This is a genomic window from Curtobacterium flaccumfaciens pv. betae, from assembly GCF_026241855.1.
Taxonomy (GTDB): domain Bacteria; phylum Actinomycetota; class Actinomycetes; order Actinomycetales; family Microbacteriaceae; genus Curtobacterium; species Curtobacterium flaccumfaciens.
In genome coordinates this window covers 1-85,485 of sequence record NZ_JAPJDC010000002.1, presented here as the reverse complement: position 1 = coordinate 85,485, position 85,485 = coordinate 1, and the positions used below count along the sequence as shown (strand labels likewise).

Sequence of the window (85,485 nt, the reverse complement as noted above, 5' to 3'; positions counted from 1 at the left end):
GCTGCGTGCGCTGCGGCGATGGTCTGGGGGCCGGGCGACTGCATCAGGACCAGGACGCGGCTGGACCTGCCGCCGGATCGTGGGTCGAAGCTCGGGACGAACCGTCGGCTGCCGTCGGGTGCGGTCCGCCACGTCTCCGCGAGACCGTTCAGCGATCGAACGTCAGCGAGTTCCTCGGGGGTACTCATGCCGGCTGTGGCGGTGCCAGCAGGGTGCCACGGATGACGGATCCGTGAAAGGTGCGAAGGGCAACGGTGATCCATGCGGCGACGAGGCCGGCGTAGTAGATGACGGCGAGGACGGCAACGACGGTCAGGCCTGAGTGCAGGGCGAGCCCGTTGAGTCCGGTGACGCAGGTGCCGACGGGGAACGTGAACGACCACCAGGTCAGGCTGAACGGCAGGTGTTCGCGGGCGGTCCGGACAGTCACGGCGAGGGCGATGACGGTCCACAGCAGCGCGAAGCCGAGCATCGCGAACCCGTACACCAGCGCCACGATCAGGAGCGCGTGGGCGGTGGAGGCATCGACGACGGTGGGGGCGTTCGAGGCGAGGAGGTTCACCGCCGTGATCGACTGTCCGACCGGTCCGAGGACGATCCACAGGGTCGGCACCATTCCGGCGGCACCGACCTTGTGGAGCGCGAGCCGGTTCCAGATCAACGTGATCACGACCAGCGACGTCACGAGACTGAGGCCGAAGAAGCCGTAGCAGGACCACAGCAGTGTCTCGCGCCACTGTCCGGCGGGGGCGTAGGGCAGGAGGAGCGCGCCGGTGGACGCGGACACCATCGGCGGGACGATCGGCATCAGCCAACCGCCGAACGCGGAGTCGGGCGTGTTCTCGTGGCGGGTGAACGCCAGGTACGGCACCAGGACTGCCGTGAGCAGTCCTCCGATGGTGCCGATGGTCCACAGGACCCAGTCGATGGTCACGGCGGCGGGCAGGCCGATCCAGTCCTTGCCGAGCAGGAGTGTCCCGGCGCCGACGGTGAGGAACGCCATCGGTGGTGCGCCGTAGAAGTGGGAGATGACCGGGTTGAGGTGGTGCCCGGCTGCGGTGCTCCGGTAGCGGATCCAGTGCAGCACCGTCGCGATCGTGAGGGCGACGAGGAGCACCGCGGCGATCGCCCACACGACCGTCGCCGCGAACCGGAGTCCCGGGAACTGCAGTGGGAGTGACGCAGCTGCGACGGCGACGATGCCCGTGCCCATGATCGACGCGAACCAGTTCGGTGTGAGATTCGACACGATCAGGCCCGGCCGCTCCAGATCGCGGAACAACGCCGTCTGCGGCCGTTGGGGCAGCTGGCTACCGTTCGCGGGTGCAGGGTCGGTGCGGAGCGTTGTCATGGGCCAAGCCTGCGCGAATCCTGCCTCTGGCGGTACCGGGAACCTCTTGGCGGGGCACAATCAATGATTGTGGCACTACGGCGACTCACGGACCGAACGCTCGACCTCGACACACTCGACGTGCTCGCACGCGTCGCCGAGACCGGCTCCCTCTCCGCTGCCGCTGGAGCGCTCGGCGTCACGCAACAGGCAGTGTCTGCTCGGATCCGGGTCGCCGAGCGCATGGTCGGTCACTTGTTGGTGCACCGCTCGACCACGGGGTCGGTGCTGACCGAGACCGGCCGGCTCGTCGTCGGGCTGGCCGGACCGGTCCTCGACGCGTCTCGCCACCTCGAGGCAGGAGTGGCTGCGCTGCGGACTCCGACGGGTTCGCTCGTCGTCGCAGCGTCACAGACGATCGCGGAGCTGCTGCTGCCGGGCTGGCTGCTCGAATTCCGACGCCGCGAACCCGACGTGCGGGTGCGTCTGATCGCGGGTAACTCCGCCGCGGTGACGGACCTCGTGCAGTCGGGTGGCGCGGACCTCGGGTTCACGGAGACCCCGGTGACGGCGGCAGGTGTGTCCGCGCAGGTGATCGCGGACGATGAGCTCGCGGTCGTCGTCGCGCCGGGCCATCCCTGGGCTCGGTCGACCGGGATCACGGCGGAGGTCCTGGCGGCGACGGCTCTGCTCCTGCGGGAAGAAGGCTCCGGGACTCGCGCGACCCTCGCCGCATGGCTCAGGGAGGCCGGTTTGAACATGTCGGTTCCGGCCGCGGTGCTGGAGACCACGAGCATCATCCGGGCGAACGCGCAGGCTGGAATTGCACCGGCGGTGATGAGCCTTCGCACGGTCGCCGCCGACATCAACGACGGGTCGCTGGTGCGGGTCCCGCTCGCTGGGCCGCCACTTGCCCGGCCATTGCGGGCGATCTGGTCGGGAGAGCCCCAGCCAGCTGGTTCTGCTTTCCTGCGCGTCGCCCACGAGGTGGCCGGGCGGGGTCAGCGCAGCCCGTAGGGCAGCTCCGGATTGTTCTCCGCGATCTCGGTGAGCCGGTTGTACTTGGCGACGCGTTCTCCGCGGGCGGGTGCGCCGGACTTGATCTGCCCGGTTCCACTGCCGATGACGAGGTCCGCGATGAACGTGTCGGTGGTCTCGCCGGACCGGTGCGACACCATGCTCCGCATCCCGAGCGAGCGTGCGACGCCGATCGCGTCGAGGGTCTGGGAGACGGTGCCGATCTGGTTCGGCTTGATGAGCGCTGCGTTCGAGAGCCCGTCCTTCCCGCCATCGCGGATGCGCTGCGGGTCGGTGACGTAGAGATCATCGCCGACGATCTGGAGCATGTCGCCGAGCGCGGACGACATCGCCTTCCAGCCGCCGTGGTCGTCTTCGGAGAAGCCGTCTTCGATGCTCCGGATTGGATACCGGCTGATGAGGTCGCGGTAGTAGTCGACCATGCCTGCTCGGTCGAGCCGGCGGTCCACGACCCGGTAGCTACCGTCACCGAGCGCGAACTCGTTCGCCGCCGGGTCGAGTGCGATCGCGACGGAGTCGACGCCGGGCTCGTAGCCAGCGGCACTGATAGCGGCGACGAGGAGGTCGAGGGCCTCCTCGGGCGCGGCGATCGATGGGGCGAAGCCGCCTTCGTCGCCGAGACCGAGACTGCCGAACCGTTCCCGGACCAGTGCCGCCAGTGCGTGGTAGACGTCCGAGCCGATCCGAACCGCGTCGGTCATGGTCTCGGCGTTCACCGGGGCGATCATGAACTCCTGGAAGTCGAGCGCGTTCGCTGCGTGCGCTCCGCCGTTGAGCACGTTGAAGTGCGGGACGGGCAGGCGGGGCGTGCTGCCGGTGACGTCTGCGATCCAACGCCAGAGCGGCAGCTCCGCTGCGGCGGCGAGAGCGCGTGCCATCGCGATCGAGGTCGCGACGACACTGTTCGCGCCGAGCCGGCGGTAGTTCGGAGTGCCGTCGAGGGCAGCGAGGGCGGCGTCGGCCTGCCCGATCGAGGTCCACGACTGGCCGGTGATCATCGGTGCGACGTCCGCCGTGATGAGGTGCAGTGCCTGGCTCACGTCGCGGCCGCCGTAGCTGCTGCCGCCGTCGCGAAGCTCGACAGCCTCATGCGCGCCAGTGGATGCGCCTGCGGGGGCGTCACCGGTGACGACGGTGCCGTCCTCGAGCTCGAGACGCACCTGGATCGTCGGGTAGCCGCGGGAGTCGAGGATCCGGGAGCCGTGCAGGCTGCTGATGGTGACGGGGCGGCTGGTGTGGGTCACGTACTCGCCCTGATGGTGGGTGGTGTGGTGGACGTTGCTGATGTAGTCGTTCATGGCGGTTGTCGCCTTTCGGGTTGGTCGTGCGGGTGTGGGCCGCGGGGAGGCGGAGGGACGACCTCCTGGCGATCACTGGGCGCCAGTTGCCTCCCCACGGCGGTTCAGGGCGCGCACTGGATGGTGTCGGGTGCGCGGGTGCGCGGGTGCGCGGGTACCGGTCAGGGGTGCGGGGTGAACCGTTCCTGTGCGGCGCGGATGATGGCTTCGGCGTCGACACGGTTCGCCCACCCGTTGGTGGTGACGTGCTTGCCGTGCTCGATCTCCTTGTAGTGGGCGAAGAAGTGCTCGATCTCCGCCAGGACCGGCTCGGCGACGTCGGAGATGTCCTGGACGTGGTCGAAGCGGACGTCTCCGGCGGGGACGGTGAGGATCTTGTCATCGCCGCCGTTCTCGTCGACCATGCGGAGCATCCCGACCGGGCGGACGTCGATGACGACGCCGGGGAACGTGGGCCGGGGCAGCAGCACGAGCGCGTCGAGGGGGTCGCCGTCATCGCCGAGAGTGTCGTCGATCGAGCCGTAGTCCTCCGGGAACACCATGCTGGTGAACAACGCCCGGTCCAGGCGGATCCGTCCGGTGGCGTGGTCGACCTCGTACTTGTTGCCGCTGCCGCGGGGGATCTCGATCGTGATGTCGAAGTGCATGAGCTGTTCTTCTCCCAGTCGGATGGTCAAGTGAGGGTGCCGAGGGTGACGCCTGCGGCGGCTGCGGCGACGGAGACGACGAGCATCCCGAGCCCGTTCACGGCAGCCGCGGTGGTGCGCCCGGTGCGTGCGAGGCGGACGGTCTCGAAGCTGGCGGTGCTGAACGTGGTGTAGCCACCCATGAGCCCTGTTCCGAGCACCGCGACGGGGGTAGCGCCGAGGTGACCGGCGGCGCCGGTGATCAAGCCCAGCAGGAACGAGCCGGTGATGTTGATCGTCAGCGTCCCGACCGGGAGCCGGAACTGCCGACCCCGGTTGATCGCACCATCCACGAAGAACCGTGCGGCCGCGCCGACACCGCCAGCGACAGCGACGCTGAGGAAGGCCAGGGCGCTCATGATGTGGCTCCGTTCGGTCGGACCAAGCCCGCGATCGCGAGGCCGCTACCGGTGGCGATCGCGCCGGCGAGGACCGTCAGGAGCCCGTACCCGGTGCCGGACAACCCGCGGCCGTCGAGGAACAACACCGCGGTGCTGGTCGCGAGGGTGCTGTAGGTGGTGAACCCGCCGAGGACACCGGTTCCCAGAAGCAAGCGCAGTGTCCGGCGGCGACCCTCGTCAGGTCCGCGATGCGCGAGGTGTTCCAGCAGCACACCGAGCAGGAGCGCGCCGGCGATGTTGATCCAGAAGATCGCCCAGGACACTCCGTGCTGAGCGGGGAACGCGGTGCTGAGTCCGTCGCGTGCGGCGGTACCGATGGCGCCGCCGAGTGCGACGACACCGAGGTACCGCCACCGCAGATGCACTGGCCGGGCGATACGTTCCGGGTCGTTGGCGTCGATGTCCGGGTCGGGCGGGAGCTGCCCATCGGGCAGGTCCGTGTCCGTTCGGGCGGTCATGTTCCACCTTCCGCAGCGACCGCTGCCGCTGCTGCTCGTGCTGCCGGATGCAGGTACTCCCCACCCCGCGGACAGAACCCTCCGTCGCCGTCGAACCGGTAGATCAGGGGTTCGCCGGTGGGGAGGTTCAGGTCCGCGAGCTCACGGTCGGTCAGGCCGTCCATGCAGGCACACAGTGCCCGCAGTGAGTTGCCGTGTGCGACGACGAGCACTGTCTGCCCGTCGCGGAGTGCCGGGGTGATGCGGTCCGACAGGACGGGTTGGACCCGGCGGATGACGTCGGAGAGTGTTTCGGTTCGACGAACTGCCGCCCACGGCAGTCCACGAAGCGCCGGCGTCCGCCGGAGCGCCAGCCACGCGCGGATCGACATGCGTGGCGGCCGACCCGTGCGGGTCCTCCGAACAGCGAAGAACTGCTCCGCCCCCAACGCGGCTTGCGCATTTTGCTTGGACATGCCGGTGAGGGCGCCGTAGTTCCGCTCGTTCAACCGCCACGTCGACTCGATCGGCGCATCACGTCCGAGGACGTCGGTGACGAGCTCCGCCGTGTGGAGCGCCCGCTCGAGCGTCGACGTGAGCACGAGGTCCGGTCGGATGCCGGCATGCAGAAGGAGCAACCCAGCCCGATTCGCTTCGGCGGTGCCCTGTTCGGTCAGCGCGACGTCTCGCAAGCCGGTGAAGGTGCCGGCAGCGTTCGCGGTGCTCTGTCCGTGGCGGAGCAGAACAAGCTGGCCGGTCACGGGGTGTCCCACGGCAGTGGGGCATCGAACCCGACCGGATCAACGGGCACTACGAGCACTGAACGGTGCTGCTGATGGGTCAGCCGTGCCGCGACCGACCCCGTGAAGAACTCCGCGATTCGACCCGCTCCCGTCCTGGCCCCGACGACCAGCATCGCCGCGTCGCGGTCTTCGGCCACCTGCGACAGTGCCCGGCTCGGATCCCCAACACCCGGGACGAACGTGACGTCGACGCCGTAGGTCGTTGCGGCAGCACGTACTGCCGCCTCGTCACTGTCCGACAAGCCCTGCGGTGTCGTGTCAGCGGTATCAGGGTCGATCGGTTCCACCATCACCGACCCGTCCGAGCGCGTACCGGCATCGATGAGCGATGCATCCACGCTGACGCACACCAGCGTCGTACCGAAGCGGCGCGCGATGGACGACGCAACCTCGATGACACCCGGAGCGAGGCCGGGCAGGACGCCGACGACGACCGGTCCGGTACCGATTGGTGCTGTCATGACACTCCCTACCTCAGGCGCGCAGAAGCGCGACCAGCTGAGATAGGGACTGTTGTCGACAACTGTCGAGGTTGGGTCCGGCAAGCCCCACTACCGGGTCCGAAGACACCACCAGTATGCACCCGAACCGAAAGTCACGCGGGCCGTCTCGCGCACCCGCGACGTCCCGACACCGAAGGAAGCGATTCCGACGACACGGAGCGAAGCTGCCCACAGCCATGCTCACGACGGAACACGTCATCGAGATGGCCGCGAACTCCGGCACCAACACACCCGCACTAATCGTGTGCGCTCTGTTCGTCTGGACCATCTCCAGCGACAAGCGCACCAAGCGGGTCGTGAAGATCCTCAACGCCATCGCGCGGATCTTCAACCGCCGGAACTAAAAATCGCGCCCGCCGAGTCTGCGGGGAGAGCTCTGCCTTCACTTCGTACCAAAAACCTCCGTTTGTGGCACATCTCTCGCTCCGGGGCGCGCAAAGCACGCCGCGCCGGCGTTGCACGTAGCGGAACTCAGTGCCGGTTTCTACGTGCCGTTTCCACTGCCGTCTGACGGGTTCCGCTACGTTCTGACTCATGGGTGAGCTTCTCGGGTACGCGCGGGTGTCAACAACCGATCAGGACGCGGCGCTGCAGCTCGACGCGTTGAACGCTGCCGGCTGCTACCGGGTGTGGGTCGACACAATGTCCGGATCGCTCGAGCACCGTCCGGAGCTCACGAAACTGCTCGATCAGCTCCGACCAGGCGACACCCTCGTCGTGTGGCGGCTCGACCGGCTCGGGCGATCCATCCGGCATCTGATCGACCAGCTGCAGGCACTCGGGGAGCGAGGTGTCGGGTTCCGATCCTTGCAAGAGACGATCGACACAACCTCACCCGGCGGCCGGCTCGTGTTCCACGTCTTCGCCGCTCTGGCCGAGTTCGAACGGGATCTCATCCGAGAACGCACGCACGCCGGCCTCACGGCTGCTCGAGCTCGAGGGCGGAACGGCGGTCGTCCGCCCCGGTTGTCGGCCGATCAGGTACGAACTGCCACGCGCCTGTACGAGCAACAGGACATGACGGTTGCGCAGATCGGCGACGTTCTCGGAGTCAGTAGGACCACGGTGTACAGGGCACTCCGGCGCGAGAGTGAACCAGTCGCGGGTCGACGTCGCAAGACGTCCAGCTGACCATCGGGCACCGCGCGGTCCGTGCGACCGGTGCGCACGGGGTGTCGCGACATGTCTAGAGCCAAGATCAGATCTGTCGCGGAACCCCCTGAACCGACCCCTTGACCGCGGCTCTCAACCGAAATGGGGCCGTGGTGTTGGGGCATACCCCACACCACCATCGCCAACCGACAGCCGATGGGGGTGGTGCTGGTTCGGGACACTGGCCGTCGAGCCGCGCGGACGGCGCGCCCCGTGATTGCACATCTCCGACGCCTCAAAGCGCAGGTGCGTGCAAGTATCTGTCCATGAACAGGTTCCTGGACTCTGAGCGGCTGAATGGCCCCCACGCTGCTCGTATCAGTGCGCGCCCGATGAGGATTGCGATTCCCGTCAACACTAGCGACTCGTCACAGTTTCGCGCCGCCATTGATCTGGAGTGCCAGCTGTGGGGTGGGGCCGCGAACGTGATCCTTCCGATCGGGGATTCAGGTCGCGTACCGGAGCTTTATCGTTCTATCTTGCCTGGGTCTCAAATTGACCGCATAAATGGCATGGGCTACGACCCCGAAATGGCCATCGAGGAAAGTCCTCGGGTGGGTGGATTTAGAGACGTATCACGGTCTCAGCTGGCAGTGGGGCTGCTCAATTACCGAGAGCAGGGCAAGGTCGCACCCCTTCAGATCGTTGACCTTTCCGACGGCGACCCGTGGCGGGACATCTATGCTGCATGCTTGGGGTCCCTTCCAGCGCAGATCAACCAGGAAATCATCCGCTCCGGCAACTGGCTACCCGAACTGGACTTTTCAGACTTCCTCGAGGTGCGACGTGAGGCAACTCCCGGGTCCCTCGAAGACCTATTAGCGCGCACTTGGTCACGAGAACCTCTAATTACACCACGAAAGCTTTCAATGACAAAGTTGTCCTATGCGGGCACTGCAAGTAGCTCTCTCCGATCAGGTAAAGCGGTACTGCCTGACCCTCGCGCTGCCCGGCTCGACGCCGGTCCCAACGTCCTCGTGATATGCACCCCCGGTGCAATGGAGGACCTCGCACTATTGTGGAACTTGCGAGCTGCGCACGGAGACTTTTATGCCACACCCCTGGGAGTTCCGAGTACTGCCCTTTCTGGTGAGTCCATCCAAAAAGTACTTATGGCGTCAGGCCTGGCACGAAATGGTGTTGCGGTATCCTCACTGTACGTGACTAGTGCAAGTATTGACGCGAACGTCTTACAAGAGATGATTGGTAACGCTTCCCAGGTTGCGGTAAGACCACCGTCCGAGATGTTGATGTTCGGCACTGTTCTGGGAATGAGTCGCGATGAAATCCTCATGTGGAAAGACGGTCGAGCGTCCTATAAGCCGCTTGATCAGTCGAGTTACCAGGACGTGGTCAAAGCGAGAAATATTAACGACCTCTTGATGATGCAGTATGACGTCTCAGTCGAAGATGCTCCTCTGCCTTTGAGTGGGGATTACAGAGTTGATCCGCTCAACGGAGCCTTCTATAACGACTCCCATACCGTATGGTCCTCTCCCGCGGCGGGGTTGACGATTTCAGCCGTGGAGTGGCCGTCTCGTGGACTCATAGCAAGCAGCTTGGCCTCCGTCCGAGGCATTGAGTTGAGGGAATCCGCACCGGGTATTGCTGCCCGTATCTTGGTCGACATGCTCGGCGATCTGCACGACGTATACCTGCTGTGCCACGAGCCACTGCTCAAGCTGTTGGAATCTATGGCAGCGCGGCAAGGATTCAATTGGTATAAGGAACGCCTCCGGCAGGCGGGGGTGAATGCTCACGATGCTGTGGCGGTAGGGCAGTCCGTCGATGACCTTCCTGAGAAGTCTTTCCATGACTTCAAGCGAGCATTGCGCAATAACGAAGCGGCTACAAAGTTTTGGCTCGTGTGGGCCGAGCGTTCGAGTGTGGTTATCAAAGGGTTTTCCGTACAGTGCCCTCGGTGCGGGGCTAAGCAATGGATACCGGTCGGAAACTTCGCACCGCCGATTGTCTGTCGTGGTTGCACGGAGGCAATCGAGTATCCATTCGGCGATCGGCCAGTCATAGATTTCAAGTATCGTCTCAGTGAGCAGGTCCGCCGAGTGTATGAAAGCGACGCGATGGGGCACGTTCTTGCCGCCCGATTCTTTACGTCTATATTCGACTTTGGGACCCGAAGCCAGCTAATCGGTATGCATCCTGGAATGAGCGTAAGTCACCTCGAGGTGTCTAACGAGATCGGCGAGGCCGACTTGCTGATGCTGACGCGATGGGGAGAGTTCGTTCCGATCGAAGTGAAGCGCACAGCGTCGGGGCTGACGGGAGCTGAACTCGAGAAGCTTGCAACACTGAGTTCGGCGTTGCAGTCGCCTTGGAGCGGAGTGGCTTCGTGCGAGTACGCTGTCGATGCCGAGCTAACCCAAGGAACTTCCTTGTCGGTTCGGAATTCGGACGGTACCTATGCGCGGGTCGCTTTGTCCTACGACCACATGCTTGACGCTCACCCCATGTGGGCCCTGGGCGATGATCCATTCGAACAAGCGCCACTGAGCAGGGATGACATCGCTGCGCGTGAAGAAAAGTTCGTCGCTTTTCTGGTCGCTCGCGCGAAAGAGAGTAATTTCGACTGGCTTGCCTATTCCATGCTCCGGCGGCGGGCGAAAGGAGAGTCCGGTTCGGGTCCTGAGGCGAGGGAGTGAATCCGTCACCTCTGGGCGGCTCAGTTAAACTTCACAAGCTGACGTAATTCCGCCGTATCCGCGCCAACGAGAAGAGCCGGCCGCCCTCGAGGGCGGCCGGCTCTTCTCGTGGGGGAGTGGCGTCAGTGTGCGGCGTTGTATGCGTCGCGGACAGCCTGGCTGATGCGGCCGCGGGAGGAGACCTCGTGGCCGTTCGCGTTCGCCCACTCGCGGATCTTCGCGAGCTCTTCCGAGTTGCCGCGCTTCGGCGCGCTGCCGGCACTGGTGCGGCCAGCGCGGCTGGTGACTTTGCGTGCGGCGGCGATGTAGTCGGAGAACGCGTCGCGGAGCGCGTCTGCGTTGTCGTCGGTGAGGTCGATTTCGTAGTAGGCGCCGTCGAAGCCGAACGTGATGGTGCGGCCCTTGCCGTCCTCGATGGTGTCGCCGGTGAGGTCGTCGACGAGGTGCGTGGTGACTTTTTGCGCCATGGGAGGTCGCCTTTCGCTCGGGGATCCTCTCCAGCCTGGCATAGGTGATCCCGTAGAACGCTTCGTTCGTTCTTCGTCCGATCGGCTGGTCGGGCAGACTGAGCGGTGATGTCTCATTCGTCGCCAGCCGTATCCGGGTATGCCGCTGCTCTTGCCGAGGTGAAGCAGCAAGTGCGTGCTGCCCGATTTGCGGCGCAGCGCCGCGTGAATACCGAACTCATTCGTCTGTACTGGGGGATCGGTGCGACGATCCTGCAGCGCCAGGGCGATGAGGGGTGGGGGAGCAACGTCATCGGCCGGCTCGCGGCGGATCTGCGTGCTGAGTTCCCGGAGATGAAGGGCTTCTCCAGGGCGAACCTGTTCTACATGCGCCGGTTCGCGGGGGAGTGGTCGGCGGATGCGGTTGTCCAACAGGCTGTTGGACAACTGCCCTGGGGGCACATCACTGTCCTCCTTGACCGGCTCGACGATCACGAGCTCCGGGACTGGTACGCCGGACAGGCGGCCGCGAATGGGTGGTCGCGGAACGTCCTCGAGCACCAGATCCGTAGCGCAGCGCACAGCCGGCTGCAGGCGGCGCCGACGAACTTCGCCGAGGTCCTGCCGCCGGGGGACTCGGATCTGGCGCAGCAGATCACGAAGGACCCGTACGTGTTGGACTTCCTCGCTCTCGACGGTGATGCGAAGGAACGCCACCTCGAGCAGGCACTGGTCGATCGGATCATCGACACCCTCCGCGAGCTCGGGGAGGGTTTTGCGTTCGTCGGCCGGCAGGTGCACTTCGACGTCGACGGGGACGACTTCTACGTCGACCTGCTGTTCTTCCACGTCGAGCAGCTCCGGTACGTGGTGATCGAGCTCAAGACTGGGAAGTTCAGGCCGGAGTACCTTGGCCAGCTCGGCTTCTACGTCGCACTCGTCGACGACAAGCTCCGCCGACCCCAGCATGCGGACACGGTCGGCTTGCTGCTGGTCGCGGACAAGAACGACGCCGTCGTCCGTTACTCCCTCGCGGGACAGCAGACCCCGATCGGTGTCGCCAGCTACGACCTCCTCCCGCCGGCGGTCCGCGCTGCTCTGCCGTCGGAAGCGGACCTCGCAGCCGCACTGGCGACGGAGACCGACACTCTCGAGTCCTGACCAGGGGTGTGTGAGCAGCTTCGCTCTGTGTCGTCCTCTTAGCTTCGCTTCGTGTCGCGTCGCTGCTTGCGGCTACGCAGCGTGGGTAGTTATCAGACGCAAGCCCCAGCACGTCGATCGCAGTTGCCGACTGATGGGAGCAGGTTTCCGCCCATGCGCTTGAATGTGGCGGTGATGACCGATGCAATTTGGAACGACGATGCACTCGAAGCCTCAGACATCCCCGGCCGAGCAGACTTCGCCGCTGCCATGGCACAGCGGATCGATCATGTCCAGCCGGGCCGAAATTCGGCGGTCTTCGGCCTCGTCGGCTCCTGGGGAACAGGGAAGAGCACACTTCTGTCGGAGATGCGCACTCATCTGAGCAACCGGGGATGGACCGTGGTCGAATTCAGCCCCTGGTCTGCGGCAGACGTCAACTCTATTACGGCGGAGTTCATTTCTACGCTTGCGGGTGCCTTTCCTGACAAGAAGGGGAAGGTTCTGCGCCGGTCACTGGCCAAATATGCCCGCTTCGGCGTGCCTGCCCTAAGCGCCATTCCAATCGCCGGACGCTCGGCAGAAAAAATTGCGGACGCTGCACTCACGTATGCAGCCAGCCAGCCGGCCTGGCATGTAACTTTCGACCAAATAAGCAAAGAAGTTGCGCGCCAGGAAAAAAGGGTTCTCGTTATCGTCGATGACGTCGACCGACTCGATTACGAAGAGCTCAGGACTGTCCTGAGAGTCGTTCGCCTTCTCGGGCGTTTCCAAAATGTGCACTATCTGCTCGCTTACGATCAAGTCACCATTGACCGGAACCTGCACGCCGGGAATTCTGAGGGCAGCAGCTCGGAGTTCATGGAGAAGATTGTTCAACACCCGTTTGAAGTCCCTCCTGTGCCGATGGTAACGAGGCGGAGCTGGTGCCGAGCGATCGTCGATGCCCACCCCGGAGTTGCCGTCAGTGACAATCTCGACAACTATTACTTAGAGCAAAAGGAAGACTTGATTCGGCTCCTCGCAGACGGAATAGAGACCCCACGATCCGCTCGGCGACTTAAGGAACAACTCGACAGTATGGCGCCACTCGCTGCCGAAGCGGAGATTGACGCACTCGACTTCATCGCGTTGACGTGGCTGCGGCTCATGCAGCATGCGGTGTGGGAAGACATCCGTACCCACTCCGACAGGTATCTGGGTTGGTCGGAGAACGATCCAAGCGAACTCCCTGACCCGCGAATGGAGCATCTTCCGCACATCGTCATGCGTGGACAGAGCGTGGTCGTGGCCCGCGTGCTTCAGTTCCTCTTCGTTCGAACAACCGCCGGCGGCCTTGCCGGCAGGAAGTGGCGGCTGCATCATGAGCGCTACTTCCACCGCTACTTCGTCGTGGCGCTGACCGACGCCGATGTCAGCGAGCGGCTCGTAGAACTGGCCCTTGCCGAGGCGGTTGCCGGCGCAACTGCTATGCCGGAGATGAACAAACTCCGAGCCATCATGGTCAGCGGTGACGGCGAGCGCGGTGCACTTGCGATAGAACTTCTCGCTACTGCACGGAAAGATGCAGACACAACTACGCGGCCACTTATCGCCTTCATAGGGAGGCTGCGCGCAGACATATTAACAATTGGTCGAGATCGGTTTTCCCGGCTGTCCACCGTCGACCGCTGGCTAGCCCTGGAGGCCGAGCGTGCTATCCGACTAAGGGCTATCAGTGCATCAGAATTCATCGATGAATTTGGATACCGACAATTGGTGCGTGCTGGTTACGCCACGCGCCGTCTCTATAAAGATGATTTCGAATCCGTTCGCACTCCGTACGACCGAGCGGTTGCGTTGTGGGTCGAGCAAGTGCAACGGGACGGCATGGGCGGCATTGGGGAGTCAGACGATGTCGCTGTGATGACCGCCTTCGCGCATGCGTTGGACGACGCTGCGCATCGTGGCTACCTTGCCGACCTGGTTGGAGATGTGCATGACTTGGTGCAGATTGCAGAACTCTTCGTCGACCTCGATCGATGGGTTGGCTCTGATGTTCATTACGAGATATCATTTCACACCAACGAGTTTAGATTTGCCGTTGGCGATGCGATTAATAGTTTCACCGCGGAGTCGCTGCCGCCGGTAACGGATTTACCCAGCTATGAAGTAGACGACCGGCTGACACCTGACCTGACTTCCGCCGAACGCCGGGACTACGCAGTTCGACGCCTAATGGGAATATTGGCCGATTAGCTATGGGAAAATCGGCCGCTTTGATCCCCTTCAAGGCGCGCCCGTCGGGGGGGGGGGATCTACCTGGCGCGGAGATGTTGGCAACCGAGCTATCTAGGTAGGTTGCGTTCGCGCAACCCTTCGGTTGCGAGACGTCTCGTCGGCGTCCCCATCGCGTGCGCGATTTCCGCACGAGCCCGTAGTACGGCGAGTCTCACAACTATGTGTCGCAAGTATCAGCCATGATCGCTGTCATGAAGGTTGGTTGCGAGACAGAAGCGGCGTCATGGTGAAGCTGATCGGGTACGCGCGGGTATCAACACGGCAGCAGGACACCGATCGGCAAGAACAGGATCTCCTCGCTGCGGGTGTCCGCCGTGACGATCTCTACGTCGATCACGGGGTGTCCGGGGCTCGCGCCTCCCGGCCGGCGTTCGATCGTGCGCTCGACGCGCTGCACGACGGTGACACGTTGGTCGTCACCACACTCGACCGGCTCGGTAGGTCCACGATCGACATGCTCAGCTTCGCCGCGCAGCTCCGTGACAGGGGTGCGGGGCTTCGCGTGCTGAACCTCGGCGGTGGTGACGTCGATACGTCGACGCCAATGGGGTCGATGGTGTTCTCGGTCATGGCGGCGCTCGCGCAGATGGAACTCGAGATCAAACGCGAGCGGGTCCGCGACTCCGTCACCAAGCGCCGCACCGCCGGCCAGGACCTCGGCGGCCGCCGCGCGGTCTTCACCGACAGCCAAATCCGCGCCGCCATCCGGCTCCTCGACGCCGGCGAGCCAGCCGCCCAAGTTGCCCGTGACCTTGGCATGTCCCGAGCCACCCTGTACCGCCGCATCCGGCTGCTGCAAGCAGACGACACGAAGCGAAGCTAGAAGGACGACACGGAGCGAAGCTGCTCACAGAGACGTGTCGCCGCCAGGCGTTCCGCGGGTTCCGATTCGAGCTCGACCCGTCTCGGTAGCCGATCGGCTATTGAGACGCAGTACGAGCAGTTGTGTGGCACATAACTGTTTTCTGTGGCACACTAGGTCCATGGGCATCGAGTTCACGGCTAGCGCCGGCAAGCACGGCATCCCAGAGCCCGATGCGTTGTTCGCGATCCAAAACGCGGAGTGGACGTCCACTCGCGTGAAGGTGAACGACGGAGACCCTGGCGGTAAGCGTCGAGTGTTCGTCGGCCCACAGCATGCGCAGACAGATCGGCTCATCGAGGTGCTCGTTGAAATGATCCCGGGTGGCTTCGTGATCTATCACGTGATGCCGCTCGGGTCGTACTACCGACGAGTGATGGAGGAGGAGTAAATGGCTCTCTCGAAGAAGGACCAGGACCGCTACAGCCGAATGGCCGCTGTAGAGGAAGCTGTCGACGGCGAGGTGCTTGCCGGCGACAGCGCGCACGGCGCGGACGCCGCTGCGATCGGGCAGCAGCTGCTACTCGAAGCGCTCGGCACCGACGCGGCCGTATCCAAAGCGATCGGCCGCCCCAGACTCGACGGCGCCGCTCCGGACGGTGAGCACTCGCCGACAATCCGCGTGCGGGTGCCGCAGGATCGAAAAGAGCGCCTCGAGCAGCTGCGGATTGCGCAGCACCGAAAGTACGCGTCGGACCTGGTCCGTGACGCGATCGATGAGTACCTCGAGCGCCACGAGCGCGACATGCACTCGATCGCAAGCTGAGCCAGCGCGTGGGGAAAGCGTCTCGCCGCAAGCAGGCGGGCCGAGTCGCGGCGGCTGGTCTGGGGAACGCCGGGGGAGTGACTTTGGTCATCGCCACGTCGCCCGACACCAGCGCTGGCGGATTGTCCGTCGCTGAGGATGTGCGCCTGACGCGGGCAGGCCTGTTGTACGCGGACAAGGTCGAGTTGTGGTCGCCCGCCGCGTCGTTGCTCGCGACTATGGCGGCGGGCGTTCGGCAGGATCCATTGACGATCCTCGATGGCCTGCTGGTGCTCAGTGATGAGCAGCTTGAGTACGTCGGCATGAAAGATCCAGCGCAAGTGCGAACCGTCCTGGACACGATGCGCCGGTTCCGGGCGCTTCCTCGGCAGCAGCGTCGAGATCTCCCGCCCGCGATGCGGGCCGCTTTCGCCGATGCCACCTCTGTTCTGGACGGCGTTGCGACGGGGGAGAATTCGATGCTCAGCGCACTGGATGAGCAGTGGGTGAGCGCAGGGGGAGAAGAGCTGTCCGAGGCGTCGGCTGCAGGCTTGTTGGAGGTGCGTAGTCCGGACTGGGTGACCGCGGGGGAGCAGGTTGAGGCGTACGTCGAGCAACTCGCGGGGCTCATTGAAGATCCGCGCCGGCACATGCTCTTCGACGAGCCGACGGCAGAGCTCGTCTCGCACCTGCGAGAGGAAGGCCGTGTTGCGGCAGCGCCGCAGGCGTTGCTGAACGCGCAGGAGGCCGGCACGGGAACCCGATTCATCGAGTACCTGCAGGCGTTCCCGGACGCCCCTATGTCTGCGGTGATCGCTGCGAAGTCAGTTCTTGCCGACGAGCTCGTTCGCTACCGTCGAGCGGTTGCGAACCTGTCGGCGAAACTCGGGTCCGACGTCACCGATGCTGACTTCGACGCGGAGCTCGAGCATCTCTGGCGCGTGGATGTGCAGCCAGCGCTAGCTGATCTCCGCGCGGCAGTGCGAGGATCTCGTGTTGCGAAGGACGCGGCCCTGGCGCTCGGGCAAGACAAGAGCACGCTGACGACAGCAACGCTCGGTGGAGCAGTGATGATGCTGGGCATCGCGGGACTGGCTCCGGTGTCTGGCACCGGTGCCATCGTCGCCGGCGCGGCCGGCGTCGCAGCGGCCGCAAGCGCCGCTGGAGTCAAAGCCATCGCCGAACGGGCACGGCGAATGGAGGACCACCCACAGCGCGACCTGCAGTATCTGCTCTCCCTCGAGCGACGCCTGCAATAGCAGCTGGGCCACCGCACGGCGAGGGTTCGTTCCTTCGGGGAGCGGATGCTGGTGAATTGAGGAGCTGATCCGTCCGTGGGTGCGCCGTCGCCGTTGCTAGATCCGGTTGCCGAACGGCTCGTTCGGCTGTGCTGGGCTCGGGTCTGTGCGATTCAGTGCGCGTGCGAGCTGTCGCGCAGAGGTGAAACCGGAACGCACTGCGAGTTCCCCCAGTGACAGGGGCAGAGCATCGGCGAGCTTGTTCGCCTCGGTGGTCCGCCGCCGCTCGATCTCCCGGCGCGGGGTGCTGCCCATGCTCCGGAACGTCTCGTGCAGCGTCCGGACACTGCACGAGACTTCCTTCGCGAGGCGGGGGACGGTGAACCCTGGATCGCGGAAGTGCGCTTCGATCTCCGCAAGCGCCGCCATGAACAGGCCGTCACGGTGAGTCCCGTCATGACGGTACTGTCCGGCTTCGTCGAGGGAGGCGATCAGGAGGTTCTCGAACGACAGGGCCAGGTGGTGCCGGATCGTGTCGCTGGTGGGCGTGGGGGAACTGAGCAGCGCGTTGGTCATCGACGTCAGCGCTTGAATCGCGGCACCGCCGGTGGGGATGGGCTCGCCGTACCGGAACCGGGAACGGTTCGCGTTGAGCATCGTCGGCTCGAGGTGCCATACGAAGCGGGCCGTTTCGGTCAGGGTGCGGGCGATGGTGGGGGCTTCCCCGTCGAGGAGGATCAGTGATCCTGGTTCGGTGAGGACGGGGGAGCCGTCAACGTCGAACTCGAAGCCGCCCTCCATCGTCAGTACGAGGTAGGTGCGGGTTGGGGCGGTGGTGAGGTTGTAGGCGGCCGACCGTGACCAGGCGTGCCCCATACCGAATCGAGGGTGTTGCTCGATCTCGGCAACCAGAGACGTGTCGATGCGCCCGCGAGGGTGCCAGCCGAAGTCGTCGCACCGCTCTGCGGCAGCGATTCCCATCGTCATTCTGTCTCCTTGTCGCGCATGTCCGGTCATGGTTGCACTGCACAACCCCGGGACGTGTCCCCTATTTGTGGGCCAAGGGGGCGCTGCGTGCCAGATTCGGCGGACCTGCTTGCCAAATCGTGCGCTTTATCAGGGAGACGTTGGGCGGACGCACAGCTTGCCCTTTGACTGAGCGCGACCATCGCTCACCCGCAGCTCCCCCACCGGCATCCGGCACTGGAGCTGGTACTCCTAGGGGAAGACTCCGTGTCCATCACAGACACCATTCGCCGCTGGCGCGCAGGAGCGCCACCGACCACCGCGCAACGGCGGAAGAACAAATCGCGCCAGCTGCGCATCGGCGCCCTGATCGCGACCGGCGCCCTGGCAGTGTCCGGCCTCGCCGCGGTGAGCACCCTCACCGGTGCTTCGCCGGCGAACGCTGAGAGCAACGTTGCGGGAGCACCGATCTTCCAGAGCAACACGTTCTACGCCTACGCGCAGGCCGGTGAGACGGTGAACCTCGACTTCACCAAGGTGCGACAGAACGACGCCGGCACCGGTATGACGATCACGGCGTACACGCCGGACGGAACACAGGCAGCGACCTGCACGATCGCTGTGGGTGGGGCAGTAGGCACGGAGTGTTCACGGCAGAACCTGACGTCCCCGACGACGGGAGCGTGGAAGATCGTCACGACGACGACGAACGCTTCGGGCGACTCTTCCTACGATTGGAACATCACCGTCAACAACGGCGGGGTTGCCCAATCAGGCCGTGTGTGGTCAACGAACTACACGATCCTGCAGACCGATGGCGTCAGGGACATGACGTACTACCTGGTGAATGACACCGGATACCGGTACACGGTCGACCTCAACAGCTACAACGGCATTGGCTCGGTCATCCGCGCGAACAGCCTCGGAAACGCCACCGCCGACTGCACGCCGACCTACCAGTCAAAGGACGGGAACCTCGGAACCTGCGGGACGAACTTCCGGATCTTCTTCCAGCAGCCCTCGGCGGTGCTGCCGGCCACGGCACAGTCTGCGGACGGCACGCTCAACGTCGTCCCGCCGGTCCTGAACGCGGCGGACCTCGCCGTGAACGACCTGCAGTTCACGCCAGCTGCCGCGAACTCCGCCAAGGGCACGTTCAACTACTCGATCAACGACCGCTTCCAGGGCGGCTACAAGCTGCAGGTCGACACCAACGGCAACGGCTCGTACGACGACGCGGTCGACCGCACCGTGCAGCTCGGCGCCGATGGCTCCGGCTCGTACAGCTACGACTTCGACGGGCTCGACGGTCAGGGCAACCCCATCGCGGACTGCACCCTCATGAACGCGCGCGTCCTGTTCGACCAGGTCGGCGAGGTGCACGTCCTCAACCAGGACGTCGAAGGCCGTGCCGGCGGGATCCAGATCACCCGGACGAACGGGTCGAACAGCCCGAGCAACACCATCTACTGGGACGACACCAACCTCAGCACCGACGGCCGTACCAGCACCACCCCGCAGACCAACGGCACGGGTGGCGTGAACAGTGCCGGCGGCGTCCACGGCTGGGCCTACGACGGTGGGGGGAACCCCTGGGGCAACAACCGCACCATCGACGACTGGACGTACAACCCGATCAACCTCGGCACAGGTGACATCTCGATCGGTGGGCTCTGCTACACCGTCGCGAAGACCTCGAGCGCGACCAGCGCCGTCGCTGGCGACACCGTCACGTACACGGTGAAGGTCACCAGCACCGGCACCGGCAACTTCACGGCCGACAACCCTGCCTCGTTCTCCGACGACCTCTCCAAGGTCACGGACGACGCCACCTACAACGGCGACGCGGCTGTGTCCTACTCGGGCACTTCCACCGGCAACGCACCCGCGGTTGACGGAAACTCGCTGACCTGGTCGGGTCCACTTGCTGCTGGTGAAGTGGCGACGATCACGTACTCGTTCACCGTCAACGATCCCGACACCGGGGATAAGCACCTCAGCAACTCGGTCACACCTGGTGAAAATGGTGAGTGCGCCACGGATGGTGGCTGTGCCACGGACACGCCGGTGGCCTCCTACACGGTGGAGAAGACCGCGTCAGCCGCGACCGCAGATGCGGGTGACACGGTGACGTACACGGTGACGGTCACCAACACTGGCCAGGTGGCTTACACCGACGACGCTCCGGCGACGTTCGACGACGACCTCTCGAAGGTCCTCGACGACGCCACCTACAACGACGACGTCAGCTCTGGCGGTTCTGTCACCGGCAATACCCTTTCGTGGAAGGGCGCAGTCCCCGTCGGCGGGTCGACGAAGGTCACGTACTCGGTGACGGTCAACAACCCCGACACTGGTGACCGGAAGCTGACCAATGTGGTTGTTCCAACCACGCCGGGCGGCGACTGCACCACGACTGCGGGCTGCACGACCAACACCCTCGTCGGTGACCCGTCGTACACCGTCGAGAAGGCTGCATCGACGGCGTCGACGAAGCCCGGTGAGAAGGTCACCTACACGGTCACGGTGAAGAACACCGGCAGTGAGGACTACACCACGGATCGTCCGGCGTCGTTCAAGGACGACCTCTCGAAGGTCCTCGATGATGCCAAGTACAACGGCGACGCCTCCGATGGCGCGACGGTGAAGGGCAGTACGCTCTCCTGGTCCGGTGCGCTGAAGGCTGGTGCAACGGTAAAGGTGACGTACTCGGTGACGGTCGACAACCCCGACAAGGGTGACCGGAAACTGACCAACGTCGTCGTTCCGACCGACCCTACTGGTGGCTGCACGACCGACGGTGGTTGCACGACGAACACCGACGTCGCCAAGCCGTCGTACACGGTCGCGAAGGCCGCCTCTGCGACTTCGGCGAAGCCCGGGCAGAGCGTGACGTACACAGTCACGGTGAAGAACACCGGCACGGTGGACTACACCACCGACGTGCCGGCATCGTTCAAGGACGACATGTCCAAGGTCCTCGATGACGCCACCTACAACGGTGACGCCTCCAACGGTGCGACGGTGAAGGGGAACACGCTCACCTGGGCCGGTCCGCTCAAGGCTGGCGCGACGACGAAGGTGACGTACTCGGTCACGGTCAACAGCCCCGACACCGGGGATCTGAAGCTGACCAACGTCGTCGTTCCGACCGACCCCAACGGCGCCTGCGCCACTGACGGTGGTTGCACCACGAACACCACGGTCACCCCGCCGGCTGGTCCGTCGGTTGCGACCGGTGGCACGGTGCTCTCCCCGGCTCCGGTGTGGCCGTGGATCGGTTCCGGTGCTGCGGCGCTGGCCGGCATGGTCACGCTGGCACTGATGGGCCTGCGTCGTCGTCGGGGCCTGAACCTCGGTGACTGACACCACGCATGCGGGTGGGCGGCGTCGACGGTGGGTGTTCCTCATCGTCGGCGTCGCCACCGCCCTCGCCCTCACCGGCAGCATCCTCGGCTACGTCACCACCCACTCCGGCCCCGTTGATCTGAACGGCAACCGGGTGCAAGCGGAAGACGTCCCCACCGCTGCTGCCTCGGCGTCAGCGGACCCGGACACCGGTGGCCAGTTCGTGGTGAAGTCCGTCGGGCTCGACGTGCCGCTGGGCGCGTTGAACGTCGTCGGAGGGACCGTCGAACCGCCCGGGTTCACCTCCGCCTACCGGATCCGCAACGAGGGCGTCTCCACCTCGAGGTCGTCGAAGGGCACCGTGTTCGTGGTCATGCATTCGCTCCGAAACGGCGGTGTCGGCCCCGGGAACTACCTCATCGACGTCAAGGACCAGAAAGCGAAAGTCGGCCTCGGCACGAAGATCCAGGTCGACGGGATCACCTACAAGGTGACCGGGTCGCAGAAGGTGCAGAAGACCGCCCTGTCCCAGTCCAAAACGATCTGGGCCGACACGCCGAACCGGCTCGTCGTGATCACCTGCCTGCAACGGCGAGAGGGCGGCCCGTCGATCGACAACCTGGTCATCCAAGCCGTCAGAGCCTGAACGACCACCAAAACCTGCCCTGCCGCTCGGGTTTGCGGCATGGAGGGGCCGGGACGACACCTCCCGGCCGCACAACGAGAGCGTGGGGCTGCCGTCCCCTAGCGGCAGTCCCACGCTTCCTCTTTTTCTCACCACACCCCCGCACGCGAAACGACGGAACCATGGGCACGCACAAACTCCGGCTCGCAGCCCTCGCGGCACGCACCCGCCGCATGCTCAAACACACTGACAACCCCGTCGAACGCGCCCTCGCGCTCGTCGTCATCGCCCGTACCGTCGCCGACTACGCAGCGACCAAGGCTGCTGTCGGGCCGAAGCGCACCATCCATGGCGCCGCTGGGATTGCCGAGGTCCGCGGCACCGAACGGATCCTGAACGCAGCGCTCCAGCATCTGCAGGACCTCCGAACCGACTCCTACACCAACGCTGAACCCGACCGGCAGAACCAGCCGTGACCCGGACACTGCGATGACTGCCCCAACCGCACCAGACGAGTACAGCTCGGTGTTCCGCACGGAAGCGCACACGGTGCCCGTGATCCGAAGCGCACGCGAACGCGCAGCCCTGCAGATGCTGCTGTTGCGATCGACCGCTGTCGAACAGTCCGCACGCGGACCACGGCGCCGAGACGCGTACCGGGCAACACGGTCCCTGATCGCTGCATCCCGGGCCCTCGGGTTCACACTCTCGGACCTGTCAGCGATGCTCGGCGTCTCGCCAGGATCCGTGCGAAACCGCAGCAGCGTCATCACCCCGGTGCTCCCAAGCGCGTTTCTCGCCCTCGTGCCGCACCTGAAGCCGGTTGCCGCAGCGGCGGGGGTGTGGGACCCCGAGCCACTCGAGGAGACACCCGTCGATCCCCGCGAGCTCATCACCTGGTATCTCACCACCTGGAGTGCGTTCCCGCCTCCCGAGCTTCGTGAGCAGTTCGATGGATTGCCGCGTCGCTCACCCGAATCCGAACGGGACACACCCTGATGGCGCCACGCCTCCCTGCTCTGCACCGACGGCACCGCCGTTCGCGAGCCCACCTGCCGCGCCTGACCTCGGCCGGAACTCGACGGGTGACGTCGCTACTCGTCATCGTGCTTGTCGGGGCCGTGCTCACCGCCGGATCGGTGTCGCTCGCGGGATCAGCAACAGCGGCGCCCGGGAACCCTGGAACGCCCTCGGCGCCAACGACCGTGTTCACTGAGGGCTTCCAGAACGTTCCGGGGACCACGCCGATCCAGCGGCTGACGTCTTATACGGGTACGTCTGGTCAGAAGTACACCGCGAACCCCGCATGGCTGACGTTGTGCAACGGGTGGATCGCGTCAGCGAACCAGTCGACTACGGCGGCAGCGCAAGTCTCCGACTGCACGAGCGCCGGCGGCACGAGCGCGGCAGGGCAGAGCACCTGGAACCAGTCCCAGCAGCTCGCGCAGGCGTTGGGCATCTACAGCGGGCAGACCGCGGCGGCGGCGCGCGGGAACTACGCCGACACAGCATTCACCGCGGGCAACCCCGGCGCCGGCCTGGTGGAGTTCCAGACCACCAGCAACATCCCCTTCACCGCATCGAACCGGTTCATCTCCTTCAGCGCTGACGTCGCGGCCGCGAACTGCAACGTGTCCGCGCCGCTGCTGCAGTTCCAACTTCTCAACGACGCTGGCACACCCACCAACGCCGGCTCGCAGGTGAACGCGTGCACGTCCGGCAAGACGGTCGCGGTGCCCGCGCTCGGAACCGCCGCGGCGAGAAACGTCAACGTGGCGACCGCGACCTCCAACGGCGCTGTGCTGTTCTCCGGCGCATCCATCGGCATCCGGATGCTCAACAACAACGGCTCCGGCGTCGGCAACGACCACACGATCGACAACGTCAGGATCCTCGACGTCACCCCGCAGCTGGACAAGTCCTTCTCCCCGCAATCGGTGAAAACCGGCGGAACGTCGACGCTCACGTTCACGATCACCAACACCAGCGAGCTCGGTGCGAAGAACGGCTGGTCCTTCACCGACACCCTTCCGGCCGGACTCACCGTCGCGAACCCGAACGCTGCCACCACGACATGCGCTGCGGGGACTGTGACCGCGCCGGCCGGCGGCGGGTCAGTCGGGGTGAGAGGGAACCTGAACCAGGGCCAAACCGCCTGCACGGTCAGCCTGCAGGTCACCGCAGCGGCTGCCGGCACCTACAGCAACGGGCCCAGCAACGTGACAACGTCCGGCCTGAACGCACCCGGCACTGCCACCGTCGAGTTCAGCGCACCCAGCATCGGCCTCGTCAAGCACGCCGGCACCCCGGTCGACGCCAACGGCAACGGCATCACCGACAGCGGGGACACCATCCCCTACACGTTCACCGTCACCAACACCGGCGACGTCGCCCTCACCGGAGTCGGTGTGACCGACGTCAAGCTCGGCGCAGTCACCTGCCCGAGCACCGCCCTCGCCGTCGGCGCGAACGAAACCTGCACCGCAGCCTCCAGCTACACGATCGCCGCTGCCGACGAGCGAGCAGGGTCGGTGGAGAACACCGCGACCGCATCAGGGACCCCGCCGACCGGCACCGCGGTGACCTCTGCACCGTCGACGACATCGACACCGGTGACCGCACCCGCGCCGGCACTGTCGCTGGTGAAGACGGCGGACCCCGCCGGACCCGGATCCTACGAGCCCGGGCAGCGGATCACGTACTCATTCGCCGTCACCAACACCGGCAACGTGCCGATGCACACCGTCAGCATCACCGAAGGCGACTTCACCGGCACCGGAACACTCTCCGACCCCACCTGCCCGACCACCTCCATCGCCGTCGGCGGCGCCGTGACCTGCACCGCGACGTACGAGCTCACCCAAGCGGACGTCGACGCCGGAACCCTCACCAACAACGCCACCGCTCAGGGAACACCGACCGGATCCGACACCCCGACCCAGTCGGACTCGTCCACCGCGACGATCCCGAACACGGCCGCCCCCGCCCTCACGGTGACGAAGACCGCGGACCCGGGAACGGTGTCGAAAGCGGGCCAGACGGTGACGTACTCCTTCGTCGTCACGAACACCGGCAACGTCACCCTCCACGACGTGGGCGTCACCGATCAGGACTTCTCCGGCACCGGGGAGCTCTCCACCATCACCTGCCCCGAAGCGTCCCTCGCCACAGGCCGACAGGAAACCTGCTCGGCGACGTACACCGTCACCCAGGCCGACATCGACGCCGGCACGCTGACGAACACGGCAACCGCGAACGGCACCCCACCCCGAGCGGATGCACCCACCATCTCCGACCCGTCAACAGCAACGGTCGCTGTGAACCAACGCCCGGCGATCACCGTCGTGAAAACCGCGGATCGGCAGCGGCTCACTGCCGCCAACCAGACGGTGACGTACTCGTTCGTCGTCACGAACACCGGCAACGTCACCCTCCACGATGTCGCCGTCACCGACCGCAACTTCTCCGGCACCGGCGAGCTCTCCACCATCGTCTGCCCGAGCACCAGCCTGCCGGTCGGTGACGACCAGACCTGCACCGCGACGTACACGACGACCCAGGCTGACATCGACGCCGGCGGGGACCTCACCAACGCGGCAACGGCGGCCGGCACCGGCTCAGCCGCCAGCAGCTCGACACGGTCTGACCCGTCGACCGTTGCCATCCCGATCGACCAGCGACCGGGGCTGTCGCTGCAGAAGACTGCTGCACCAGCCGACCAAGCGTCCTACACCGTCGGCGCAACCGTCACGTACTCATTCGCGATGACCAACACCGGCAACACCACCCTCACCGACGTCCACCCCACCGAGCGGGACTTCTCCGGCAGCGGCACCCTGACCGACCCCGCCTGCCCAGCCGCAGCAGCGTCGATCGAACCCGGCGCCAGCGTGACCTGCACGGCGACGTACGTCGTGACCCAGGCAGATGTCGACGCCGGGACGCTCACCAACACCGCGACCGCCACCGGCACCACGCCCGACGGCGACCCGGTCCCCGCTGACCCCTCCACCGTCACGGTGCCCGCCGACCAGACGCCCGCCCTCACGGTGACGAAGACCGCGGACCCGGGAACGGTGTCGAAAGCGGGCCAGACGGTGACGTACTCGTTCGTCGTCACGAACACCGGCAACGTCACCCTCCACGACGTGGGCGTCACCGATCAGGACTTCTCCGGCACCGACGAGCTCTCCACCATCACCTGCCCCGACGGCTCCCTCGCCCCCGCAACGGCCGTGACCTGCACTGCGACCTACACGACCACCCAAGCCGACATCGACGCCGGCACAATCACGAACACGGCGACCGCGACCGGCACCCCGCCCGGCACCGACAAGCCGATCACGTCCACCCCGTCGACCGCGACGGTGACCGTCGATCAGACTCCCGCGATCAGCGTGCAGAAGACCGCAGACGCCACGGAGATCACTGCCGCGGGGGAGAAGATCTCCTACTCGTTCACCATCACCAACACCGGCAACGTGACGCTGTCGAAACCGACCATCACCGACAGGACGTTCTCCGGAACGGGCGACCTCTCCGCGATCGACTGCCCCGAGACCGCACTCGCATCTGGACAGGATGCGACCTGCACTGCGACGTACACGACCGCCCAGGCCGACATCGACGCCGGCGGGAACCTCACCAACACGGCAACGGCGCAGGGCACCCCACCCGGTTCGGACACCCCGATCACGTCTGAGCCCTCCACCGTGCGGATCCCCGTACACCAGCACCCCTCGATGGGGATCGTCAAGCACGCCGGAACCCCGGTCGACGGCAACGGCAACGGCATTACCGACACCGGCGACACCATCGCCTACACGTTCACCGTCACCAACACCGGCAACACGACGATGACCGACGTCGGCGTCACCGACACAAAAGCCGGACCAGTGACATGCCCCACACGGATGCTCGATGTCGGCGCAGAGCAGACCTGCACCGCTGACGCTCCGTACGCGGTCACCGCCGCCGATGTCCGCGCAGGGACGGTCGAGAACACCGCCACCTCCCACGGAACCCCGCCACACGCCGACACGGCAACCTCGTCCGAGCCCTCCACAACCCACACACCGACCACCACGCCGGCACCCGGCCTGTCGCTCGTGAAGACCGCCACGCTGACCGGTCGCGGAGGTATCCAGGTCGGCACGACGATCACGTACTCGTTCGCGGTCACCAACACCGGCAACGTGCCGCTCGAGGATGTCGCGATCGACGACGGTGACTTCACCGGCACCGGCGAACTGTCTGCAATCACCTGCCCAGTCGATAGTCTCCCCGTCGGCGCTGCGGCGACCTGCACCGCCACGTACACGGTGACCCAGTCCGACGTCGACGCGGGGAAGATCACGAACACCGCAACCGCTGCCGGCACCCCGCCCGGTGGGACTCCGGTGACCTCGAACGCATCGACGGCGACCGTGCCCGGCACCACCCACCCGGCGCTCGCGCTGCTGAAGACAGCCGACCTGACGAAGGTGCACACCGTCGGCCAGAAGGTGACGTACTCGTTCACCATCACCAACACCGGCGAAGTGACCCAGCGGGACGTGCGTCCCGCCGAGGGAACCTTCACCGGCTCCGGCACCCTTCCGGCACCGACCTGTCCAGCCGCCGCGCAGTCACTCGCGCCCGGCCAATCGGTGACCTGCACCGCCGTGTACTCCACCACCCACGCTGACCTGACAGACAGGACGCTGTCGAACACCGCGACCGCGGTCGGCACCACCCCGAACGGTGACCCGGTGGGCTCCAACCCGTCCACGGCCGACGTGCGGACGGTCACACCGACGTCTCCCACCCATCCGGCGGCCACTCCTGTCCCGTCCGCACCTCCGGCTGCCTCTCCCGCTCCGCCGGGCCTGGCATTCACTGGGTTCAACGAGGCGTGGCTGCTGCCACTGAGTGCCGGCCTCATCGTCCTCGGCGCTGCCCTCCTGACGGCGCCCAGTGTTCTCCGACGGCGCCGTAACGACCTGTTTGAGCATGAACATGAACCAGGAGCTATCGGCCGATAGCAAGTCGCCGGGGTCGGGATCCTTGCTGTCTACACCGGCGGCTACTTCCGAAATCGATCACACGCGCACTGCTGACCCACGCGTCAGCTGGCGACGGGTCAGTGCGGCGCCCCACGCGCGACTGATATCCGGGATATGGTCCCGGTATGCCTGTTCCGAAGTCTCCGACCAGCCAGGGTCCCCGCCGTCTTCTCCGTGATGTCGTCTATGAGCAGATGCTCGAGGCGATCGAGAACGGCACCCTCGAGGCGGGGGAGCGTCTGAACGATGAGGAGCTCACGAGCTGGCTCGGTGTCTCTCGTACTCCGGTGCGGGAAGCGATCGCCCGGCTCGAGTCGGAAGGTCTCGTGGAGATGGCCGCGAACCGGTACACCCGGGTCGCCAGTCTTTCCGGCCCGGCGCATGACCAGGCAGCCATGCTCCTGGCTGCGCTGCACGCGTGGGCGATCGAGCACGCTGGCGATGCGACGGCTGATGCCCGGAAGACTGCGGCTGCTGCTGCAGGCAAGCTCACTGCCGGCGTCGACGCGCACGGCGTCGACGCGTATCGGGGGCTGCAGGACGCTGTCGCGGCGCTCATCGCCGGATTCGACAACGCGCTCTACACGGCGACCGAGGCCGCGGTGCGTGGCCGGGTGAAGTTCCACGCCCCTGCCCCGGACGCGAACATCGCCTGGGACGCGGCGGCCGCGACGGCTGGCGCCCTCGCGAATAACTGACCGCCGGTGCCGAGGCCGGGCGCGACGTATCGCGGACTGTTGCCACTGCTGTCGTGTCCGCACGGCTACGGTCACGCGCAGGGGTCTCACCAGCTCCTGGGCGGGCCGGAGTTGAGACGAAGCTCCTCCGGTCCGTCCAAACGGCCCAGTGGGCTCGTGCCGACCGTGCGGTGAACGATCGGCTATCGAGACTCCTCCTGGTGGTGCAACACCTCGCCGGCGAGGATGCTCAGGGCTGGACGGGCGCCGGCAAGCGACTCGTCTGAGGCTCGGTGCAAATCGACCGGGTACACGGCGAAGTCGGCCGGCGCTCCGACCGTGATCGTTCCCGTGAGGTCGTGCCCAAGGAGCGCCGCGCCTGCACGTGTGTAGAGCTCGAGCGCCTCGTCTCTGGTGCACGCGTGCTCTGCGCCGAGGATCCCAAGCGTCGTGCGTCGGGTCGTCATTCCGAGGATGCCGGCGATCGGGTCGAGGGGGCTGATGGGGTGGTCGGTGCCGGCGCTGACGGATGCGCCAGCGTCGAGCAGTTCCCGCCAGGGGAACATCGCGGAGGCCCGCTGCTGTCCCCATGCTTCGACGAACGGTGCGATGAGCCCATCTCGGAGCGCTTCCTGGGCGGTGATGTGCACGTCGAGTGCGATTGCTCGCGCGATCTGGTCGGCGTCCATGAGGGCGCCGTGCTCCATGACGACGTGACCGTGTTCGTGCTGGATGCCGCGGTCCACGTTCCGCTGGACGGCGTCGAGGAACGCGTCGATTCCGGCGTCTCCGCAGGCGTGGGTGCCGACGGGCCATCCGCGGGTGACGCAGGCGCGCAGTGCATCCGTCAGCGCGTCGGGCGTCATCAGCAGGGTGCCGGTGAAGTCCGGCCGGTCGGCGTAGGGCTCGCGGAGCGCGGCGGCTTCCACCCCGCCGTCGACGACGAGTTTGATGCCCCAGAGTCGGAGGAGGTCGTCGCCGTCGTCCGGGTGGATTCCCTTTGCCTCAAGTCCGTCGAGGTATGCATCCATGGAGCCAGCCGCAGCGATGAGCGGAGAGGGGGAGAAGATCATCGAGAACGCTCGAACGTGCAACCGGTTCTCTGATCGGGCCCGCTGCAACGCACCCCACTCCTCCACGGACACGGCTGGGTCCCGGACGACGCCGACGCCGGCTGCCCGGTAGGTGCGACTCGTCGCTTCGATCCCCTTGATGAGGTCCTCCTGGGATACCCCGGGGAGCATTGACTGCATCGCGGTGAGCGCACCGTCCTGGAGCAGCCCGGTGGGGGTCCCGTCGTCGGCCCGAGCGACATACCCGTCAGCGACGTCGCCGGAGGTTGCGGTGACGCCGGCAGCAGCAAGCGCTGCATTGTTCAGGACGGCGTTGTGGCCGCCACGCTGCACCAGGACGAGGTGGTCCGGTGCTGCGTCGTCGAGCTCGACTGCGGTGGGGAAGCGGCGTTCCTGTAGCTGCATCTCGTGCCAGTCCGCCGCGGTGATGACCCAGGATCCTGCCGGAGTCTGCGCGGCGCGTTCCCGGATGCGATCGAGGATCTCGTCGATCGTTCGCACGTCGTGCATGGGCACTCCGAGCACGTTCCGAGATGCCAACGCGAGGTGGTTGTGCGTGTCGATGAAGAGCGGAGCAAGGACCCCGTGTTGTGGGAGGACGGAGGTGGAGTCGCCGCGCCAGGTGCCGTGCAGTGCATCGACGCCGGCGGCATCCGCGGCGACCGCCACGATCCTGCCGCCGCGCACGGCGACTGCCGCCCGGGTGGTGTCGGTGCGAGCTTCGACGATGAGTTCGGCTGGGGCGTTCATAGGGTCTCCAATTCGTAAACGGAAGCATGCTTCCGTTTGATACGGTACGCCTCAGACGTTGCAGAAGGAAGGGGCACGATGCGAGCGGATGCGGAGCGCAATCGCCAGCGGATCACGGAGCATGCCGCGGTGCTTCTTCGCGCTTCGGGCACTGGAGTGTCCATGGAGCAGATCGCGTCGGATGCTGGCGTTGGTGTGGGGACGCTCTACCGGCACTTTCCTGACAAGGCGGCCCTCGTCGACGCGATCGCCGCGCTCCGCATTCGTCGACTCGCGGACGATGCTGTTCGGTTCGCCGGCGAGCAGGCCGACGGGCGCTCTCGCGTGCGAACGCTGCTTGAGGCGTACATGGCCAGCGCCGCAGAGGACGGAGCGTTGCGTGCTGCGCTGCTTGGCCACGCAACGGGACTCGGCAACGAGGTCCGCCTCGCGATCGAGGAGTCGGAGGGGCCCATAGGTGCCCTCATCGCCGCCGACCATACCCAAGGGCTCGTCCGTGACGACTTCTCGTTCGCTGACTTTCGAGCGGTCTGTGCCGCAGTCGTATCCGTCATGAATCCGCCCGCACCTGCAGACGCATGGCACCGGGTTCTCACCCTGGTGCTTACCGGGCTTCGGCCACCGGCTCATTGATTTCCAGCTCACCCCGTCGGCGCGTAGGTACGGGTCGAGCGGGGTGCCGTTCTCCCTAACCCCGGCTCGACCCGCCGGGGCCAGAAGAACGCTGTCCCCATCCAGGTGCCATTCCGACCCGATCGGTCCGGCACCTACCCGTCACAGTCCTCGCGCAACATGTGTGCGCACACCGAGCCGAAGTGCTCTTGTGCTGCGTGAGCTGCCCAACCCCTTGTCCTCCAAAGGGGGGACGCGTAGGTTCCTTGTGCGAGCCACACCCGATTGGTCTCTGACTAGGGCTCGCTGGTGAGCATCGACGCTCCGGTCCTGGAGCGTTGCCCTAGCGCTCGGGCCGGGGCGCGATTGCCCGCGTCGCTACCGGCCCACGGCTTCCATCGACCGGAGTGGCGAGCGGACCATGCACTGATATCCGGGATATGGTCCCGGCATGCCTGTTCCGAAGTCTCCGACCAGCCAGGGTCCCCGCCGTCTTCTCCGTGACGTCGTCTACGAGCAGATGCTCGAGGCGATCGAGAACGGCACCCTCGAGGCGGGGGAGCGTCTGAACGATGAGGAGCTCACGAGCTGGCTCGGTGTCTCTCGTACTCCGGTGCGGGAAGCGATCGCCCGGCTTGAGTCCGAAGGTCTCGTGGAGATGGCCGCGAACCGGTACACCCGGGTCGCTAGCCTTTCGGGTCCTGCGCACGATCAGGCGGCCATGCTCCTGGCTGCGCTGCACGCGTGGGCGATCGATCACGCTGGCGAAGCCATCGCTGATGCGAGGAAGACCGCGGCTGCTGCTGCGAGCAAGGTAACTGCTGGCGTCGACGCGCACGACGTCGACGCGTACCGAGGGCTGCAGGACGCTGTCGCGGCGCTCATCGCTGGGTTCGACAACCCGCTCTACACGGCGACCGAGGCCGCCGTGCGTGGACGGGTCAAGTTCCACGCCCCTGCTGCTGACGCGAACATCGACTGGGAAGCGGCAGCTGCAACGGCTGGCGCCCTCGCGAAGATCTGACCGCCGGCGCTCGGCATCGGGCGCGACGCATCGCGGACTCTCGCTGATGCTGTCGCGTCCCCCGGGTTACGGTCACGCGCAGGGGTCTCACCAGCTCCTGCGCGGGCCGGAGTTGAGACGAAGCTCCTCCGGCCCGTCCACACAGCCCAGCGGGCCCCTGCAGACCGTCCGGCGAGCGATCGGCAACCGGACGGCACCTCTGTCGCCAACGGCTCGCTAAGCTCCACCCACATCTGGAGTGGCACGACCGATCGATAGGGGTAGCAATGTTGATTCTGCAGTTGCTCGTGCCGGTAGTCCTGGTTGTCGTCGCCGTGCTCATCTTCCTCGCGGCCCGCGGGAGCATGAGTCGAAGCCCGCTGCAGGATCAGCAGGACGCCGAGTGGCGGGCGAGGCGTGACGAGCGACGTCGAGCTCGAGCCGAGCGTCGTTCCAGCGACCGGTAGACGATCGGCTATCGAGACGCTGTGTGCGAGCGGTGAGCCGTCAGATCCGGGCGCCGTAGAGGTGCGGTACCTGTCCTCGGATGAACCGGCCAAGGTCGTCGACGACGATCTCCGGGTAACGCCCGGGATCGATTGCAATCGCCAGATGGTCGACAACTTCATCCCAAGCAGGCGGGCGCCGCTGCAAACGGTCACACTCCGCGCGCACACCAGCTATGTAGGACACTCCGGAGAACAGGACGAGGTCAGGGTCAATGGGCCACGCGTAGGCGAGGATTCGCCCCCATCGATGACCGGGGTCGAACGGCTCGCCGACGGCTGGGTCAAAGAGTCGTGCCGCCCGGATGCCTTCGTATTCGCTGGCCGTCTCGACGAGGATCCGCAGTCCGTCGCGGGGTGCTGCGTAGTCGGTCTCCATGCGGCCACCGTAGTTCGGGGCACCGGCAGAGGGCACACGGATACGCGCTACGCGCGGCGCCCTGTCTTCGCTTCGCTGCGCAGGCCATCGGAACAGTCATGGTCAGGCGTGCCACGTCGGCGCGGTTGTTCGAGGTGGCTGGTCAGTGAAGATGGCAGTTGAGGCACGGGTACGCTCCGCGATGTGACAGACGAGTTCGAGGCGTTGCAGTGGCTCACCGTCGACGAACTCGCGGCTGCACGCCGGCGTGCGATCAAGCAGTTGAACCTCCTCGACCGTTCTGTGGCCGGCTTCTGGGAGTCCGAGGCTGAGCTGCAGCGCACCCTCGCGCTGATCGGACTGGTGCAAGACGAGCGGCGCCGGCAGTGACCGTCGGCGTCAGGCGTCGACGGTGATGCCGAGGCTGATCCACCCTTCGGGGATCGACTGCAGGTAGGCGGCCAGGGCGGTGCTCTGATCGTCTGCGTGGCCGTCGGCGGTGATGGTGTTCGTGGAGCGGATCGTGCCGCGGACGGTGGTCATGGATCCATCCTCGCAGCGCGCTCCGACACCTGCGGCGTCGGCGGCCGCGGTCATCATCGGTGGCATGCCCGAACACCGGTGGGCGCCGCCCATCCACCCCGATCCGCCCGAGGACCAGCCGCTCGGCATCGACGCCCCGCCGGCGCCTGACAGGGTGTCGGGCTACCCGGCGGTGTGGGTGCGGGTCGAGTTCACCCGGTCGGGCCTGCAGACGTGCCCCGGGTTCGTTGAGCAGGCGGACGGCGACGCCGTCTACGTGCAGCTCGTGCATATGGGCTTCGTGCACCACGTGTGGTTGCCCCTCGAGCGGATCAAGAAGCGTGCTCTGAAGCCGCAGGGCCGCCGCTGATGGGTCAGCGCCGGCGTGGCCGCTGGGTGCCCGAGGAAGCCGTGTCGCTGCCCGCAGACGCCCGCGGTGGCCCGGTGGGCGACGTCGTGCCGCCCGCGCCCGTACACGCGTGGATCCGCACCTACCGTGGTGTCGATCGCCGCGTGGAAGCGAAGGCGATCGCCGCGACCGGTGACGCGGTCCTGGTCGAGTGGGGGAGTGGGCAGGCCGCGACTGCGGCGTGGGTGTGGCGGGCCGCCGTGAAGCACCGTGTGGAGTTCTCAGCGACGTCATAGCCGGCCCCGGTTGCCGACGTCGGGGGTCATGCGTACCGTGATGGTCTGCGTCCGGACCATTCCCCCCAGTGGCTTCGGGCGTCGCGGCTCGAGCAGCCCCCCAATTCGCTCGAGCTGCAGCCGGCCCCGGTCTGTTCCCCCCAACAGGCCGGGGCCGCTTCACGTTCGCTGGTCTCTGCGCGCCGGCGAGCTCCTCAAGCACGCGGGATCCAAGCGGACCGCCGGCGGCGGCCTGTTCTGGTCTGAGCGGGCCGCCTTCGGCGGGCTGATCTTGTCTGAGGGGAGCCGGCAAGCCGGCCAGTGCTTGTCGAACCCTGACGGGTTCGTTGTTTGCCCGGGAAGCCTTCGGCGATTGTACGGACGAGGTTCCGGGCCGCAAGCCGTCGCCACCGCCGCACGCGAGAACTTTCGACCGGCACCGTCGGGCTCATCTCCTCCGTCAATGGACGGCGCCGATCGAAACTTCTCGGAGCGTCGCCGCTTTGGGCTTGCACCCCGGCTCCTCGTCCTATCGGCACTACGTGCCTTCCCGGGCAAACAACGAAAGGGAGAGGAAGAGGAAATGAAGTTGATGGGTATTCGAGCGACCGCAGATGGTGCGGTTGAAGGCGTCGTCGTGAACGCACGTGAGTCGACCCTGCAGGGCACGCGGGAGCAGATCGGGTGCCGCCTGGTGGACGTGGTCCGCCTCGACGGCCGGATCGACGCGTGGATCGATGACGAGGGCATGTACGCGGGGGAGCGCAACGACCTCGCCACCGTCGCAGCGGTTGACCTCGGGCGTTCCCGGGCGGCGTCGCCGCTGTACGGGACGGTCCTGTTCCTGACCTACGACGAAGCCGGGGACACCCGGTCGCTGTCGCCGGATCAGTACACGGCCGTCATGCGCGCCTTCCAACATGCACGAACGGCGCTCACCCGGGCGGAAGCACTGTCCGCAGTGTTCCGCCAGCAGTAACACCCAGCAGTCCCACCCATAGAAAAAGACCGGGTGCGGAGTTCCCGACAACCACTAATTGCCAGGACCCGCACCCGGTCACTACCGGAAAGCGTATCAAGACCATGAGCATTGCAGAACACATCACCGTCACCCACCTGACCGACCAGCCCCAGCCCGACGCGAGCGGCGTCGACCTGGTGCACGTCCCCGCGGCGGACGTGGTGATCGAGAACAACGTCCGCACCGCGGCCGACCTCGACCCGGCGTTCCTAGCCTCCGTGAAGCGTCACGGGGTGCTCCTGCCGACCATCGGCTACCGGAACGCTGACGGGGCTGTGTTGGTCCGCGACGGGCAGATGCGCGTCCTCGCCGCCCGCGAGGCTGCTGTGGCCGTCCCGGTGTTCGTCACGGCCCGTGACGACAGCACCGCCAAGCGGATCGCGGAGCAGTTGGTCGCCAACGAGCGCCGCACCGCCCTGTCGGACGGCGACCGCCTGGCGGCGTACCGCCAGTTGGAAATCGAGGGCCTGTCGGTCACCGCGATCGCCCGCGAGACAGGCACGAAGCGTGACGCCGTGAAGCAGACCCTGACCGTCGCGAAGTCGGACGCGGCAGCCACGGCCGTGGCGTCCGGGCAGGCGACGTTCACCCAGGCGCTGCTGCTGGCCGAGTTCGACGGCGACGACGAAGCAGTCACCGAACTGACGGAGTGGATTGCGGAGGGCTACGACGACGACGAACTGGCCCACGTCGCTGCGCGCCTCCGCCGTGACCGGGAGCGTGCCGCCGCGGTGGACGCGCTCACCGCGGAACTGACCGCAGCGGGCAAGCGGGTTGTGACCGATGACGACGACTACGCACCGCTGTCCCGGTTCACCAACGCCGGTGACGACGTGATCGCCTACGACGACCGAACCCCGATCACCGAGGACGAGCACGCCGAGTGCCCCGGCGCGGCGTACGAGGTGCGACAGTACGGCGAGGTCGTCGCCGTTCCCGTGTGCGCGACGCCGAACGTCCACACGCTCCGCGTCGGGCGCATCGGCGTCGGCGTCCCGGCGTCGACCCCGGCCGAGCCGAAGTCCGACGCGGACGCCGAAGCCGAGGCGGAGGAACGGAAGGCCGCACGTCGGCTCCTGGTCGCCAACAACAAGGCGTGGGACGCCGCCGACGACGTGCGCCGCGAGTTCGTTGCGACGCTCCTGCAGCGCAAGAACGCGCCGAAGGACGCCGCCCGGTTCCTGGCGATCGCGCTCACGCGCCACGCCAACACCCGGTACGCCTCCGGCATGGTGAGCGCCCGCAGTCTGCTCGGCATCGAGTCGAGCGGGTGGGACGGCGACACGCTCTCCCAGTGGGTCGAGCAGCACCCCGCGAAGGGGCTGCACATGTCCCTCGCGGTGGTGTTCGCCGGGTTCGAGAACACGGCGAACCGTGAGTGGTGGCGCACCCCGGACGCCGACTCCCGCGGCTACCTCAACCAGTTGGCCGCGTGGGGCTACCCACTCAGCCCGGTCGAGAAGATCGCCGCAGGCATCCAGCCCGACGCAGAGCCGGAGGACGGCGAGGCCACGACCGCCGAGTAGGTGAACCGGCGTGGGGGTCGCAGCCAGCGGCCCCCACGCCCACCCGGCCCCGGTTCGTGTCCCATTCCGGCCCGTAGGTGTCGCATCGGGCCGTCCTGGTGTCCGTGGCTGCGCGACGGCTCCGCCGCCGCGGCAAGGGGCCCCGCCCCCTCCCCGACCCCGGCGCTGCTCGACGGAGCTCGCATCGCGACGACACCGCAGAGCGGCGCCGCGCTAAACAGCGCCTAGGAGGCCGACAGGTTCCCGGTAGGCGCCTGGCTCACGTCCGCAGCCTGTCGCGGCCAGCGGATGACCCTGCGGCCCTTCCACCGCTCAACTTCGAACGCGGCGAGGGTGTTGAGGTAGATCCCGAGGACGCGCCGATCGACCGCCGTCGCCATGATCGGGACGCCGGCGTGGTCGGCCGCCGCACAGATGCCGGGCGCGATCTGGTCTCGCAGTGCACGCCCGTAGCCGCCCCGATCGCGGGCAAGGTGCTCGAAAACCTGCCAGCGAGGTTGCCCCCGACGGTCGATGCCGGTCGACAAGCTCAGCGCAGCGTCGGCGGTCATATAGATCACCGTGTGTCGGCCCAAAGCGAGGCAGGCCCACGCGAGTCCTGACGCCGCGGTGATCGTGAACGCCGTGAGGACCGCGACAATCGGTGCGATAGCAAGCGCTATCCACAGCGGATCTCCGAACAGCAGCATTCCCACACACGAGATCGCCGCGACCCCGACGATGAGCCAGACGTAGACCGGGTTGCGCGGCACCATGCGCCAGGACCAAACCGTGAGGCGAGGAACATCTCGCACCCCGCCGGCACGCACTCCGAGCGTTGCAGCAGACGGGACGGGTACCCGTCGTTGTCGTCGCTTCATGTGACCCCCTGAATCGCCCACACAGTAGCGGACAGGGTTTCCGGGGCAGGGCTTCCGGCCGGAGGCCGGGAGTCGCTTCGCTCCGGGTGGAACCGACTTCGCCGGCACTGTCTGGGCCTCCGGCCCGTTTCTTTGCCGTGAAGCCTTCGGCAGCGTACGTCCATCCGGGTTCCGCGCAAGCGGCAAGCCGCCGGATCCTCCGAGATTTTCGGCACGCGGTCGCTTCGCTCCCTTATTTCGCGCCGAAATTCTCTCCCCCTCCGCCCTTCGGGTTGCACTACACCCTCCCGTCCTAGCGGCGACAAGTCGCCTTCACGGCAAAAAAACGAGAGGGAGAGGAAGAACAAATGCGATATCAGATCGAAACCATTGTCACCGCAGTTAGCAAGGCGGACGACGCAACGGAAGCGAGGACGGCGGCTCTGCGAGAGCGATCCGCGGAACTCAAGACCGCCGCGTCGTTGGGCTGGACGCTCACGAACACGGCCGTCCTGGAGGGCATCGAACTCGCCACGTTCGTCGACACGATCACCTACACGCCACCCGCGGAGTGATCCAACGCGGGAGGGGACAAGTCGTAATTGCCCCCTCCCGCTCCACCCATCATCACCGATCACACCCAGTGAGGGGCACCCCATGACCAGCACCATCATCCCGACCAAGGACGTCGCCGCGCTGCTCCGCAAGGAGCTGCGGACCACGTTCCCCGGCGTGAAGTTCTCCGTTCGTTGCGCCACCGGCACCGCGGCCGCGTGGATCAACGTCACCTACGACGACGGCCCCACCTGGCTACAGGTCGACGCCATCACGCGAAAGTTCCAGGGACGATCGTTCAACGGCCAGACCGACTCCTACGACGAACACGTGACCACCCTCGTCGCGGGCGAAGTCGACCAGCTGCCGACCGAAGTCCGATACAGCTGTGCCCGCAACTACTCGCCCGCGGGCCACCTGGCCGCACAGCGGGTGATCCGCGAGGACAGCAGCATGCGGCACCTCGTCATCTGCGACGAGCACGGCACCCTCAACGGCCACCACGACCTCACCGACGGCCGCGCCGAGGACTTCAGCGCCGGCGGCCGCGGGTGGGCGCACCCGAACCTGTCGGCATGGTCCGCGGTCCGGTTCGTTCTCGAACGCGTCGACCTCACCCCCACCCCGGCCCACCAGTAGCCGGGCGGGCCGCGCCGCCGATAGCGACGGCGACGCGGCCCCCTTTCCCACAGGGTGCGACCGCCGACCAAGCGTGCACCCGGCCACGAAGCCTAGAGAGGAACGCCCCTCATGCACATCACCTACGAACGCCCCGCCACCATCGGCGAGCAGATCGACTCTGCAGCTCCCGCCGCGGACCTCGACCCGACCGGCGCCGAGTGCGCAGCGACGACGTACGACGTCGGCGGCCTTGAATGGCACTGCACCCGCCGCCCGAACCACACCGACGACGAACACCGCGCCGCATTCGATGTCCACGGCGGCGGACCCACCGGTGAAGTCGGCTTCGCCTGGCAGTACGAGTGGGGCGGGGCCGGGCACGGCCCGTCCTCCACCGACCCGATGACCACGGTCACCGTCACGGTGTCGTTCCCGTCGACGGCATGGACGAACGAGCAGCTGCCCGAAGCGATCGCCGACGAGATCCGATCCGTGTTCTGGGAGTGCGACCACGACGACGTCACCGTGGCCACCACCGCGACCAGCACCCTGCACCCCGTCACGGGCTGACCCGCCGGGACGGTGGCGGTCGGCGACATGGTGAAAAGCGCCGGGACGACACAGTTCAGGAATGCGCAGCCCGCTACTCCTAACGGCTTCCGGTGATTGCGTTACCGGTTCAATGCTCCTGGGGATTCCCAGCCCTCCCGCTGTTATCGATGCCCCAGCCGTACGTTCGTAAACGTCATGCCCTGGTGTCAAACAATGCAGGTGCATAGGTTGGCAACAGGTGTGCCGATCGGCAGAAAATAGTAGAAGAATGTGCGGAAAAAGGTACCGATATAGGCCCGCGCGTTATAGAATAGAAGCATGCAACGGGGGAGGGGCCCCCACTGCATCACAAACTTTCGGAAGGTGATTTCGATGAGCATCACGGTTTACACCAAGTCTGGTTTCTGCGGCATGTGCCTGGCCACTGAGCGTGCCCTCGACTCCGCCGGCATCGAGTACACCGAGGCGATCCTCGACGACGTCGACCAGGCGCAGATCGAAGAGTGGAAGACCACCCTCGGCATGAACGCCCCGATCGTCGTCACCGACACGGAGACCGGCTCCTGGAGCGGGTTCCGCCCCGACAAGATCGGCGAACTCGCCTCGAGCGCGGCCGCGTGATTACGATGACCCTCGAGCGTCCGACCGCCGTCCGCCCTGACATCGTGCAGCAGTCCACCCGTGACGCCGTCGACGAGCTCTACGCCGGCGATACCGTGGCCGCGTTCCGCGCCATCGACGCTGCGACCGCCGACCCGACCGAGAACGTCCGCGAGTGGGAGCTCACCGACGAGCAGCGGCAGGTGTGGGAGGCCGGCTACATGGTCGGGTTCCAGATGGCCGCCCCGGCGCTCATCGCAGAGGTCCTCGAACTACGGGCCCGCCTCGAGCAGGCCGAGCACGACGCCAACCGGTACTACGCCGAGATGTGCCGCCGACCCGCCCCCGCCGAACCGGACCGCGCCACGTTCGCGGAGATCTCCCGCGTCCGCGGCGAGGACGACCGCGCCGCACGCCACGAAGCAACGATGGACCGCATGTTCCCCCAGTACGCGTCCCAAACGGAAGGCTGCCAGCTATGAACGGACTCGATACCCGGCCCATCCGTCCGCCGCTGCCCATCTTCGAGACCCTTGGGCGCTGGTGTGTTGGCCTAGCCGTCGTCGCGGCCGTCGTAGCGATCGCCGGCGTCGTCGGGTGGTTCACCGTCCCGAGCGCGCGGCATAGCCCGGTCATCGTAAGACTGTGGATCGGATGCGCGATCGTCGGTGTCATCGCGGTCGTTTTCGCGATCCTGCTGCTGGCGTGATTGGGCGATTCCCGTTCTGTCCCGACGTCAGCGCCGGTCCATGAGCGGGCCGACTCCGGTGAGCGCTGAGGAACGCTTCTTCTCGCACGTCGTGCGGGGGCCGGCGCCCAGTGACTGCTGGATCTGGACCGGTGCCATTGGAGACGACGGCTACGGCCGTTTCTGGGTTCCGCAACCCGACGGTGGTCAGCGTGCGATGCGGCCGCAGCGGTGGCTGTATGAACACCTCACTGGCACGGCGCTGCACCCGACGGTGCTGCTGCTGCACGCCTGCGATATCCCGTTGTGCGTCCACGTCGACGTCGACAACTCGGTGTCGCACTTGGCACCGGGTACGCACCGAGGGAACATGCTCGAGCGTGTGCAGCGCGGCCGTCACCGCAACGGGGCGACCGCGGTTCGGATGGCCGGCCTACAGCGCGGCGAACGAGTGACGCTGTCTCGTGAGCTCCGCGAAGCGTTCCGGGATCACGGGTGGGACCCGGCAGCAATCCGTGCGTGCCGCACAGGGATCGCGCCAGACACCCCGACGCTCTGGTGACCACCGACACCTAACGGCCAGAGGCCCCAACCTGGCCAGCGGTCCGAGCGACGACGTCACCGGCATGCGCGGGACAGGTGTCGGTCCAGCTGGGGGAGCGGTCGGCTGTCGTCCACCCGCGGGTGCGGGCGTAGGCGCGTGCTTCGGTGCGGCTGCTGTTGTCGTCGGGTCCGGCTATCGGGACGATGACCTGGTCGCAGCCGACGACGTCGCAGGTGATGACCATCGCGGCTCGTGCACCCATCGTCGTGACTCCTCATCCCTAACGGCCACAGCACCCCGCGCATCGCGGCGCCGGGCCCGTCGGTTCCTATCTTGCCTGCCCGCTTACGCGCGGCCGGCGGTGCTTACTGCTTGTCGCGCGGGCCGTCCGGCTGCGAGCCCTGAGCGAGCCGCACTCGCGACTCGATGCCGGCGGTGAGGGCTTGGAAGTCGCGGATCGCCTGATCGCGGCGAAGCTTACGGACCACGCCGATCACGATTGCCGGGACGGCACACACGGCGACACTGCCGATGAGCACGTTCGTCGAGAGGTCCGACTCGAGCGCGTCGGGGCCGGCGAACGCGACGAGGAACACGATCGTCAGGAAGACCCCGACGTAGGCGATCGCGAACCACCAGAGCACGACCACCATGGGCACGTTGTCCCAGCTGACCGGTCGCGGTTCCGGTGGATACCCGTTGAGCATGTCGCGACGTTGCGCGGCGCGCTCGGCGCTGCGGTCGACGATCGCGATCACTCCGCGCAGCACCAGCCAGAGCGGCAGGAGTACGAGCACCGCGCCGAGCGCAGGCGTCCACACGAGGGTGCCTGTCAGCACGAGCCCTTCGAACGCAGCCCACCCCATCAGAGCGTTCGACGCGCGCCGGGCCCGGTCAGTGCGGCGCAGACCCGTCCGGCTGCGAAGCCGCCACCCGAGGTACCAGACGATCCACGCGACGCCGACCGCGGACGCGACGATCGCCGCTCCGACGTTCACGCCGCCTGCCCGGCTTCACCCGCGTGCTCCGAGTCCACGGAACCCTCCCTGGCCTCCTCGTCTGACGTCGCACCATCGTCCGCGCGCGGGCTGGCGGACTCGGCGCCGAGGTCTCGCAGGCGGCGCACTTCCGTCACCGGAATGTCGAGCAGCTGCGCGATCCGCGGGTTGGTCTCCTTCAGCTCCACGAGGGACTGGACGGCGAGGGCGCGGTCCACGTCGATCGCGTCGAGCTTGGCGATGAGTTCGTCCCGGTCGTCGTTGGCGTCGAAGAACGTCGAGGCGGCTTCTTCGATCGCGGCGTCACGTCGGGCTCGTTCAGCGTCGAGTTCTGCCCGGCGCTGACGTGCTCGTTCGCGGTTGTCCTTCTTCGTGCTGGTTCGAGCCATGGTTGGTTCCCTCTCGCTGGTCCCCTCAACGAGTTCCGACGATCGCAACGACAGCTTTGGTAGGTGCTGACGCAGTCTGACCGACCGCCTGACACCACACTACCGAACTTACACACCTCTTGCACTAACAGTGTGTGGTCCTCCAAAAGCCGCTACGGTGGGGGTGTGGGAGGAGGTGATCGCTCGTGATGACGGTGCACGTCCTGCACGCAGGTGACGGATACTCATATCTGACGAACCAGGTTGCGGCGGGCGATCAGCAGGTCCGGCGAAGCGAAGACCTCACGGACTACTACACCGCTGAGGGTGCCAAGCCCGGCCAGTGGTGGGGCAACGGCCTGGCGTCCCTGGGGGTGTCCGGGCAGGTGTCCGCAGAGCAGATGCAGGCCCTCTTCGGTGAGGGGCTGCGCCCTGACGCAACCGCCTTCATTCAGGAGCAGATCGCCGCCGGCGCGTCCGCCTCCGAGGCCATCGACGCCGCCCGGCTGGGCCGTCGGTTCATGACCACGAACGACCCCGACACCGAGTGGCAGGTGCAGATCCACGCTGCGTCCGTCGCGTTCGAGCGGGACAACCACCGCGCCCCTGCCGCCGCCGAACTGTCCGGCATCAAGGCCGACGTCGCGTTCGCCATGCTGCAGAAGTCGCTGCGTCGCCCGGCCACGTCGGACGAGGTGTCCTGGTTCGTCGCGCTCCGTGTCCCGGACTGGAAGCAGCAGGTCTCCCGCGGCTACCAGGGGTTCCGCGACGAGGTCGGCCGGAACCCCGAGACCGGTCCGGAACGTGACCTGGTGAAGCACAACCTCGCCGCCGATCACCTGCGCGGCGCGCTCGGCCGAGAGGCCACCACCGGTGAGGTCGCACGGTTCCTGACCGAGCGTGGCACCCCGCCTCGCCAGCCCGTCGCGGGCTACGACCTGGTGTTCAGCCCCGTGAAGTCGGTCTCCCTGCTGTGGGCGTTGGCGGACCGGAACGACCCCCGTGAGGCGCACATCGCACGCGAGGTGCACGCCTCCCACGAGGCTGCGTGGCAGGGTGCGATGACGTTCCTGCAGGAGGAAGCAGCGTTCACCCGGACCGGAGCCGGCGGCGTCGCGCAGGTCGAAACGAAGGGCCTCCTCGTCGCTGCGTTCGAGCACCGCGACTCCCGCACCGGCGACCCCGACCTGCACACCCACGTCGCCGTTTCGACCAAGGTTGAGGGCGTCGATGGGAAGTGGCGATCGCTCGACGGGCGCATGCTGCACCGCCTCGGTGTCGCTGCCTCCGAGCGGTACAACTCGCTCGTCGAGGAGGAGTTGCGGAACCGTCTCGGTGTGCAGTTCGTCGACGAGTCCCGGGGCGCTGGCAAGCGTGACGTGCGCGAGATCATGGGCGTCGATCGCAGCCTCCGCGAGGGCTTCTCTTCACGCCGCGTCGGGATCGAGCAGGCGTACGCGGAGCTCGTCGACGAGTACGTGGCCGCCCACGGACACACCCCGCCGAAGAACATCCAGCACAAGCTCTACGAGCAGGCGAACCTCGCCACACGCGATCACAAAGCACCGCCGTCGTCGGAGCAGGACCAGGTCGCCGAGTGGCGTCGTTCTGCTTCCGAGAAGGTGCATGTCCACGGGTGGGCGGCGGGCATCGTTGCTCAGTCGAACGCGATGCCGGCGCAGGATCTGCTTGCTGGGCAGAGCGTGCAGCAGCTCGGGAACCTGGTCGTCACGCGGGTTGAGCAGGACCGGTCGACGTGGAAGGACTCGCACCTGCAGGCCGAGGCAGAGCGCGTCGCGCGCCGCGTCGCGCAGGCCACCGGGCAGGACGTCCAGGCCCTCACCCGCGACATCACCGCCGCGGCCGTGCAGCGGTCGATATCGCTCACCCCGCCGGAGCTGAACCCCACGCCGGCGCAGCTGCAGCGCAGCAACGGTGAGAGCGTCTTCCGGATCCACCGCGCCGAGGAGTTCACCTCCGAGAAGACCCTCCGCACCGAAGAAGCGATCCTCGACGCGGCCCGCACCCGGGGCGGTTTCGCAATGGAGCGGCAGGCGTTCGACGACGCGATGCGTCGGTTCAACGACCGCGCGATCGCCGACGGACACCACGAGCTCAACGCCGGGCAGGTCGAGCTGGCACGCCGGTTCGCGACCGGTGGCCACCGGATCGAGACCGGTATCGGCCCTGCCGGCACCGGCAAGACCACCGCCATGCGGGCCACGATCTACGCCGTCGAGGCTGGCGGTGGTCGCGTGCTCGCGCTCGGCACCACCGGTAAGGCGGCGGAAGTTCTCGGCCGCGAGCTCGACGCGACCGCGGATACAGCCGACATGCTCCTGCAGGCCCACGCGAACGCGAAGCGCAGCGGACGGCCCGTGGCGGAGCAGCACCGCATCGACGCGAACACGCTTCTCCTCGTCGACGAAGCGTCCATGGCCGGCACGCCGCTCATGGGACGTCTCCTCGCCCTCGCTGACGAGCATGGTGCTGCGCTCCGTCCCCTCGGCGACCCTGCGCAGCACGGCTCCATCGGCGCCGGCGGTGTCCTCCGCCTGCTCGAGCGCGAGACCGACGTCACCCGCCTGGAGGAGGTGCACCGCTTCACCGGCGAGCACGCCACCGCTGAAGCTGCCGCGTCCCTGAAGCTCCGCACCGGCGACACCACCGGTCTCGACTTCTACATCGAGCGCGGCCGGGTGTTCGCCGGCACCCGCGACGAAGTCATGGACCGGATCTACACCGACTGGCACGCCGACACGACCGCCGGGAAGTCGTCGCTGATGATCGCCGGCACCAACGAGGAAGTGTCCGCGCTGAACGCCCGGGCCCGCGCCGACCGCGTCGCCCAGGGCCAGGTGCAGGAGGACGGCCGGCTTCTCGCAGACGGGAACACCGTCGGCACCGGAGACGTCATCCTCACCCGCAACACGGACCGGTCCCTTCGGATGAACCAGGGCAAGGACTGGGTCACCAACAACGCCATGTGGACCGTCACCGCCGTTGGCCCGTACGGCGTCATGGCGAAGTCGCACGTACACGGCGGCACCGTCACGCTTCCGCTCGAGTACGTCGACGAGCACGTGCAGCTCGGCTACGCACGCACCAGCCACGGCACCCAGGGCGACACCGTCTCCACCGGCGGCGCGGTGATCGATCCGGACCGCACCACCCGCGAAGAGCTCTACGTCGACAGCACCCGCGCGAAGGAGGAGAACCGCCTCTACGTCGTCATCGACAAGCCGCTGGACTCCTCCGGCCACACTGACGACGAGCGTGAGAACTCGATCCGGGGCGCCCTCGAGCAGGTCCTCGGCCGCGAGGGCGCGACCAAGAGCGCCACGGAGACCCTGCGGGGCGAGCAGGACAACGCGCACTCCCTCACGACGCTGCTGCCGCAGTACGACCACGGCCGCGTCGCGGCACTCGACCCGAAGGCACTCGAGCGCGCCGCGCAGGCCGTCCGCGACGCGCTTCCCGCTGAGCTCGCCGCGAACATCATCAACGACGAAGCCTGGTCGACATTCGCCGCGCGCCTCGTCGACCACGATCTCGCCGGCACCGCACTCCACACTCGGCTGCAGGGACTTGTCCGTCCGCGGGATCTCGACGAGATCTCCCCGATCCAGTCGCCGGCTCGCGTCTACTGGTATCGGCTCGGACCGGTCACCGCGATCGGCACCGACCTCGAACCCGTGCCAGGGCTGCCCAAGTGGGTGACGCCGTTCAACGACCGCATCGGCGAACCCGAGGTGCGGACCTGGCTCCACGGCCAGCAGGAGCTGATGCGCGACCGCATCACCTCCCTCGTCGACCAGGTCGTTGCCGAACCGCCGGCGTGGGCGGAACCGTTCGGGCAGATCCCCACGGACCCCGCGCAGGCGGAGCGGTGGCGAGAGAACATGGGCCGCATCGTCGCGTACCGGGAAGCGTTCGAGGTGCCCGCGAGCGAAGCCGTCCTCAGCGAGGAACCCCGCGGCTCCCACGCCGTCCAGGCGTGGCAGGACGCCCGCGCAGCGGGGCTCGACCTGCGCACCCAGCAGGACCGCCTGGCGCGTGAGCAGGCGTCCGCGGCCGCCCTCGAGCGCATGGGCATCGACCCGACCGCGCGCACGGCCGCGACGTCGACCGCCACGCTGCCCGAGACGGCCGTCGTGGTCGACGTCGACCGGCTCCTCGAGCAGAAGCCGGCGTGGGTGGCGCAGTACGGCATGCAGCCGGCGGACGGCGACGCTCGCGACACCTGGCGCGAGCAGGTCGCCACCGTGGCCGCGTACCGCGACGCCCACGGCGTCCCCGACGAGGCCTACCGTCTTCCAGACCCGGGCATGGTCGACCGCGACAGCCGGCACGCGTTCGCGGAAGCGGAGCAGGCCCACGAGGACCTCCGCCGCACCGGATGGATGCGCGATCGCGACGGCGCCGAACGGAACACCGCCGGCCCCGTTCCCGTGGCCGAGACGACTGTCGAAGCGGCCCCGCCGGCGACCGACCGCACCGCGGCCGCGGACGCCCCCGAGCGCGCCGCAGGCGTGCCCAAGGCCGTCAGCCCCGGCGACGGCCCTGCGGATCCTCCGGTGGCCACTCCCGCGGTGGAACCCGTCGAGAAGCCGGCGGCGCTGGCGCTGGCGCCGGCGTCGGCCGCCGACGAGGTCGCACGGCTCGCTGCCGAGCTCCGTGCACGGCAGACGGCAGCGCAGCAGGCTGACCAGACCGCCGAGCAGCGCGCTGCCACCGCGGCCGTGCAGGAGCGCACCGAGCAGGTCCGCAGGCAGCAGGAAGCGGCCGAACGACAGCGGCAGCAGCAGGATCAGCGTCGCGGACCGCGTCTCTGACCGTCGCACCCTGCGTCGTGCGACCGGCACGTGTCCCGGGCATCGTCCGTCCGCGCGGGCGTGGGAGCGTGGAGCGACACGCCCAAGGTGCATTACACCGGAGCGTCGTGTCCTCTGCGCTTTCTTCTAGGCGCCTTGCGTCCTGAGTGGCTACTTCCGCATAAATCCGCGGATCGGCCGCTATTGAGTCTCACTAAACGCCCCGGGCGGTTCCACCTGGGTGTAACACTCTTTTGCGGAACCCTCCTCGAATGTGTGAGTACCGCGGTATCTTAGGAATGCACCTGGTGCAGCAGAACGCCCCAGCACTCGGCTGGGGCGGCTGCTCTAACAAGCCCAGTGGTACGCGTTCACTTCTCACGGCGGAGCGTACCGCTGGCGGAAAGTTCCACGTCATGACTGTGTTCAGCCCTGAACCGCGTCCGATTCCGTGGCTCCACCGTACTACATGCGTCCGCGGATGCCTACGTTATTACGGTTTGAAAATCATGAACGAGTTCGTGAAATTCATAACCGTCATAACTTCCATAGTTACCGCCGCGTCTTACGCGTACGCAGCGTGGAACTGGTTGGAAAACATCCATACGGTGTGGTGAACGTAGACAACGAGACGCCCCGTGCAAACTGCACGGGGCGTCTCCCGTTGTTTCTCCCGCCTGTAAAACGTCGCGGTTCCGTCCCAACTACGGCAGCGTGATTGGTCCGGTCGGAGCGCTATGGAGGTCAGCGGCCGTCTGCGCGTCCGCCGCCGGCGCCGCGTCCTCATCGGCGAGCTCGCCGGCGAGGAACGCCCGTGCGTCGTCGTCGACGTCGACGTTCCGGCTCCGTGGATTGATCTCGCCGTTCGGGAACAGCGCGAGGGCCCTGATGCGATCGAGTGCGGGCCAGAGGATGTGTTCGTGCCAGTCCGCGAGGTCCCGGCTCGGCTCGGTCTTGTAGTCGGTGTAGACCGCCTGGTGGGCGACCATCACGCCGGTGAGGATCTCCACCGCGATCGGGTTCTCGAACCAGCGGGCCGCGAACGGGTACGTTTCCGCGCTGAGGTGCCGGAGGTACCGGTCCGTCAGGTACGTGACGAACTCGGTTAGTTCGCCCGCGAGCGCCTGCCGTCGCTCATCGTTCACGCGGTCCCAGGCCCAGGGGCCGCCGGCGTCCTCTTCGGCGGTCTCGGAGACGGCGCCCGCGGTCCCGACAGCGGGTCCGTCGTCTTCGCCGGTGTCGCGGCTGGCCCAGTCCTTGAACATGGGCACGACGAGCTGCTCGAGCGCGTGGATCCGGTCCTCCGGCGTCAGCGGCGTTCCGCTCTCGCCGGCGTTCTCGCCCTGCTCCGGTGCTGCGCCGTCGACGTCGCTCATGCTGCGATCCCTTCCTGCTCGAAGGCCCAGTTCTGGCCCTCTTCGATCGCAGCTTTGTCGTCCTCTTCCCACCAGCCGGGCAGGTCGACGATCGCGACCGGCAGCTCTCGGTAGAACAGCATCCCCTTGCCTGGCTCGAGCTGACGGATCGCGCCGGCGGTCATCACGCGTTCCTTGATCGTCGACGTCGACGTGGACATGCCGTTGACCGACTCAGTGGTGCCGATGCGCTCGGCTTCCTTCTCCGCGCACAGCTTCGACAGGCTCTCCAGATAGTCGTCGTCCTTGATCCCGCCCAGCACCATCAGGATGTTCGAGGACTTCAGGATCTTGTTCCCGCCGGCCTTCCCCCATCGGGTCTCGGCGTCCTTGGGGTCCTGGTGGAACGACCACGTGATGATGCCGCGGTCGCCGCCGTCGGTGACGAGCGCCGGCAAGCCCGGGATCGGGGCGATGTTCGCGACCTCGTCGAGGACCAGCGTCAACGGCTTCGGCAGGCGTCCGTTGCGGTACTTCGTCGCGTGCGCCTTCGCGCGCCGCTCGATCGTGGACACCAGCGCGGTGATGACGGGCGCCGCGAGCGATGCTTCTCCAGACTCGCTGAGCAGGTAGAGCGTGTCGGTCGACTCGAGGAACGCGTCGACGTCGAACACCGGGTCGCCGTCCTTCGGGCAGACGGCGTCGAGGATCTCCTCGAGCGCCAGGGTCTCCAACGCCAGGCGGAGAGTCATGTCGGTGCTGTCGACCGTGTCGTGAGCCTCGGATCGGCAGAAGCGCCGCAGGTCCGACAGCCACCCCGGGTTCGCGTCCGGGTGCTCCCGCAGCACGTCGTAGGGGGTGTCGATCGAGAAGTCCTTCGACCACAGCACGACGTCGCGCATCGAGTGGCCACCCAGTGCTGCTGCGTGCAGCAGGCACTGCAGCACGTTCTGCGCGGTGCCGGCGAAGAACTTCGCGTTGCCGGCATCCGCGAGCGGACGGGCCGCGATGATCGTCTTCGCCCGCCGGGTGGCCTCTTTCGCGGACTCGCACCCGGCGACGATGTCCCACTTCACCCGGGTCGGCCAGTTCGTCACGCCCTCCGGGTCGAACACGTGCACGGTGCCGACTTTGGCCCGGAGCCAGGCCGTGAGCCGGACGACGTCGGGCTTCGTCGACGTCGACACGACCGGACCGAACGCCTTGAGGATCAGCCGGATGACCAGGCGCATCGTCTTGCCGGACCGGGGTGGTGCTACGACGGTGGCCACGTCCTCGGTCGTCGCGCGGATCGGGTGGTCACCCATGTAGGCGTAGGGCGCGGTCGTCTCGACCTTGTACCCGATCTCGGCTCGGTCCTGCAGCTCCTGCACGCCGGCGAAACCTTCCTCCGCCTTCGGCTTCGACGGCCCGAACACCTTGTGCCAGATCGCCGGGAGGGCGAACCAGAGCACCATGAGGATCACCACGGCGACGATGACCGCGCCGATGGCGAACACGATGCCGCTCTCCGGCATCCGGAACCGGCCCTTCAATGCGTCCATGGCGACGTCGAGCGGGTTCCACGACAGATCCCGCACCTTCGGATCCTGGACGGATGCGATGTGCAGCCCGGTCCAAGCCGCGACCACCACGACGCCGAGCCACACGTACACCTGCACCGTGGCCCAGAGTTCCTTGAGCGTGTCCATCAGCGGTTCGCTTTCTTGTCGAAGAACGACACCCTGCCGGCGGCGGGTGCTGGTTCGGATGATGTGGATGCAGGAGCGGCCGGCGCCCGCGTCTTCGCGATGGCGCCGGGGCCGGGCTCGGCGAGGAGTTCGGGTAGGTCGGCGGGTGCGATCTCCCGGTTGTCAATCCACCACCGCGCGGACGTCACGCGGCGTGCTGCCTCGAGCACGTCCCGCTGGAATACCGCCGGGTCGACCAGGTTCGTTTCGACGAGCTCGCGGAACGATGCACGCAGGAACTCCTGCCGGATCCGCACCGCCCACCGCACGGCGCCGTCGTTGCCGACCAACTCGGGCATGCCGTCCCGTACGGCTTCCGCACGGAGCTCGACGTCCTCCGCGGCCCGCTGTTCCGCTTCGCACGCGGGGCACTGACGGTTCTTCGCGAACCACCGTGCCGTGCCTGCACGCTGGCCGGCGGGCTTGTCGGACAGGTTCTTACGGACGGTGTGACCGCAGGTGTGGGTGATGTCCCACTCCGTGGGGATCGGGGTCATAGGAGGTCCTCCAGCTGCCATTCCCAGTCGATGCGGTTGAACTCGGCGGCGACGAGCGCGTTGCCGGCGATGAGGAGTGCGATGCCGAGCAGCGCCCACACCGCCTGCGCGGTCAGGTGCAGCTCCGGTTCCGTCACAGGCCCGCCCGGAAGTAGCTGCACGACGGGCAGCCCCACCACGGTGGCGGCGATCCCGCACACCGCGCCGAGCAGCAGACACAGCCGCGCGATCGCCAGGCGACCACGCCGCACCGCCGCCCGCGGCTCAGGGACTGTCGGCCGCTTCATGCGATCGCCGCCAGCACGAGGAAGAACAGCGCGGTTACCACGCCGGCGATCGACGCGGCGCCGATGAACGGCTTCGGCGCCGTGGCGCTGATCGCCGTTCCGACGCCGACGCAGATTGCCGCCACTCCCGCGAGCCACCAGGCGGTGGCGGCGTCATTGGCGGGAACGGTCCGCATCGCGGCGCCCCAGTACGGCACGTAGGACTGCCACCCTGCGCGGAAGGACTCGATCCAGCAGCCGATGCCGACAAGGACGGGCACCACGGCGAGGATGAGGAACACCACGCGGGTGCGGGACAGGCCGAACCGCGGTGCGTGGGAACGGTCTGTGTCAACGGGCTTGTCGGTCATCGTCATGTCCTTCAGCTGCAGGTGGTCAGGGTGCGTGCGAGCGCGTGCTTGTCGTCGGTGGAGATCGACAGCTGCCACTTCGTGGCCACGGTGACGAACGACGCCGCGTAGTTGCAGGCGTCGCCGGTGTTCGTCGGCATCCACTCCGCGGGCCCGGAGTCGGACTTCTCTTCGTTCGCTGGCCCGTCGACGGCGACGAGGTTCGTCGCCTGGTCGTTGGCGAACAGCTCCCGCTGCTGCGGCGTCCAGGACGCGGCGCCGTGGCGCCATGCGTAGGACAACGGGACGCGGTGGTCGATCTGCACGGCCAGGCTTGACGTGTTCCCACGCTCGAACGCGATCGTGCGGCCCGTGTACGGGTCGTGGAGCGTCCCGGAGAGCACCACGCAGCCGTTGGTGCCCGGCTTCGTCACGACGGCCGTCAGGTCGCGCCGGAGGACGTCGTTGCGGGTGTCGCAGCCGTTGTGGTCGGTGTCGGCCCATGCCTGCCCGAATGCGGCGCGGTCGTAGGGCGCCGGCACGTAGGCGTCGGAGATCCCCAGCGTGCGGAGATCTCGTAGCGCTTTGGCCGCGGACACCGTGCTCGAGGGAGAAGGCTGTTCCATCGACGTCGTGGGGTGCACGTAGGGTGCGGCGATCGTGCCGACAGCAGCGGCCGCGAACAGCGCGGCCGCTGTGACGAGCTGCTGCTTCGTGCGGCGTCTCACTGGGGGTCCCCTTCCCGGTCATCGTGGTGGTCCTGCGGCGTGGTGACGTCGTGGAGGATCTGCCGCACCCGCGACGGGGAGAGGCCGGCTTCTTGTGCGACTCGGTGGTGGCCGACCGTCAGGGCGGCCTCGGCGATCGCGAGGTCGCGTGCTTCTCGGGCGGCCTTGTACGCCGCGACGGTCCGGTGGACTTCGTCAACCCCGCCCGTGACAGCGCCGACGATCTTCCCCACGACGCTCACCAGACCCGCACCGTCATCGGCTGCCCGGCGCCGGCGCAGGACACCACGAACGAGTTGACGCTCATCAGGTGCGGGGAGTCGTACGAGGTATGCAGCCACTGCTCCGCCCACGTCAACACGTCGTCGAGGGTGTTGAGCTCGGAGGCGTGCTCGTGGACCTGGAGGTCGTCCGCGATGCGTGGCCCGGATCGCAGGACCCACTCCTCGAGCGAGGGGGTCTGCTCGAGGAGGAGCCGCTCCATTGCGATCATCCCGGGATGTTCCTCGAGCACGTTGGTGCGGTCGGAGAGGCGGCCGCGGAACAGCACGCGGCCGCGGAGCTCGGGGCCAGGCCTGGATGCCGGCACGTCGCCGGCAACGATGACGGGGCCGGTCCACACGGACAGCACGGGCAGGTCTCGGGATCCGTCCCCGTCGAACGGGTCGATGTCGTGTCCGATCGTGAACCGGTACACCGGCTCTGCCGTCTGCAGGTGGTTGAGGGCGTCGCCGATGGTGCGGTGCTGCAGCCGGACGCGGTCTTGGCCGGGACGGCCGTCGACGTCGATCCAGCGGTGGAGTACGAGCACGTGGTCGGTGCTGTTGCGGTCGGGGAAGACGGAGTAGTCCGGCAGGGCATCGCCCCGCAGCGGCGAGTGCAGCCCGCCGGTGGGTGCGGTGAGTCCGCCCCAGCTGATGGGTGCGTGCTCCTGCAGTTGGTCGAGGATCTCGAACGTGACGGTTGCCGCGTCGAGCGGCATGGTCAGGGTGCTCATGAGGCGTCCTTGCCGAGGGTCAAGGGCTCCGTGGTGGAGCCGAGGTCGATGTGCTGGTGCGAGCAGGGGTCTTCGAACTGGCGGAAGTTCTCCAGCGGCGTGTTGGGCCGGCACTGCACCTGGCCTGCCTGGGAGCCCTTCGGCATCACGGTGTCCAGCCACTGCAGGAACTCGATGTCCTGCTTTCCGGAGCCGAGGAGCACGTTCCCTCCGACGGCGTTGAAGTCCACGGCCACCGCGGGGTTCTTGCAGTGCAGCGATCCGGACTCGCAGTGCGTGCCGATGCCGACGCACGGACGGTTCATGTCGCTGATCTGCACGGAGCCGTACTTGTTGAGTGCCGCGACGAGCAGCTGCAGGATGCGGGTGTCGACCTGGCAGCCGTCCTTCGTGGTCCCGTCGACGATGGGGAGGATTTCCTGCTCCACCATCTGCGGGTGGTACGTGTCGGTGAAGGTGCCCTTCTTCCACGCGGCCTTGAGGGTCTTCGCGAGCTCCACCTGGTCGCCGGAGACGTCGCAGCCCGACGTCGTCGCGGCGCCGGTGACGGCGGCAACCATCTCCTGCGCGTCGGTCCAGAACTTCGCGTAGTGGTACGGGTCGGCGTTGACCTGCACCTTGTGCGCGGCGAGCGTCGGCTCGAGCGTCTCCCAGTCCGGCACCTTGACCAGCTTCGCCAGGAACGCCTTGGCAGCCTTCTCCGGGTTCAGCCGGTCGGCGCGCTCTCCGTAGCTGTCGTCCTGCTGCAGCACGCCGATGGTGGTGTTGTCGACGGCATCGCCATGGTTCAAGTTCGTCAACGACGACTCACCCATCGCCGTCATCACGACGATGGTGGTGGCCTGCTCGTTGGCCTTCACCTCGTGCGCGGCCGCGACGAGCCGTGCGGCCATCTTCACCTGGTCGGTGTCCCACGTGCCGACCTTCTTCGGGAGGTCCTTCGTGACCGCCGCGGTGTCGCCGGCGCCCGCACCGCACGCCGCGGCCGCGGTCGAGCCGCCACCGGAGGCTCCGAGGAGCATTCCGATGAACAGCACGATGACCGCGACGGCGCCGACAACGAACTTCACCATGTCAGTCGTCCTCGCCGGGGAGGATCGCGCGGAGCACCTTCCAGGAGCCGTTCACCTGGTTGAGCTGCACCGTGTACGTGCCGGCGTCGGTGGGGACGTCGGCGATCGCGGCGCCGTTGGTGCCACCGTCCTCGAGCTTCACCGTGCCGGAGAGGGTGGTCCCGGGGACGGCCCGCTGACTGGTGCCCTCGTACGCGGCCTGCGCCTGCGTGGTGAGGTACGGCATCCATCCCTTGGCCCACACGTCACCGGTGACGCTCTTGTCGACGTACGCGGACACGAACCCGGACGCCGTCCCCGTCGCGGCGCCCTCCTGCGTCGGCGTGATCGGGTCCTCAGCGTTCACCGGTGCTGTCGGCTGCGCGGACGGGGTCACCTGGCCGGGCCCGGTGACCTTCGGCTGCCCGTCGTCGCCCGTGGCCGCACTGGTGGGTGCTGGTGCGGGGACCGACACGGACGGCTGCGCCGGCGTGCTCGCGCACCCGCTGAGAGCTGCGGCGACCACTACGGCGGCGCCGATCGCGAGCCTGGTGCGGTTCACAGTGCTGCTCCCGTCAGGCCGGCGCTGGTGTCGGTGATCTGCCGTTCGAGCTCGGAGCGGAAGTGCGCGATCCGAACCTCCGCGGCGAGGCCGACCTTCTTGAAGTGCTGCCCCTTCGGCAGGGTCATGAGCTGCTCGGCCGCGCCGGGCTTCAGCCCGGCGATCTGCGCGGCCGCGACAGCGTCGTCGGCCTTCGACTGCCGGAACAGGTGCATCGTCCCGGCCTCCTTGATGAACGCCACCGCCGGGTCGTCGGCGGGGATGTCGGAGATGTGGTGGATGTTCACCACGTTCGACAGCCCCAGCGCGCGGGAGAGCTTCGCGTTGGACTGGATGACCTTCCCCATCGGCCCGCCGACGAGGAACCAGCCCTCGTCGACGCAGAACGTCGTCTTCCACCCCGGCTCGGACCGCCGGATCGTGCCGAGGGTCCACGCGTTGGCGAGCATCATCGCCAGCGGGACCGCGGGGCCGTCCTCGGGCAGCTGCGAGATGTCGAACACGGTCAGCTTCTCGCCGAGCTTGACGTTCTCCGACGTCTCGCCGTCGAACAGGCCCGGCATCTCTTCCGGGAGACGTTCGAGGATGAACCGCAGCGTGAGGCCGGCTTCGTGCATCCGCTCGAGCGCGGTGGGGCTCATCTGCCTGGTGAGCTCGTCGCTGATGACACCGCAGTGGTCAAGGACGTCGTAGATGTTCACCACCCGCTGACGGGCCCGAGCCTGGGCGGCGCCGTCGCGGAGCGCTGCTCGCAGCGCCTTCCGCTCCCACGTGTCCAGCGGGGTGCCGTCGTTCAGGAGCGCGGCCGCCTGCTGCAGCACCATGAGGGCGCCAGTGTCGCCGGCGATGAACCGGGTCTGCGACAGCGCCGGATCGAGCATGTTGATCCGGGACCCGTCTCGGTCGCCGAGGGCGAGCCGGATCGGGTCGACCCCGGCGGTGTGGGCGACGTTGGTGTACTCGCCCCACGGTTCCGTCGGGGACTGCTGCTTCTTGTCGACGACGACTACCCGGCGGCGCAGGAGCGTCAGCGCGCGCAGGACGTAGTCGCACTTCATCAGCGTCGACTTGCCCACGCCGACGTCGCCGGCTTCGACGACGTTCGGGGAGTCGACCAGACCCAGCGCGTACGCCTGGAACTGGTCGTTCACGCTCGGCGTCTTCGACAGCGTCTCGACCCCGGACAGCAGACCCTCAAACTGCATCGGAGATTCCAGGATCCCCTGGTTCAGCACCTCGACCTGCCGCGACGTCGACGGGGCGCCCTTGACGGGGCCGCCGTAGTAGCCGGTGCGCTTCAAGATCCGGTTGCGCGGTTCGACGTAGCCGCGGGGCTCGAGGCGGGGGAACTCCCAATCGCCGATGGGGAGCTGCGTCTGCTCGAGCACGGTGATGTCGGTCATCGGTTCGTTCCTGTTCGTTCAACGGTGATGTGCTCGCTGGGCTCTCGGAGGCGGCGGCCGCTCACAGGGCTTCCTTCGCTTCCTTGCCCTGTGCGAACTGCTCGACCTTCGAGCCGATCGACACGTTCGCCGGCGCGATGCCACGGCCGACGGGCCAGGTGAATGCGTTGGCGGTGGCGGAGTCGACCTCCAGCCACTCGAGGGTGCGGATCCCGGCTCGGCTCGCGGCGTCTTCGATGAGCTCGGAGACGTCAGCCAGGCCGCGTTCGGTGCCGTCGGTGACGGTGATGTAGCCGACCCAGTTCGCGCCGACGTGGCCGGTTCCTGGGATGAGGTCCTGGTGGCGGCGCCGGGCTGCGTCGGCTTCGACGTTCAGGGCGACGTCTTCGATCTGTCCGTCCTTGTCGCGCTTGATCTGGTCGGCGATGTCGGAGACCCGGTCTTGCTCGGAGAGGTGGCGGGCTTCGTCCTGCGGGGATCCTTCGATGTGCCAGGCGATCGTCCGGACCACCTGGGACTGCATTCCGCCGAGCAGCGGCGCCATCCATAGCGCGTTCCGCTCGATCACTTCGAGGTTCTTCGCGGTGATGCGTGCGGTGCGCGACAGTGACACCGACACCTGGCCGCCCTTGGGTGCGCCGACGTACGTCGTGTACGACCATGCGTCTTCGGAGGGCAGCCACCCGGTGGTCGGGGTGACGTCGGCGACCTGCTCCATTGGGAAGCCGGGGTGCTGCATGTGTCGGATCACCGCGGCGGTCTGCCGGGCGGTCATCGCGTGCACGTTCTTGTAGCCGGCGCCGACGAGCATGCGCCGCATCCCTTCGATCTCGTTCGCCATGAACAGCCGCCATCCGAGGGCCGCGTCGCCGTGGCGGGCGGCTCGTCGGACGAACCGGTCCGAGATGGGCCAGGAGACGGTGAACATCGGCCGCTGCATGAGCTGGCCGGCGGCGACGCCGTCGACGACGTCCTTGTAGGAGTGCAGCAGCACCGCGGGGACGCTGTTGTCGCCGTTCTCCGCCATCCATGCTTCGTGCTGCGCGGAGTCGGTGGGCATGTTGCGGCTGATGGTCTGGATGCGCTTGGCGAACCCGAGTGGGTCGCCGAGCGACGCGACGACGGCGGAGAAGCCGGCGGAGGCGACGTCGAACACCTGGTCGGTCTCGATGCCGGTGACCTGCCCGGTCGTGGTGAATGTGACCGCGAGGTACTCCTCCCCTTCCGGGGTCTGGTGCCACTGGATGCCCGGTTCGCCGACACCGTCCTGCAGCCACACCATCCTGCTGACGCCGTCCGGGGTGTCCCGCATCGCGTGGAGCTCCTGCATGGACTCCCGCTTCTCCTCGCGGGTGCTCGCCTCGGCCCACCGGTCGGTGAGCATGTCCCAACCGTCCTGGTCGTACGGGACGAACTTCGTCGTCCCGCGGCGGAGGCGTTCCTTCCACCGGGCGTCCTTCATCCGGCGCTGCAGGATGGTGTTGTTCGCCGTGTCGATCGTCGCGAACCACGCGGCCCCGATGAGGACCACGCCGACCAGCAGCGCCCAGAGCCCGATGAGGAACACGAGCACGAGCGTCAGGACGACGCTCGATCCGAGCGCCCAGAGCCGAGGCTTGGAGATCCGTCCGCCGAACAGGCCACGGTGGGCGCTGTCCCCGCCGATGATCGAGGTGCGCATGCTCATGCCTCCTGGTGGGTGCCGTGCTCGACGGCCTGCTCAGCGGCCGTCGACGCGGCCTGGGAGGCCTGCTGCGCGACCTTGAGCGCCGAGTTGGCCAGCAGCATCCCGACGGCCAGGGGCGCGCCGACACCGGTCGATGCTGTGCCCGCCGTGGCCGCGGCTCCCGCTCCACCGGCAGCGCCAGCGCCGGTAGCGGCACCAGCGCCAGCGCCGGCGGCTCCCGCCTTCCCGGCAGCGCCGGCTGCGCCGGCGGCGTGCTTGCCGGCCGTGGTCGCCGCGGACGCGGTCACGTTGGCTGTGCCCCCGCCGCCACCGGCCGCTGCAGCGTTCCCGGCGGCACCAACCTGTGACGCCTGTCCGCCGTACCCGACCTGAGCCGGAGCGGTCGGGAGGTTCCACTGGTAGCCGCCGCCCTGACCTGTCGGCTGTGAAGCCGCGGTCTGGTGCGCGGTCTGCGGGGCGTGGGATGGGGTGTTCGGGATCTGCGGGGCCACCTGTGGCGGGGTGAACCCGCTCGTGCGGGACGTGCCGCCCCCGCCGCCGGGGCGCGGGATCCACTTCAGCATCGACAGCGGCGCGAACACGACGATGAAGGAGATGACCGCCGGCACCGCGAGGTTCACAAACGTCTGGATCGGGTTAACGAGCTTGCCGAGGGTGCCCGGGTCAGCGGTGATCGAGATCCCGTTGATGGCGCGGAACGCCAGGCCGACGAGGAGGATCAACGCGACCTGCGTGAGACCGATGACGACCCAGATGATCGGGACGGCCTTGCCTAGCTTTCGAGTGTCCGGGTTCACGATCCACACGAACCCGAGCGGCAGCACCGCGCCGACGAGGTACTGGGTGGCGAGCTGGATGATGAAGATGAACGCCACCCCGAGCAGACTCAGGAACAGGGTCCCGAGGACGACTATCGACACGATCGCCGAGTTCAGCAGCGCTCCGGCGTCGTCGGCAGCGGCGAGTTTGGCGATCTTGGTGAAGAACTCTTGGGTGGTGGAGTTCACCGCCCACGCAGCGATCGAGTCGCCAGCGGCGGTGAACACCTTCGTCAGCGCGATACCGACCACGGGTCCGAAGGCGGCGCCGATGAGGAACGCGGGTGCGGCGACGAAGATCGACTCGAGCATCTCCTTCGCGCCCAGCGATCCCTTCCGGCGGCGACTGGTGACGATGAGCAGCTGCACGGCGAGCACGAACATTGAGATCGAGAACGACACCGCGTAGGACTTCAGCCACCACTGCGCGTCGTAGTTCGGGTGCAGGGCACTGAGCAGCCACGGGATCAGCACGCCAGCGACAGCGTGCACGGCGTCCTGCATCTGCTGCGTGATGAACCCAAGCGGGTCTTGGGCGAACTCGATGCCCTTCTTCACACCCTCGACGGCGCCCTTGCCCTTGGCGAAGACGCCGGAGATCCACGACAAGCCCGTGGCGATCGCGTCACCGCCGCCGCAGACGATTGCTCCTGCTTGGCATGCCATCAGCAGCCCTCCTTGTACTTGTTGCCGGACGTCAGGCCCTCGTCCCAGCCGGGAGAGGGGTCGGCGTCGGAGATGACCCAGCCCTGCGCGCTGGTGGTGAGGGTGAAGGTGCCGCCCGTGTACTGGTACTTGGAGGCGCTGTCCTCGGCGGGGTCAGGTTTGCCGTTCGTCGTGGTGAGTCCGGCGAACGCGATGGTGACGGTGGTGTCGGTGCTGTCACGGACGAGGTACGCCGAACCGGACAGGTCGACGCCGTGTGTCTGCCCGTCGTCGTAGCCCGATTTGGACAGGTCGGACGCGGCGAGCATCGAGTGCGCGGTGCCGTCCGTGACGTCGTCGACGGTCTCCCGCAGGTTCGGTCGGCGATCGGGGTCCGCGGCGCTGTAAAGCTGCATGAACGCGCCGAGGAACTCGGCGGCCCCGGCCGGGGTGAACTGCTTCTTCTCACGGAGCTCGAGCAGGTCCTTCGATGTGATGCCGGGACCGGCGACGCAGCCCGAGGCGTAGTCGACGCCCTTGACCGGGGCAGTGCTCCCGGTGCCCGTTGGGGCCTCGGTTGCTGCCCCGGCCGGGGTTCGGGTGGTGTTCGGTGAGGCGAGGTTCGCGATGGTGACGCCGACCGCGACGAGTGCGATCGCCGCGATGATCCCGACCGGGATCAGCCACCACCGGCGGCGACGCCGGGGCTGGGATGCGGTCTGCTTGCTCATGTGCGATTCCCCTCGCTGGTGTGGACGGTTCAGCCGTTGACGGCGTTGAGGATGAACCCGAAGATCGCCGGGACGATGATGATTCCGCCGGTCATCAGCGACGTGCCGAGCACCTCGCCCTTGGCGGCCTCCGCCTTCTGCGGCATCTTCGCGTTCTTGAAGTGGCGCAGCTTCGAGACGGCCTTGAGCAGGAAGAACGCCGAGGCGAGGATGAACAGGAACCAGATACCGCCGAGCGCGACCTTCCACTGGGTGGTGAAGTTGTCGCCGAGCCAGGACGGGTCCGGCTTGACGCCGTCGAACGGGTTGATGTTGGCGCCCTTCGCCGTCACCTCGGACGGCGTGTAGGTCGCGACGACGGCGCGGGTGGTCATGTTGATGACCGGGGCGAGGAGTGCGCTCATGAGCGGTGCCTTTCGGGGTTAGCCGGCGACGACGGGGAGCGTCGTTCCGGGGTTAGGGGTGTGCTGCTGGGGAGTCGTGGCGGGAGTGCTGGTGCCACGGGTCTGTGACGCTCCGGATGAGCGAGGAGCGGCAGCCTGCGTCGGCGAGCTCGCGGCCGAGGACGGCGCTGCCGTCGGAGCCGGAGCCGGAGCCGGCTGCGCGGGTGCCGGCGTGCCGGGGTCGGCGGGCTGCGCGGGTGCCGGCGTCCCGGGGTCGGTGGGCTGCGTGGGATCCGTGCCCGGGTCCGCAGGGGCGGGATCCGGGTCGACCGGCGTCGTCGGGTCCGCAGGGGCAGGCTCCGACGGGTCCGGGATCGGGTCCGTCGGCACCGTCGGGTCCGTGCCCGGGTCGGTCGGGTCCGTCGGGTCGGTCGGAACCGGGATCGGGTCTGTCGGGATCGGGTCGACCGGGACGGTCGGGTCCCCGGGCAGTGTGGGGTCGACCGGCTGGGTGGGGTCGACCGGGACGTCGACGGCGATCGAGGCGGCGGGGGCTGCGGTGTCGGCGTGGCTGACGGCGGCCGGGCCGAGCGTCATCGTGGCGATCGCGGCGGCGGTGAGCGCGATGCGGGTGCGGGGGTGCATGGAGAGTCCTTACTGCTTCGTGGTCTGGTCGGAGGTGGCGTAGGTGCTGATGCGGCCGTCGGTGACGGCGATGAGGTCGCCGGATCCGGTCTCGGCGACCGGGACGACAGTCGGTGCAGGACCGGTGCGGACGTCGTCGCCGGCGACGTATGCGGTCGTGCCGTCCTGGTCAGCGCCGTAGAGGTGGTTGCCCACGAATCCGTCCGCGACGAACCCCTTCGGCATGGCGACGGTCTTCCCGGCGGCCGTGAACGCGGTCCCCTGCACCAGGAGGGTCTTCCCGTCCTGGCTGGCCGTGACCGGCTCATCCGAACTCGTGCCGGTGCTGCTGACGGCCTTGCCGTCGCGGACGTCGTGGGCGGCGAGCACGGAACCCTTCTCGCGGGTCTTCCACCGCACCCACACCGTGCTGTCGGTGGCGACGACCCACGAGGAGATCTCCGTCGCGTTCTTCGGGGCAGCGAGCTTCGCGGTGCGGGTGACGGTGCCATTCGTGGCCGCGGTGAGGACTTCACCTCGAGCGGAGGCCCACAGCACCTGCCCGTTCGCGGTGCCGCCCATGATGAGTGCCCCCGGCCGCGGGAACGTGACCGGGACGGCGCCGTGTCCGGTGAGCATCGCCGCGGTGGTGTCGGTGGTCACGAACGGCACTCCGGCGCGCACCTGGAACTCGCCGCCAGTCGGGATCCCTGCCTCGAGCTGCAGCTTCCCAGCACCCCAGACGGTCACGGCCGTCTTGGACGCGGCCGCGAGTGCCGGCTTGCCGTCGACGGTCACGGCGGACACACCACCGACGGCCTTCCCCGGCAGGGTCAGCGTGGCGGCGGTGCGGCCGGAACCGGCGTGCAGGACGGTGACGGTGCGCCCGTGGGCGTAGCCGACGTAGTTCCCGTCGCTGGTCACGCCGACCGCGCCAACCGCGCCGCTCTTCGCCCACGTGGGCTTCTTCGCCCACCCAGGCAGCGTCGTCGCGGGAGTCGAGGCGACTTCCGCCGTCGAGCTCTGCTGATCCTCTTGTCCGCTGCCGGCCACGAACAAGGCCGCTGTACCCACCACGACGACGACGAAAGCCGCAACCCAGACCCACCGGCGGTGACTCTCGTCGAGAAGCGGGGCAGTGTTCACGCCGCCTTGCTCGTCCTTCTCGGCCGAGGGGTCCACCGGTGCGCGGTGGAACCAGCTGGCGAACAAGGTCAGCAGGCTCGGGTTCTCGTCCTCTGCGCTCGAGGCAGCCTCCCCCTCGACGGCTGGCGAATCGGCCGCGGCGTCGGTCGGGCGGGCGCCGCGGCCGAACAGGCCACCGAACAGCACGCGGAGCGTCGGGCGGGCATCGGGTTCACCCACGGGCTCTTCGTGCTCCACCTCGGGCTCTTCGAGCACAGCGCTATCGACGTCATCGGTCCGGGCCAACGGTGTGCGCTGGTCGACCTCGGCGTAGCCGGCGGCTCGTTCGGAGGAGGTGAAGATCTTCGTCAGGTCGAGCTGGCCGATCTGACGGCCGCAGCGCATGCAGAACGTTGCCTGAGGCACCGCCTCCGTGCAGAACGGGCAGGTCACGGCGGGACGCTCGTCGACGTCTGCGGAGTCGTGCGTGGTGTCCGTCATCGTGCTCTCACTTCGTGATCGTGATCGGAGTACCCAGCGGCAGTCGGTTGACTGCCGTGATCGCTTCGGCGGTGAGCCGGATGCATCCGTGCGAGACCGCACCGGAGCTCGTGGTGTTGAAGTGCACCCCGATCAGGCCGCCGTCCGAGCCGCCGAACGGCTCGTCCTTCGCCGCAGAGTGCAGCGACGTCAGCTCGATCGGGTGGACGCTCTGCCCCTGCTTCGGGTCGAGGTAGCGGGCCTGCAGGTACCCAGTGACGCCGGTGGGCGTCGGGGTCGTCTTCGTGCCGACACCCACCTCGTAGGTGGCGACGTCCTTGCCGGTGACGATGCTGAGCGTCTGCTCGCCCACGGACACCACCACGCGGGACGGCAAGGCCTCCCCCGCGGTGAGGGCGTCCGTCCGGACCCACGCTGCGGTCTGCGCTGCAGCGTCACCGCTCGTGCTCGAGGGGAGCTGCTGGCGGGCCGGTGTCAGGATCAGCGTCCACGCGCCGTCCGTCCGGACCGGGACGATGGTCGTCGGGTCGCCGAGGAAGTTCGTCGCAGAAAGGTGCGCCACTGCACTTTTCTGCGCGGCACCGTAGAGGGCAACGTCCTTCGCGAGCGTCGCCGAACGGGCCAATGCCGTGGTGTCCGTGCTGGCGTAGCGGATCAGGCCCGGGATCACCGCGTCATACCGGGCCTCCGGCAGGGAGGCCACCTGGTCGGCGGTCAGAGCGCGGAACGGGCCGGGACGGACCGGGATCGAAACCGCAGTGCTCGGCGCCGCCGTCGGCGCAGAAAACTGCTCGGCCGGACGAGACATCACGGCGACCGTGATGCAGGCACCAACGACGGCCGCGGCCGCGGCAGCCACGAGAACGTTCCGCACGATGATCGTGCGCGGGTGGTGGGCCAGGTGCAGCCGCGCGAGGGGTCGACGCGCCTGCACCTGACCGTCGTCGCCGTTGCCGACGACGGACGCGGAACCAGAGCCGTCAGAAAACTCGGTCCGCGGGTCAATGGACTCCGTGCCCGCACCCCGGCCAGGTACATCTGCGGCCGGGTGGGCATCGCCAATTGCTCCGCTCATGCTGTACCTCCTCCGGGGGGTATGTGTTCCGGAACAAGTAAACTTGTTTGCCGCCAGCGGCGCAAGCCGCATTCGGTAATTAGTGTGCCGCCAGCGGCACGTGCCGCTGGCGGCACACTACATATTTCCCTGGCGGGAGTCCCTATCCTGGGTAGATGCCGGATGTACCCCAAGGCGCCGCGGACGAGTTCTCGCAGGCGATTGCGCGAGCGATCGAGGACGCCAAAGCTGCCGCGGGACTGACCACGCGGGACCTCATCAAGCGCTCTGGTCTGTCGGCGAACTACTACTACCGCCGGGCCCGCGGTGAGCTGCCGTTCACGACGAACGACATGTCAGCCCTGGCAACAGCGTGCGGTGTGACCGTCGGCGACCTGTGGTCTCGCGCGCAGGACTCCCTCACGCCCAAGGTGAAGAGCCCGGAAGAGGTCGTGTCGGAGCGCGTGCACAAGCTGCTCGCAGTGGCGCAGGCTCAGTTCCCGAAGCTGGACGTCCAGGGCGCCCTGCTCGCTAGCGACGTCGCGCAGGAGTCCCACCTGACCCTCCAGCGTTGGCAGGCCGTGCTTGCTGGCGAACACGCGGATATCACCGCCGAACACCTCATCGCGATCGCCACCTTCTTTGGCGTTGATGAGTCCTACCTGACGCAGCTCGAACTCTCCGGCACCATCGACGACATCGACGCGCGCCTAGACGTGCAGCAGGCGTTCGCGCAGACTGAAGCGAGGGGCGCGTCGTCACGTGGGGTCGCCGGCGCCAGCCCCGCATCCCTCCGCGCACTCGCGCGCGCGATCCGGGAGAGCAAGCGGGCAGAGGAGTAGATGTACTTGAGTCAGAGCGACCAGGTCGAAGTCGCCGTCGACGACCAGCTGCAGGGGATCTTGGATCGCCTCGCACTCCCGGACGATGACCGCAGCTTTGACCGTTTGTTCGGCATTGTCGAGTCCCTGTATGGCAAGCGGCTCGACATCAGCTCGATCAGCAGCCCGGACCAGCACCACACCGGCTACTGGATCGACCATGACGACTACGGCGTCATCATGTACCGCAAGGCCGATACGGCCACAGTGCGGCTCCACACCCTCCTGCACGAGTTCATCCACGTCGTGGGCGGCCACAGCGGCTGCTCTGCCCGTCCGGAGGCGGCAGACGCGATCCGAAATGCCGGCGGCGACAGCATCATCTCTATCCGAGGCCGGTCGGTCACCGACGGGCATCTCAGCGACGAGCTGCAGCTTGAAGAGGTCGTCGCAGAGCAGGGCGCATTCGCGCTCGCCAGGTGGCTCCGTGGTGCTGGTAGCGAGGCGGCGGCGGACATCTTCTGATGCCCGTCGCGCTCTCAGCGACCGCACTCGCGCTCGCGTTCGCGGTCTTCATCGTCCGCACTCCACGAGCACTGCGCCGGCGATTCTCCACTGGTGAGCAGAAGCCGCTCCCGCCAGCGTGGGTGGCGTCCGGCTATGCGATTCTTGGCCTACTGACGCTTGGCCTCGTCTGGCCAGCAACCACCCTGGACCAGGCGCTCCCCTTGGTCGGTGGGCAGAACTTCCTGAACCTCATCGAAGCGCTGACCGCAACCGCCGGCTTCTGGTACCTCCGCGACGCGATCCGTCTCTACAGCGGAGATCGAGCACCAGGGCAACTTCGCTACCTCGTTCTCATCGCGGCGGTCCTCACCGGGTTCTTCATGGCAATCCCGAACAGGGAAGGGCCAGCAGAGACGTTCATCGACGATCACCTCGCGTCCGTCGCCTGCTGGGTCTACATCAGCCTGTACATGATCGGGTTGCTGTGGATCTCGCTCAGCTCGCTCTTCTCCGCATTGCCACGCAGGAACGCCGTCGCGGGACGCTTGTTCATCGCCGGGTTCTCCCTCGTCATCGCCGCGACGATCGCCGACCTGGTGTACACGGCCATCGGGCACTTCGCCGGCGAGCTCACGCCGCTCGGGAGCGCCTTCTTCCTGGCCTTCCAGCTGCTGTTCTACCCCGGAATGATCACGATCATCGTGGGCTACATGCTCGCCGGCGTCAGCCGCACCCTGTGGCGATACAGCGCCTGGCAGCTCGAACGGATGCTCGGCACACCGAACTCGCTCAGCCTCATCAAGCGGATGATTCAGGACCGCGACCCGCTCGACCATGCCTACGGCCTCACCATCGAGATCCAGAACCGACTCATGAACGAGACCCTGCAGCTCACCGGCGCCGAAAGCCGGCGGTTCCGCAGGACCGAGCGTTGGATCGCCCGCACCACCCTGAACCCCTCCGGAAGGACCTGGAACGAATGACCGGATCAGCAGCACTCACCACGGGTATCGCGATCGGCGCCGGCCTCGTCCTGGGCGCCGCAGCGCTGGGTGTGGTCGGCGGCCGACGGGCCATTCGCCCTCGGCCGAAACGACGCCCCGTCGTCCGATCCGTCGACGTGCAGCAGATCCGACTCGAACGCACCCCCTCCACGAGTGCACCAGGTCAGTACCGCATCCGCTTCGGGGCGCAGGACGCCCTCAGCGCCCTCGTCGGCAACATCGTGGGCCAGGACGAGACAACGGTCACGCGCGCGCTCGTAGACGCCAGTCAGGGCCTCCCGGCCGTTGACGACGCTGTTCTGTGGACCGGGTACGTCTACCCGGATCCTGCTTCGTTGGACGCGCCGTACGAGGAAGTGCAGATCCACGCCCCCAGCGGCCCGCGGAAGGCGTACCTGTTCCAGAGCGGCACGCCCACCACTCGTTGGGCTATTCACGTCCACGGCATTCACTCGTCCCGCACCTCAGCGCTCAGGAGCGTGCCCGGCACGCTGTCGGCCGGGCTCAACTCCCTGGTCGTCTCCTACCGCGGCGACGTCGAGGACACCGCCGCGCCTCCCGCGACGCTCGGCCAGGAGGAGGCGCACGACGTCGAAGCTGCGATCCAGTACGCCGTCGACCACGGAGCGAAGGACGTCGTCCTCGTCGGCTGGTCGATGGGCGCCACCATCAACCTGATCCTTGCCGCCACCTCGAAGCACCGTTCGCGCATCGCGGGCCTGGTCTTCGTCGGACCCGCCCTCGACTGGCGGTCCATCATCGGCGCCGCGGCTCGGCGCTCCGGGATCCCCGGATTCCTCGCACCGCTGTTCACCGCCGCGCTGACAGTGCCCGGTCTCGCACAGGCTGCCGGCCTGCGCCAGCCGCTCCGAGCCGCCCACCTTCGCCCGTCCCTTGACGGCACAACCGCGCCAGTGCTGATCCTGCATTCCGAGGGCGACACTGACGCCCCGATCGGGGCATCCGAGGACCTGGTGCGGACTTACCCGGCCCAGGTCGCCCTCGAGCGGTTCGAGCCCGTCCCGCACGGCATGGAGTGGAACAGCGATCCGGAACGATTCACGACGCGCGTCCGCCAGTTCGTCGAGTCTCTGCCGTAGGCGGCACTATGGTGTGCCTGCTGCGGTAACCTGTCGAACATGCGAACCGCTCTGTCTACCGAGAGTCCAGCCAGGACCGTTCTGACGAGCGGTATCCGACACACCGCCCCGGCCTCCCCGCATAAGCCACCCGTTAACACCACACTCGTGCGTATGACCGGATCCAACGCAGGTGTGAAGCGCAATCGTCTTCCCCGCGGTGTGAACGCCGCGCGCCCGGATATCGCCCTGCACCCCGACACGGGACAGGACTACCTCGATGCCGCTCGTGCATCCGGGAATCTGAGCGTCTCGCTCTACCTCGAGCGGCTTCGTGCCCAGCTCGTCGCGGAGTACGGGGCCCTGCCGATCCTTGACGACTCCCTGGAGGTCGCCCACACAGCCGCTTAAACGACAGAACCCCCGCACGAGGCGGGGGTCCGGGGCTTAGCCCCAAGTCATGTTCACAACCTGTGGTCGCCGGCAAGCAGATCAGGTTGTGAGAGTTCCGAAGAAGAAGCCCGGTTGGAGCCGGGAGCCTTCGTCGTACCGCCACCCCGAGAGGAGGAGGTGTCGCCATCGTAACGCACGTTGCTGCGCTCGGTATAGATCAATCTGCCCGCGTGTCCTCTCCGGATACCGCCTGGGCGTTGACGCGCTCGATCGCGCCTCGTCGGTACGTGAACCGCATGATCGCGGAGGCCGACGGGACGATCCGGTCAAACAGCTACCCGTCGAAGTTCCCGACTGCAGGGCACACTCCCCCGTCGACGCCGTGGACGATCGATCTCACCGACCTTGACGGCCGGTTCTGGTTCGCCGCGTTCGACCTCGACGCGAAGACGCCGGAGGACTTCGACCAGGCGGCTGAGGACCTTGGCGTGCTGGTCCGGATCCTCCGCGACGCGCAGGTGCCGCACGTGGTGTGCCGCTCGAGCCCCACGGGTGGGTTCCACGTCTGGGTGCCGCTCGCCGGCGTCGACAAGGCCACGATGGTGCAGCTCGCTGGCGCCGCACGAGCTGTCCTGCCGTCCCTTGACCACGGGCTGCTCTGCAACGACCGCACCGGCGCCGTCCGCCCGCCGCTGACTCCACACGCACGCGGTGGCGCGTCCGAGGTGATGGCCGGCGCCGACGACGTCGACGTGCTCCGCACCCCGACCGTCACCGCCGGCGATCTGCTCCGTGTCACGGCCGCGTTCCGTGAGCTCCGCCCGACCGTGGATCCCGCGGACTCCTCCCCCACCGGTCCCGTCGACGCCCACCACCGGGTGCACCGGTCGCTGCCGGCGTGGGGCGAGGCGCACATGGGAACCGTTGCCGGCGGCCGCGACCCGTCGCGCACCGGCTACCTGTGCCTGCTCGCGGCCGCGGTGTCCGGGTGGACCCTTGCCGACGTCGAGCACGCCGCGAAGACCGCACCCGGCATGGAGCACTACCGCACCCGCAACCGTCCTACCGGCGGCCGCGAGCCCCGCACCGCGGCCGAGGCTGCCGCGCGCCTCGAGCGGCAGTGGGCGAAGGCGCAGGAGCGGGCGGTGCTGTACCGGTACGCGCCCGAGGAACGCGAGCAGCGCGACCTGACCCAGCTGACCGGGATCGTCGACGTCGTCGAGGCCATGCTGCAGGCGTTCACCGCCTCCCCCGGCCGCTGGACCCGCACCGAGGCAGATCTGCACGACAGCACCGTCCTGACCTACCTCGCCTGGGCGTCCTTGCGCTCCGGCTCTCGCGACGTCGGCGCCGCACTCCGCTCCGTGGCGATCGCCACCGGGATCCCCTCGAGCACCGTCGACCGCTCACTCCGCCGCCTCCACGCGGCCGGATGGGTCACCCGCCGGCGTCAGGCAGACGGCCCCAACGCGGCCGTCTGGCGGCTCACGGACCGGTTCTCCACACCCTCCGTACATGTCGGGCCACTTCACGATGTGACCGCCCGCCCCCCGACCGAGCTCTTCGACGTGAGGGTCGCCCTCCTCGACGCTCTAGAAGTCCGTCTCGACGCCGGACGGCACGACGTCTTCACCCGTGCAGGACTGGGGCCCACCGCCCGCCGCGTCTACGAGAGCCTGACCACCAACGAGCACGCACTCCAGGTGGTCGCTGACCGCGCCGGACTCCCCCGCGGCCGCGCACGGGCAGCCCTCGCACGCATGCGACGCTGGACCCTCGCCATCGCCACACCCACCGGCTGGCGCCGACGACTCCAGGACTTCCGAACACACGTGGCCAAGCAGCTCGGCGTCGACGGGATACTGCAGCGCCGAGAACAGCAATACTTCGACGAGCGCGACCTCTGGGCCTGGTGGCAGAACCATCTCATCCGCAAGGCCGGCCGCCGCGGCCGCGACCGCACTCCCACCACGCAGGTCGTCATGTTCCGATCCGTTGATGACTACGGCGGTCCCGAGGCGTACCCGTCGTACCCGTGCTTGAGCGACGGCCGAGCCGACCACCAAGAGGCCATGCGGTTCGTCCGACGCGGCATCCTGCAGGAGCTACGAGACGCGGAGTTGGCAGCTTGAACGTATCAACTCCAAGTTAGTAACTCCGAACTAGCAGTTGCTACCTTTCAGGGCGGTCAGTAGGCTCTACTTGGCAGCTAACAACTGCGAGTTGCTAGTTGACAGTTTTGACCTGTCAAGTACGCTCTACTTAGGAGTTGCGAACTCCCAACTACGAACTTGCAGTAGCAAGTTGGAGGATCAGATGCGCATCGTTACTGTGCTCAACCAAAAGGGCGGCGTCGGCAAGAGCACTGTCGTCATGAACCTGGCGGCCATTGCCGCAAAGCACTCTCGTGTGTTGGTTGTCGACCTTGACCCGTCTCAGCGCACACTCACTGACTGGGCGGAGACCGCCGACGAGCAGGGGATCGCACTGCCGTTCGACTTCACAGACGAGAACGATCCCGCAGTGCTTCGTCAGCTTCGCGCCGCCGACAGCTGGGACACGATCTTCGTAGACACCCCTGGCAACCTTGAACCCTCCGCGGCGGAGCGCATCGGTTTGGTGCTGGACTCGACCGACTTCGCGGTCCTTCCGCTTGAGCCTCAGCCGGCGAGCATCCGTCCGTTGCTCCGGACGATCAAATCCCTCGTGGAGCCGCGAGGCATCCCGTATCGCGCTGTCATCAGCCGTGTGGGCCGCAACGAAGCGTCCTACGCGCGGAAGGACGACACTTTCACAGCCCTCGATGGCGCCGGGATCCCGCATCTGAACACCTGGATCCGCGAGTACATCGCCCACTCGGATGCACAAGGAACCGGCGAAGTCGTCACCAATTACGCGTCGACCCGCAACACGAGCCTCGCGGTGGACGACTTCATGTCAGCAGCGCTCGAGCTGACAACGATCTGGGCCAACGAAGGGAAGTAGTGATGGCACGCGCGAACCTCGCCGGCATCATCGGCAAGCAGCTAGAGACCGTTCCGGTGGCGGACACGAAGGCACCGCCGAGGCCTGCGGCGCAGTCGACGCCGGCGCAGTCGACGCCGGCGCACTCGACACCCGACTCGGACGTGCCCAAGTGGCTCACGTTCGAGCCGAAGCCCACGCGCCAGCGACGCGATCAACTCGACTGGATCGAGGCAAAGCGCAAGGAGCTGAATGCGCTCCGGGGGCGCGCGGGGGAGCGGCTGACTGACAACACGTTGATCCGTGTCGCCATCGACCTTCTGATCGTGAACGGTGAGCGGCTGCAGGGCACCACCGAGGCTGAGCTGCGCGCGTCCCTGGGCATCATCGACGACGCCCTGCCCAAATGAGTTTGCAACTTGTAACTTGTAACTAGGAACCTTCAGCGTGGTTAGCTGATGGTCTTCGCTGCGCTATGCCTGCCTGCGGTGCGTTCGTTCTTCAACGCGGCCGCCGCAGCTGGAATGCCGAGAGGTCTCGTGCCTCCGGCTTCCAGTCAGCCGGTCGCGACTCGAACTCGGCCAGAGACATGGGGCTGGGGTCGTTGCCTTGCACGAAGGCCATCAACGCTTTCTCCCGCATGAACACCGCTTCACGCGGCGGCGTCGTGGACACCCCGCTGTGCGCGGCGACCGCGACCAGCAGTACCCGTGCCGACGCGAGGACCGCGAACGTTGGCGCACCGAACTGCTCCACTTCGCTCGACAGCTTCTCGTCGGTGAGCCCGTCCAGCACGCTCGGTAGGAACCACGCCTTCGAGTGAGTGCCACCGCTTCCCATGTTCCAGTGGTGCGCGTCGGCTTTGAGGTACCGCTTGGCGGCGTCGGTGGCGTTGAACACGACGTTCTCGCGGTGGCCGTCGTAGGCCAACGACGGCGTGGACCCCTTGTGGAGAGGAGCGAGCTCGACGCCGTACCTCACGAGCATGGCGCGGAAGCCTTCGACGCCCTCGCGAATCTCAGCGGCACGGTCGCCGATGATCGAACGAGGGAATGCCGCGGAGTTGCGCTCCGAACCTTCGAAGGCATCGAGCTGCCGGGCGAGGATTCGAAGCATGGTCCGCGCCGGGGCTGCGTCAGCGTCATGGACGTAGCAAAGCGTCAGAACGACCTCGATCAGAGCACGCTGGAGCGTCACGAGCGACGTTGACGCCACGCCAGCTTCCATGACGAGCTGCATCGCATGTGCGTGTTCGTCGATCGCGGTCAGGAGGCGGTTGGCGTCCTCCAATGACTCGTCGGCCATAAACCGGAAAAATCCTGCGGTGTCTGGGTCGTCGATGCCGGCGACCCAATGGATGAGCCGGCCACGGCCGGACGAGTCCTCGCCTTCGTCGCGACGCTCCACGGCTTCGACAATGGCCGCGGCGAGGTCTTCTCGAGTCCGTTTGAGTAGCCGGGCACAGTAGGCCGCTGGCGTAACTGCACTCATTTAGGGCTGCAGGAGCTCTCGCTTGATGCGTTCCGCGACGGCGTCCCGCATTGGTCGCACGTCGTCTGGTGACCAGGAGGTGGGGTCGGGGAAGGCCCACTCGAGGACCGTGCCGCGTGGTTCTGCGGGGAGCTCGAGGCCGGGCTTCATGAGGACGACGACGTCCGCTTGCTCGAGCAGGTCGGGCGTCACTTGCCGGGGCACGCGTCCGGTGATGTCGAGGCCGAGCTCGCCCACGGTCGCGGCGATCGAGGGGTTCACCTCGTCGGCAGGGCTGATGCCGGCGGAGGTGGCTGCGTACCCGTCGGCGGCTGCGATTTCGAGCAGGGCGGCGCCGAGCTGTGAGCGGCCGGCGTTGTGCTTGCAGATGAACAGGACAGTGGGCTTCGTGGTCATGGGTGCGAGTCCGGTCAGTTAGTGCAGCACGAGGCGCTGTCAGTAGACGGCGCAGGCGTAGTGCAGCAGGCAGCGTCCTCAGCGGCAGGAGTGGCGGTGGCGGTGGGGGTGGTGCAGCAGGAGCTGCCGCCGATGTCGGTGGAGCAGACGCCGGTTTCGGGGAGGACGAGTTCGACCAGGCGCGCTGCGGTGTGGTCGCCGGCGAGTTCGGCGGCGATGGAGCGGACCTGTTCGTAGCCGGTGAGGAGCAGGAACGTGGGGGCTCGGCCGTAGGACTTCATCCCGGCGATGAAGAAGTTCGGCTCCGGGTGCGCAAGCTCCGCGACGCCGTGCGGGGGCACGGACCCGCAGGAGTGCAGGTTCGGGTCGATCAGTGGTGCGAGGGCGCGGGGTGCTTCGACGATGTCGTCGAGGCCGAGCCGGATTTCGCGGAGCATGTCGAGGTCGGGCCGGAACCCGGTCGCGTTCACGATGACATCGACGGTCACCGCGAAGGGCTCGCCGGCGCGACGTCCGGTGATGGTGACTTGGTCGCCGTCGGGTTGGACGTCGTCGATCTCGTACGAGGCGATCTGCTGCACTTGACCGGATTCGACGAGCCCGTGGACGGTGGACCCGAGCTGCCCGCGGGCGGCGAGGCCGTCGGTGGCGTCGGCGCCGAGCCGGGCGGTGCCGGCGTTTCGGACAGCCCACAGCACGTCGGTTCCCGGCGCGGTCTTGGCGAGGCTGGCGAGCTTGATGAGCGTGTTCGCTGCGGAGTGGCCGGCACCGACGACGAGGACCCGACGACCGGCGAACCGGGCCCGGTCGGCGCCGAGGACGTCAGGCAGTGCGTGGACGACCCGGTCGCCGAGGTCCGCGGCGGGTGCGAGGCCGGCGGCAGTGAGGGGGTTCGGGGACGTGTAGGTGCCCGAGGTGTCGACGACCGCACGCGCAGTCACGTCAGTGACGCCGTCGGCGGTGTGGAGGCGGAGCAGGAATGGGGTGTCGGCTCGGCCGGTGGAGCGGGTGCGGTCCATGCCCTGCCGGGATACCGCTTCCACGCGGGTGCCGTACTGGATCACCGGTGCGAGCTGCGGGGTCGCTGCCAGGGGTGCCAGGTACGTGTCGACGAGGTCGTGGCCAGTGGGCAACGACGCCGCTCGAGGTGCTTCCCAGCCGGTGGCTTCCAGGAGGCGCTGGGCGGCAGGGTCGATGACGTACTGCCACGGGGAGAACAGCCGCGTGTGCCCCCAAGCGCGAACGCTCGTCCCCACGGTCGGCCCAGCTTCGTAGACGACGACATCGAGGCCGCGCTCAAGGAGGTGCGCGGCGGCAGCGAGGCCGACGGGGCCGGCACCAATGATCGCGACGGGGAGTCCGGTGAGGCGGTCCGCGTCGGTCCGGGGTGGGACGGTGAGGGTGAGCGTCATGGTCTGCGGCTTCCTGGTCGTTACGCGGTTGCTTCGGCGGGCAGCAGCTCGGCGAGGAGCGTCTGGACGCGGTGCTTGATGTCGTCGCGGATGGGGCGGACGTCCTCGATGCCGCGGCCGGCGGGGTCGGTGAGTTCCCAGTCCTCGTACCGCTTGCCGGGGAAGATCGGGCAGGCGTCGCCGCATCCCATGGTGATGACGGCGTCGGAGTCGCGGACGGCGTCGGTGGTGAGGATCTTCGGTTGGTTGCCGGCGATGTCGATGCCGTCTTCGGCCATCGCCTGGATCGCGATCGGGTTGATCTGGTCCTTCGGCGCGCTGCCGGCGGAGAGGACCTCGACGCGGTCGCCGCCGAGGGCCTGGGCGTAGCCGGCGGCCATCTGGGAGCGTCCGGCGTTGTGGACGCAGACGAACAGGATCGTGGGCTTGTCACTCATGGGTGTGGGTCTTTCCGGGTTCAGTGGATGAGGGTGAGCCAGCCGGCGAGGGCGGCGAGGGTGATGGCGAGGACGGGGATGGTGAGGACGATGCCGGTGCGGAAGTACTGCCCCCACCCGATGTGGATGCCCTTCTTCTCCAGCACGTGCAACCACAGCAGCGTCGCGAGGGATCCGATTGGGGTGATCTTCGGGCCGAGGTCGGAGCCGATCACGTTGGCGTAGACCATCACCTCGTGTGTCAGCCCGGTCGCGCCGGCGCCGCCGATGGCGAGGGCGGCGATGAGGACGGTGGGCATGTTGTTCATCAGGGACGCGAGGATCGCGATGGTGAACCCGACGCCGAGCGCGGTGACGAGGACCCCGTGGTCACCGAACACGTCGAACAGCTTCGCGAGGTGGTCGGTGAGGCCCTGGTTCTGGAGGCCGTAGACGACGAGGTACATGCCGATGGAGAACAGCACGATCTGCCACGGCGCCTCCCGGATCGTCTTCCACACCGGAATCACCCGACCCGACGGCGCACCCGGCCCGGTGCTGCCTGCGCTGACGGTGGCAGTACCGCCGGTTGCGACGAGGACCGGTGCGGCCTCGGCACGAGTGAAGAGGAACGCGGGCTGCCGTGAAGCCACGGCAACGATGACGACGGCTCCGACGCCGGCGACAGCGGCGAGGGGGACGCCGAGTGGGTCGGCGGCGAAGTAGCCGACGAGCAGCAGCGCGAGGACGACCCAGCCTGCACGGAACGTCGCCCGGTCCTTCACAGCCGCGGCGGGGCTGGTGAGGGCGAGGATGTCGTACCGCTTCGGGATGCTCTTGCCGAAGTAGAGCAGCAGCATGCCGAGCGAGGCGAGGACGGAGACGATGCCGACTGGGATCATGACGGCGGCGTACTCGGCGAAGCCGAGGTGGAAGTAGTCGGCGGAGACGATGTTGACCAGGTTCGACACCACCAGCGGCAGGCTGCCGGTGTCGGCGATGAACCCGGTGGCGAGGATGAACCCGAGCGCCGCCTTCTGCGGCATGTTCAGGGCCCGGAGCATCCCGACGACGATCGGGGTGAGGATCAGCGCGGCCCCGTCGTTGGCGAACACCGCCGCGATGACGGCGCCGAGGCCGACGATCAGGACGAACAGCAGCCGTCCGTTGCCGCGACCCCAACGGGCAACGTGAAGGGCAGCCCACTCGAAGAACCCGGCCTCGTCGAGGATCAACGAGATCAGCACCACCGCGACGAACGTCAGCGTCGCGTTCCAGACGATCCCGACGACGGTCGGAATGTCGGAGAGGCCGACGACGGTGGTGGCGAGGGCGATGACGGCGCCGATGAGCGCGGTGTAGCCGATCGGGAAGCCCTTGGGCTGCCAGATCACCACCACGAGCGTCGCGACGAAGATCGCCGCAGCGACCACAGCCAGCACCATCAGGCGGTCACCCCGGCCTGATTCACTGCAGCCTGGTTCGCCGCGGCGGCGGCGCGTTCCCAGCCCTGCGCGGCGACCTGCACAGCGTCCCACGGGGACCCGAGCGGCGGCGTGTAGGAGAGGTCGAGGTCGATGACGTCGTCCACGGTGAGTTCCGCGTGGAGGGCGGTGGCGAACGTGTCGATGCGCTTGCTGATCTCCGCGGTCCGCTGCCCGACGATCTGCGCGCCGAGGAGCCGCCCGGTGGCCTGGTCGCCGGTGACGCTGATCGTCAGCGGGACGGCGCCCGGGTAGTACCGCTTGTGGTCATCCGCGACCGTCACCCGCGTCAGCGGAGACACGTCCAGTGGGCCGGTCTCGTGCTGGCGGAGGCCGGTGCGGGCGGCGACGAGGTCGAACACCTTCACCACCTGCGTCCCCACCGACCCGGCGAACGTCTTCGAGCCGCCGAGCATGTTCTCCCCGGCGACGCGGCCCTGCTTGTGCGCGGTCGTCCCGAGGGGCAACCAGGTGGTGCCGAGGAGGCGGTGGTGCGTCACGACGCAGTCGCCAGCAGCCCACACATGCGGCACACCGGTCCGCATGGACGCGTCGACCACGATCGCGCCGGCCTGGCCGAGCTGCGCTCCGGCGGCGACGGCGAGATCCGTGACCGGGCGGACGCCGACGCAGACGACCACCAGCGCGAACGTGCCCTCCGTGTCACCGGAGGTCGAGCTGGTGGCGACGCGCCACTGCCCACCGCCTGCCGGGGTGATCCCGGTGACGGTGGAACCGGTCAGCACGGTCGCGCCGTGGCGTCGGACCTCGGCGGTCACGAGGGACCCGAGTTCCGGGTCGAGGGTAGAGAGCACTTCCGGACCACGCTGGATCAACGTCGTGTCGAACCCACGGGCGACGAGCCCTTCGGTCATCTCCAGGCCGATGTAGCCAGCACCGACCACCGCGACCCGGCTCCCCGCCGGCAGCAGCTCGAGGGCAGCAACGACCTGCTCCGCATCGGTCATGGAGTGCAGCAGGTGGATGCCCGGTTCCCCGAACGGGACCCCAGCCGGGCGCACCGGCTCGGCGCCGGTGCCGACCAGCAGCTCGTCGTAGGAGATCTCCTCTTCCCCGGCGGGGCCGGTGACGGTGAGGCGGCGCCGGTCTACGTTGACGGCCGAGGCCCAGGTGGAGGAGCGGACGGTCATGCCGGCGGTTTCAAGGTCGGCGCGGGTGCGGTGCGCGAGGGACGCTTCCGTGGCGACGTCGCCGGAGACCCAGTACGGGATGCCGCAGATGGAGAAGTTCGGGAACTCGTCCGCGAGCACCACCGTCACAGCCGTCGACGGGTCAAGTTCACGGGCGCGGAGCGCGGCGGCGATGCCGGCGTCGCTGCCGCCGACGGCGAGGAGGTGAGTCATCAGGCTGGTCCTTCACGGATCGAGCGGGAACCGGAACCCGGCGCGTACATCGAAGCACGTCGATATCGATGAACGCAAATATAGACGCGTGTCGAAGTCCGTGGGAGGATGAGCCCATGACGATCGAGCTGCTTCCCATTCAGGACGTCACTGCGTGCTGCTCGCCCGTCACCACCGAGGCGATGGACCAGGCATCCGCCGAGGTCCTCGCGAAGTCACTGAAGGCGATCGCCGACCCGGCACGGCTCCGGCTGATTTCGATGGTCGCCGCGCACGACGGTGCGGAAGCGTGCGTGTGCGACCTGCAGGAACCGCTCGGGCTGTCCCAGCCGACTGTGTCGCATCACCTCAAGGTGCTCGTCGACGCCGGGATCCTGCACCGCGAGAAGCGTGGCACGTGGGCGTACTTCTCCCTCGTTCCCGGCGCTCTCGACACCCTCGCCGGCCTCATCACCGCACCGACGAAGTAGCTCCGCTCAGGGCCACACGCACCTCCGTTTGATCCGGACGGGCGGTGGTCTGTACGAACCCGGTGGCCACGGTCATAGAATCTGCGTATGCACTTGGATAAGCAGGTCTGCGGGTTGAACCCGGAGTCGGAGTACGTCGAACTCGCGGTGGAAGTGTTCGCGATGCTGGCTGACGCCACGCGAGTGAAGATCATCCTCGCGCTGCGAAACGCCGAGGAGATGTCGGTCAACCACATCGCTGACGTGGTCGACAAGAGCCCGGCTGCCGTCTCGCAACACCTCGCGAAGCTGCGCCTGACCCGCATGGTCTCCACGCGGCGGGAGGGGACGACCGTCTTCTACCGACTGACGGACGAGCACGCCTCGGAACTCGTCATGGACGCTGTCAAGCAAGCCGAACACGTCGTCGGCGCGGCCCCGCACCACCGAAGCGATCAGGCAAGCGCATGAGCACCCACGAGCACACTCACCACGAGCAAACGCACGATCACGAGGGTGCACACGACCACGACCACGACCACGGTCACGGCCATTCCCATCCGCACGGCGGGGTGAAGGGGTTTCTCTATGACCTCTTCGTGCCACACACCCACGACGCGGCAGACTCGATCGATGACGCGATGGAGGCTAGCTCCGCCGGCGTCAGCGCTCTGAAGATCAGCATGTTCGTACTCCTGGGCGCGACGATCGTGCAGGCGGCACTGGTCGCCTTCACCGGCTCAGTTGCTTTGCTCGCCGATACGGTCCACAACTTCGCCGACGCGCTCACCGCGGTCCCGCTGTGGATCGCGTTCGTCCTCGGGCGCCGCGTCGCGAACCGCCGCTACACCTACGGATACGGCCGTGCGGAAGACCTGGCGGGCATGTTCATCGTGTTCGTCGTCGCACTGTCCGCTGTCGTCGCTGGCTGGGAAGCCATTGACCGGTTCATCCACCCGCGCCCCATCGAGAACCCGTGGCTGCTCGTCGCGGCGGGCGTGATCGGATTCGCCGGCAACGAGATCGTCGCGATCTACCGCATTCGAGTCGGTCAGAAGATCGGGTCCGCAGCGCTGGTCGCCGACGGCGTCCACGCCCGTCTCGACGGATTCACCTCGCTCTCCGTCGTTCTCGGCGCGGTCGGTGTCCTTCTCGGCTTCCCGCTGGCGGATCCCATCATCGGCCTGCTGATCGCGATCTCGATCCTGATGCTGCTGTGGGGAACAGTGAAGTCCATCGGCGCTCGACTCATGGACGCCATCGACCCGGACCTCTACTCCCGCGCCGAGCACGCACTCGAGCACGCCGACGGAGTGCACGCAGTGCGGGACCTCCGACTCCGCTGGATCGGACACCGCCTGACCGGCTCCGCAACCATCGAGGTCGACACCACCGACCTCGCCGCGGCCTCGCACGTCGCCGCGCACGCGTCCGAGCACCTCCACGAAGCGATCGGGAACGTCGACGCGTTCACGGTCACTCCGACGAGCCATCACCACTGAGCATCGCGAAAGGAAACAGCATGTCCGTCGTCAAGATCAACGCCATCACCGTCCCCGAGGGCAAGGGCGCAGACCTGGAAGCACGCTTCGTCGGCCGGAACCACGACGTGGAACAGCAGCCCGGCTTCGAGAGCTTCCAGCTGCTCCGCCCCGTGCACGGCGAGAGCCGCTACTTCGTTGTCAGCACCTGGGCCGACGAAGACTCCTACCAGGCGTGGCGAGCCGGGCAGGCAGGCGCGCACCACGGTGGAACAAACCCCGTTGCCACCGGCGCTGACCTCCTCGAGTTCGAAACCGTCGCCCTCTAACGCGACCCAATACAGAACGGGCCGTCGACCTCCGCACGGAGGCGACGGCCCTTCCTTCTGCTCGAACTAGTGGTGGCCGTGAACGACGGCATGGCCGAGGCCGTGGCTGATCATCCACCGGTTCACCGGGGTCGTCACGATGAACGCGATGACGAGGGAGAATGCCAGGGAGCCCCAGAACAGCCAGTCGTTCAGCTGCGCGTCCATCGCGCCGGGGACGGCCACGATGACGGTGTTGTCGATGATCTCCATCACGGCGATCGACACCGTGTCCGCAGCAAGGGCGACCTTGAACGCGGCGGAGAAGCTCAGCCCGGACCGGATGACGCCGCGCATGGTGAGGGCGTAGCCGAAGATGAACGCCAGCACGATCGACAGGATGATCGTGCCCGTGTTGTGCAGGCCGGTAGCGGTGCCGATCACCATGCCGAGGACTTCACCGATCGCGCAGCCGGTGAGGCAGTGCAGCGTCGCTTGCGCCGCCATCGACCACGTCGTCGTTCCGTGGCTCCCGCCGTGGTGGGTCATGGTGTCGTGTTCGTGGGCGTCCATGTCGCTCCTCCTGTCGGCCAACCAATGCCTCTTCGGATACCCCCAGGGGGTACCGTAGCCCTGTAACGCTGAACGCCGCGGGATGTTCCCACACTCCCTCACGATGGGTGCGCGGTGGGTTGCACTCCCGGCACCGACGCCTGCACCATGGAAGCCCCTCACGGCCGCCCACCAGCACGGAACTCCGGATGCTCACCACTGATTCGACGCCTCGTCGTCGCCTGCTCCTGCAGGCCACCGCGGTGTTGGCGTTGCTGCTGCTGGTCGGGTTCACGGTCCTGATGCACAGCATGCTCGTCCACGCCACCGGTCACGAGCACGCAGTGACCATGTCGAGCAGCGCCGCTGCCGAGCAGTCCCACGGCGCAGCCGACGGCCATGCGGAACACGTTGTCGCACCGGCCGGGGCGGTGCTGACGGTGCTCAGCGATGCCGGCTGTGACGGTGGGCTGTGCGCGCTGATGTGCTCCCTGATGGGGATGGCGTGCGCACTCACGATCGCCCTGTTTACATGGGCGCTGCTGCGGGCCCGGAACGGTGGGATCCTCTACGTCCTCGCGCGGCTACTCGCGCTGGCCGACCGGGTCGCGAGCCGTGTCGCTGTACCCAGACCGCCGTCACTGACGGCGTTGCAGATCATCCGGACCTGATTCGTTCCCGCGGGACCCACCCACCTCGGGAGGTTCCCGCATGCCCGGAAACCCGGGCGGGCACACGCCTGCCCGGACCACCTAACGCATCCACGGGAACGGAACACCTCATGCACACCACCACGCGTACCCTCGCGGCCGTCGCCGCCCTCACCATCGGCCTCACCCTCGCCGGCTGCTCCACCAGCAACGCCGGCTCCTCCGACAGCTCCTCCTCGTCGACGTCGGCGGAGTCGACGCACAACGACCCGGATGTGACGTTCACGCAGGGGATGCTGCCGCACCACCAGCAGGCGATCGAGATGAGCGACATGCTCCTTGACAAGGGCTCCGACGTGGACCCCGACGTCGTCACCCTTGCGAAGCAGATCAAAGCCGAGCAGGCGCCGGAGATCAAGACGATGACGAGCTGGTTGAAGGCCTGGGGTGAGCCCACGGAGATGTCGAGCATGTCCGGGATGGATCACTCCTCGATGTCCGGCGGAATGATGTCCGACGACGACATGGACGCGCTCGAGCAGGCGTCCGCGGCGGACGCCGGGAAGCTCTACCTCGAGCAGATGGTCCAGCACCACACCAGCGCCGTCGACATGGCTAAAACCGAAGTAGCCCAGGGCAAGAACAACGAAGCGATCGCCCTGGCGAAGTCGATCGTGTCGAGCCAGACCGAGCAGATCACCCAGATGAAGGACATGCTCGCGTCGATGTGACCACGGCGCGGGCCGCGGCATCCCCCTTCACCGCCGCGGCCCGCGGCCGGCTCCCGAGACTTGTTCTACAGTCGAAACATGCCCTCGTCGCAGATGGACCTGCCGCACGTCGAGAGCGGGATCGGCGCGAAGTGCGCCGACGCTGGCGCGTAGGACTGGAACCCCGGTGCTCCCAGACGACGAAGAGTGGTGGACCAAGGACCGCGCTTGCAGCCACATCGGCATCACCACGCGCACGTTCAACCGCTACATCGACGCAGGGGTGCTCGCCGTCAAGATGAACGGAACCTTGTACGTGCAGAGAGGCCCGTTCCTGGCCGAGTACCGACGACGACTCGTCGCCCTCCGAGACTCGCGCTTCAAGAGCCAGCCGCCCGAAGAACCCGACGACAGCCAGCCGCTCGGATCCGCGTAGTTGCAGGCCTGTCCGTTTCGGCGGTACGCTGAACCCGCGTCGAGCGTGTGCGCCCAAAAGCCGATCCCCACTGGGTCGGCTTTCTTCATGCCAGCTTCTGGCCGTACCATCGAGACGCTCGGGTGAAGTGCGTCTCCTTCCGGAGTCGCGGTCACCCGCGACACGCTCGATACCACGCAGCAGAACTGCGTCATCAGCCGGACCCACTCGGGGCCGGCTTTTTTCATGCCCAGAACGGCGGCGGCATCGCCCTCGGCCTGGCGCTGCTTCTCCGCTCCCACGCAGGGACGCCGCGAGCCGCCGAGCCCATCAGCGGCATCAGCGGCCCTGTCGGTCCTCACCGACACCCCGAACCCCCGCGCACCTCGCGCGGGCTTGGCCGGACTCGGCCACCCCCTCAAGGAGGACAGCCATGCTGTGAGCAGCTTCGCTCTGTGTCGTCGTTTTCGCTGCGGTCTGTGTCGGGTCAGGTGGTGCCGATGACGAGGGTGCTGCGGGCGGCTTCGACGACGTCGTTGGTGATGACGTCGAGCTCGTTGATCTTCAGGACGCGTTGGATCTGTGGGAGGAGGCGTTCGAGGAGTCGGAAGTTGCCGCGGGTGATGCGTTCGACGGCGGCGATGGCTTGCGCGTCGGTGAAGTCGTCGGGGTCGAGTGTCTTGCCGAGCTTGCGCCATTGACGTTCGAGGACGAAGAGCAGCTCGTCGTGGCCGAGCGGACGGTACTGGTGGGCGAAACCGAGGCGGCTGTAGAGCTGCGGGTAGTGGCTGAACTGCTTCTCGATGCCGGGCATGCCGATGAGGATCATCGCGATGCCGGTGCGGTCGTACTGGTCGCGGAGCCACTCGATCGCGTTGCCGGTGAGGCGTTCGGACTCGTCGATGATGATCAGCTCGAGCAGGGACGGGTTGGGGCCGTGTGCGTGGTCGAAGTGGCGACCCTGGAGCAGGAGGTGTTCCTCGATGCAGCGTTCGGTGCGGAGCATGTCGTGCCGGAGGTCGTCCTGCAGGGCGCGCATCGTGGCGGAGACCTCGGGCGTGTAGAAGACGGTGCGGGCTCGGTGGGCGGCGGCGTAGATCTTCGTGTCGTCTTCGCTGCGTGCGGCCCATCTGGCGATGAACGGGCCGATGCTGTCCCAGTGGGCGTAGCGGCGTGCGGAGAGGGTTTTGCCGACGCCAGCGGGGCCGAAGCAGACGCCGATGGTGTTCTGCTTCCGGACGGCGTCGGCGAACTCCGCGAAGCGACGGTGTTCCTTCGTGATGATGAACTGGCTCGTCATGACCGGTCCTCCTCGTAGGTCTTCAGTCGCGGTTGATCCGGTGCGGGTGCTGGTGGGGTGTGATCATCGGGTGTGGGGCGGACGATCGCGATGCGTTCGCGGATCTGCCCGCGCAGGGCTCTTCGTTGCGCGTTCCGGGCGGCCTGGATCTGCTTGAGACTGATGGTCTCGGTCTGATGCGCGGTACTGATCGCGGTGCACAGGAACGCGTCGCGGTGAAAGACACGGATCTCGGTGACGTCGCGGGGGTCGTACCGGACGCTGACGGTGCTGCCCACGAAGGGTGCGAGAGTGGTTGCGGTGTAGCGGAGCCCTTCGAAGTGGATGCCGTCTCGTTGCACGACACGCGTGGTCGGGACGGTGAGCAGGAACCCGTCGAGCTGCTCGAGGGAGTCCGGCATTCGTGGCAGCCACCCGTCTGCGATCCACGCTTCCAGTGGGCTCTTCCGGAGCTCGCGGTGGATGCGGGCGTTGTAGCGGCGGATGAACGTGTTGATGGCACTGTCGACACCGGCGAGATCCAGCGCCGGCGTCGGCGCCGGCGCCGAGGATCCGGGTGCGAGGTGGCCGGGGAGCGTTGGGAGCAGCTCGGTGTTGATGGTGCCGAAGAACCGCTCGATCTTCCCGCGGCCCTGGGGGCGAGCGACCTGCGAGTGGATGATGCGGAGGTGCAGCACGGCGGCGGTGTCGCCGATTCGGTGGCTGGTGAAGTCGGACCCGTGGTCTGTGTAGAGCACGTCTGGGATCCCGCAGACGGGCCAGTCCGGTTCCGGCTTGTGCCAGATCGCTTGCCGGAGCGCGAGCGCGGTGTTCGCGGCGGATGGGGCGCCGAGGAACACCATGTACCCGCAGACCGCGCGGGAGTAGTCGTCGAGGATCACCGTCAACCACGGCCGTTCGGGCTTGCCGTCGGGTCCGACGATGAGCAGGTCGAGCATCGTGTGGTCCGCCTGCCAGATCGCGTTGGGGCGATCCGCACGACGTCGGAGCAGCAGTTCGTGCTTGTCCCGATATGACGCGGGCCCCTCAAGCGCGAGCGTCACCATCCCGGGATCAAGCCCGTTCACGATCGACCGCACAACGGAGTACGACGGCGCCGAGAGACCTCGTTTGGTGCAGTAATTGTCGACCTGGCGGTGAATCGTGGCGATCGAAGGTCGTGGCTTGGTGAGTGCGAGCCCCTCAATCAGGCGCACCAGTTCCGGTGCCGTCCGTCGGGCGCCGTGATCGGTGCGGGTGCCGTCGGCGAGAGCCGGGTATCCGCCGGTTCGGTAGCGGGCCAACCAGCGTTGCAGGGTGCGCTCAGCGACGCCCGTGGTGCGGGCCAGGGTGGCGAGCGGGATGGCGTCCTCGACGTGCAGTCGAAGGATGCCCCACCGCTCGCTCGCGTCCATAGCCAGCTACATCGTTGGGGAAGGCTTGGTTCGTCGCGCCGCGACGGGCTCGGCGTGCTTCGCGAGTGCACGGTAGATGGTGGTGCGGCTAACGCCGAGCACGTCGCCGATCTGCGCGACGGTCATGTCCTGCTGTTCGTAGAGCCGGCGTGCGGTGCGCACCTGGTCCGCGGAGAGCCGAGATGGTCGGCCGCCGGTGCGGCCGCGGGCTCGAGCGGCGGCGAGGCCGGCGTTGGTGCGTTCCTTGATGAGGTCCCGTTCGAACTCCGCCAACGCGGCGAAGACGTGGAACACGAGCCGGCCGCCGGGCGAGGTGGTGTCGATGGTCTCCTGCAGGGACCGGAACCCGATGCCGCGCTCGGCGAGAGCGTGCAGCTGATCGATGAGGTGCCGGATGGACCGGCCGAGCCGGTCGAGTCGCCAGACGACGAGAGTGTCGCCGGGGCGGAGCTGGTCGAGGAGCTTGTCGAGCTCGGGCCGGTGTTGGAGCGACCCGGACATGGTGTCGACGAACACGCGGTAGCAGCCAGCGGCGTTGAGCGCGTCGATCTGCAGCGACGCGTCCTGGTCTGTGGTGGACACGCGCGCGTACCCGAGAAGGTGACCCATGGGAAGAACGTAGCGAAACTCGACCAGGAGGGGTAGTGGCGGCACGTAGATTCCGGGACTGGGTTCCGCTACAAGACACGGCGCCTCGCACCCTGACTGACCGCCGGTACGGATAGTTGTAGCGGAATCGTTCGTATTTGCTACGTCTGTTGCGCTCGCGCGGCGAGCCGGAGTGCTTGCACGGAACGGAAGTGTTGTTCCGAGCGGTGGCGGCCGTTGGCGGGAGACGGATGTGGTGCTGCGATGACCGGGAGGAGTCGGGGGTGCTCGTCCAGGGTGAGGTGTCGCATGACGCCGTCGAGGGCGACGGCCCCGTACGTGACGATCGCAGTGAGCGCGGGGAGGGCCGCGAGCAGTGTGGCAAGGGCATGCCGCCCCTCGTCGATGTCCGCGAGTCGCACGCGGTCGGGCAGTTCCCATGGGATGAGGTTCCAGCGGACGTACTCGCCGCGTGCGAGTCCGGACTCGATACGGGCTGCTCGGAACGCGGCCGCGGTCGGGCCCGGGTTGTCCTCGCTGCAGATA

The 85,485-nt window shown here is 67.4% G+C and carries 89 protein-coding genes and 1 pseudogene; 45 read left to right on the top strand and 45 right to left on the bottom strand.

Annotated features, from left to right (window positions below):
• Together ORG17_RS17955 and ORG17_RS17950 are read right to left on the bottom strand one after the other, a co-directional pair.
• Positions 1 to 188 (bottom strand): annotated as a pseudogene (locus ORG17_RS17955) (uracil-DNA glycosylase); the annotation flags it as partial.
• Positions 185 to 1,351, bottom strand: coding sequence for a TDT family transporter (locus ORG17_RS17950; RefSeq protein ID WP_250892527.1), 1,167 nt, complete (start codon positions 1,349 to 1,351; stop codon positions 185 to 187). The pseudogene ORG17_RS17955 and the gene ORG17_RS17950, both read right to left, overlap by 4 nt.
• A 63-nt stretch (positions 1,352 to 1,414) precedes the next feature.
• On the opposite strand from ORG17_RS17950, the gene ORG17_RS17945 reads away from it, so the two are divergent.
• Entirely contained in the window at positions 1,415 to 2,347 is a 933-nt protein-coding gene (locus ORG17_RS17945) for a LysR family transcriptional regulator (protein ID WP_301630874.1), read from the top strand.
• Here ORG17_RS17945 and eno read toward each other — a convergent pair.
• From eno to ORG17_RS17915, 6 genes are all read right to left on the bottom strand, one after another.
• Complete coding sequence (eno, locus tag ORG17_RS17940) at positions 2,332 to 3,666, bottom strand: phosphopyruvate hydratase (RefSeq protein ID WP_214527695.1); 1,335 nt, start codon at positions 3,664 to 3,666, stop codon at positions 2,332 to 2,334. The genes ORG17_RS17945 and eno overlap by 16 nt on opposite strands.
• Positions 3,667 to 3,827: 161 nt before the next feature.
• On the bottom strand, positions 3,828 to 4,313 hold the full coding sequence (locus tag ORG17_RS17935; RefSeq protein ID WP_214527705.1) for an inorganic diphosphatase: 486 nt from the start codon (positions 4,311 to 4,313) through the stop codon (positions 3,828 to 3,830).
• A 26-nt stretch (positions 4,314 to 4,339) separates the two neighbouring features.
• On the bottom strand, positions 4,340 to 4,711 hold the full coding sequence (locus tag ORG17_RS17930; RefSeq protein WP_214527696.1) for a fluoride efflux transporter FluC: 372 nt from the start codon (positions 4,709 to 4,711) through the stop codon (positions 4,340 to 4,342).
• Positions 4,708 to 5,118 carry a CrcB family protein gene (locus ORG17_RS17925; RefSeq protein WP_214527706.1) on the bottom strand — a complete coding sequence of 137 codons (411 nt, stop codon included), beginning with the start codon at positions 5,116 to 5,118 and terminating at the stop codon, positions 4,708 to 4,710. Before ORG17_RS17925 ends, ORG17_RS17930 begins: the two co-directional genes overlap by 4 nt.
• 89 nt (positions 5,119 to 5,207) lie before the next feature.
• Positions 5,208 to 5,951: a 2,3-diphosphoglycerate-dependent phosphoglycerate mutase gene (locus ORG17_RS17920; RefSeq protein ID WP_301601463.1), complete on the bottom strand. Its 744-nt coding sequence runs from the start codon at positions 5,949 to 5,951 to the stop codon at positions 5,208 to 5,210.
• Positions 5,948 to 6,538: a universal stress protein gene (locus ORG17_RS17915; protein ID WP_250892529.1), complete on the bottom strand. Its 591-nt coding sequence runs from the start codon at positions 6,536 to 6,538 to the stop codon at positions 5,948 to 5,950. The genes ORG17_RS17920 and ORG17_RS17915 overlap by 4 nt, the downstream gene beginning before the upstream one ends.
• 134 nt (positions 6,539 to 6,672) lie before the next feature.
• Here ORG17_RS17915 and ORG17_RS17910 point away from each other — a divergent pair, with 134 nt between their 5' ends.
• The 3 genes from ORG17_RS17910 (at position 6,673) to ORG17_RS17900 (ending at position 10,308) form a co-directional block, all read left to right on the top strand.
• Positions 6,673 to 6,840 (top strand): hypothetical protein, encoded by a 168-nt coding sequence (locus ORG17_RS17910; protein WP_214527698.1) that lies wholly within the window; start codon positions 6,673 to 6,675, stop codon positions 6,838 to 6,840.
• Positions 6,841 to 7,030: 190 nt separating this feature from the next.
• A complete protein-coding gene (locus ORG17_RS17905) occupies positions 7,031 to 7,627 on the top strand; it encodes a recombinase family protein (protein WP_214527699.1) in 597 nt (198 codons plus the stop codon).
• 287 nt (positions 7,628 to 7,914) lie between these two features.
• Complete coding sequence (locus ORG17_RS17900) at positions 7,915 to 10,308, top strand: hypothetical protein (RefSeq protein WP_214527700.1); 2,394 nt, start codon at positions 7,915 to 7,917, stop codon at positions 10,306 to 10,308.
• Between the two features lie 122 nt (positions 10,309 to 10,430).
• Here ORG17_RS17900 and ORG17_RS17895 read toward each other — a convergent pair whose 3' ends face one another.
• Complete coding sequence (locus ORG17_RS17895) at positions 10,431 to 10,775, bottom strand: histone-like nucleoid-structuring protein Lsr2 (protein WP_214528036.1); 345 nt, start codon at positions 10,773 to 10,775, stop codon at positions 10,431 to 10,433.
• Between the two features lie 108 nt (positions 10,776 to 10,883).
• Here ORG17_RS17895 and ORG17_RS17890 point away from each other — a divergent pair, with 108 nt between their 5' ends.
• The 6 genes from ORG17_RS17890 to ORG17_RS17865 all read left to right on the top strand — a co-directional run bounded on the left by ORG17_RS17890 (position 10,884) and on the right by ORG17_RS17865 (position 17,040).
• Positions 10,884 to 11,915 (top strand): PDDEXK nuclease domain-containing protein, encoded by a 1,032-nt coding sequence (locus ORG17_RS17890; protein ID WP_214528037.1) that lies wholly within the window; start codon positions 10,884 to 10,886, stop codon positions 11,913 to 11,915.
• Positions 11,916 to 12,089: 174 nt separating this feature from the next.
• Positions 12,090 to 14,132 (top strand): P-loop NTPase fold protein, encoded by a 2,043-nt coding sequence (locus ORG17_RS17885; protein ID WP_214528038.1) that lies wholly within the window; start codon positions 12,090 to 12,092, stop codon positions 14,130 to 14,132.
• Positions 14,133 to 14,397: 265 nt separating this feature from the next.
• Positions 14,398 to 14,997 carry a recombinase family protein gene (locus ORG17_RS17880; protein WP_214528039.1) on the top strand — a complete coding sequence of 200 codons (600 nt, stop codon included), beginning with the start codon at positions 14,398 to 14,400 and terminating at the stop codon, positions 14,995 to 14,997.
• 160 nt (positions 14,998 to 15,157) lie between these two features.
• A complete protein-coding gene (locus ORG17_RS17875; protein ID WP_214528040.1) occupies positions 15,158 to 15,427 on the top strand; it encodes a hypothetical protein in 270 nt (89 codons plus the stop codon).
• Positions 15,428 to 15,802 carry a ribbon-helix-helix protein, CopG family gene (locus tag ORG17_RS17870; RefSeq protein WP_214528041.1) on the top strand — a complete coding sequence of 125 codons (375 nt, stop codon included), beginning with the start codon at positions 15,428 to 15,430 and terminating at the stop codon, positions 15,800 to 15,802.
• An 83-nt stretch (positions 15,803 to 15,885) separates the two neighbouring features.
• A complete protein-coding gene (locus ORG17_RS17865; RefSeq protein ID WP_214586033.1) occupies positions 15,886 to 17,040 on the top strand; it encodes a hypothetical protein in 1,155 nt (384 codons plus the stop codon).
• A gap of 96 nt (positions 17,041 to 17,136) precedes the next feature.
• Here ORG17_RS17865 and ORG17_RS17860 read toward each other — a convergent pair whose 3' ends face one another.
• Complete coding sequence (locus tag ORG17_RS17860) at positions 17,137 to 18,006, bottom strand: helix-turn-helix domain-containing protein (RefSeq protein WP_214528043.1); 870 nt, start codon at positions 18,004 to 18,006, stop codon at positions 17,137 to 17,139.
• Positions 18,007 to 18,252: 246 nt separating this feature from the next.
• On the opposite strand from ORG17_RS17860, the gene ORG17_RS17855 reads away from it, so the two are divergent.
• The 5 genes from ORG17_RS17855 to ORG17_RS17835 all read left to right on the top strand — a co-directional run bounded on the left by ORG17_RS17855 (position 18,253) and on the right by ORG17_RS17835 (position 28,700).
• Positions 18,253 to 21,351: a DUF7927 domain-containing protein gene (locus tag ORG17_RS17855; protein WP_214528044.1), complete on the top strand. Its 3,099-nt coding sequence runs from the start codon at positions 18,253 to 18,255 to the stop codon at positions 21,349 to 21,351.
• Positions 21,344 to 21,979, top strand: coding sequence for a class F sortase (locus ORG17_RS17850; protein ID WP_214522320.1), 636 nt, complete (start codon positions 21,344 to 21,346; stop codon positions 21,977 to 21,979). Before ORG17_RS17855 ends, ORG17_RS17850 begins: the two co-directional genes overlap by 8 nt.
• A gap of 161 nt (positions 21,980 to 22,140) precedes the next feature.
• A complete protein-coding gene (locus ORG17_RS17845; RefSeq protein ID WP_214522319.1) occupies positions 22,141 to 22,434 on the top strand; it encodes a hypothetical protein in 294 nt (97 codons plus the stop codon).
• Positions 22,435 to 23,163: 729 nt separating this feature from the next.
• Positions 23,164 to 27,981 carry a beta strand repeat-containing protein gene (locus tag ORG17_RS17840; protein WP_214528045.1) on the top strand — a complete coding sequence of 1,606 codons (4,818 nt, stop codon included), beginning with the start codon at positions 23,164 to 23,166 and terminating at the stop codon, positions 27,979 to 27,981.
• Between the two features lie 146 nt (positions 27,982 to 28,127).
• Positions 28,128 to 28,700 (top strand): GntR family transcriptional regulator, encoded by a 573-nt coding sequence (locus ORG17_RS17835; protein WP_214522317.1) that lies wholly within the window; start codon positions 28,128 to 28,130, stop codon positions 28,698 to 28,700.
• A 182-nt stretch (positions 28,701 to 28,882) separates the two neighbouring features.
• Here ORG17_RS17835 and ORG17_RS17830 read toward each other — a convergent pair whose 3' ends face one another.
• The gene (locus tag ORG17_RS17830) at positions 28,883 to 30,421 is read right to left on the bottom strand and encodes an amidohydrolase (protein ID WP_214528046.1); all 1,539 of its coding nucleotides are present in this window, start codon (positions 30,419 to 30,421) and stop codon (positions 28,883 to 28,885) included.
• 159 nt (positions 30,422 to 30,580) lie between these two features.
• Between ORG17_RS17830 and ORG17_RS17825 the strand changes: the two genes are divergently transcribed.
• Entirely contained in the window at positions 30,581 to 31,135 is a 555-nt protein-coding gene (locus ORG17_RS17825; RefSeq protein WP_214528047.1) for a TetR/AcrR family transcriptional regulator, read from the top strand.
• A 430-nt stretch (positions 31,136 to 31,565) separates the two neighbouring features.
• On the top strand, positions 31,566 to 32,138 hold the full coding sequence (locus ORG17_RS17820) for a GntR family transcriptional regulator (protein ID WP_214528048.1): 573 nt from the start codon (positions 31,566 to 31,568) through the stop codon (positions 32,136 to 32,138).
• A gap of 486 nt (positions 32,139 to 32,624) precedes the next feature.
• On the opposite strand, the gene ORG17_RS17815 is transcribed toward ORG17_RS17820, so the two are convergent.
• A complete protein-coding gene (locus ORG17_RS17815; protein WP_214528049.1) occupies positions 32,625 to 33,002 on the bottom strand; it encodes a hypothetical protein in 378 nt (125 codons plus the stop codon).
• Positions 33,003 to 33,185: 183 nt separating this feature from the next.
• Between ORG17_RS17815 and ORG17_RS17810 the strand changes: the two genes are divergently transcribed.
• Positions 33,186 to 33,371 (top strand): hypothetical protein, encoded by a 186-nt coding sequence (locus ORG17_RS17810; protein WP_214528050.1) that lies wholly within the window; start codon positions 33,186 to 33,188, stop codon positions 33,369 to 33,371.
• 9 nt (positions 33,372 to 33,380) lie between these two features.
• Here the strand turns inward: ORG17_RS17810 and ORG17_RS17805 are convergent, their stop codons facing one another.
• Positions 33,381 to 33,524, bottom strand: a complete 144-nt coding sequence (locus ORG17_RS17805; protein WP_214528051.1) for a hypothetical protein — start codon at positions 33,522 to 33,524, stop codon at positions 33,381 to 33,383.
• Between the two features lie 64 nt (positions 33,525 to 33,588).
• On the opposite strand from ORG17_RS17805, the gene ORG17_RS17800 reads away from it, so the two are divergent.
• From ORG17_RS17800 to ORG17_RS17785, 4 genes are all read left to right on the top strand, one after another.
• Positions 33,589 to 33,873: a hypothetical protein gene (locus ORG17_RS17800; protein ID WP_214528052.1), complete on the top strand. Its 285-nt coding sequence runs from the start codon at positions 33,589 to 33,591 to the stop codon at positions 33,871 to 33,873.
• On the top strand, positions 33,873 to 34,148 hold the full coding sequence (locus ORG17_RS17795; protein WP_214528053.1) for a hypothetical protein: 276 nt from the start codon (positions 33,873 to 33,875) through the stop codon (positions 34,146 to 34,148). The genes ORG17_RS17800 and ORG17_RS17795 overlap by 1 nt, the downstream gene beginning before the upstream one ends.
• Before the next feature lie 616 nt (positions 34,149 to 34,764).
• Entirely contained in the window at positions 34,765 to 35,106 is a 342-nt protein-coding gene (locus ORG17_RS17790) for a DUF3846 domain-containing protein (protein ID WP_214528054.1), read from the top strand.
• 104 nt (positions 35,107 to 35,210) lie between these two features.
• Positions 35,211 to 36,674 carry a ParB/RepB/Spo0J family partition protein gene (locus ORG17_RS17785; protein WP_214586037.1) on the top strand — a complete coding sequence of 488 codons (1,464 nt, stop codon included), beginning with the start codon at positions 35,211 to 35,213 and terminating at the stop codon, positions 36,672 to 36,674.
• A 224-nt stretch (positions 36,675 to 36,898) separates the two neighbouring features.
• On the opposite strand, the gene ORG17_RS17780 is transcribed toward ORG17_RS17785, so the two are convergent.
• On the bottom strand, positions 36,899 to 37,429 hold the full coding sequence (locus ORG17_RS17780) for a hypothetical protein (protein WP_214527651.1): 531 nt from the start codon (positions 37,427 to 37,429) through the stop codon (positions 36,899 to 36,901).
• A 452-nt stretch (positions 37,430 to 37,881) separates the two neighbouring features.
• Between ORG17_RS17780 and ORG17_RS17775 the strand changes: the two genes are divergently transcribed.
• The 7 genes from ORG17_RS17775 (at position 37,882) to ORG17_RS17745 (ending at position 41,091) form a co-directional block, all read left to right on the top strand.
• Positions 37,882 to 38,088, top strand: a complete 207-nt coding sequence (locus tag ORG17_RS17775; RefSeq protein WP_214527652.1) for a hypothetical protein — start codon at positions 37,882 to 37,884, stop codon at positions 38,086 to 38,088.
• 82 nt (positions 38,089 to 38,170) lie between these two features.
• Positions 38,171 to 38,707, top strand: coding sequence for an LPD29 domain-containing protein (locus tag ORG17_RS17770; protein WP_214527653.1), 537 nt, complete (start codon positions 38,171 to 38,173; stop codon positions 38,705 to 38,707).
• Between the two features lie 111 nt (positions 38,708 to 38,818).
• The gene (locus ORG17_RS17765) at positions 38,819 to 39,259 is read left to right on the top strand and encodes a hypothetical protein (protein ID WP_214527654.1); all 441 of its coding nucleotides are present in this window, start codon (positions 38,819 to 38,821) and stop codon (positions 39,257 to 39,259) included.
• Between the two features lie 354 nt (positions 39,260 to 39,613).
• On the top strand, positions 39,614 to 39,862 hold the full coding sequence (locus ORG17_RS17760; RefSeq protein ID WP_132100870.1) for a glutaredoxin domain-containing protein: 249 nt from the start codon (positions 39,614 to 39,616) through the stop codon (positions 39,860 to 39,862).
• A gap of 5 nt (positions 39,863 to 39,867) precedes the next feature.
• Positions 39,868 to 40,323, top strand: coding sequence for a hypothetical protein (locus ORG17_RS17755; RefSeq protein WP_214527655.1), 456 nt, complete (start codon positions 39,868 to 39,870; stop codon positions 40,321 to 40,323).
• Positions 40,320 to 40,550 carry a hypothetical protein gene (locus ORG17_RS17750; protein ID WP_214527656.1) on the top strand — a complete coding sequence of 77 codons (231 nt, stop codon included), beginning with the start codon at positions 40,320 to 40,322 and terminating at the stop codon, positions 40,548 to 40,550. Before ORG17_RS17755 ends, ORG17_RS17750 begins: the two co-directional genes overlap by 4 nt.
• 58 nt (positions 40,551 to 40,608) lie before the next feature.
• On the top strand, positions 40,609 to 41,091 hold the full coding sequence (locus ORG17_RS17745) for a hypothetical protein (RefSeq protein ID WP_301601460.1): 483 nt from the start codon (positions 40,609 to 40,611) through the stop codon (positions 41,089 to 41,091).
• 347 nt (positions 41,092 to 41,438) lie between these two features.
• Here the strand turns inward: ORG17_RS17745 and ORG17_RS17740 are convergent, their stop codons facing one another.
• Both ORG17_RS17740 and ORG17_RS17735 read right to left on the bottom strand, forming a co-directional pair.
• Positions 41,439 to 42,071, bottom strand: a complete 633-nt coding sequence (locus tag ORG17_RS17740) for a hypothetical protein (protein WP_214527658.1) — start codon at positions 42,069 to 42,071, stop codon at positions 41,439 to 41,441.
• Positions 42,068 to 42,460, bottom strand: coding sequence for a hypothetical protein (locus ORG17_RS17735; RefSeq protein WP_214527659.1), 393 nt, complete (start codon positions 42,458 to 42,460; stop codon positions 42,068 to 42,070). The genes ORG17_RS17740 and ORG17_RS17735 overlap by 4 nt, the downstream gene beginning before the upstream one ends.
• A 188-nt stretch (positions 42,461 to 42,648) precedes the next feature.
• Between ORG17_RS17735 and mobF the strand changes: the two genes are divergently transcribed.
• Positions 42,649 to 47,274: a MobF family relaxase gene (gene mobF / locus ORG17_RS17730; protein WP_214527660.1), complete on the top strand. Its 4,626-nt coding sequence runs from the start codon at positions 42,649 to 42,651 to the stop codon at positions 47,272 to 47,274.
• A 683-nt stretch (positions 47,275 to 47,957) separates the two neighbouring features.
• On the opposite strand, the gene ORG17_RS17725 is transcribed toward mobF, so the two are convergent.
• From ORG17_RS17725 to ORG17_RS17640, 18 genes are all read right to left on the bottom strand, one after another.
• Entirely contained in the window at positions 47,958 to 48,629 is a 672-nt protein-coding gene (locus ORG17_RS17725) for a hypothetical protein (protein ID WP_214527661.1), read from the bottom strand.
• Positions 48,626 to 50,299 (bottom strand): type IV secretory system conjugative DNA transfer family protein, encoded by a 1,674-nt coding sequence (locus ORG17_RS17720; RefSeq protein WP_214527662.1) that lies wholly within the window; start codon positions 50,297 to 50,299, stop codon positions 48,626 to 48,628. The genes ORG17_RS17725 and ORG17_RS17720 overlap by 4 nt, the downstream gene beginning before the upstream one ends.
• The gene (locus ORG17_RS17715) at positions 50,299 to 50,835 is read right to left on the bottom strand and encodes a Rossmann-fold NAD(P)-binding domain-containing protein (RefSeq protein WP_214527663.1); all 537 of its coding nucleotides are present in this window, start codon (positions 50,833 to 50,835) and stop codon (positions 50,299 to 50,301) included. The genes ORG17_RS17720 and ORG17_RS17715 overlap by 1 nt, the downstream gene beginning before the upstream one ends.
• Entirely contained in the window at positions 50,832 to 51,122 is a 291-nt protein-coding gene (locus ORG17_RS17710; protein WP_214527664.1) for a hypothetical protein, read from the bottom strand. The genes ORG17_RS17715 and ORG17_RS17710 overlap by 4 nt, the downstream gene beginning before the upstream one ends.
• Entirely contained in the window at positions 51,119 to 51,472 is a 354-nt protein-coding gene (locus tag ORG17_RS17705) for a hypothetical protein (protein WP_214527665.1), read from the bottom strand. Before ORG17_RS17705 ends, ORG17_RS17710 begins: the two co-directional genes overlap by 4 nt.
• Before the next feature lie 11 nt (positions 51,473 to 51,483).
• Complete coding sequence (locus ORG17_RS17700; RefSeq protein ID WP_301601470.1) at positions 51,484 to 52,179, bottom strand: HNH endonuclease family protein; 696 nt, start codon at positions 52,177 to 52,179, stop codon at positions 51,484 to 51,486.
• Positions 52,176 to 52,421, bottom strand: a complete 246-nt coding sequence (locus ORG17_RS17695; protein ID WP_214527666.1) for a hypothetical protein — start codon at positions 52,419 to 52,421, stop codon at positions 52,176 to 52,178. Before ORG17_RS17695 ends, ORG17_RS17700 begins: the two co-directional genes overlap by 4 nt.
• The gene (locus ORG17_RS17690) at positions 52,418 to 53,176 is read right to left on the bottom strand and encodes a hypothetical protein (RefSeq protein WP_214527667.1); all 759 of its coding nucleotides are present in this window, start codon (positions 53,174 to 53,176) and stop codon (positions 52,418 to 52,420) included. The genes ORG17_RS17695 and ORG17_RS17690 overlap by 4 nt, the downstream gene beginning before the upstream one ends.
• Positions 53,173 to 54,249 (bottom strand): hypothetical protein, encoded by a 1,077-nt coding sequence (locus ORG17_RS17685; protein ID WP_214527668.1) that lies wholly within the window; start codon positions 54,247 to 54,249, stop codon positions 53,173 to 53,175. Before ORG17_RS17685 ends, ORG17_RS17690 begins: the two co-directional genes overlap by 4 nt.
• A 1-nt stretch (position 54,250) precedes the next feature.
• On the bottom strand, positions 54,251 to 54,790 hold the full coding sequence (locus ORG17_RS17680; protein WP_214527669.1) for a hypothetical protein: 540 nt from the start codon (positions 54,788 to 54,790) through the stop codon (positions 54,251 to 54,253).
• Entirely contained in the window at positions 54,787 to 56,193 is a 1,407-nt protein-coding gene (locus ORG17_RS17675; RefSeq protein ID WP_214527670.1) for a hypothetical protein, read from the bottom strand. The genes ORG17_RS17680 and ORG17_RS17675 overlap by 4 nt, the downstream gene beginning before the upstream one ends.
• A gap of 61 nt (positions 56,194 to 56,254) precedes the next feature.
• Positions 56,255 to 57,880, bottom strand: coding sequence for a hypothetical protein (locus tag ORG17_RS17670; RefSeq protein WP_214527671.1), 1,626 nt, complete (start codon positions 57,878 to 57,880; stop codon positions 56,255 to 56,257).
• A complete protein-coding gene (locus tag ORG17_RS17665) occupies positions 57,877 to 59,364 on the bottom strand; it encodes a hypothetical protein (RefSeq protein WP_214527672.1) in 1,488 nt (495 codons plus the stop codon). The genes ORG17_RS17670 and ORG17_RS17665 overlap by 4 nt, the downstream gene beginning before the upstream one ends.
• Complete coding sequence (locus tag ORG17_RS17660) at positions 59,364 to 60,074, bottom strand: hypothetical protein (RefSeq protein ID WP_214527673.1); 711 nt, start codon at positions 60,072 to 60,074, stop codon at positions 59,364 to 59,366. The genes ORG17_RS17665 and ORG17_RS17660 overlap by 1 nt, the downstream gene beginning before the upstream one ends.
• A 29-nt stretch (positions 60,075 to 60,103) precedes the next feature.
• Entirely contained in the window at positions 60,104 to 60,478 is a 375-nt protein-coding gene (locus ORG17_RS17655; protein WP_214527674.1) for a hypothetical protein, read from the bottom strand.
• An 18-nt stretch (positions 60,479 to 60,496) separates the two neighbouring features.
• On the bottom strand, positions 60,497 to 61,102 hold the full coding sequence (locus ORG17_RS17650) for a hypothetical protein (RefSeq protein ID WP_214527675.1): 606 nt from the start codon (positions 61,100 to 61,102) through the stop codon (positions 60,497 to 60,499).
• A gap of 9 nt (positions 61,103 to 61,111) precedes the next feature.
• On the bottom strand, positions 61,112 to 62,707 hold the full coding sequence (locus ORG17_RS17645) for a hypothetical protein (RefSeq protein WP_214527676.1): 1,596 nt from the start codon (positions 62,705 to 62,707) through the stop codon (positions 61,112 to 61,114).
• 7 nt (positions 62,708 to 62,714) lie between these two features.
• Positions 62,715 to 63,782, bottom strand: a complete 1,068-nt coding sequence (locus ORG17_RS17640) for a L,D-transpeptidase (protein ID WP_250892526.1) — start codon at positions 63,780 to 63,782, stop codon at positions 62,715 to 62,717.
• Between the two features lie 155 nt (positions 63,783 to 63,937).
• On the opposite strand from ORG17_RS17640, the gene ORG17_RS17635 reads away from it, so the two are divergent.
• From ORG17_RS17635 to ORG17_RS17600, 8 genes are all read left to right on the top strand, one after another.
• Positions 63,938 to 64,603 (top strand): helix-turn-helix domain-containing protein, encoded by a 666-nt coding sequence (locus ORG17_RS17635; protein WP_214527677.1) that lies wholly within the window; start codon positions 63,938 to 63,940, stop codon positions 64,601 to 64,603.
• A gap of 6 nt (positions 64,604 to 64,609) precedes the next feature.
• Positions 64,610 to 65,107 carry a hypothetical protein gene (locus ORG17_RS17630; protein WP_214527678.1) on the top strand — a complete coding sequence of 166 codons (498 nt, stop codon included), beginning with the start codon at positions 64,610 to 64,612 and terminating at the stop codon, positions 65,105 to 65,107.
• A complete protein-coding gene (locus tag ORG17_RS17625; RefSeq protein ID WP_214527679.1) occupies positions 65,107 to 66,072 on the top strand; it encodes a hypothetical protein in 966 nt (321 codons plus the stop codon). Before ORG17_RS17630 ends, ORG17_RS17625 begins: the two co-directional genes overlap by 1 nt.
• Positions 66,069 to 67,193 carry an alpha/beta hydrolase gene (locus ORG17_RS17620; RefSeq protein ID WP_214527680.1) on the top strand — a complete coding sequence of 375 codons (1,125 nt, stop codon included), beginning with the start codon at positions 66,069 to 66,071 and terminating at the stop codon, positions 67,191 to 67,193. The genes ORG17_RS17625 and ORG17_RS17620 overlap by 4 nt, the downstream gene beginning before the upstream one ends.
• Positions 67,194 to 67,346: 153 nt before the next feature.
• Positions 67,347 to 67,583, top strand: coding sequence for a hypothetical protein (locus tag ORG17_RS17615; RefSeq protein WP_131847242.1), 237 nt, complete (start codon positions 67,347 to 67,349; stop codon positions 67,581 to 67,583).
• A gap of 212 nt (positions 67,584 to 67,795) precedes the next feature.
• Positions 67,796 to 69,697 carry a bifunctional DNA primase/polymerase gene (locus ORG17_RS17610; RefSeq protein ID WP_214527681.1) on the top strand — a complete coding sequence of 634 codons (1,902 nt, stop codon included), beginning with the start codon at positions 67,796 to 67,798 and terminating at the stop codon, positions 69,695 to 69,697.
• 184 nt (positions 69,698 to 69,881) lie between these two features.
• Positions 69,882 to 70,550, top strand: a complete 669-nt coding sequence (locus ORG17_RS17605) for a ParA family protein (protein ID WP_131847238.1) — start codon at positions 69,882 to 69,884, stop codon at positions 70,548 to 70,550.
• A gap of 2 nt (positions 70,551 to 70,552) precedes the next feature.
• Entirely contained in the window at positions 70,553 to 70,939 is a 387-nt protein-coding gene (locus ORG17_RS17600) for a hypothetical protein (protein ID WP_214527682.1), read from the top strand.
• Between the two features lie 91 nt (positions 70,940 to 71,030).
• On the opposite strand, the gene ORG17_RS17595 is transcribed toward ORG17_RS17600, so the two are convergent.
• From ORG17_RS17595 to ORG17_RS17570, 6 genes are all read right to left on the bottom strand, one after another.
• Positions 71,031 to 71,936 carry a hypothetical protein gene (locus ORG17_RS17595; protein ID WP_214527683.1) on the bottom strand — a complete coding sequence of 302 codons (906 nt, stop codon included), beginning with the start codon at positions 71,934 to 71,936 and terminating at the stop codon, positions 71,031 to 71,033.
• An 84-nt stretch (positions 71,937 to 72,020) separates the two neighbouring features.
• The gene (locus ORG17_RS17590) at positions 72,021 to 72,416 is read right to left on the bottom strand and encodes an arsenate-mycothiol transferase ArsC (RefSeq protein ID WP_214527684.1); all 396 of its coding nucleotides are present in this window, start codon (positions 72,414 to 72,416) and stop codon (positions 72,021 to 72,023) included.
• A 14-nt stretch (positions 72,417 to 72,430) separates the two neighbouring features.
• Positions 72,431 to 73,828 carry an FAD-dependent oxidoreductase gene (locus ORG17_RS17585; protein ID WP_214527685.1) on the bottom strand — a complete coding sequence of 466 codons (1,398 nt, stop codon included), beginning with the start codon at positions 73,826 to 73,828 and terminating at the stop codon, positions 72,431 to 72,433.
• Between the two features lie 20 nt (positions 73,829 to 73,848).
• Complete coding sequence (locus ORG17_RS17580) at positions 73,849 to 74,265, bottom strand: arsenate reductase ArsC (protein ID WP_214527686.1); 417 nt, start codon at positions 74,263 to 74,265, stop codon at positions 73,849 to 73,851.
• A 20-nt stretch (positions 74,266 to 74,285) separates the two neighbouring features.
• Positions 74,286 to 75,689, bottom strand: coding sequence for an arsenic transporter (locus tag ORG17_RS17575; protein ID WP_214527687.1), 1,404 nt, complete (start codon positions 75,687 to 75,689; stop codon positions 74,286 to 74,288).
• Entirely contained in the window at positions 75,689 to 77,092 is a 1,404-nt protein-coding gene (locus ORG17_RS17570) for an FAD-dependent oxidoreductase (protein WP_214527688.1), read from the bottom strand. Before ORG17_RS17570 ends, ORG17_RS17575 begins: the two co-directional genes overlap by 1 nt.
• Before the next feature lie 116 nt (positions 77,093 to 77,208).
• On the opposite strand from ORG17_RS17570, the gene ORG17_RS17565 reads away from it, so the two are divergent.
• The 4 genes from ORG17_RS17565 to ORG17_RS17550 all read left to right on the top strand — a co-directional run bounded on the left by ORG17_RS17565 (position 77,209) and on the right by ORG17_RS17550 (position 79,351).
• Positions 77,209 to 77,562: an ArsR/SmtB family transcription factor gene (locus ORG17_RS17565; protein ID WP_111211162.1), complete on the top strand. Its 354-nt coding sequence runs from the start codon at positions 77,209 to 77,211 to the stop codon at positions 77,560 to 77,562.
• 87 nt (positions 77,563 to 77,649) lie between these two features.
• Positions 77,650 to 78,012, top strand: coding sequence for an ArsR/SmtB family transcription factor (locus tag ORG17_RS17560; RefSeq protein WP_182710472.1), 363 nt, complete (start codon positions 77,650 to 77,652; stop codon positions 78,010 to 78,012).
• Positions 78,009 to 79,043: a cation diffusion facilitator family transporter gene (locus ORG17_RS17555; protein WP_214527689.1), complete on the top strand. Its 1,035-nt coding sequence runs from the start codon at positions 78,009 to 78,011 to the stop codon at positions 79,041 to 79,043. The genes ORG17_RS17560 and ORG17_RS17555 overlap by 4 nt, the downstream gene beginning before the upstream one ends.
• A gap of 20 nt (positions 79,044 to 79,063) precedes the next feature.
• Positions 79,064 to 79,351: an antibiotic biosynthesis monooxygenase family protein gene (locus tag ORG17_RS17550; RefSeq protein WP_182710474.1), complete on the top strand. Its 288-nt coding sequence runs from the start codon at positions 79,064 to 79,066 to the stop codon at positions 79,349 to 79,351.
• 66 nt (positions 79,352 to 79,417) lie between these two features.
• Here ORG17_RS17550 and ORG17_RS17545 read toward each other — a convergent pair whose 3' ends face one another.
• Positions 79,418 to 79,903, bottom strand: coding sequence for a DUF4396 domain-containing protein (locus ORG17_RS17545; RefSeq protein ID WP_214527690.1), 486 nt, complete (start codon positions 79,901 to 79,903; stop codon positions 79,418 to 79,420).
• Between the two features lie 188 nt (positions 79,904 to 80,091).
• Here ORG17_RS17545 and ORG17_RS17540 point away from each other — a divergent pair, with 188 nt between their 5' ends.
• The 3 genes from ORG17_RS17540 (at position 80,092) to ORG17_RS17530 (ending at position 81,678) form a co-directional block, all read left to right on the top strand.
• Complete coding sequence (locus tag ORG17_RS17540; protein ID WP_214527691.1) at positions 80,092 to 80,553, top strand: hypothetical protein; 462 nt, start codon at positions 80,092 to 80,094, stop codon at positions 80,551 to 80,553.
• Between the two features lie 110 nt (positions 80,554 to 80,663).
• Positions 80,664 to 81,263: a DUF305 domain-containing protein gene (locus tag ORG17_RS17535; RefSeq protein ID WP_214527692.1), complete on the top strand. Its 600-nt coding sequence runs from the start codon at positions 80,664 to 80,666 to the stop codon at positions 81,261 to 81,263.
• Between the two features lie 166 nt (positions 81,264 to 81,429).
• Positions 81,430 to 81,678: a hypothetical protein gene (locus tag ORG17_RS17530; protein WP_214527693.1), complete on the top strand. Its 249-nt coding sequence runs from the start codon at positions 81,430 to 81,432 to the stop codon at positions 81,676 to 81,678.
• A gap of 466 nt (positions 81,679 to 82,144) precedes the next feature.
• Here ORG17_RS17530 and ORG17_RS17525 read toward each other — a convergent pair whose 3' ends face one another.
• The 4 genes from ORG17_RS17525 to ORG17_RS17510 all read right to left on the bottom strand — a co-directional run.
• Positions 82,145 to 82,957, bottom strand: a complete 813-nt coding sequence (locus tag ORG17_RS17525) for an AAA family ATPase (protein WP_055960810.1) — start codon at positions 82,955 to 82,957, stop codon at positions 82,145 to 82,147.
• Positions 82,954 to 84,351, bottom strand: a complete 1,398-nt coding sequence (locus ORG17_RS17520) for a Mu transposase C-terminal domain-containing protein (RefSeq protein ID WP_214527694.1) — start codon at positions 84,349 to 84,351, stop codon at positions 82,954 to 82,956. The genes ORG17_RS17525 and ORG17_RS17520 overlap by 4 nt, the downstream gene beginning before the upstream one ends.
• Positions 84,352 to 84,357: 6 nt before the next feature.
• A complete protein-coding gene (locus ORG17_RS17515; protein ID WP_055960814.1) occupies positions 84,358 to 84,960 on the bottom strand; it encodes a recombinase family protein in 603 nt (200 codons plus the stop codon).
• Between the two features lie 140 nt (positions 84,961 to 85,100).
• Positions 85,101 to 85,485 (bottom strand): uracil-DNA glycosylase family protein (locus tag ORG17_RS17510; protein WP_459348988.1); only part of this gene is annotated, 385 nt, incomplete at its 5' end.

Coding starts and splice junctions, on each gene's coding strand:
- ORG17_RS17605 (WP_131847238.1), top strand. CDS start 69,882: ATGCGCATCGTTACTGTGCTCAACCAAAAGGGCGGCGTCGGCAAGAGC.
- ORG17_RS17885 (WP_214528038.1), top strand. CDS start 12,090: ATGACCGATGCAATTTGGAACGACGATGCACTCGAAGCCTCAGACATC.
- ORG17_RS17545 (WP_214527690.1), bottom strand. CDS start 79,903: ATGGACGCCCACGAACACGACACCATGACCCACCACGGCGGGAGCCAC.
- ORG17_RS17835 (WP_214522317.1), top strand. CDS start 28,128: ATGCCTGTTCCGAAGTCTCCGACCAGCCAGGGTCCCCGCCGTCTTCTC.
- ORG17_RS17590 (WP_214527684.1), bottom strand. CDS start 72,416: ATGACCACGAAGCCCACTGTCCTGTTCATCTGCAAGCACAACGCCGGC.
- ORG17_RS17715 (WP_214527663.1), bottom strand. CDS start 50,835: ATGACCCCGATCCCCACGGAGTGGGACATCACCCACACCTGCGGTCAC.
- ORG17_RS17570 (WP_214527688.1), bottom strand. CDS start 77,092: ATGACTCACCTCCTCGCCGTCGGCGGCAGCGACGCCGGCATCGCCGCC.
- ORG17_RS17880 (WP_214528039.1), top strand. CDS start 14,398: ATGGTGAAGCTGATCGGGTACGCGCGGGTATCAACACGGCAGCAGGAC.
- ORG17_RS17875 (WP_214528040.1), top strand. CDS start 15,158: ATGGGCATCGAGTTCACGGCTAGCGCCGGCAAGCACGGCATCCCAGAG.
- ORG17_RS17795 (WP_214528053.1), top strand. CDS start 33,873: ATGGGTCAGCGCCGGCGTGGCCGCTGGGTGCCCGAGGAAGCCGTGTCG.
- ORG17_RS17620 (WP_214527680.1), top strand. CDS start 66,069: ATGACCGGATCAGCAGCACTCACCACGGGTATCGCGATCGGCGCCGGC.
- ORG17_RS17765 (WP_214527654.1), top strand. CDS start 38,819: ATGCACATCACCTACGAACGCCCCGCCACCATCGGCGAGCAGATCGAC.
- ORG17_RS17520 (WP_214527694.1), bottom strand. CDS start 84,351: ATGGACGCGAGCGAGCGGTGGGGCATCCTTCGACTGCACGTCGAGGAC.
- ORG17_RS17805 (WP_214528051.1), bottom strand. CDS start 33,524: ATGACCACCGTCCGCGGCACGATCCGCTCCACGAACACCATCACCGCC.
- ORG17_RS17660 (WP_214527673.1), bottom strand. CDS start 60,074: ATGAGCAAGCAGACCGCATCCCAGCCCCGGCGTCGCCGCCGGTGGTGG.
- ORG17_RS17670 (WP_214527671.1), bottom strand. CDS start 57,880: ATGAGCATGCGCACCTCGATCATCGGCGGGGACAGCGCCCACCGTGGC.
- ORG17_RS17930 (WP_214527696.1), bottom strand. CDS start 4,711: ATGAGCGCCCTGGCCTTCCTCAGCGTCGCTGTCGCTGGCGGTGTCGGC.
- ORG17_RS17640 (WP_250892526.1), bottom strand. CDS start 63,782: ATGAGCGGAGCAATTGGCGATGCCCACCCGGCCGCAGATGTACCTGGC.
- ORG17_RS17905 (WP_214527699.1), top strand. CDS start 7,031: ATGGGTGAGCTTCTCGGGTACGCGCGGGTGTCAACAACCGATCAGGAC.
- ORG17_RS17820 (WP_214528048.1), top strand. CDS start 31,566: ATGCCTGTTCCGAAGTCTCCGACCAGCCAGGGTCCCCGCCGTCTTCTC.
- ORG17_RS17710 (WP_214527664.1), bottom strand. CDS start 51,122: ATGAAGCGGCCGACAGTCCCTGAGCCGCGGGCGGCGGTGCGGCGTGGT.
- ORG17_RS17870 (WP_214528041.1), top strand. CDS start 15,428: ATGGCTCTCTCGAAGAAGGACCAGGACCGCTACAGCCGAATGGCCGCT.
- ORG17_RS17600 (WP_214527682.1), top strand. CDS start 70,553: ATGGCACGCGCGAACCTCGCCGGCATCATCGGCAAGCAGCTAGAGACC.
- ORG17_RS17720 (WP_214527662.1), bottom strand. CDS start 50,299: ATGGACACGCTCAAGGAACTCTGGGCCACGGTGCAGGTGTACGTGTGG.
- mobF (WP_214527660.1), top strand. CDS start 42,649: ATGACGGTGCACGTCCTGCACGCAGGTGACGGATACTCATATCTGACG.
- eno (WP_214527695.1), bottom strand. CDS start 3,666: ATGAACGACTACATCAGCAACGTCCACCACACCACCCACCATCAGGGC.
- ORG17_RS17945 (WP_301630874.1), top strand. CDS start 1,415: ATGATTGTGGCACTACGGCGACTCACGGACCGAACGCTCGACCTCGAC.
- ORG17_RS17580 (WP_214527686.1), bottom strand. CDS start 74,265: ATGAGTGACAAGCCCACGATCCTGTTCGTCTGCGTCCACAACGCCGGA.
- ORG17_RS17655 (WP_214527674.1), bottom strand. CDS start 60,478: ATGAGCGCACTCCTCGCCCCGGTCATCAACATGACCACCCGCGCCGTC.
- ORG17_RS17785 (WP_214586037.1), top strand. CDS start 35,211: ATGAGCATTGCAGAACACATCACCGTCACCCACCTGACCGACCAGCCC.
- ORG17_RS17825 (WP_214528047.1), top strand. CDS start 30,581: ATGCGAGCGGATGCGGAGCGCAATCGCCAGCGGATCACGGAGCATGCC.
- ORG17_RS17750 (WP_214527656.1), top strand. CDS start 40,320: ATGAACGGACTCGATACCCGGCCCATCCGTCCGCCGCTGCCCATCTTC.
- ORG17_RS17540 (WP_214527691.1), top strand. CDS start 80,092: ATGCTCACCACTGATTCGACGCCTCGTCGTCGCCTGCTCCTGCAGGCC.
- ORG17_RS17725 (WP_214527661.1), bottom strand. CDS start 48,629: ATGAGCGACGTCGACGGCGCAGCACCGGAGCAGGGCGAGAACGCCGGC.
- ORG17_RS17565 (WP_111211162.1), top strand. CDS start 77,209: ATGACGATCGAGCTGCTTCCCATTCAGGACGTCACTGCGTGCTGCTCG.
- ORG17_RS17760 (WP_132100870.1), top strand. CDS start 39,614: ATGAGCATCACGGTTTACACCAAGTCTGGTTTCTGCGGCATGTGCCTG.
- ORG17_RS17535 (WP_214527692.1), top strand. CDS start 80,664: ATGCACACCACCACGCGTACCCTCGCGGCCGTCGCCGCCCTCACCATC.
- ORG17_RS17675 (WP_214527670.1), bottom strand. CDS start 56,193: ATGACCGACATCACCGTGCTCGAGCAGACGCAGCTCCCCATCGGCGAT.
- ORG17_RS17735 (WP_214527659.1), bottom strand. CDS start 42,460: ATGGCTCGAACCAGCACGAAGAAGGACAACCGCGAACGAGCACGTCAG.
- ORG17_RS17755 (WP_214527655.1), top strand. CDS start 39,868: ATGACCCTCGAGCGTCCGACCGCCGTCCGCCCTGACATCGTGCAGCAG.
- ORG17_RS17780 (WP_214527651.1), bottom strand. CDS start 37,429: ATGGTGCCGCGCAACCCGGTCTACGTCTGGCTCATCGTCGGGGTCGCG.
- ORG17_RS17950 (WP_250892527.1), bottom strand. CDS start 1,351: ATGACAACGCTCCGCACCGACCCTGCACCCGCGAACGGTAGCCAGCTG.
- ORG17_RS17525 (WP_055960810.1), bottom strand. CDS start 82,957: ATGACGAGCCAGTTCATCATCACGAAGGAACACCGTCGCTTCGCGGAG.
- ORG17_RS17625 (WP_214527679.1), top strand. CDS start 65,107: ATGCCCGTCGCGCTCTCAGCGACCGCACTCGCGCTCGCGTTCGCGGTC.
- ORG17_RS17705 (WP_214527665.1), bottom strand. CDS start 51,472: ATGACCGACAAGCCCGTTGACACAGACCGTTCCCACGCACCGCGGTTC.
- ORG17_RS17770 (WP_214527653.1), top strand. CDS start 38,171: ATGACCAGCACCATCATCCCGACCAAGGACGTCGCCGCGCTGCTCCGC.
- ORG17_RS17890 (WP_214528037.1), top strand. CDS start 10,884: ATGTCTCATTCGTCGCCAGCCGTATCCGGGTATGCCGCTGCTCTTGCC.
- ORG17_RS17615 (WP_131847242.1), top strand. CDS start 67,347: ATGACCGGATCCAACGCAGGTGTGAAGCGCAATCGTCTTCCCCGCGGT.
- ORG17_RS17585 (WP_214527685.1), bottom strand. CDS start 73,828: ATGACGCTCACCCTCACCGTCCCACCCCGGACCGACGCGGACCGCCTC.
- ORG17_RS17690 (WP_214527667.1), bottom strand. CDS start 53,176: ATGAGCACCCTGACCATGCCGCTCGACGCGGCAACCGTCACGTTCGAG.
- ORG17_RS17845 (WP_214522319.1), top strand. CDS start 22,141: ATGGGCACGCACAAACTCCGGCTCGCAGCCCTCGCGGCACGCACCCGC.
- ORG17_RS17515 (WP_055960814.1), bottom strand. CDS start 84,960: ATGGGTCACCTTCTCGGGTACGCGCGCGTGTCCACCACAGACCAGGAC.
- ORG17_RS17910 (WP_214527698.1), top strand. CDS start 6,673: ATGCTCACGACGGAACACGTCATCGAGATGGCCGCGAACTCCGGCACC.
- ORG17_RS17560 (WP_182710472.1), top strand. CDS start 77,650: ATGCACTTGGATAAGCAGGTCTGCGGGTTGAACCCGGAGTCGGAGTAC.
- ORG17_RS17800 (WP_214528052.1), top strand. CDS start 33,589: ATGCCCGAACACCGGTGGGCGCCGCCCATCCACCCCGATCCGCCCGAG.
- ORG17_RS17635 (WP_214527677.1), top strand. CDS start 63,938: ATGCCGGATGTACCCCAAGGCGCCGCGGACGAGTTCTCGCAGGCGATT.
- ORG17_RS17555 (WP_214527689.1), top strand. CDS start 78,009: ATGAGCACCCACGAGCACACTCACCACGAGCAAACGCACGATCACGAG.
- ORG17_RS17575 (WP_214527687.1), bottom strand. CDS start 75,689: ATGGTGCTGGCTGTGGTCGCTGCGGCGATCTTCGTCGCGACGCTCGTG.
- ORG17_RS17895 (WP_214528036.1), bottom strand. CDS start 10,775: ATGGCGCAAAAAGTCACCACGCACCTCGTCGACGACCTCACCGGCGAC.
- ORG17_RS17860 (WP_214528043.1), bottom strand. CDS start 18,006: ATGACGATGGGAATCGCTGCCGCAGAGCGGTGCGACGACTTCGGCTGG.
- ORG17_RS17900 (WP_214527700.1), top strand. CDS start 7,915: ATGAACAGGTTCCTGGACTCTGAGCGGCTGAATGGCCCCCACGCTGCT.
- ORG17_RS17815 (WP_214528049.1), bottom strand. CDS start 33,002: ATGGAGACCGACTACGCAGCACCCCGCGACGGACTGCGGATCCTCGTC.
- ORG17_RS17645 (WP_214527676.1), bottom strand. CDS start 62,707: ATGACGGACACCACGCACGACTCCGCAGACGTCGACGAGCGTCCCGCC.
- ORG17_RS17665 (WP_214527672.1), bottom strand. CDS start 59,364: ATGGCATGCCAAGCAGGAGCAATCGTCTGCGGCGGCGGTGACGCGATC.
- ORG17_RS17775 (WP_214527652.1), top strand. CDS start 37,882: ATGCGATATCAGATCGAAACCATTGTCACCGCAGTTAGCAAGGCGGAC.
- ORG17_RS17935 (WP_214527705.1), bottom strand. CDS start 4,313: ATGCACTTCGACATCACGATCGAGATCCCCCGCGGCAGCGGCAACAAG.
- ORG17_RS17685 (WP_214527668.1), bottom strand. CDS start 54,249: ATGGTGAAGTTCGTTGTCGGCGCCGTCGCGGTCATCGTGCTGTTCATC.
- ORG17_RS17650 (WP_214527675.1), bottom strand. CDS start 61,102: ATGCACCCCCGCACCCGCATCGCGCTCACCGCCGCCGCGATCGCCACG.
- ORG17_RS17550 (WP_182710474.1), top strand. CDS start 79,064: ATGTCCGTCGTCAAGATCAACGCCATCACCGTCCCCGAGGGCAAGGGC.